Origin of the sequence: Lacibacter luteus, assembly GCF_004118265.1 — a bacterium.
Classification (GTDB): Bacteria; Bacteroidota; Bacteroidia; order Chitinophagales; family Chitinophagaceae; genus Lacibacter; species Lacibacter luteus.
Genome location: NZ_SDHW01000001.1, coordinates 1,556,784 through 1,672,126, shown reverse-complemented (window position 1 = coordinate 1,672,126; position 115,343 = coordinate 1,556,784). Strand labels below are relative to the sequence as shown.

103 protein-coding genes and 1 tRNA gene (2 of these 104 cut by a window edge) are annotated in these 115,343 nt (G+C 40.8%); 53 read left to right on the top strand and 51 right to left on the bottom strand.

The window, feature by feature from the left end:
* Window positions 1-2,393, top strand: the 3' portion of a protein-coding gene (locus tag ESA94_RS06595) for a glycosyltransferase family 117 protein (protein WP_129130033.1). It extends 703 nt beyond the left edge of the window; only the last 2,393 of its 3,096 coding nucleotides appear in the window; its start codon lies beyond the left edge, outside the window; its stop codon occupies window positions 2,391-2,393.
* 161 nt (window positions 2,394-2,554) lie between these two features.
* On the opposite strand, the gene ESA94_RS06590 is transcribed toward ESA94_RS06595, so the two are convergent.
* The gene (locus ESA94_RS06590; RefSeq protein WP_129130032.1) at window positions 2,555-3,148 is read right to left on the bottom strand and encodes a hypothetical protein; all 594 of its coding nucleotides are present in this window, start codon (window positions 3,146-3,148) and stop codon (window positions 2,555-2,557) included.
* Window positions 3,149-3,290: 142 nt separating this feature from the next.
* Between ESA94_RS06590 and ESA94_RS06585 the strand changes: the two genes are divergently transcribed.
* The 3 genes from ESA94_RS06585 to ESA94_RS06575 are packed head-to-tail and all read left to right on the top strand — an operon-like array spanning window position 3,291 to window position 6,398.
* Window positions 3,291-4,388, top strand: a complete 1,098-nt coding sequence (locus ESA94_RS06585; RefSeq protein ID WP_129130031.1) for a vWA domain-containing protein — start codon at window positions 3,291-3,293, stop codon at window positions 4,386-4,388.
* A 58-nt stretch (window positions 4,389-4,446) separates the two neighbouring features.
* A complete protein-coding gene (locus ESA94_RS06580; RefSeq protein WP_129130030.1) occupies window positions 4,447-4,836 on the top strand; it encodes a GxxExxY protein in 390 nt (129 codons plus the stop codon).
* Between the two features lie 35 nt (window positions 4,837-4,871).
* Window positions 4,872-6,398, top strand: coding sequence for a MoxR family ATPase (locus ESA94_RS06575; RefSeq protein ID WP_129130029.1), 1,527 nt, complete (start codon window positions 4,872-4,874; stop codon window positions 6,396-6,398).
* A gap of 114 nt (window positions 6,399-6,512) precedes the next feature.
* Here ESA94_RS06575 and ESA94_RS06570 read toward each other — a convergent pair whose 3' ends face one another.
* Together ESA94_RS06570 and ESA94_RS06565 are read right to left on the bottom strand one after the other, a co-directional pair.
* Window positions 6,513-7,520, bottom strand: a complete 1,008-nt coding sequence (locus ESA94_RS06570) for a zinc-dependent peptidase (protein ID WP_129130028.1) — start codon at window positions 7,518-7,520, stop codon at window positions 6,513-6,515.
* Between the two features lies 1 nt (window position 7,521).
* Window positions 7,522-8,718, bottom strand: a complete 1,197-nt coding sequence (locus ESA94_RS06565) for a DUF2130 domain-containing protein (RefSeq protein WP_129130027.1) — start codon at window positions 8,716-8,718, stop codon at window positions 7,522-7,524.
* A gap of 275 nt (window positions 8,719-8,993) precedes the next feature.
* On the opposite strand from ESA94_RS06565, the gene ESA94_RS06560 reads away from it, so the two are divergent.
* A complete protein-coding gene (locus tag ESA94_RS06560) occupies window positions 8,994-10,220 on the top strand; it encodes a PAS domain-containing sensor histidine kinase (RefSeq protein ID WP_129130026.1) in 1,227 nt (408 codons plus the stop codon).
* A 14-nt stretch (window positions 10,221-10,234) separates the two neighbouring features.
* A complete protein-coding gene (locus ESA94_RS06555) occupies window positions 10,235-11,290 on the top strand; it encodes a response regulator (RefSeq protein WP_129130025.1) in 1,056 nt (351 codons plus the stop codon).
* Window positions 11,291-11,432: 142 nt separating this feature from the next.
* Here the strand turns inward: ESA94_RS06555 and ESA94_RS06550 are convergent, their stop codons facing one another.
* From ESA94_RS06550 to ESA94_RS06485, 14 genes are all read right to left on the bottom strand, one after another.
* A complete protein-coding gene (locus ESA94_RS06550; RefSeq protein ID WP_129130024.1) occupies window positions 11,433-11,828 on the bottom strand; it encodes a hypothetical protein in 396 nt (131 codons plus the stop codon).
* Between the two features lie 112 nt (window positions 11,829-11,940).
* A complete protein-coding gene (locus ESA94_RS06545; protein ID WP_129130023.1) occupies window positions 11,941-12,648 on the bottom strand; it encodes a sulfite exporter TauE/SafE family protein in 708 nt (235 codons plus the stop codon).
* Window positions 12,645-13,088, bottom strand: coding sequence for a FixH family protein (locus ESA94_RS06540; RefSeq protein ID WP_129130022.1), 444 nt, complete (start codon window positions 13,086-13,088; stop codon window positions 12,645-12,647). Before ESA94_RS06540 ends, ESA94_RS06545 begins: the two co-directional genes overlap by 4 nt.
* An 11-nt stretch (window positions 13,089-13,099) precedes the next feature.
* Complete coding sequence (ccoG, locus tag ESA94_RS06535; protein WP_129130021.1) at window positions 13,100-14,518, bottom strand: cytochrome c oxidase accessory protein CcoG; 1,419 nt, start codon at window positions 14,516-14,518, stop codon at window positions 13,100-13,102.
* 18 nt (window positions 14,519-14,536) lie between these two features.
* On the bottom strand, window positions 14,537-15,718 hold the full coding sequence (locus ESA94_RS06530) for a cbb3-type cytochrome c oxidase N-terminal domain-containing protein (protein ID WP_205755920.1): 1,182 nt from the start codon (window positions 15,716-15,718) through the stop codon (window positions 14,537-14,539).
* Window positions 15,719-15,737: 19 nt separating this feature from the next.
* The gene (locus tag ESA94_RS06525) at window positions 15,738-15,896 is read right to left on the bottom strand and encodes a CcoQ/FixQ family Cbb3-type cytochrome c oxidase assembly chaperone (RefSeq protein ID WP_129130020.1); all 159 of its coding nucleotides are present in this window, start codon (window positions 15,894-15,896) and stop codon (window positions 15,738-15,740) included.
* A 45-nt stretch (window positions 15,897-15,941) separates the two neighbouring features.
* Complete coding sequence (gene ccoN, locus ESA94_RS06520) at window positions 15,942-18,074, bottom strand: cytochrome-c oxidase, cbb3-type subunit I (protein WP_129130019.1); 2,133 nt, start codon at window positions 18,072-18,074, stop codon at window positions 15,942-15,944.
* A gap of 23 nt (window positions 18,075-18,097) precedes the next feature.
* Window positions 18,098-18,286, bottom strand: coding sequence for a cbb3-type cytochrome oxidase assembly protein CcoS (gene ccoS, locus ESA94_RS06515; protein ID WP_129130018.1), 189 nt, complete (start codon window positions 18,284-18,286; stop codon window positions 18,098-18,100).
* A gap of 224 nt (window positions 18,287-18,510) precedes the next feature.
* Window positions 18,511-20,913: a heavy metal translocating P-type ATPase gene (locus ESA94_RS06510; RefSeq protein ID WP_129130017.1), complete on the bottom strand. Its 2,403-nt coding sequence runs from the start codon at window positions 20,911-20,913 to the stop codon at window positions 18,511-18,513.
* Between the two features lie 141 nt (window positions 20,914-21,054).
* The gene (locus ESA94_RS06505) at window positions 21,055-21,501 is read right to left on the bottom strand and encodes an Hsp20/alpha crystallin family protein (protein ID WP_129130016.1); all 447 of its coding nucleotides are present in this window, start codon (window positions 21,499-21,501) and stop codon (window positions 21,055-21,057) included.
* Window positions 21,502-21,720: 219 nt separating this feature from the next.
* Window positions 21,721-22,008, bottom strand: coding sequence for a hypothetical protein (locus ESA94_RS06500; RefSeq protein ID WP_129130015.1), 288 nt, complete (start codon window positions 22,006-22,008; stop codon window positions 21,721-21,723).
* Window positions 21,995-22,366, bottom strand: a complete 372-nt coding sequence (locus ESA94_RS06495; RefSeq protein WP_129130014.1) for a phage holin family protein — start codon at window positions 22,364-22,366, stop codon at window positions 21,995-21,997. Before ESA94_RS06495 ends, ESA94_RS06500 begins: the two co-directional genes overlap by 14 nt.
* Before the next feature lie 12 nt (window positions 22,367-22,378).
* Window positions 22,379-22,603: a YtxH domain-containing protein gene (locus tag ESA94_RS06490; RefSeq protein ID WP_129130013.1), complete on the bottom strand. Its 225-nt coding sequence runs from the start codon at window positions 22,601-22,603 to the stop codon at window positions 22,379-22,381.
* Window positions 22,604-22,704: 101 nt separating this feature from the next.
* Window positions 22,705-23,193, bottom strand: coding sequence for a pyridoxamine 5'-phosphate oxidase family protein (locus ESA94_RS06485; protein WP_205755919.1), 489 nt, complete (start codon window positions 23,191-23,193; stop codon window positions 22,705-22,707).
* Between the two features lie 173 nt (window positions 23,194-23,366).
* Between ESA94_RS06485 and ESA94_RS06480 the strand changes: the two genes are divergently transcribed.
* Complete coding sequence (locus tag ESA94_RS06480; protein WP_129130012.1) at window positions 23,367-24,548, top strand: phospholipase D-like domain-containing protein; 1,182 nt, start codon at window positions 23,367-23,369, stop codon at window positions 24,546-24,548.
* A 95-nt stretch (window positions 24,549-24,643) separates the two neighbouring features.
* Here ESA94_RS06480 and ESA94_RS06475 read toward each other — a convergent pair whose 3' ends face one another.
* The 7 genes from ESA94_RS06475 to ESA94_RS06445 form a co-directional block, all read right to left on the bottom strand.
* The gene (locus tag ESA94_RS06475; RefSeq protein ID WP_129130011.1) at window positions 24,644-25,654 is read right to left on the bottom strand and encodes a metal-dependent hydrolase; all 1,011 of its coding nucleotides are present in this window, start codon (window positions 25,652-25,654) and stop codon (window positions 24,644-24,646) included.
* 71 nt (window positions 25,655-25,725) lie between these two features.
* On the bottom strand, window positions 25,726-25,929 hold the full coding sequence (locus tag ESA94_RS06470) for a YgaP family membrane protein (RefSeq protein WP_129130010.1): 204 nt from the start codon (window positions 25,927-25,929) through the stop codon (window positions 25,726-25,728).
* A 171-nt stretch (window positions 25,930-26,100) separates the two neighbouring features.
* Window positions 26,101-26,922, bottom strand: a complete 822-nt coding sequence (locus ESA94_RS06465) for a universal stress protein (RefSeq protein WP_129130009.1) — start codon at window positions 26,920-26,922, stop codon at window positions 26,101-26,103.
* Window positions 26,923-27,139: 217 nt separating this feature from the next.
* The gene (locus ESA94_RS06460; protein WP_129130008.1) at window positions 27,140-27,589 is read right to left on the bottom strand and encodes an Hsp20/alpha crystallin family protein; all 450 of its coding nucleotides are present in this window, start codon (window positions 27,587-27,589) and stop codon (window positions 27,140-27,142) included.
* Window positions 27,590-27,649: 60 nt separating this feature from the next.
* Window positions 27,650-28,303, bottom strand: coding sequence for a phosphoribosyltransferase (locus ESA94_RS06455; protein WP_129130007.1), 654 nt, complete (start codon window positions 28,301-28,303; stop codon window positions 27,650-27,652).
* Complete coding sequence (locus ESA94_RS06450; protein ID WP_129130006.1) at window positions 28,300-28,971, bottom strand: dienelactone hydrolase family protein; 672 nt, start codon at window positions 28,969-28,971, stop codon at window positions 28,300-28,302. Before ESA94_RS06450 ends, ESA94_RS06455 begins: the two co-directional genes overlap by 4 nt.
* Before the next feature lie 10 nt (window positions 28,972-28,981).
* Window positions 28,982-29,503 carry a YciE/YciF ferroxidase family protein gene (locus ESA94_RS06445; protein WP_129130005.1) on the bottom strand — a complete coding sequence of 174 codons (522 nt, stop codon included), beginning with the start codon at window positions 29,501-29,503 and terminating at the stop codon, window positions 28,982-28,984.
* A 153-nt stretch (window positions 29,504-29,656) separates the two neighbouring features.
* On the opposite strand from ESA94_RS06445, the gene ESA94_RS06440 reads away from it, so the two are divergent.
* Window positions 29,657-30,043 (top strand): hypothetical protein, encoded by a 387-nt coding sequence (locus ESA94_RS06440; protein WP_129130004.1) that lies wholly within the window; start codon window positions 29,657-29,659, stop codon window positions 30,041-30,043.
* Window positions 30,044-30,056: 13 nt separating this feature from the next.
* On the opposite strand, the gene ESA94_RS06435 is transcribed toward ESA94_RS06440, so the two are convergent.
* Window positions 30,057-32,948 (bottom strand): triple tyrosine motif-containing protein, encoded by a 2,892-nt coding sequence (locus ESA94_RS06435; RefSeq protein WP_129130003.1) that lies wholly within the window; start codon window positions 32,946-32,948, stop codon window positions 30,057-30,059.
* A 198-nt stretch (window positions 32,949-33,146) separates the two neighbouring features.
* Here ESA94_RS06435 and ESA94_RS06430 point away from each other — a divergent pair, with 198 nt between their 5' ends.
* From ESA94_RS06430 to ESA94_RS06400, 7 genes are all read left to right on the top strand, one after another.
* Window positions 33,147-36,266, top strand: coding sequence for a SusC/RagA family TonB-linked outer membrane protein (locus ESA94_RS06430; RefSeq protein WP_129130002.1), 3,120 nt, complete (start codon window positions 33,147-33,149; stop codon window positions 36,264-36,266).
* Between the two features lie 24 nt (window positions 36,267-36,290).
* Entirely contained in the window at window positions 36,291-37,796 is a 1,506-nt protein-coding gene (locus ESA94_RS06425; RefSeq protein WP_129130001.1) for a RagB/SusD family nutrient uptake outer membrane protein, read from the top strand.
* 27 nt (window positions 37,797-37,823) lie between these two features.
* A complete protein-coding gene (locus ESA94_RS06420) occupies window positions 37,824-39,896 on the top strand; it encodes a PKD domain-containing protein (RefSeq protein WP_129130000.1) in 2,073 nt (690 codons plus the stop codon).
* A gap of 18 nt (window positions 39,897-39,914) precedes the next feature.
* Window positions 39,915-40,814: a PKD domain-containing protein gene (locus ESA94_RS06415; protein ID WP_129129999.1), complete on the top strand. Its 900-nt coding sequence runs from the start codon at window positions 39,915-39,917 to the stop codon at window positions 40,812-40,814.
* A 3-nt stretch (window positions 40,815-40,817) separates the two neighbouring features.
* A complete protein-coding gene (locus ESA94_RS06410) occupies window positions 40,818-41,849 on the top strand; it encodes a family 16 glycosylhydrolase (RefSeq protein WP_129129998.1) in 1,032 nt (343 codons plus the stop codon).
* Window positions 41,850-42,078: 229 nt separating this feature from the next.
* Window positions 42,079-42,888, top strand: coding sequence for a glycoside hydrolase family 16 protein (locus tag ESA94_RS06405; protein ID WP_129129997.1), 810 nt, complete (start codon window positions 42,079-42,081; stop codon window positions 42,886-42,888).
* Window positions 42,889-42,918: 30 nt separating this feature from the next.
* Window positions 42,919-45,150, top strand: a complete 2,232-nt coding sequence (locus tag ESA94_RS06400) for a glycoside hydrolase family 3 N-terminal domain-containing protein (protein ID WP_129129996.1) — start codon at window positions 42,919-42,921, stop codon at window positions 45,148-45,150.
* Window positions 45,151-45,207: 57 nt separating this feature from the next.
* Here the strand turns inward: ESA94_RS06400 and ESA94_RS06395 are convergent, their stop codons facing one another.
* The 3 genes from ESA94_RS06395 to ESA94_RS06385 form a co-directional block, all read right to left on the bottom strand.
* On the bottom strand, window positions 45,208-45,795 hold the full coding sequence (locus ESA94_RS06395; protein ID WP_129129995.1) for a DUF4136 domain-containing protein: 588 nt from the start codon (window positions 45,793-45,795) through the stop codon (window positions 45,208-45,210).
* A 107-nt stretch (window positions 45,796-45,902) separates the two neighbouring features.
* The gene (locus ESA94_RS06390; protein WP_129129994.1) at window positions 45,903-46,661 is read right to left on the bottom strand and encodes a LytR/AlgR family response regulator transcription factor; all 759 of its coding nucleotides are present in this window, start codon (window positions 46,659-46,661) and stop codon (window positions 45,903-45,905) included.
* Between the two features lie 31 nt (window positions 46,662-46,692).
* Window positions 46,693-47,865 (bottom strand): sensor histidine kinase, encoded by a 1,173-nt coding sequence (locus tag ESA94_RS06385; RefSeq protein ID WP_129129993.1) that lies wholly within the window; start codon window positions 47,863-47,865, stop codon window positions 46,693-46,695.
* A gap of 286 nt (window positions 47,866-48,151) precedes the next feature.
* On the opposite strand from ESA94_RS06385, the gene ESA94_RS06380 reads away from it, so the two are divergent.
* The 4 genes from ESA94_RS06380 to ESA94_RS06365 all read left to right on the top strand — a co-directional run bounded on the left by ESA94_RS06380 (window position 48,152) and on the right by ESA94_RS06365 (window position 53,855).
* Window positions 48,152-49,198: a Kelch repeat-containing protein gene (locus tag ESA94_RS06380; protein ID WP_205755918.1), complete on the top strand. Its 1,047-nt coding sequence runs from the start codon at window positions 48,152-48,154 to the stop codon at window positions 49,196-49,198.
* Window positions 49,199-49,227: 29 nt separating this feature from the next.
* Window positions 49,228-50,541, top strand: a complete 1,314-nt coding sequence (locus tag ESA94_RS06375) for a DUF4270 family protein (protein WP_129129992.1) — start codon at window positions 49,228-49,230, stop codon at window positions 50,539-50,541.
* 11 nt (window positions 50,542-50,552) lie between these two features.
* Entirely contained in the window at window positions 50,553-51,803 is a 1,251-nt protein-coding gene (locus tag ESA94_RS06370) for a hypothetical protein (RefSeq protein WP_129129991.1), read from the top strand.
* A gap of 213 nt (window positions 51,804-52,016) precedes the next feature.
* The gene (locus ESA94_RS06365; protein ID WP_129129990.1) at window positions 52,017-53,855 is read left to right on the top strand and encodes a lectin-like domain-containing protein; all 1,839 of its coding nucleotides are present in this window, start codon (window positions 52,017-52,019) and stop codon (window positions 53,853-53,855) included.
* 50 nt (window positions 53,856-53,905) lie between these two features.
* Here the strand turns inward: ESA94_RS06365 and ESA94_RS06360 are convergent, their stop codons facing one another.
* The 8 genes from ESA94_RS06360 to ESA94_RS06325 all read right to left on the bottom strand — a co-directional run bounded on the left by ESA94_RS06360 (window position 53,906) and on the right by ESA94_RS06325 (window position 60,886).
* Entirely contained in the window at window positions 53,906-54,412 is a 507-nt protein-coding gene (locus ESA94_RS06360; RefSeq protein ID WP_129129989.1) for a hypothetical protein, read from the bottom strand.
* 101 nt (window positions 54,413-54,513) lie between these two features.
* Window positions 54,514-54,975 carry a hypothetical protein gene (locus ESA94_RS06355; RefSeq protein ID WP_129129988.1) on the bottom strand — a complete coding sequence of 154 codons (462 nt, stop codon included), beginning with the start codon at window positions 54,973-54,975 and terminating at the stop codon, window positions 54,514-54,516.
* A 222-nt stretch (window positions 54,976-55,197) separates the two neighbouring features.
* Complete coding sequence (locus ESA94_RS06350) at window positions 55,198-56,046, bottom strand: hypothetical protein (RefSeq protein WP_129129987.1); 849 nt, start codon at window positions 56,044-56,046, stop codon at window positions 55,198-55,200.
* Window positions 56,043-56,717: a hypothetical protein gene (locus ESA94_RS06345; RefSeq protein WP_205755917.1), complete on the bottom strand. Its 675-nt coding sequence runs from the start codon at window positions 56,715-56,717 to the stop codon at window positions 56,043-56,045. The genes ESA94_RS06350 and ESA94_RS06345 overlap by 4 nt, the downstream gene beginning before the upstream one ends.
* A gap of 185 nt (window positions 56,718-56,902) precedes the next feature.
* On the bottom strand, window positions 56,903-57,931 hold the full coding sequence (locus tag ESA94_RS06340; protein ID WP_129129985.1) for an LLM class flavin-dependent oxidoreductase: 1,029 nt from the start codon (window positions 57,929-57,931) through the stop codon (window positions 56,903-56,905).
* 70 nt (window positions 57,932-58,001) lie between these two features.
* Window positions 58,002-59,927, bottom strand: a complete 1,926-nt coding sequence (locus tag ESA94_RS06335) for a PAS domain-containing sensor histidine kinase (protein ID WP_129129984.1) — start codon at window positions 59,925-59,927, stop codon at window positions 58,002-58,004.
* A 324-nt stretch (window positions 59,928-60,251) separates the two neighbouring features.
* Window positions 60,252-60,656, bottom strand: a complete 405-nt coding sequence (locus ESA94_RS06330; protein WP_129129983.1) for a hypothetical protein — start codon at window positions 60,654-60,656, stop codon at window positions 60,252-60,254.
* A gap of 32 nt (window positions 60,657-60,688) precedes the next feature.
* Window positions 60,689-60,886, bottom strand: a complete 198-nt coding sequence (locus tag ESA94_RS06325; protein ID WP_129129982.1) for a DUF2065 family protein — start codon at window positions 60,884-60,886, stop codon at window positions 60,689-60,691.
* A 91-nt stretch (window positions 60,887-60,977) separates the two neighbouring features.
* On the opposite strand from ESA94_RS06325, the gene ESA94_RS06320 reads away from it, so the two are divergent.
* The 4 genes from ESA94_RS06320 (at window position 60,978) to ESA94_RS06305 (ending at window position 66,198) form a co-directional block, all read left to right on the top strand.
* Window positions 60,978-62,231: an S-adenosylmethionine:tRNA ribosyltransferase-isomerase gene (locus ESA94_RS06320; RefSeq protein WP_129129981.1), complete on the top strand. Its 1,254-nt coding sequence runs from the start codon at window positions 60,978-60,980 to the stop codon at window positions 62,229-62,231.
* A 181-nt stretch (window positions 62,232-62,412) separates the two neighbouring features.
* A complete protein-coding gene (locus tag ESA94_RS06315) occupies window positions 62,413-64,398 on the top strand; it encodes a KUP/HAK/KT family potassium transporter (protein WP_129129980.1) in 1,986 nt (661 codons plus the stop codon).
* 190 nt (window positions 64,399-64,588) lie between these two features.
* Window positions 64,589-65,377 carry an alpha/beta hydrolase gene (locus tag ESA94_RS06310; protein WP_240670999.1) on the top strand — a complete coding sequence of 263 codons (789 nt, stop codon included), beginning with the start codon at window positions 64,589-64,591 and terminating at the stop codon, window positions 65,375-65,377.
* 2 nt (window positions 65,378-65,379) lie between these two features.
* On the top strand, window positions 65,380-66,198 hold the full coding sequence (locus ESA94_RS06305; protein WP_129129979.1) for an alpha/beta hydrolase: 819 nt from the start codon (window positions 65,380-65,382) through the stop codon (window positions 66,196-66,198).
* A 12-nt stretch (window positions 66,199-66,210) separates the two neighbouring features.
* Here the strand turns inward: ESA94_RS06305 and ESA94_RS06300 are convergent, their stop codons facing one another.
* The 5 genes from ESA94_RS06300 to ESA94_RS06280 all read right to left on the bottom strand — a co-directional run bounded on the left by ESA94_RS06300 (window position 66,211) and on the right by ESA94_RS06280 (window position 71,065).
* Window positions 66,211-66,813, bottom strand: a complete 603-nt coding sequence (locus ESA94_RS06300; RefSeq protein ID WP_129129978.1) for a YceI family protein — start codon at window positions 66,811-66,813, stop codon at window positions 66,211-66,213.
* 61 nt (window positions 66,814-66,874) lie between these two features.
* The gene (locus tag ESA94_RS06295; RefSeq protein ID WP_129129977.1) at window positions 66,875-68,194 is read right to left on the bottom strand and encodes a hypothetical protein; all 1,320 of its coding nucleotides are present in this window, start codon (window positions 68,192-68,194) and stop codon (window positions 66,875-66,877) included.
* 40 nt (window positions 68,195-68,234) lie between these two features.
* Window positions 68,235-68,816: a YceI family protein gene (locus ESA94_RS06290; protein WP_129129976.1), complete on the bottom strand. Its 582-nt coding sequence runs from the start codon at window positions 68,814-68,816 to the stop codon at window positions 68,235-68,237.
* Between the two features lie 222 nt (window positions 68,817-69,038).
* Window positions 69,039-69,947 (bottom strand): S66 peptidase family protein, encoded by a 909-nt coding sequence (locus ESA94_RS06285; protein ID WP_129129975.1) that lies wholly within the window; start codon window positions 69,945-69,947, stop codon window positions 69,039-69,041.
* A 95-nt stretch (window positions 69,948-70,042) separates the two neighbouring features.
* A complete protein-coding gene (locus ESA94_RS06280) occupies window positions 70,043-71,065 on the bottom strand; it encodes a S66 peptidase family protein (protein WP_129129974.1) in 1,023 nt (340 codons plus the stop codon).
* An 84-nt stretch (window positions 71,066-71,149) separates the two neighbouring features.
* Here ESA94_RS06280 and ESA94_RS06275 point away from each other — a divergent pair, with 84 nt between their 5' ends.
* The 17 genes from ESA94_RS06275 to ESA94_RS06195 all read left to right on the top strand — a co-directional run bounded on the left by ESA94_RS06275 (window position 71,150) and on the right by ESA94_RS06195 (window position 90,507).
* Window positions 71,150-71,713, top strand: a complete 564-nt coding sequence (locus tag ESA94_RS06275; protein WP_164972665.1) for a Crp/Fnr family transcriptional regulator — start codon at window positions 71,150-71,152, stop codon at window positions 71,711-71,713.
* A gap of 70 nt (window positions 71,714-71,783) precedes the next feature.
* Window positions 71,784-74,123 (top strand): glycoside hydrolase family 3 C-terminal domain-containing protein, encoded by a 2,340-nt coding sequence (locus ESA94_RS06270; protein ID WP_129129972.1) that lies wholly within the window; start codon window positions 71,784-71,786, stop codon window positions 74,121-74,123.
* Between the two features lie 188 nt (window positions 74,124-74,311).
* On the top strand, window positions 74,312-75,931 hold the full coding sequence (locus tag ESA94_RS21590; RefSeq protein WP_205755916.1) for a dienelactone hydrolase family protein: 1,620 nt from the start codon (window positions 74,312-74,314) through the stop codon (window positions 75,929-75,931).
* A gap of 38 nt (window positions 75,932-75,969) precedes the next feature.
* Complete coding sequence (locus ESA94_RS06260; protein ID WP_129129971.1) at window positions 75,970-77,034, top strand: acyltransferase family protein; 1,065 nt, start codon at window positions 75,970-75,972, stop codon at window positions 77,032-77,034.
* 59 nt (window positions 77,035-77,093) lie between these two features.
* On the top strand, window positions 77,094-77,615 hold the full coding sequence (locus tag ESA94_RS06255; RefSeq protein ID WP_129129970.1) for a hypothetical protein: 522 nt from the start codon (window positions 77,094-77,096) through the stop codon (window positions 77,613-77,615).
* 166 nt (window positions 77,616-77,781) lie between these two features.
* On the top strand, window positions 77,782-78,345 hold the full coding sequence (locus ESA94_RS06250; protein WP_129129969.1) for an RNA polymerase sigma factor: 564 nt from the start codon (window positions 77,782-77,784) through the stop codon (window positions 78,343-78,345).
* A complete protein-coding gene (locus ESA94_RS06245; protein WP_129129968.1) occupies window positions 78,332-80,035 on the top strand; it encodes a hypothetical protein in 1,704 nt (567 codons plus the stop codon). Before ESA94_RS06250 ends, ESA94_RS06245 begins: the two co-directional genes overlap by 14 nt.
* A 166-nt stretch (window positions 80,036-80,201) precedes the next feature.
* Window positions 80,202-82,319, top strand: a complete 2,118-nt coding sequence (gene metG / locus ESA94_RS06240; RefSeq protein ID WP_129129967.1) for a methionine--tRNA ligase — start codon at window positions 80,202-80,204, stop codon at window positions 82,317-82,319.
* A 140-nt stretch (window positions 82,320-82,459) separates the two neighbouring features.
* Complete coding sequence (locus ESA94_RS06235; protein ID WP_129129966.1) at window positions 82,460-83,011, top strand: RNA polymerase sigma factor; 552 nt, start codon at window positions 82,460-82,462, stop codon at window positions 83,009-83,011.
* Between the two features lies 1 nt (window position 83,012).
* Entirely contained in the window at window positions 83,013-83,840 is an 828-nt protein-coding gene (locus ESA94_RS06230; protein ID WP_129129965.1) for an anti-sigma factor, read from the top strand.
* Window positions 83,841-83,971: 131 nt separating this feature from the next.
* Window positions 83,972-84,349 (top strand): GxxExxY protein, encoded by a 378-nt coding sequence (locus ESA94_RS06225; RefSeq protein WP_129129964.1) that lies wholly within the window; start codon window positions 83,972-83,974, stop codon window positions 84,347-84,349.
* 51 nt (window positions 84,350-84,400) lie between these two features.
* Window positions 84,401-86,779, top strand: coding sequence for a 3-hydroxyacyl-CoA dehydrogenase/enoyl-CoA hydratase family protein (locus ESA94_RS06220; RefSeq protein ID WP_129129963.1), 2,379 nt, complete (start codon window positions 84,401-84,403; stop codon window positions 86,777-86,779).
* 81 nt (window positions 86,780-86,860) lie between these two features.
* Window positions 86,861-87,541 carry a hypothetical protein gene (locus ESA94_RS06215; RefSeq protein WP_129129962.1) on the top strand — a complete coding sequence of 227 codons (681 nt, stop codon included), beginning with the start codon at window positions 86,861-86,863 and terminating at the stop codon, window positions 87,539-87,541.
* A 5-nt stretch (window positions 87,542-87,546) separates the two neighbouring features.
* Window positions 87,547-88,206, top strand: coding sequence for a peptidase M10 (locus ESA94_RS06210; RefSeq protein WP_129129961.1), 660 nt, complete (start codon window positions 87,547-87,549; stop codon window positions 88,204-88,206).
* 41 nt (window positions 88,207-88,247) lie between these two features.
* Entirely contained in the window at window positions 88,248-89,141 is an 894-nt protein-coding gene (locus tag ESA94_RS06205; protein ID WP_129129960.1) for an ABC transporter ATP-binding protein, read from the top strand.
* Window positions 89,142-89,162: 21 nt separating this feature from the next.
* Window positions 89,163-89,981, top strand: a complete 819-nt coding sequence (locus ESA94_RS06200; protein WP_129129959.1) for an ABC transporter permease — start codon at window positions 89,163-89,165, stop codon at window positions 89,979-89,981.
* A 1-nt stretch (window position 89,982) separates the two neighbouring features.
* Complete coding sequence (locus ESA94_RS06195) at window positions 89,983-90,507, top strand: hypothetical protein (RefSeq protein ID WP_129129958.1); 525 nt, start codon at window positions 89,983-89,985, stop codon at window positions 90,505-90,507.
* On the opposite strand, the gene ESA94_RS06190 is transcribed toward ESA94_RS06195, so the two are convergent.
* On the bottom strand, window positions 90,504-91,415 hold the full coding sequence (locus ESA94_RS06190; protein WP_129129957.1) for a TIGR01777 family oxidoreductase: 912 nt from the start codon (window positions 91,413-91,415) through the stop codon (window positions 90,504-90,506). The genes ESA94_RS06195 and ESA94_RS06190 overlap by 4 nt on opposite strands.
* Before the next feature lie 108 nt (window positions 91,416-91,523).
* Here ESA94_RS06190 and ESA94_RS06185 point away from each other — a divergent pair, with 108 nt between their 5' ends.
* From ESA94_RS06185 to ESA94_RS06165, 5 genes are all read left to right on the top strand, one after another.
* Window positions 91,524-93,062: a hypothetical protein gene (locus tag ESA94_RS06185; RefSeq protein WP_129129956.1), complete on the top strand. Its 1,539-nt coding sequence runs from the start codon at window positions 91,524-91,526 to the stop codon at window positions 93,060-93,062.
* Window positions 93,063-93,164: 102 nt separating this feature from the next.
* Window positions 93,165-94,154, top strand: coding sequence for a hypothetical protein (locus tag ESA94_RS06180; RefSeq protein ID WP_129129955.1), 990 nt, complete (start codon window positions 93,165-93,167; stop codon window positions 94,152-94,154).
* A 138-nt stretch (window positions 94,155-94,292) separates the two neighbouring features.
* Complete coding sequence (gene purQ, locus ESA94_RS06175) at window positions 94,293-94,967, top strand: phosphoribosylformylglycinamidine synthase subunit PurQ (protein ID WP_129129954.1); 675 nt, start codon at window positions 94,293-94,295, stop codon at window positions 94,965-94,967.
* Between the two features lie 107 nt (window positions 94,968-95,074).
* Entirely contained in the window at window positions 95,075-95,533 is a 459-nt protein-coding gene (locus tag ESA94_RS06170) for a protein-disulfide reductase DsbD domain-containing protein (RefSeq protein WP_129129953.1), read from the top strand.
* 54 nt (window positions 95,534-95,587) lie between these two features.
* Complete coding sequence (locus tag ESA94_RS06165; RefSeq protein ID WP_129129952.1) at window positions 95,588-97,525, top strand: protein-disulfide reductase DsbD family protein; 1,938 nt, start codon at window positions 95,588-95,590, stop codon at window positions 97,523-97,525.
* A gap of 117 nt (window positions 97,526-97,642) precedes the next feature.
* On the opposite strand, the gene ESA94_RS06160 is transcribed toward ESA94_RS06165, so the two are convergent.
* Entirely contained in the window at window positions 97,643-98,224 is a 582-nt protein-coding gene (locus ESA94_RS06160) for an RNA polymerase sigma factor (protein ID WP_129129951.1), read from the bottom strand.
* A gap of 362 nt (window positions 98,225-98,586) precedes the next feature.
* On the opposite strand from ESA94_RS06160, the gene uvrA reads away from it, so the two are divergent.
* Window positions 98,587-101,415, top strand: coding sequence for an excinuclease ABC subunit UvrA (gene uvrA, locus ESA94_RS06155; RefSeq protein ID WP_205755915.1), 2,829 nt, complete (start codon window positions 98,587-98,589; stop codon window positions 101,413-101,415).
* Here the strand turns inward: uvrA and ESA94_RS06150 are convergent.
* From ESA94_RS06150 to ESA94_RS06140, 3 genes are all read right to left on the bottom strand, one after another.
* Complete coding sequence (locus ESA94_RS06150) at window positions 101,412-102,410, bottom strand: T9SS type A sorting domain-containing protein (protein WP_129129949.1); 999 nt, start codon at window positions 102,408-102,410, stop codon at window positions 101,412-101,414. The genes uvrA and ESA94_RS06150 overlap by 4 nt on opposite strands.
* Before the next feature lie 178 nt (window positions 102,411-102,588).
* Window positions 102,589-102,999 carry a DUF4293 family protein gene (locus tag ESA94_RS06145; RefSeq protein WP_129129948.1) on the bottom strand — a complete coding sequence of 137 codons (411 nt, stop codon included), beginning with the start codon at window positions 102,997-102,999 and terminating at the stop codon, window positions 102,589-102,591.
* Window positions 103,000-103,017: 18 nt separating this feature from the next.
* The gene (locus ESA94_RS06140) at window positions 103,018-104,298 is read right to left on the bottom strand and encodes a serine hydroxymethyltransferase (RefSeq protein WP_129129947.1); all 1,281 of its coding nucleotides are present in this window, start codon (window positions 104,296-104,298) and stop codon (window positions 103,018-103,020) included.
* 258 nt (window positions 104,299-104,556) lie between these two features.
* Between ESA94_RS06140 and ESA94_RS06135 the strand changes: the two genes are divergently transcribed.
* Both ESA94_RS06135 and ESA94_RS06130 read left to right on the top strand, forming a co-directional pair.
* Window positions 104,557-105,549: a sugar phosphate nucleotidyltransferase gene (locus ESA94_RS06135; RefSeq protein WP_129129946.1), complete on the top strand. Its 993-nt coding sequence runs from the start codon at window positions 104,557-104,559 to the stop codon at window positions 105,547-105,549.
* A gap of 111 nt (window positions 105,550-105,660) precedes the next feature.
* Window positions 105,661-106,608 carry an NAD(P)H-dependent flavin oxidoreductase gene (locus ESA94_RS06130; protein ID WP_240670998.1) on the top strand — a complete coding sequence of 316 codons (948 nt, stop codon included), beginning with the start codon at window positions 105,661-105,663 and terminating at the stop codon, window positions 106,606-106,608.
* On the opposite strand, the gene ESA94_RS06125 is transcribed toward ESA94_RS06130, so the two are convergent.
* Window positions 106,609-106,899 (bottom strand): hypothetical protein, encoded by a 291-nt coding sequence (locus tag ESA94_RS06125; RefSeq protein WP_129129945.1) that lies wholly within the window; start codon window positions 106,897-106,899, stop codon window positions 106,609-106,611.
* 162 nt (window positions 106,900-107,061) lie between these two features.
* On the opposite strand from ESA94_RS06125, the gene ESA94_RS06120 reads away from it, so the two are divergent.
* Window positions 107,062-107,457: a carboxypeptidase-like regulatory domain-containing protein gene (locus tag ESA94_RS06120; RefSeq protein WP_129129944.1), complete on the top strand. Its 396-nt coding sequence runs from the start codon at window positions 107,062-107,064 to the stop codon at window positions 107,455-107,457.
* A 57-nt stretch (window positions 107,458-107,514) separates the two neighbouring features.
* On the opposite strand, the gene ESA94_RS06115 is transcribed toward ESA94_RS06120, so the two are convergent.
* From ESA94_RS06115 to ESA94_RS06105, 3 genes are all read right to left on the bottom strand, one after another.
* Window positions 107,515-108,846 carry an ABC transporter permease gene (locus ESA94_RS06115; protein ID WP_129129943.1) on the bottom strand — a complete coding sequence of 444 codons (1,332 nt, stop codon included), beginning with the start codon at window positions 108,844-108,846 and terminating at the stop codon, window positions 107,515-107,517.
* Between the two features lie 9 nt (window positions 108,847-108,855).
* A complete protein-coding gene (locus tag ESA94_RS06110; RefSeq protein WP_129129942.1) occupies window positions 108,856-109,791 on the bottom strand; it encodes an ABC transporter ATP-binding protein in 936 nt (311 codons plus the stop codon).
* Window positions 109,792-109,873: 82 nt separating this feature from the next.
* Window positions 109,874-111,499, bottom strand: a complete 1,626-nt coding sequence (locus ESA94_RS06105; RefSeq protein WP_129129941.1) for an NAD(P)/FAD-dependent oxidoreductase — start codon at window positions 111,497-111,499, stop codon at window positions 109,874-109,876.
* Window positions 111,500-111,642: 143 nt separating this feature from the next.
* Between ESA94_RS06105 and ESA94_RS06100 the strand changes: the two genes are divergently transcribed.
* From ESA94_RS06100 to ESA94_RS06085, 4 genes are all read left to right on the top strand, one after another.
* A complete protein-coding gene (locus ESA94_RS06100; protein WP_129129940.1) occupies window positions 111,643-112,389 on the top strand; it encodes a 5'-nucleotidase C-terminal domain-containing protein in 747 nt (248 codons plus the stop codon).
* Window positions 112,379-113,305, top strand: coding sequence for a bifunctional metallophosphatase/5'-nucleotidase (locus ESA94_RS06095; protein ID WP_129129939.1), 927 nt, complete (start codon window positions 112,379-112,381; stop codon window positions 113,303-113,305). Before ESA94_RS06100 ends, ESA94_RS06095 begins: the two co-directional genes overlap by 11 nt.
* A gap of 144 nt (window positions 113,306-113,449) precedes the next feature.
* Window positions 113,450-114,883: a chromosomal replication initiator protein DnaA gene (gene dnaA / locus ESA94_RS06090; RefSeq protein ID WP_129129938.1), complete on the top strand. Its 1,434-nt coding sequence runs from the start codon at window positions 113,450-113,452 to the stop codon at window positions 114,881-114,883.
* A gap of 132 nt (window positions 114,884-115,015) precedes the next feature.
* Window positions 115,016-115,089: transfer RNA gene (locus ESA94_RS06085), tRNA-Pro, on the top strand.
* A gap of 49 nt (window positions 115,090-115,138) precedes the next feature.
* On the opposite strand, the gene ESA94_RS06080 is transcribed toward ESA94_RS06085, so the two are convergent.
* Window positions 115,139-115,343, bottom strand: the 3' end of a protein-coding gene (locus ESA94_RS06080) for a LacI family DNA-binding transcriptional regulator (protein WP_129129937.1). The gene runs 824 nt beyond the window's last position; the window shows 205 of its 1,029 coding nt (coding positions 825-1,029); its start codon lies beyond the right edge, outside the window; the stop codon is at window positions 115,139-115,141.

The window sequence follows — 115,343 nt, the reverse complement described above, 5'->3', positions numbered from 1 at the left end:
TTGTACAAAAAGCAGTTATTCAGTGGAGCATCAGTGGTGCAGGTTTGTTCGACCGCATTTTTGTTAACAGCTTTGGGTTACCATTCTTCTCCGGTTTTATTTTCTTCTTTGCGTTACTCGCTGTGTTGATCTGGTTCGGTTTGCGTTGGGCAAAAGAAAATCATTACCGTTTCTTACGTTTAGGTTTATGGTCGTTTGCATTTATGCTTATCGGCTATTCAGCATACATCACAACAATGATTCGTGCAAACGCCGATCCCGGTATTGATATGAACGATGTAAACAATCCTATTGCTTTGGTGAGTTATCTCAGCCGTGAGCAATATGGTGATGTGCCTTTATTAAAAGGACAAAAATTTACTTCGGAAGTTGAGGAATATGCCGAAGAAGGTGACAGCTATCAACGTGTTGGTGATAAATATGAAGCAACAGGAAAAAAACGCAAACCTGTTTATCCTGCCGATCAAACAATGGTATTCCCCCGTGTATGGGATGCAAGCAACGATCAGGGACACGCAGATTACTATGCACAATTTTTAAGCATTGGTAAAATGCGTGATCAGCAAGGCCGTATCAGCTACGAGCGTGATCCGAATATGGCTGATAACTTTAAGTTCTTCTTTGGTTACCAGGTAAACATTATGTACTTCCGTTACTTTATGTGGAATTTTGCCGGAAAGCAAAACGATGTACAGGGCTTGGGAGAACGCCGCAATGGTAACTGGATCAGTGGTATTTCATTTTTAGATAATGCACGTTTGGGTAACCAGAAATTAATGCCCGACAGCCTTAACGATAACAAAGCAAACAACAAGTATTACCTGCTGCCTTTCATACTCGGTATTATTGGTATTCTTTACCAGTATTCAAAACATAAGAAAGACACATTGATTGTTGGTTTGTTATTCTTCTTTACAGGCTTTGCAATTGTATTATATCTCAATCAGGCAGGTCCGCAACCACGTGAGCGTGATTATGCGTATGTAGGAAGCTTCTATGCTTTTGCTGTTTGGATTGGTCTTGGATTTATACAGGTAAAAGAATGGTTTGAAAAAGTAGTGAAGGGCGCTGCAGGTACATACCTTGCAGCTGCACTTTGTTTCCTTGCTGTGCCTTTCTTAATGGCACAACAAAACTGGGACGATCATGACCGTAGCAAGAAAACAATTGCTCCTGATCTTGCAACAAACTATCTGGAAAGCTGTGCACCTAATGCCATCCTGTTTACAGTTGGTGATAACGATACCTATCCTTTATGGTATGCGCAGGAAGTAAAAGGCATCCGTCCCGATGTGCGTGTGATCAACACCAGTTTATTAGGTACCGACTGGTATATTAATCAGCTTCGTTATAAAGTGAATGAAAGTGCCCCCATTGATGTAATCTGGAGCGAAGAACAGATTGCAGGTGATAAACGTAACGTGAGCTATTATATTCAGGTATCGCAAACAGACAGCAGCTACCACGATCTGTATAAAATGATGAAAGACCAGGTGGGTAGTGATGCAGAAACAAAAATGTATCGTTCACCACAAGGCGGCGAGTTGCTGAACTACTTCTTCAGTCAGCGTTTTTCTGTACCGGTAAACGAAGCATTTGTTCGTGAAAACAAAACAGTGAATGCTGGAGACAGCGTAGTAAAAGAATTGCGTTTCCAAGTTGGCAAACAATACCTCTTTAAAAACGATGCAGCGATCTTAAACATCATTGCAGCAAATAACTGGAAACGTCCGATCTACTTTACGCAACCTTATCAACTTGGTTTCGATGATTATCTGCGCCAGGATGGTTTAACCTTCCGCCTGGTACCTGTTGCAAATGCAAGAGCATCTGCCAATACCGAATGGATGTTTGATAAAGTGATGAAGACCTTTAAGTATGGTGGTGCACAAAAGGAGAATGTTTATTTTGACGAAGAGAACCGCAGGCACATGGTGAACATCCGCAATGCACATACCATTCTTGCAATGAATTTGCTTGCTGCAGGCCGCAAAGAAGATGCGAAGAAGGTATTGCAACGTGCAGACCAGATGATCAAGGATCAGAACGTACCATATGCATTGGCATCACGTTATGGTAACGATCATAATGAGAAGAGTTTCTACTTTGCACTAACTGCGTTTCAGGCAGGCGATGTTGAATTAGGTAAACGTATTATGGAAAAAGTGAAGAAAGATCTGCAGCAGCAGGTAACCTTCTACGAAAGTTATGTTGATGGCGATGGTACCACACCATCGGAATACGAATACCAGGTAGCAAAACAATTGATTGCAGGCATCGATCAGGCTATACAACAATATGTACAAGGTGTTAAACCACCGCAAGCAGATACGTTGCAAAGCAAAGAAGTGCCACAAACAATAAAGAATACAGCAGATACGCAGAAGAAATAAAAAAGAAACCCCGGTAAATCCGGGGTTTCTTTTTATGTATTAGTAGGAGTTGATTTTCTTATGTACTGCAAACTCAAAGTTTAATTGGCATCAAAGCAAAAGTTGAATAACAATAATTCAAAGCTCCAGTAATATTTGCAGCCGGGCACTCACTACTCGCCTCATCTTACTTTCACATATTCAGCTTCCAGCCCCTGCACCATCGATACCACATACCTTACAAACTTCGTGCTTTGTTTATCGATCTGTTTATCGAGCGAACGATACATACCGGTTGATGAAATACCCACCCGTTGAAACTGCACTGCTTCTCCAATGTCATCACTTAAAGTTGGCTGTAAACTTGTGCGTGCTGCCGGAATATATACCCAGCCAAAAGGCACAGCAAAACCTGTTGCAATTAATGTGGCAGCAGTACCAATACCTGCAACACTGATTGCGGTACCGATAATGTTTTCCTTCTTACCGATGAATTTTACACGCACTATTTTAAGATTGCAGCTTGTAGTTGCAGAACCACTGTTTAGCGAAAGCTTAAACGGATGTTCTTCGCTGTTGTACACTTCCACAAACTTGGTCATTTTTTTTAGTAGTGCTTGTCGGTATTCGTATTGCTGCACCAATTTAAGATCGAGCTGCAAATGCAATGTATCAATAGTTGCTTTTGGCTTCAACAGTAATTTTGGCTGACTGCACGATGTAATTACAAAGGCAAAGCAAAGCAGGCTAATGACAAAATGAACGGTGCGGTGCATGAACTTGTGTTTTTTCTGTTCGTAAAATAAACAAACGCCTGTAAAAACGGCAAGAACTTTTCGGGTTCGGTTTTTGTTATTTCTCCGTCATGCTTCGAAACCCGGAAAAGCAATTCGTGTTTTTGAAGTAAATTGTATAGTTATGATTGGACACTTTTTTTCAAAATACGATCCTGCGGAGAATGGAAAGTCGAAGTTTGAACAGTTGCTCGATCTGTTTACACAACTACTTACATATACCAGTGGCGATGTTGCCGAAGCATTGGATTGGCTCAACCAGCTCGATCGTAAATTTCAACTCACCAACGATGAGTATGGCATCGGTGATTTTATTGAAGATCTGAAGCAGCAGGGCTATCTCGATGAAAATGCTGCAACCGGAGAATTTAAGATCACTGCAAAAACTGAACAGACCATCCGCAAACAATCGCTGGAAGAAATTTTCGGCAAGCTCAAGAAAACAAAACAAGGCAATCATCAAACCTTTAAGCCGGGACAAGGCGATGAACTAAATCCGGAGACGAGGCCTTTCCAGTTTGGCGATACTTTGGAGCAGATTGATTTTACCAACTCCATCCGAAATGCACAGATCAATCATGGCATTGATAGTTTTATGATGCGGGAGGATGATCTGGAAATTCGTGAAACGGATTTTAAAACACAAACATCAACGGTGTTGATGATCGATATTTCGCATTCGATGATTTTGTATGGCGAAGACAGAATTACTCCGGCTAAAAAAGTAGCGATGGCGTTGAGCGAATTGATTCAAACAAAATATCCGAAAGACACATTGGATATTGTGGTGTTTGGTAACGATGCATGGCCTATTGAAGTAAAAGATCTGCCTTATCTGCAGGTTGGGCCTTATCATACCAACACAGTTGCGGGTTTAGAACTGGCAATGGATATTCTTCGCAGAAGAAGAAATCCCAACAAACAGATTTTTATGATCACCGATGGAAAACCTACTTGTTTAAAGATCGGTAAGAAATATTACAAGAACAGTTTTGGTTTGGACAGAAAAGTGGTGAACCGTTGTATTAATCTTGCTGCACAATGTAAAAAGCTTAAGATACCCATTACCACTTTTATGATTGCTACCGATCCTTACCTGCAAAAATTTGTACAGGAGTTTACCGAAATGAATAACGGGAAAGCATTCTTTGCATCACTTGATAAACTAGGCGCATTTATTTTTAAAGATTTTGAAAGCGGAAAAAGGAAGACGGTATTTTAACGCCTTGTAGGTTGTCAGGTGCCGGGAAGGAGGGAAGACGGAAAGTAAAATTGCTACTATGTATATTTTGACTGATCATGAAAATTACCTCTGCGGAGAAATTGTTGATTGTGCTTATAAAGTACATAAACAGTTAGGTCCGGGATTGCTTGAAAAAATTTATGAAGCATGCTTTTGCTATGAGTTGGAGAAAAAGAATATTCCTTATCAACGACAGGTTCAACTCCCGTTTTTTTATGATGGGATAAGATTTGATGAAGGGCTGCGGATGGATGTATTGGTTGATGAAACAATCATTTGCGAAATGAAAGCAATTGATATTGTAAACAAAGTTTGGGAAGCTCAAATCATCAGTCACTTGAAACTAACTACTTTAAACGTAGGGTTTTTAATAAACTTTAATACAGCACTGATAAAAGACGGAATCAGGCGCTATTGTGTAGAATAATGCGGGAGCTTTCCGTCTTCCCGCCTTACAGGCAAATGAACAATATAAAAACATTAGGCGAGTTAAAGAAAAGCGACTATCAATCAAAAAGCATTAAAGAAGAAGTAAGGCAAAACTTAATTGCAAAACTGAAACAGAACGAAAATGTTTTTCATGGCATCTTGGGTTATGAGGATTCGGTAATTCCGGATGTGGAGCGTGCCTTGTTATCACGACACAATATTTTGTTTTTGGGTTTACGTGGACAGGCAAAAACAAGAATGGCCCGTTTAATGACGGAGCTGCTCGATGATTATATTCCCATTGTTGCAGGCAGCGAAGTACACGATGATCCTTTTCATCCTGTATCGCATTACGCAAAAGAATTGATCAATGAAAAAGGTGATGATACACCGATCAGCTGGGTACACCGTTCGCAACGTTATGGCGAAAAACTGGCAACACCCGATGTAAGTGTGGCGGATTTGATCGGCGATATCGACCCCATTAAAGCAGCAAATATGAAACTGAGTTTTGCCGATGAACGTGTGATCCACTACGGCATTATTCCACGCAGCAACCGTTGTGTATTTGTAATTAACGAAATACCCGATCTGCAGGCACGCATACAGGTTTCACTGTTCAATATTCTGGAAGAAGGTGATGTGCAGATACGTGGATTTAAACTGCGTTTACCGCTCGATATTTTATTTGTGTTTACAGCTAACCCCGAAGATTATACCAATCGTGGTTCCATTGTAACACCGCTCAAGGATCGTATTGAAAGCCAGATATTAACGCACTATCCAAAAACAATTGAAACAGGATTGGCCATTACCGAACAGGAAGCGGTTATTCATCCCGAACAGGAAAAAATTGTAGACATCAGCGATTTACTGAAACGGATTGTTGAGCAGGTTGCATTTGAAGCACGCAGCAGTGAGTATGTAGATAAGAAAAGTGGTGTTAGTGCAAGGCTTACGATTTCGGCGTATGAAAACCTTGTAAGCACGGCCGAGCTGCGTGCCCTTCAAAACAAAGAAAAGAAAACACAGGTGTGGATGAGTGATCTCATAGGTGTTATTCCTTCTATTACCGGTAAAATTGAACTGGTGTACGAAGGTGAACAGGAAGGTCCGTACCAGGTTGCTTTTCATTTGTTGGATAAAGCCATTCGTGCACAGTTTCTGCAATACTTTCCCAATCCCGAACAGGTGAAGAAACAACGCAGAGGCGATACTGCAACCGATAATCCGTACAAGTCTATCACTAATTGGTTCGATAAAGGAAACAAGCTCACATTGCTGATGAATACAAAAGACGAAGAGAAAATTCAGCAGCTGTATAGTGTGGATGGTTTGTATCCGTTGGTGAAAAAATATTTTAAAGGCGCCAACGAACAACAATCGGCGTTGCTGATGGAGTTTGTGTTGCATGGACTTTCAGCTTATTCGCTCATCAGTAAAAAAGTAGTGGAAGGCCGTATTGAGTTTAACGATCTTGTTGGCAGCATGATCAATCTTGGCCCAACTGCACACGATGATGATGATGCAGAAGATTACAGCGATGAGGATTTCAATTAATCAACGATCACTATAAAGCAAAAACGGAATGCATTTGCATTCCGTTTTTTAGCAGGTAATTATGCTGTTTAAAATTTTATGATCAATAGAAATACTGACGTAATAAAGCAACTGTTATGCAGCTAAAGGATCCTGGTTAAGAACCACACAAATAGCATCGTATAATTTTGGATACTGCAGTTTAAGTAAAACCGGTCTTTCAAAAAACAACTCAACCGAAGTTGCCCAGAATTCATTTTTATTCTTCAGTGCATTATCATCGAACAGGCGATTGCTTTTTAAACGTTCGCTCTGTTGCACTTCATCATCAAGCCGGTCGTAATGTTCATAATCTTCTTTAAAGTCGTTCATGCGGTTGGGCTTTCGAAAAAGATATTGCACTTGTAATGCATGTGCCATTTCGTGCAGGCCAACATTTTTTCCGTCGCTTGGGTTTTGGTAATCCTGCAGAAAATGTTTCCACGATAGTGTAATGATATTATCCTGTACGTTACCAACTAAAACCCGCAACGGTTCGTAAGCAAAATATTCTTCGGGATGAATGACCACAGTAGAAAAATGCGGTAACAGGTAATCGTCTAACCCAAAAGTTATCTGCACAGCAGATGCTGAAATAAGAATGGGCATTTCCTTATACGCAACCGGAGCATAAATGTAAAAATCTTTACTGCGGATAAATTTTTTCAAACGTTCAATAAACAACTGTTGATTGTTTGCTGAAAGCTTATTGTAATAAGGGTTGTATTTATCGCAAACTTTATGCAGTTCATCGGTGGAAAAATGCAACTCTTTTCCCTTGTACACATAGCAGGAGGTAGATGAAGAATTGTCGGTATAGTCTGCATCGTAAGCCAAGGGAGTAGAATCTCTGTATTGTTCTTTTTTAAGATCTTTTACAACACGGTAAATAATAAGAATCATAACGCCAATAAACCAGAAGAAAGCAAATGAAAAACCATTTTCTCCTGTTTCGGTTGATGATTTAAAAGATGATTCTATCAGTCTCCGTTCTTCCGGGCCGCCTTTTACAGAATCGGGTAACAGATCGTATTCTTCAAGAGAATAGATCGTGTACGACGAATCTTTAAAGGTGAGAACAATGGGGGTAGGGTCTTGCGGCATTTTAATCGTCGGTTAACAGATCGCTTGAATCTTCCAGCAGATTAATGTTTACATCGCTGCCTGCAATACCTTCAACCGAGCCACGTATATGTGCTGCGTTGAGTAATACTTTTTCCAATTGTTTTTCCCGTTGCTTCCAGAGTTTTTCCATTGCATCACGCTCTTTCTGAATGGAAATTTTCATACTCATAAATCCTTCACGAATGGCTTTCCATTGCTCCGCAAATTCATTACCGGTTAAGTAATCGTAGAGCATCTGCATTTTTTCGCCTTTGTTTTCCTGGCCTTTGGTTGCCTGTGCAATACGTACAATCCCATCACGCAAAACATGCGTTAATGCTTTTACTTCGGCAAAGCTGCAGATCCATACACCATCTTTTTCACCAAAGCGGTCGAAACCTTTTGGCATTGCCTGCGTAACAATCACCGCAATATCGGCTGCCTGGCTACGCATATCGGCTTTCAGTTTTTCAATCCATTGTTCCGAAAAATCTTTGGTGCGTTTGCTTTCAAAAATGATCTTGCCACATTCCTGTCCAAACTTATTGCGAACAACTAGTAAACAGTCTGCACCCTTTACTCCTTTACCAACTTCTTCAATAGAATCGTACGGAAACGATTGACGAAGCAGATCTTCCAGCAACAACTCCTGCACCTCACCCTGCAACTGCATTGATCCCTGTTCGGCTTTGCGTTTCATTTCTTCTGCCAGTTTTTTCTGGTCTTCCAGTTGCTTTTCCATTTCTTTCAACCGCAACTGGTATTCGGTTTCTTTGGCAGCAATGCGTTGTTCTTCCAGCTTGCGAATTTCGCCGCTGAGTTTCTCCCGTTCTTCCTGTATTTTTTTTTGAACCGACAGTTCCAGCTCAGCTTCTTTATTTTTCAGCTCCTGTTCACGTTTTAATATTTCAACCTGTTGCTGCCTTGCTTCTTTCAGTTTTTCTTCATTGTCTTTGTTACTTTGTTCCAGCAGGCGAAGTTTGTTTTCAAAATCGGAAGCAATGTTTTTACGGATATATTCTTCGGTTTCTTTTTGTGTTTTCTTTTTTTCTTCCAGTAACTGTGCATCAAATTTTTGCTGTTGTTGTTTTTGCCATTCGGTCATTTTTGTACGCAGTTCTTTCTGCACTTCTTCACGAATGCTGTCGGTTGGCTCAAACTCATGGCCACAGTTAGGACATTTTATTTCGGTTGACATATATTATGGTTCAAAATGTAAATAAAAACAGGCATCCGGATGTGCGTCCTGTTTGCTGGTAGCGGCAAGCAAGTGACAGTGCTGATAAAGCCCGCCATCTGTGCTGCTGAAAAAGAGTGATGCCATCCGAAATCCCGGACAAATTAATTAAATAAATCAGTAAAGAAAGCAGCAGTAAAAACAAAAACTCCCTTCGTAATCAGTACCTTTACAGGATTAAGAAAAGTGCCTCACCCGGATATTTTTAAACACTAAGTACAGACAGAACATATCGTATGCAGTCTATTGCCGAAGCAAAACTTTTTCAAACACTGTTCGATCATGCCAGCATTGGAATTATTCTTGTAAACGCCGAAGCCACAATTATATCGGTTAATCAATTCGGTGTTGCACAGTTTGGATACGGATCGAAAGACGAAATTCTTGGTCAAAAAATAGAGTTACTTATTCCGGCACGTTTCCACCACCGCCATGTACGCCAACGTGAGCATTATATGCACGAGCCCAAAAGCAGGCCAATGGGTATCGGGCTCGATCTGTTTGCCATAAAAAAAGATGGCAGCGAATTTCCGGTAGAAGTGAGCCTGGGTAATTACGAAGTAGAAAATGAGTTTTTTGTAGTTGCATTTGTAAACGATATTACAGCCCGCAAAAAAGCTGAGCATGCGTTATTACAATTGAATGAGGAGTTGGAACAAAAAGTAGAGGCCCGTACAATATCGCTGCAGGAAACGGTGCATATACTAAACGAGAAGATCGAAGAAATTGAAGAAAAAGATAAAGACCTGCGTGCCGCTTTAAGCAAAGAACGGGAGCTGGGCGAACTGAAGTCGAGATTTGTTTCGGTGGCTTCGCATGAATTTCGCACACCCTTGAGCACTGTTCTTTCATCGGTTTACCTGTTACAGAAATATACCAGCAGCGAAGATCAGCCTAAGAGGGAAAAACATATTCAGCGGATCATTTCCTCGGTAAACCTGCTGACAGATATCCTGAACGATTTTCTCAACGTAGGAAAAATTGAAGAAGGAAAAATTCAGGCACGTTTCAGCCAGTTCGACCTGGAGAAAAATTTATCCGACACCATTTCCGAAATGCAGTCGATGTGTAAAGTAGGCCAGCGCATTTCTTATATACATACCGGCAATAAGCAGGTTGAACTTGATCCCGGCATGTTTAAGCACATCAGCCTCAACCTGCTTTCAAACGCAATCAAATTTTCACCGGAGAACAGTGAAATTGTTCTTGCAACAACTGTAACCGGCAGTACAATTGAAATGCGTATAAAGGATAGCGGTATTGGTATTTCGCAGGAAGATCAGGAACATTTGTTCGAGCGCTTTTTCCGTGCGGCGAATGCCATTAACATACAAGGCACCGGTTTAGGTTTGCACATTGTATCGAAATATGCCGATCTGATGAATGGAAAAATCGTTTGCAACAGCGAAGCCGATAAAGGCACCGAATTTATTATTACTTTTCAGAAACGTTCTGCACAATAAAAAAATCAGGAAGAATGAAAAAGATTCTGCTTATTGAAGATAACGACGACATCAGGGAGAATACAGCCGAGATACTGGAACTGGCCAACTACAAAGTTGTAACTGCACCAAATGGAAAAATTGGTATTGAAACAGCTTTGGCAGAACAGCCCGATTTAATTGTATGCGATATTATGATGCCGGTGCTGGATGGTTATGGTGTGTTACACGCATTACATAAAAATGAAGCGGTAAAAAACATCCCTTTTATTTTTCTTACTGCAAAAACAGAACGCAGCGATTTACGCAGGGGCATGGAACTTGGTGCCGACGATTATATTACCAAACCTTTCAGCGGTACCGAACTTTTAAACGCAATTGAAGGCCGCATTAAAAAAGCAGATCTGTTAAAGGAAGAATATAGTTCGGGGCTTGAAGGAGTTAATAAATTACTTGCTGCAACCGGTTCGAAAGATGCATTGGAATCGCTTACTGCCGATCGTGATGTAAACAAATACAAGAAAAAGCAAACTGTTTATAACGAAGGCAACCGTGCTGCACGTTTGTTTTATATTGTAAAAGGAAAAGTAAAAACATTTAAAACCAACGACGATGGTAAAGAGCTGGTAGTTGGTTTATATACTGAAGGCGATTTTCTTGGTTATGTTGCGTTGCTCGAAGGCGGATCGTACAAAGAAACAGCAGAAGCAATGGAAGACAGTGAACTTGCTATTATTCCCAAAGCTGATTTTGACGAACTGATGAACAGCAACAGCATGGTTGCACAAAAATTTATTCAGCTGCTTGCAAAAAATGTAGCCGAAAAGGAAGAGCATTTGCTGGGGCTTGCATACAACTCTTTACGTAAAAAAGTTGCTGATGCCTTGATAAGCCTGCAGCGCAAATACCAGGTAGGCGAAGGGCAATTCTCCATCAACATCAGTCGTGAAAACCTTGCGAGCATTGCAGGTACAGCTACCGAATCGTTAATACGTACGTTGGGCGATTTCCGTTCGGAAAAACTCATCGAGATTAAAGAAGGCAACATTGTAATCATCAACGAGAAGAAACTCGAAAACCTTATTAACTGATAACAACCGAAAGTTGTTCATTGGTTCACGAAGCAATCTGCGTAAAGCAGGTTGCTTTTTTGTTTTACAAAAGGTTTAAAAAGGAACAGCACCTGTATGCCCCTCAATGCATCAGATGCTGTTTGTATTTCCTGTAAAACTATTATAAGCTGTCTGCTAAATATGTATTGAAATCGGTTTTCAGTTTGTTGAACTGACGTTCTACAATTTCCATATCCTTGTTCATCTTCTTCAGCTTCTTCTGCAATTCTTTAATGAGCGAAGATTCTTCTACTTTGTCTTTAGCGAGCATTTGATCTATTTCATGAACATCCTGCCGTAACATGTTTACAGTGTCATCTTCAGCAATAAACTTGCTTTGGAAGTATTCTGCACGTTCCAGGAATTCATCATCTGTATCGTGTTGCAATACCTGCGAAAGACGTGTTTTCAAGTGGTTATTCTCCTGCTGTATAAACTGCAGGTACCGCTTCCACGTATCACTTTCGTGACGGTATTGAAAAAGTTTTTTATTATTACCCATAACAATAGTGATCATTGTTTTTTTGTGTGAACAATTGAGTTCCACAATTAAGCAAATCTACATTTTGCCGAAGCGGTTCTCTATAACAGTTGTCAATAGCGTTAATGATCCTCATCACTTGTGGCTTTTAATGGCATTGTACCGGATCGGCAGTTGAGCCGGCCAATACAGGGCTTATAAACGGAATGCCGAGATTTAAACCACGCAAAATCAACAGTACTGCCATAACTGTCATGATATACGGAACGGCTTTTCTTATTTTAGTGCGAAGTGAAAACGATATGCTGTGACCCAGTACAGTAAGCAGCAATAGTAACGGTGCAGTGCCTGCTCCGAAGCTGCTCATAAAAGCTATGCTGTTTTCCACTTCACGAAAGTTGAGTGCTGCTGCAAGTGCTACATACACCATGCCACATGGCAATAAGCCGTTTACCATACCAAAAAGAAAATAGGTTTTGGTTGTTTTCTTATTCAGCAAACGGATCATTAATTGCTGTACAGCCTGGTTGAGTTTTACTGTAATAGCAGGTTGCCAGCTTTTGTGTAAGAGGTAGTAGTTAACAAGGAAAAATAAAATAACAGCACCGCTGATGATGGATAACCATTGCTGAAAGCCGGCCAGTTGCAAACTGCGGCCTGCAAAACCAAACAGCAAACCAAACAACGCATATGTAGCAATGCGTCCCAAGCTGTGCATAAACGCAGCCAGGCGTTGTTGCCAAACAGGTAAATGTTGTACAGGCAATGCAAGTGCAAGCGGCCCGCACATGCCAACGCAATGCAAACTGCTGAATGCACCGAGCACCAATCCTCCGGTTATTGCCTGCAACATCATTTTACTGTAAGTGGTTGTTCGTTGTAAAATGCAGTACCATCTGCTGTCCAGTTAATTTTAAGTACATAGTTGCCTGCAGCAATTGTTTTCCGTTCCAGTTGTAAACGTGCATCAGCATCAGCTGTTAATGTTAAGCGTTGATCTTTCTTGTCATCGGTAGGGCAGTAAAGCCAAATATTTCCGCTGATCTTTTTTCCTTTCAATTCTTCCGGCAGTTGAATGGTAACGGTCTCGTTGCTTTGTGCAACACTTACTGTTGTGCTTAATTCATTTGCACGCTTTGTGCCATCAATTACCTGCTGGTAAGCAAGTTCATCTTTGTAATATTCTTTCGATACCAGTTGAAAATCGGTATGCATGCTTTTGTACACCATAAAAAACATGAAGATTACAAAAGCACTAAAGCCAAGTGTTACTTTATGTCCCCAGTTAAGTGTCATTGTGCATTGTTTTAATTGGTTGATGAAATAGGGCCGAGAAAATTTGTTTTCACGGTGGTGATTTTTTTATCGCCTTCGTACAGGCTTATATGCAAAACTGTTTTGCGTTGTTTGATGACCTGTTTAGGAAGAATGATGAAGAACGATCCGGCACCTTGTCCTTCTTTTTTTACATGGATAGCATTGCCCACTTGCTGTACCGTTCCGTTTTCGCCTTCGAGTTTAACGGTTAACGGAATATCGTTCATGGTTTTGTTAACGATCTTAATATTGTACAGGTTCGAAATACTGTCTTGCCCTTTTTCCTGGTAGAGCAGCCCCGGTGTACGCATTACAGTTGCTTTTATTTCTTTCTGCGAAAGCAAGAGTGTTGTAAGCAAACCTGTTAATACAATTAATAACCCGGTGTACATTTTCATACGGCGGGTGTAGTGCAGTTTTTCGTGATTGGCAATACCGTTTTCGCTTGCATAACGGATCAACCCTTTTTTAAAGCCTACACTTTCCATCATATGATCGCATGCATCGATGCAGGCTGTGCAACCCACACATTCCATTTGTGTACCGTTACGGATATCGATACCTGTAGGGCAAACCTTTACACACTGATGGCAATCGATACAATCGCCTGCAGTGCGTTCTTCTTTCTTATTAAACTTTTTACGTTCTTCTCCACGTTTGTAATCGTACGCAACTACCATAGAATTTTTATCGAGCAGTACACCTTGCAAACGGCCATACGGACAAACAACTGTGCAAGCCTGTTCACGAAAGAATGCATACACCGCATAGAATACAGCAGAAAAAACCATGAGCGATGCAATGGTGCCAACATTCTGTGCCGGGTGCTGCATCATAGCCCACAGGTCTTTTGCACCAATAATATAGGCAAGGAAAATGTTGGCAATTATGAATGCCAGCAGGTAAAACACAATATGCTTGGTTGCTTTGCGTGCAATTTTTTCGCTGCTCCAGGGTGCTGCAGCCAACAGTTTTTGCTTTGCTGCGTCGCCTTCAATTACATACTCCAGTTTGCGAAACAGCATTTCCATAAAAATGGTTTGCGGACAAACCCATCCGCAAAATAAACGGCCAAAAGCTGAAGTAAACAATACAATGAACACAACGAATGTGATCATAATAATACCGAAGATGAAAAAATCCTGCGGCCAGAATACTTTGCCGAAAATGATAAATTTAGCCTGCGGTATGTTAAACATAAACAGGGGTCTTCCGTTTACATGTATAAACGGAAGTGCCACAAAAATGAGGAAGAAGATAAAGCTTACATAAGTGCGGATATTGTAAAACTTACCCTTTGGTTTTTGCGCAAATACCCACTTACGTTTTCCCTGCGCATCAACCGTTGCAATCCTGTCACGGAAAGAATCCTGTTTTTGTACCTGTTCTATGTTTTCTTCGAAATTCATTGCTTTAGATATTCATCATCACTTGATCACTACTTCTTTTTTTGCAGTGCTGTCTGTTGCAGGTGCTGCTCCATTTTCTTTATACAAATCGCCTTGCTTTTCTTTTCCGTTTGGAGGGTTTGTGCCGTTCAGCGATTTGATGTAGCTGGCTATCTGTGCAATCTGTACCGGCGAAAAATCATCCTGCCACGCTTTCATGCCTTTTTCGGGCCAGCCATATTTAATGGTTTTGAAAACATCATTAATACTGCCACCATGTAACCAGTAATCATCAGTAAGGTTAGGACCAACACTTCCTTCTCCGGCTTTGCCATGGCATGCTGCACACATTTGAACAAACGCTGCTTTACCTGCATCCAATGCAGTTACTTCTTTCATAAGCGTTACTGTATTCTCATCTACATTGTTTGCAGCCTTTGCGAGATAAGCAGCCTTCTCTTCATCAGCCTTCTTCATGGCAATTTCAAACTCCTGTTTGCTTAAAGGAGCAGTTTCAGAAACATGGTAACGCCACAAATAAATTCCACCGATAATAATGGTTACATAAAAACCATAGAGCCACCAGGGTGGAAGGCGGTTGTCGAGTTCACGGATGCCATCGTAATTGTGATCAAGTACAATATTGGCTTCCTGTTCCATTGGTTTAAAGCTGTTGAGTTTATCCCACCAAACTTTAAAGCCCGATGGTTTTGTTTTCACAGCAATACCTTCTTCTGCAGCAACTGCAATTTTTTCTTTTGCAAGGAAACGTTGTACAAACAGGCCCATTACAATAATTACAAGTAACTCAACTGCAATTACCCCTGCCAATACCCAAAAGGTAAGCGGTGTTAATCCGCCAATTGATGATGGTCCTGCAGGTGCTACTGCTTCAGCCGCTGCATTCTGTGCATGCAGTATCGATGGCGCTAAGAACAATAAAAGAATGGAAACAATTTTTGCAGCAGTACCGCTCTTCTTTTGTTTATCGAAATGAAGTTTAGCTGTACCAAGCACCACATTGGCGAGCAATGCAATAACCAGCAATAACACCAGGCTGATGAGGAGCATGGTTAATGCCAGTGCATTATCCCATATTGATGGCGCAGGTGCACTGCCTGTTTGTTGTGCAGCAGCAACACTGCCCAGTAGCAACAACGGAGCTGCAACAAACAGTTTGCGTAAGAATGGTTTAATAAAATGAAGTTTGTATGTGAACATGATTCGATGTTTTAAGAGTTTAATCCAATGGAATGCGGCTTTGCTCATTCATATCGCTCTTGCGTGCACGGATTACATAAATAAATACAGCGCAGAAAAAGATGAAGAAGATGAGAAACGAACTGAGACCATAGATGCTTACGTTGCTGATCTTTTCGAGATAGTGAATAAATTTCATTGCAGATATTTTAAAGAAGCGGAACCCCGGTTCCGCTTCGGGTTATTAATTAGCGGCAGCAGTTTCAGTTTTCTTTTCTGCTTTAATATCCTTACCTAAACGCTGCAGGTAAGCGATGAGCGCCACAATTTCTTTGTTAGCAGGCGTTTCAATTTTATCCATCTTTAAACTGATGCGGATGCCATTGGCCTGCGTCATCAGATCTTTGTTTGCTTTCGCATCATATCCTTCAGCGTAAGGAACACCCAGTGTTTGCATGGCTCTTATTTTAGCCGGGGTAGAAGCAGTATCCAGATCGTTATCTAACAACCAGGGATAGTTGGGCATAATAGAACCCGGCGACATACTGCGTGGATCGAGCATGTGGTTGTAATGCCAGCTGTCGGGGTATTTACCACCGAGGCGTGCAAGATCCGGACCTGTACGTTTACTGCCCCACTGGAAGGGATGATCGTACACAAACTCACCTGCTTTTGAATATTCGCCATAACGTGCAACTTCATCACGGAACGGACGGATCATTTGTGAGTGACAGGTATAACAACCTTCACGGATATAAATATCACGACCCTGTAATTCCAGTGCAGTGTATGGTTTTACACTTGTAATGGTTGGTACATTCGATTTAACGAGGAAGGTGGGAACAATTTCAAGAATACCACCAATAGCCACAACAATTAAACTGAACACTAATAATGTTGCAGGTCTTTTTTCGATCCACCGATGCCAGTATTCTTTACCATGCGATGCATGTTTTGCCAACGGTGCTGCTTCTGCTTCTTCGTTTGCAATAAACGAACCTTTCTTTGCTGTTTTGTATAAGTTGTACACCATCATTATTGCACCAATGAGATACAATGTGCCACCAACACTACGTGTAATGTACATGGGAATGATGTTGGTAACAGTTTCTAAGAACTGGAATTTCAATTGACCGGATTCCGTAAATGTCTTCCACATTTCTGCCTGTGCAAAACCTGCCCAGTATAATGGAATAGCATAAATAACAATACCGATTGTACCTAACCAGAAATGGTTTGTTGCAAGTTTCTTTGAGTACAGAGTAGTGCCCCACATTTTTGGTACTAACCAATAGAGCATACCAAACGCCATAAAACCATTCCAGCCTAAACCACCAATATGCACGTGCCCGATGATCCAATCGGTAAAGTGAGCAATAGCATTTACACTTTTCAAACTCAGCATCGGTCCTTCGAACGTACTCATACCATAACAGGTAACAGCAACCACAAAGAATTTCAACACCGGTTCTTCACGCACTTTATCCCATGCGCCACGGAGCGTAAACAAACCATTTAACATACCGCCCCAGCTTGGTGCAATCAGCATTACGCTAAACACAACACCGAGCGATTGTGCCCAATCGGGCAGGGCGGTATATAATAAATGGTGTGGGCCTGCCCAGATGTAAATAAAAATGAGGGCCCAGAAGTGGATGATGGATAAACGATACGAATAAACAGGACGGTTCGCTGCTTTTGGCAGGAAGTAATACATTAAACCGAGAATAGGCGTAGTTAAAAAGAATGCAACCGCATTATGGCCGTACCACCATTGTACCAACGCATCCTGCACACCTGCATACCAGCTGTAACTCTTAAACAGCGATACCGGCATTTCGAAGGAGTTTACAATGTGCAGCATGGCAACAGTAATCCATGTTGCGATATAGAACCAGATGGCTACATATAAATGACTTTCTCTTCTTTTGAAAATAGTGCCAAACATGTTTACACCAAATACAACCCAGATGAGTGTAATCATAATGTCGATAGGCCATTCCAGTTCTGCGTATTCTTTACCTGTTGTAAAACCGAAGAACAGCGTAGCTGCGGCAGCTACAATAATAAATTGCCAGCCCCAGAAATGAATCCAGCTTAAGGTATCGCTGAACATTCTTGCTTTACAAAGACGTTGCAACGAATAATACACACCGGTAAACATACAGTTACCTACAAAGGCAAAGATGACGGCGTTGGTATGAATGGGACGAAGGCGGCCAAACGTTGTGCCGGCATAATCGAGCGATGCAGCCGGAAAATAAAACTGGATGGCAACCCACAAACCTGCGATCATACCTACTACTCCCCAAAGCGCTGTGGCATTGGCAAAGTATTTTACAATCTTGTTGTCGTAATAAAACTTTTCGGTTTGCATAATTTCAGTTTGTTCTGTTGTTATTATTGTTGGGTTGAATTGGTTTCGCTTGAATTGCCGGAAGAAGATGCCGGCTTCTGATCGAACAGCATACGGATAGGAGGTGAGGTTTCATCGTCGTACTGACCACTTTTCACACTCCACAAAAATGCTCCCAGGAAAAGGGCCGCAACTGATACACTTGCGATAAGCAAAAGGAAGATGACACTCATAATTGTTGGATTATTTCGGCTGTAAAACTATCGGGAGGGGTTGTGCTGGCAGATGACGCAAATCAGACAAAAACTTGACTCTTGTCAAACTCCGGTGATCATGGTCAGGTTTTTTTGAAAATCGAAAGGCCAAAGTTGAGAAGTCCGGAAAACAGAAAGACGGGAAGTCTGAAAGATGCTGTCTTATACTACTGGTTACTTATTACTCTCCACTTGTTCTTTGTTCACAATTGCTGTTTCTTCCGTAAGCCTAGCAAACGTGCATACAACGATGATGCGCCGAATGTGAGCAGAATAATGCTGAGCGAACTGGATGGCATCAATATAGCAGCAATCATGGGCGATAAAACGCCTTTAAGTGCAAAGCTTAAACCAATGATGTTGTAGAGAATGGAAAGCACAAAGCTTGCAAGCACCACACGTTTGTTTGCTTTTGTAAATTGTAGATAAGCTGAAAGGCGGTTGAGCTGATTGGCTTCCAGTATACCATCGCTGGCAGGTGTAAAGTTGTTGGTGCTTTCGGTTACTGCAATACCTGCATCTGCTTGTTTCAATGCACCTGCATCGTTCAAACCATCGCCGATCATCATTACTTTTTGTCCGCCTTGTTGTAATTGTTGAATGTAGCAGAGTTTGTCGTGCGGCTGTTGATTGAAAAACAATTTTACATCCATGCCCAACTCTCTCTGTAAATTCAAACGTTCACTTTCATTATCGCCACTCAAAATGGAAATGCGGTATTGCTTCCGTAATTGTTTTATCTGTTCGAAGATATGTGTACGGTAATGATTGCGTATGCTGAAGTAGCCCGGCAACGAACCATCAACAGAAACATATACGGTGCTGCCTTCAAATTTCTGCGAGGCATAACCGGTTATAAACTCTGCCGATCCTAAACTGATGATACGTTGGTTAACAATACCACTGATACCTTTGCCTGTTGATTCACGAAACTGTTTTACTGTAAACGCTCCATCTTGTTTAAATTCTTTCGCCAGCAGTTTACTCAACGGGTGTGTGCTTTGTGCTGCCAGTGCAGCAATGCAGCCTGCAATTTCATCGGTAAATGGTTCGCCTGAAAAAAATATATCCTGTGCTTCGGTTGTTGTAAGTGTGCCTGTTTTATCGAATACAATATGATTGACTTCGGCAATTTCTTCAATAGTTTGTGCATTACGCAAATACAGTTTGTTGTTGCCGAGTATGCGCAATACATTGCCATTGGTAAAACTGTTGCTGAGCAATAAAGCACAGGGGCAGGCAACAATCAGAATAGTAGTTACCACATTCCATGCTTTGCCGCCATCATAAAAACTCCAGTACAAAGCACCAGCTGCTGCCAACGCAAAAACGATCCAGGTAAAGTAGCGGCTTAATGAATCAACAAAAGAAACCTTGGCAGCTTTCTGTTTATCATCGTTGTTCCAGAGGCGTGTTAAATAACTCTGTGCCACTTCTTTCATTACCAGTAATTCAATATTGCTGCCGGTTTGTTTGCCGCCGGCATACAACAGTTCACCCATTTCCTTCAATACAGGTAATGATTCGCCGGTAACAAAACTATAATCGATCAATGCTTTGCCTTTGGTCAATAAACCATCAACCGGAATTAATTCTTCGTTGTGGATGAGAATGGTGTCGCCCACTTTAATATCGGGTAATGCAGTAGGAATTTCTTTTTTGTCTTTGATTACTGTTACTGCAATAGGGAAGTAAGATGTATAATCACGTTCGAACGATAATTGTTGATAGGTTTTTTCCTGCAGTACACGGCCCACCAGCATAAAAAACACAATACCACTCATGGAATCGAAATAACCGCTGCCTGTATTGCTGAGTACTTCGTAGAGGCTGCGGCCAAAGGTCATGATGATGGCCAGAGCGATTGGTGCATCAATATTGAGATACTTATGTTTTAAACTGCCCCATGCACTTTGGTAAAACGGCAGCGAACTGTATAACAGTACAGGGAGTGATAGTATAAGATTGAAATAACGGAAAAGATATTGCATGCTTTTTTCTGCTTCCTCCAGTCCGAGATATTCGGGAAAGCTCATGAGCATAATGTTGGCAAAACAAAAACCGGCCACACCTAACTGGTAAATTAAACTGCGTTGAATGCGTGGCTTTGCCTGTTGCAGATTTTGTAAGCTGATGTACGGTTCGTAACCGATACTTGTCAACAATTCGGCAACGGTGCGTAACGAACTGCGGTTATGGTTGAAGATGATCGCTACTTCTTTACGTGTAAAGTTTACTCTTGATGATACAACATCGCTGTTCAGCCGATGCAGATTTTCCAGCAGCCATAAACAGGAGCTGCAATGGATCTGCGGCAGGTAAAACGTTACATGGGTTTGTTCGCTGTTACGGAACGAGACCAGCTGTTGCTGAATTTTTTCATCGTCGAGAAAAGAGAATTTGTCTTTGCGAACAGTAATGCGTTGTGTAGTGCCGGGATTTTTGTTGAGCTCGTAGTAATTGCACAGATCACTCTGGTTCAACACCTGGTAAACGGTTTTACAACCCTGGCAGCAGAAGGTTTTATCGGCCAGTTGAATGGTTTCAGTAACACATTCCTCTCCACAGTGATAACATTGAATGGTTGATTTTACACTCGTACTCATAACAGGCTGCAAATTAGAACCGGTCTGTTTGCTGCTTTCTGACCATTATCAGAAAATAAACTGATGATGCTCATAAACAAAAAAGCCCCACCACAAATCTATTGCGGCAGGGCCCGGGTTACAATCACGCCATCGGCGGGATTATTTTACAGCGATATGTTTGCCCGCTGCGAGCTTCTTCGCTTCCTCTCTTTTAGGAAGCATCAGTTTCAACACACCATCTTCGTATTTCGCTTCAATTTTTTCTTTGTTTACTTCATCCGGTAAAGTAAAGCTGCGGCTGAAAGAAGAATAGTTGTATTCCTTACGGGTGTACTTATCTTCTTTTTCTTCTTTCTTTTCTTCTTTTTCGCTGCTGATGGTGAGCATGTTGCCTTCAACATCAATATTGAAATCTTCTTTGTTCATTCCGGGTACAGCAAGAGATACCATGTAGTCTTCTTTGTTCTCAACAATGTTAACTGCAGGCATTGTCATCGTACGGCCGAGAAACGAATTGCCATTATCGAACCATTCGTTCCAGGGTTTAAAGAAATCATCGAACACTGTTGGTAACATGCCAGGTTTTGTTAGCGCTCTTGTTGACATATACACCTCCTTTGTTTATGTGTGATTAATTATTTGAACAGTTTGAAGATACGGTTGCAGTAAGGTTTTTTTCAAGAATGAACATCAATGAAGGCTGTGATTCACATCAGAGAAAAGCGATGTTGAAAGAAATGCTTTTAACAATTGCTACAAACAGCTCATAAATCAAATAGCCACCCGGTTGGGGGCGGCTACTTGCGATTGCAGGGCCAGTAAGCATCATTTCTTTTTATTCAGCCATTCGGCTACTTTCTCTTCGGCTTTTTCAACACCGATCTTTGTAAGAACAGCTGCCAGTTGCGATAAGGTTTCGGCCAGCGACGATTCGCCGTTTGCTTTTTCTTTTTCGAACATACTTGCAAATACCTGCCCTGCTACATTTTTAGGGTGGATGCTTTCTTTAACATCCAGCCAATCGTAATGGATGGCTTTTTCAAGTTCGGCTTTTCGTTGCTCCAGTTGTTTGCGCCGGAGTTTTAATTGTTTTATTGTTTTAATTTTCTTCATCGTCGTCTTCCTCTTCCCGGAACAATTGTTTCAGCAAAGCATTCATAATGGGCAGTTGAATAATACGGTCTTTCAACAGCCAGATAATGATCCCGATCAACAAATAAATACCGGCTACAATTAAAAAGCCTCCTGCAAGCGAACCTGTAGTTCTTGAAAAAACAAATGCCAAAGCCACACTGGCAAAAAATATAAAACTGAAAATAAATACTGCAACGGTTACCACTGCAATAATGAATGCTGCCACTTTCGATGTTTTTTCAGCAGTATCGAGCTTTGCTACATCCAAACGGTTATGGATGTATTCCCTTACATGTCCGGCCAGTTCTTCTGCTTTGGCAAATGTTTCCTGCATCATCAACAGTTTGGGTTATACGAGTTCGCCCATTTCTTCTTTTACAGATTCGGCTTTGCCACGAACGTTCACCTTCAGGCCATCAAGTTTGCCTTTAACAGTGTCGGTTAATTTTTTACCGCTGTCCATAATTTTTTTACGTGTGTTTTCACCTTTATCGGGTGCAAACAAAATTCCTGCAACTGCACCTGCAACAACACCTGCTGCAGCAGCGATGGCAATTTTACCAATTGTGTTCATAAAAAATATTTACAGGTGAATAAACTGTTATATCGGTTCTAAGTTACTCTTTACAAAAGCCGTTTACAATGATGAGCATCATGCAGGCTAATGAAGTTGAACTATTCTTTTTCGTAACGCCCCGTTTTTTCGGTAAGAAGAATGCGGTAGATAACCGGTTTAGCCGAACTGCTGTTGTGTAAACGTTCGGGTTCCGGTTCGGGCGGGTGTGTCGTGCTGCTGATCTTTAGTTTCAGCATCCGGTCTACAAACAGTTTCATGGCATCGTACCGTTCACGCTCGCCGGTAAGTTCTGTATAGGTACCTTGTGCAATTACACTCTTCCAGTTTTTGTTGTTGCTGATCTCGTCTACTTCAAAACAAACAGAAGGATTTTTGCGCATGATCTGAATTTTCATGCCTTCAACAGAATGTGCAAGTACACAACGGCCATCGTAAATATAGTTTACAGGCACTACGTAGGTTTTTCCATTGTAACTGCAACCAATACGACCGAGGTTGCTGCCATACAGCAGCTCCTCGATCTCTCCTTTAGATAGTATACCCAGCATGGCAAAATCATTAACGGATGGATAAAGATATTTTATCAATTCATATTACCAAATGATGGTTGTCATTACCCGTTTTGATAAAACTCAATTTCCAAAGATTTCATTTAAATGCATGCAGGAGTCATCAACATGCAGCAGTATGTTCATGTATAAAATAGTTAGTGAAGAAAAAACGGAAAGGTTTGAAAAAAGATAATCTGTAATTTGGCTGCATGTCGGGAGGTAAACCATTTCCTGTTTCTTCAGCATACAGTACCCATAACGAGGTGCAGTTAATACGTGGTGGTGCAGATTATTTTGAAACGCTGCTCGAACTGGTAAACAATGCACAGTACTCGGTACATTTACAAACCTATATTTTTGATGCAGATGAAACCGGTACAATGGTGGCAAACGCATTGATGGATGCTGCCAGGCGTGGTGTACAGGTTTATTTATTGCTCGATGGTTATGCATCGCAACATTTACCCGAACCTTTTATTCTGCAATTAAAACAATCAGGAATTTTCTTTCGTTGGTTTGAACCTGTTTTCCGCAGCAGAAGATTTTATGTTGGCAGAAGATTACACCATAAACTGCTGGTTGTTGATGCAGTACACAGCATGGTAGCCGGTGTAAATATTTCCAATCGCTATAATGATATGCCTGGCCAAAAGGCATGGCTCGATTGGGCTGTGCATGCCAAAGGAGAAGTGAGTGCAGAGCTGTTTAATCTTTGTGTGGAAGTTTGGAATAAAGCAGGCTGGGGTAAAAAACGTAAACATCAATTGCAAAGCGAAGCTCAACTGCACCTGCGTGGTAAAGAATGTTTGGTGCGTGTTCGCCGCAACGATTGGGTAAGGCGCAAAAACCAGATAAGCCGCAGCTACCTTGAAATGTTCAGGAAAGCAACATCGCATATCACCATGATGTCGAGTTATTTTTTACCCGGTGCTGCTTTTCGCAGAAACCTGGCGCATGCTGCCAAACGTGGTGTTGTTATAAAAGTGATTACTGCAGGTACAAGCGATATATCGATGGCCAAACATGCCGAACGTTATCTGTATCGCTGGATGTTCCGCAATAATATTCAGCTGTACGAATACCAGCCCAATGTATTGCATGGCAAACTCAGCACCTACGATACCAGGTTTGTAACCATTGGTTCGTACAATATTAATAACATCAGTGCATATGCAAGTATTGAACTGAATCTTGATGTACAGCATGCTGCATTTGCGCAACAGGCCGAACAGGCATTGGAAGAAATTATTACTAAAGATTGTGTACAGATAACTGAAAAAGAATTTGAAAAACACAATACACTCATCAAACGCATCTGGCAACGCATCTGTTATGAAATGATACGGTTGATTTTTTTCCTGTTTACATTTTATTTCCGGCAGAGAAGCTGATGAGAAGACGACGGAAGAAAAGTGAAAAGTGTCCATTACCCGTAACCCATAACCTGTAACAGGCAATCAGCAACAAAAAACGATAAACCAGAAACTCAATTGCCCCTTATCCTCTTCAACAAATACAGTATTTCTTCTTTGTTCCACCCGGTGAAGCGACCACGTTGTACAATCAATTTGTTATTGTCGGGCTGTTGTAAAAAATAGTGGAATACAAATTTCTCTTTCGGGTTGCGCCAGCCGAGTATTTGTCCGAAACGAAGATCGTTGAACACAAGTGTGTCGTTCCATTTTTCTACTGTATAAAACTGCTGTGAAAAACGAATAAGCTGCTGCAAATCCTCGTGGTCGGCGACGGGCTTCAATAAGCTGTCGTTTCTTGGAAAGAACGTGAAATCAATTTTTGGTTTACTGTCGAACACCGATCGAAAACCAATATAGTAACCTTTATCATCACCACTTACAACATACCATAACCAGTTGTTGAGCGGCGATGGTGTGGTAAAGTAACGTTGATGTGGAATGTTCTGTTCTGCAAACTGCTGGCGCACTTCTTTATCAATAGTTAATTTATTGGTTACACAGTAAGCCAGGTACAGGAATGGAACAAACAAACCGATCTTCCACAGTAACGGACGCAAACGGTGATGGCTATGTACAAGAAACAACATAATAAATGCAATGCCCGGCCATATCGAAAACAAAGGATCGGCCACATACAATATGTTAAATGAAAAACGTACATCGCTGAAAGGAACCAGCCAGCCAATACCATAGTTATTAAACCCGTCGAGGAACAGGTGCATCAATACTTCTGCAGTAAAAAACAGGGTCCATTTTTTAAAAGATATATCATGCGGCCGGTGAATTTTCTCAGCAGTCATTGCCATAGCAGGCACAATCAGCAATGCAAACAAAAGTGAATGTGTAAAGCCACGATGCGCTAAAAGATCATCAGCTGTATTCATCCAGAACGAAGCCACAAAATCAATATCAGGAATACTTTGTGCCAATGCACCCCATAGCATTGCTTTTTTGCTAAAACCTTTTTCAAAAAAAGCTTCGCCGATACAGGCACCCAGTGCAATGTGCGTAATTGAATCCATAGAATTGTTTACCCTGTGAAATTACAGGAAACAATGTTCACATAATTTATAATCTAAGATGGAAGCTGCTTCTATTTTACCGCATTGCTTTTAATACCAAGCATTGCATAAATGGGGCACCAGCTTATAAAACCTGTTAATGCAAATACCACTGCAATTACAAGTGCCACAATAGCCCATGTGCCGGTTATAACGTTTTGAAACCAAAGCATTGCCAAAACACCTGCTGTAACAAGGCGGATAACTCTGTCGATATTGCCAAGATTCTTTTTCATGATTGATTTTGTTTTTATATGGCTGTTTGTTAAGCAGTATAAACTTACGGTTGCAGATATGTTTAACCGATGATGTTGGTTGCAGTACAAGCTGACGTTAAACATAAAAAAAAGAGGGGCCGATTGACATCGGCCCCGAACAATCACCAACCAAATTGCTATCTATCTGTGTTATCTGTGTGCTATAAATACCGGAAGTTTATGCTCGGTAATTACATCTTTTACCAGGCTCTTCCTTACAAGTTCCGATAATGCAGAGCGGCCAAAACTTCCTGCAACCAGCATTGCTGCTTCACGGTTGTTCATCCATGTGCCGAAGTGTTTATCAGCACTCATATCCAGTTTCATCAATGTAAGATCACTGAAGTGTCGTGCAGTGAGCTCTTCGATGTTAACCTGTTGAGGAAGATTGTTTGTACCATCCTTGTGTATGTACACCAGCATTGTTGGTTGCTTCGCCAGTTCGGGGAAGATGTACGCAAACTGCTTAATGGCGTAAACACTTGAATCGCTGCCATCGTAACAAAGAACATTGGTTTTTGGAAACGCATAGTTTTCCGGAACCACAATTACCGGGCACTCAGCTTTGTGCAAAACATCGTGCAGATAATCGTTGAGCTTACCGCCCAGGTTTTCGTAAAACACTTCACTGCCTATAATCAACACATCGGCAAACCTGGTTTCGGCTTTCAGCTCGGGTAAGGCAAAATCAAACGTGTCTTCGTGCACACGGTATTCGATGTTGTGTTTTCGACAAAGGGTTTCGAATTTTGAAATATTCGCCTTCATAACCTCCGTGTCTCTTTCTTCCACCAGCGGAACAAACATAGGACCACTCATGCCATCGGCATAACTCCACATATTTGCTGCCTGTGCCTGTGGCAGAAAGGCGCCGGTAACTAAAACAGGCTCTGTCTCATTTAACCAGCGGGCAAATTCAAATGCTCCGTTTGAAAAATGAGTGCCGTCGAATGCCAGCAAAATCTTTTTCATAACGAATGATTTTGTTTGATAAAGATGGGGTTGTTTGCCGCTACAGATTATGACCCGTAACAGCGGATTGACTGATTTCAGTCACTAGTGATTTTTATTTAATATGTTTCCATTGGTTTTTGTTTTATGTACTTTCAATTTCAACAGCGCCCGTATGTTGTTATTACGGCTTTGGTACGGGTTATTTTTTCAACCAACAATTATTCGGCTTCCCGTGTTAATACAATACAATGCGCTGTTTTTCTTTAGAAGTTGCTTCTTTTTCTTTCGGAAAATAAATATGTAGCATGCCTTCTTTATAGCTTGCCACAGCCAGCACAGAATTAACGTTTTTGGGCAATGAAATTTGCCGGTTAAAACAGGCATAGTTAAACTCATGCAGTTGAAAACAGTTTTCCTTTTCTTCATCTGCACTGCATTGCATCAGCAACGCAATGGATAATACATGGTTTTCTGTTTCAATAAGAAAATGCTCCCGCCGGGCACCGGGTACAGCTGCATCTATTACCAGTGCTTCATTATTTTCTTTTACATTAATGAGGGGTTGTAATACTATTCCTTCTCTGCGCTTCTGTAATTCACTCGTAAGCATTTCCAACTCAGGAAGTAATCTGTATTCGCCGGGGTAGCAATAATGTACATCGATTTTTGTGCTATGATTTTCCATACCGTTGTTTTAATGATGAGCAATAGCAAACCTGTCTTCTTTTTCAACGGACGGATCGGTTCATAAGCTGTTGGTTTGTGCGGAATGTTTGTAAATTTTTTCCATTTCGTCCAGGTATGCAATGACGTCTGCATCATTTACCTGTGAAAAGTCTTCATAAAACGAACCAACACCGGTAAAATTTTCTGCAAGATGTAAACACACAACTTCATCAGCATCCCGTTGCAGAAACTTATAAGCTTGCGAAGAAGCTACCGGTATTGCAACCACAATTTTTAATGGCTCTTCCTTTCGCAACAGCTGAATGGCAGCCAGCATGGTATTACCGGTAGCAATTCCATCATCGATTATAATCAGTATTTTATCTTTCAGCGTAAACGTTCTTCTGCCGGTAATAAACTTGTTGTGCATATCCTGCAGTTGTGCCTGTATACGTTCTACTTCTGTTTTTACATAATCATCACTTATAGCATCATCGGCCCAAACAAAATAACCGGTTAAACTGGCTGCACCAATGGCGTATTCTTTATTAACCGGGTGACCAATCTTTTTAGTAAGTACCGGTTGCAATGGAAAATTCAGAGAAGCTGCTACTTCAAAAGCAACGGCTACTGCGCCATGGGGTATTGCACAAACCACACAATCGTCCATTGTAAATTTGCGCAATTGGAATGCCAGTTTTAGTCCGGCATCTTTTCTGTTGGCATATTTCATAATGAAGATTTATGAACATGATGATCGGCCATGAGCAAATGCTGTTCAAACCACTTACAGGCCAGTTTCTCCACTATTTCCATTTTACCGTCTTCTTCAAACAAGTGCGTTGCGTTTTCAACAATATCCAATCGTCTTCTGCAGGTAAGCATATTGTATGCATTACGGTTCAGTGCCAGCACATCAGTATCATAACTTCCAACAATCAGTAACACCGGAGCTTTCACCTTTGGCAGATCCTGCATTGCAAGATCGGGGCGGCCACCTCTGCAAACCACCGCTTCAATTTCGGGTAAGCGCAACGATGCTTTTAATGCCGAAGCAGCACCGGTACTTGCAGCAAAAAATCCGAGTGAACAGCTTTTTGCTGTTGGTTGTTTTTGCAGCCATCTTGTGGTGCCGTACAGGCGTTGCGTAAGCATAGCAACATCAAAACGTGTTTGATACTGCAACTCTTCTTCTGTTGTAAGCAAATCGAAAAGAAGAGTTCCGATATGATGCTGATGGAGATAAGTTGCTACCATTTTGTTACGTGCACTGTTTCTGCCGTTGCCGCTTGTGTGCGAAAAAATTACGATCGCTTCTGCTGAAAGGGGAATGCTGAGTTCGCCTTTTAATACTATATCTCCAAGTGGAATAGCTACTTCGTTGTTAAATCTGAAATTCATATAATTTGTTTTAGGGTAATGTAATGGGTGCTTTCGCTCTGCTGTTAATTTCATAAAGAGCGAGTTGCGATAACCTGTCGTCGATCTGTTTTTCGTTTACTTCTGCCTGATGAAAAAACTGTGCGGCTTTTTCCATTTCCAATACATTGGCAAAAGCAGCGGCTGTACCATAGGCACTTATTTTGTAATGATTGATGAGCTGAACGCTTGCCAGCAGGCAGGCGTCTTTTACTTCGGCATCGCTGCAGTTTAACAGTGTTTCGTTGGTATCGTCGATGTAGGCTTTCATAATACGGCTGTTGAGGCTTACACTCTGCAGGTTTTCCTGTTTAATAAATTCATCCATCTGTTGCAGGTGGTTTTCAATATCGTGCCGGTAGCGTTGCAATACAGTTTTCAGCTTTGCCGAACAGGCGATGTTGATCCATTGCTGCAGTTCACGACCGAGCTGATGTTCCGCACTTATGAATTTTCCTGCTTCAGCATCGAGTAAATGATGCAGTGTGCTTATTGTTTGATTTTCCTGTAGCATAACTTATGGTTTTAGCTACCGTAAGTTAAACTATGGCACATGTAAATTCCTATGATGAGTGTCAGCCAACGCAACACATCATCTCATGAAAATTGCACGGTACTGTAGGTTGTTTTGTATGATTCTTGTGTTGTTCATTTAAACTGTTCAGTTATGCGATGGCTACTTTTTCTGCTGCTTGCTTTTACAGCACTTACGGCCAGCATTTCGGGTTTGTTGCTGGTGAGTTTTCCCGATGGTTCGGTCATGCAAATGTCAACAGTATTGCTGAGCGATACTGCCTTCCGTTCTTTTCTGGTGCCGGGTATTATACTTGCGGTTGTAGTGGGCGGAACAAATCTTGTGGCGGCCGTTTTTAATTTGCTGGTACATCCGTTGCGTTACAACTGGTCTCTTGCATCTGCTGTAGTTTTAGGTGGCTGGATATTGGTGCAGTTGCTGCTCATTGATGCCTTTCATTGGCTGCAGTTGCTGTATCTTTTTGTTGCAGTAATGATCTTGTTGCTTACCTGGCAACTGAAGGGGAAGTGGGCTGTATAGAATTTTCTACACTTCAGCTTTCGCTATGCAGGTTTATCAGGTAATCGAACAAACTTACTTCCGATGCAATGCCGAGTTTTTTACGCAAACGGTAACGACTGATCTCCACACCTCTTACCGAAATATTCATCAGCTGTGCAATTTCTTTGGTAGATAAATTCATACGCAGGTAAGCACAGAGTTTAATTTCATTGCCGGTGATGGAGGGATGTTTTTCTTTCAGACTCACTACAAAATCGCTGTGTACTTTATCGAAGTGTTTGGTAAAGTTTTCCCACTCCTGATCCATCTGGTCATCTTCACTCAATGTCTTGATCATCTTTTTGAGCTCTTGTGTAGCTTGTGTATTATCAATCCCCTTCATTACATGCTCCAGCTCCGATTTTATTTTTGTAAGCAGCTCACCTTTTTTTACAAGATGCATGGCAGATGATGCAAGCTCTGAGTTTTTAAAGTTGATCTCCACTTCCAGTTTTTCATTACGAAGCGTAACCAGTTCTGTTTCGGTTTTGCTTCGTTCAAGCTCATGAATGTATTGCAAACGTTTTTGTTCTTCTTCGTGTTTGACCTGTTGTTCTTTAAATTTCTTTATCTGCCATTTGTAAACAGTGTAGATGCCTGCTGCAAAAAGCAGAATATATAAAAGGTAAGCCCATGTAGTTTCGTACCAGGGTGGCAACATTTTAAATGCATACACAGCAACGGCACTTTCATTACCAAGGTTGTTCCGCACTTTTACTTCAAAACTGTAATTGCCCGATGGCAGATTGGTGTATTCTTTTTCTGTTCGTTTACTCCACTCGCTCCAGTTGTTATCAAAACCTTTTAAACGGTAACTGTATTCAAGGTTTGGTTGCAAACCAAACAGGGGGGAAGCAAACTCAATGCGTATTGTTTTCCAGCGATTGGCAACACTTGGTACTGCTTCAGTGTTTTGTTCCTGTTTTTCGTTTACGTTATTAAAGTAACCACCAAACAAAAGACTGTCCTGCTTGCTGATGATGCGTACCGTACGCACCTGCACACGCAGGTTAGATGCATGCTGTTTGTATTTTTCGTAATTGATGTGATAGAATCCTTTTTCTCCACCCATGAAAATATTGTACTCATTAACGGGGTAGATAAATTCAAATCCACTCAACATTTTATTATTCAACTCCGGCAAATAAATAATGGCCGGTTGTTTGCCCGACAGATCGATTACACCCAATGTTTTTTCGTGCATGAACCAGATGTTGCCTGCAGCGTCTTCTTTTAAATAGCGTATGCTCTGATCGCCCAGTATTTTTTTATAGAATGCCGACGGTTCAAATTGTTTTTTTGTATGGTTGAAACTGTACACACCTTTTTCTGTAGCAACAACCACTTCATTCTTTACCTGGTAAACATGGTTGTTGAGAATTGAAGGCAAGCCATTTTTATCGGTGTAAATGCGGTTGGTAAAACCATTTGCAGCAGGAATAATTTCGTACACGCCATGGTATGGATGCGATACCCAGATATGATCTTCTTCATCAATGGTAACAAAACGGCACGATTCGATGAGATCATTCACTGCACCCGCTTCAATGAATTGCCCGTTTTTATAATCGAAGAACTGCAGGTTACGGTAGGTGCCGGCTACAATTTTTTGTGTGGGAAAGGTGGTTGACAGCGGAATAAAATTCCAGAAGCCTGCTGTGTTTGAAAAAGGAACAGCTGTATTGTCTTTAATAATAAAAGCACCTTCGTGATGACCAAGTAAAAGCTGATTGTTGATTTCTGTAAGATTCCAGGTTTGTCCTTTGGTATTGTTTACAGGCGCAAAATTTCCCTTGCTGAAACTAAGATCCTGCATTTGCTGCAGGTTAACACTGAACATACCGTTTGATGTGCCGGTGAAAAGCCGGTTGTTATAAATATATGCAGTATAGCCCGATCCATCCTGCCCCAGCGGAGTAATGTGTTTTACTGCACTGTTGTAAGCAATAAAATCAATCCCATTATCAAGCCCCAGCCAGAGATTGCTTTGGTTGTCGAGAAAAATACTCAGCACATTGTTGTTCTGTAAGCCTTCTGTTTTTGCAAAACTCTGGATGATGTTGCCGGCTGCATCAATGATATATACGCCACTGTTGTTGGTTGCAAGAGCGATCCAGTCTTTATTAATACGAGTGGCTGCATAAATGCGTTCGTTTTCAAAAAGGCTGTTGTTGGGCGATGAAAATTTGTTGATGCTGTTTCCGGTAATTGTATAGATGCCGTTTTTCAATGTGGTAACCAGGATGCTGCCGCTTGCGGCAGGTAGTAAGGCTGTAACGGGATCCGTTTTTGGAAAACTGCCGGTAAGTACAAGCGGCATCATTACATTATTTTCAAATTGCATTAACCCACCGGTAAAATCATGCGCATAGATCCTGTTGTTGCAAATACCAAGAAACGACCATTCCGATACGGCTTTAAATGTAGCTATCGCCTCGTTACTGAACTTGAAAATGCGGTTATTGGTGCGGAAGAAAATATCTTTTTTAAAGGCAACAATATCCCACACATCACCAAACGATTTATCCTTTGCAGCTAACAATTGATTAAGCGCATGATAGACCAGCCGCCCGTTTGTACCGGGTGCGAAATAACCCAACTCATCCTGCCCACCAACATAAATTCTGTTGTCGCTGCCAATTTCTACCGAGCGTACAATGGTGCGGTTGGGTAATGGGTACAGGTTCCAGTAGCGGCCATCAAAACTTAAAAGGCCTTCGTTATTGGCGAAGTAGATAATGCCGTTTTTATCCTGCTTAATGTCCCAATTCTGCAACCCGGCACTGTACGATTGTTTGGAATAATTGATCACATCGGGCAATCCAATGGTGTTTTGGGCACCCAAAGCAAGCGGCAGCAATAAAAAGAGGACTAACTTTTTCATGGAAGGTAAGTATACGAGTGATGAAAGTATAAAATAAAGATGATGTAGTAATGATGTAGTAGATAGTTATTGAAAATCAATGATTTGGTTTTAATGATGTAGTAATGATGAATGGCTTTTTTTCTCATCTGTAGAGGCTGCTGCTAATTTTAGGCCTTCAATCCCCATTGATTATTTATTAACTAAAACGATTGCTTTATGAAATGTAAGTACACAATTTTGTGTCTTGTTCTTTTCCTTGGCACTTTTCTGCAGCAGTCTTTCGCACAGAGTTTAACTGTAAGCGGAAGCGTAAAAAACAAAGCAACAGGCGAAGCCCTCACCGGGGCAACCGTTCAGGTAGAAGGTAGTTCTGCCTCAACCCTTACCGATGCGCAGGGTTTGTTCAGCATCTCTGCATCGCAAGGTTCGGTATTGCTTATTTCCTACACGGGTATGACCACTCACCGGCATACCGTAACCGGTTCCGGCAATATTGCCATTTTGCTCGAAGAAAGTGCTGCCTCTAATCTCGGTGAAGTAATAGTAGTAGGTTATGGTACACAAAAGGTAACCAAGGTTTCTGGTGCCATTGCCACCATTAAAGCTGCCGACATTGAAAAATTGAAACCGGTACGTACCGAAGAAGCATTGCAGGGCCGTGCTTCGGGTGTTAACGTAATCCAGAGTGGTTCACCCGGTTCGAAACCTACCGTACTCATCCGTGGTATTCCCTCTTTCTCCGGTACCGATCCCGTGGTAATTATTGATGGTGTGCCGCAAACCTTAACCGATTTCAATTCGATTAATGCTGCCGACATCGAATCCATCAGCGTATTAAAAGATGCTGCAACAACAGCCATCTACGGTGTAAAAGGTGGTAACGGTGTAATTGTTGTTACAACCAAAAGCGGTCGCAAAAATCAAAAGACCGACATTATGTTCAGCGCCAATTATGGTGTGCAACAAGTAATGAACACGATTGGTGTGTTAAATGCAACTGAGTATGCAGCCATGATCAACGAAGGCAGTGTTACCGCAGGCGGTAATCTTGTTTTCCCGAACATCAGCACACTGGGTGTTGGTACCAACTGGCAAAACGAAGTGTTTAAAAATGCTACGTTTCAAACACACAATATTTCTGCAAGAGGTGGCAGCGATAAAATGTCGTACTTCCTTTCTGCAGGTTTTTTAAACCAGGGTGGTATTGTTGGTGGTAATGATAAATCACGTTTCAACCGTGGTAACCTTACTGCCAACCTCAACTTTAATCTTACCAATAAATTAAAGTTCATCATTAATACTACAGCTGTACTGCTCGATTCAAAGGGTGTACAGGAAAACTCCTTCAACAGTGTGCTGGGCAGTGCCTTGAATTTCGACCCGACAGTTGCTGTATATAATAATGTACCCAACACAGTGGGTAAGTACGGTTTCAGCAATCTTTTACTATCCGAAATTTTTAACCCGCTTACCAAACTCGATAATACGTATAATAAAAACGTAGGTAATAAACTCTATGGTAAGTTCGAATTTCAGTACACGGTAATTAAAGACCTGGTATTAACTACACGTTTTGGCTACACCAAATACGATGGTAATTCAAAAAGTTTTACACCGTTGGTGTTTTATGGTCCGCTGAATGTTGAGAACTCAATGAATGCCGATGGTTCGCAGGTTGTTGGTCGCTTCAACAGTGTATCACACGATAAAACCAGCAACTTCAATTATACATGGGAAACCTTTGGTAACTACAATTTCAACATTGGTACAAAAAACAATTTTGAAACAGTGCTTGGTTTTTCATTGGCAAAAACAACCGGTAATGCAGCAGGCGCAAGTCGTCAGGATGTACCGTTTAACAGCTGGGAGTTTGCAGATTTTACAGCTGCAACAGGTGCAAACACTGCAACCAATACCAATGCGGTAACAGGTTATTATTATCAATACTTCCGTCGCAACCTTTCTTACTTCAGCCGTATTAACTACGATTACGATAACAAATACCTTGCATCGTTTACTGCACGTCGTGATGGTTCGTATGCATTTGGTATCGATAATAAATTTGCCAACTTCTTCTCCGGTTCACTCGGTTGGGTAGTATCGAACGAAGATTTCTTTCAACCCGGCTTTGTAGACTATTTAAAGATCCGTGGTAGCTATGGTTCAATCGGTAACGAAAATGTTAGTCCGCAGTTTGTGGGCATCATCACCGGCGGACCAAGTTATGGTTCAACAGCAAACAGTAATGGTTATACATTTGGCGATGTATTCTATCCCGGTTCAACTGTAGGTTCTGCAGCAAACAATGCATTGCGTTGGGAAAAACAATTGCAGATCAACGCAGGTTTCGACATTACGTTCTTTAAAAAGAAATTCAACTTAACTGCCGATTATTTCCAGAAGAATGTGGATGGTTTATTGTTTACACCTTCTGCTTCGTTATACCTCGGTACAGTTCCTATTCCTACTGCCAACATCGGTTCAACATCGAGCAGAGGTATTGATATGACGTTGGGTTATAACGAAACCATCGGTAAAGAATTCCGCCTCTCAACTTCACTTACGTTTACAACAGCAAAGAACGAAGTAACTGCAACCAATAGCGATGGTACTGCAAAAATTCTAGGCGGTGGTTATTTCAATGGTCAATCGCAAACTGTAACTGTATTTGAAAAAGGACAAACACCCGGTTATTTCTACGGTTATAAAACAAATGGTTTGTTCCAGAGTTTTGATGACATTACAAAAGCACCCACACAAACAGGTGCACAGCCCGGCGATATCCGTTTTGTTGATGTAAATAATGATGGTGTAATTAATGCCAGCGATCAAACCAAGATCGGCGATCCATTCCCCGATTTCACTATGGGTTGGAATCTTACACTCGAATACAAAGGTTTTGACTTTAACATGTTTACCTATGCTTCTATTGGTAACGATGTGTACAAAGCATTCGACCGTAATGCAAACTTCAGCAACAAGCCAAGAGAAATATTAGGCCGCTGGACAGGCACCGGTTCAACAAACGATGCACGCACTCCACGTTATTCGTTTACAGATGCAAACAGCAACATCCGTGTATCGGACAGATATGTGGAAGATGGTTCGTTTGTAAAGATCAAGAACCTGCAGGTTGGTTACACCTTCCCTGAAAATATGACGAAGAAAGTTTTCAGCCGTGTACGCCTTTATGCACAGGTACGTAACGCATTCACCTTTACAAAATACACCGGTTTCGATCCTGAAATTTCAGGAGGCATTCTCGATACAGGTGTAGATCGTGGTGCGTATCCTCAGGCCAGAACTTATTCACTTGGTCTCGATATCAAATTATAATTCTTCCATTAAAAATAAAGTACAATGAAGAAGACGTTATTCTATATCGCAGGCTTGCTAATGCTTACGCTTGCTTCCTGTAAAAAATGGGTGGACTATAATCCACGTGAAGATTTCAGAATTACTGAACTCGATTATCTGCAATCAGAATCGGATTACCGCACAATGGTGGTGAGTGTGTACACACCGCTGCAATGGATCAACCAGGTAGTGCCGATAGGTGATATTGCATCTGACAATGCCGTTAGTGGTGGCGAAAATGCATCGGATGTATTATCGCTGCAACAGATCGATGATTACACACATACTCCTGTAAACTCCCAGCTTACAGAAATCTGGCAATCGGCTTACGAAGGTGTAAACCGTGCCAATTATATGACGCAGTACAAAGACAAAAACCTTGCAGGCAACGCTGTTGATTTTGCAGGTAAAGAAGCATTGTATGGCGAAGTATATTTTATCCGTGCTTATTATTATTTCACGCTGGTAAAAATGTTTGGCGATGTGCCTTTGTTTGTTGACAAGCGTTTAAGCCTCAGCGATAGTAAATCGATAGGCCGTTCGCCCAAAGCAGATGTGTACAAACAGATCGAAGCCGATCTCAACGCAGCTATTGCCGTATTACCTGCTGTGCAGCAACAGAAAGGTCGCATTACAAAATATGCAGCGCAGGCATTGTTGGGTAAAGTATTACTGTATCAAAACAAATTCGATGCTGCAGCAACTGTACTCGAAAGTGTGGTTACAGCCAATGCATTTTCACTGGTAACAAATTTTGCTTCGATGTATTTGTCAAGTGGAGAAAACGGTCCTGAATCTGTTTTTGAAATTCAGTACTCAAACAACTCACCTTATTACAACTGGGGTGGTGCTACAAGAGGCCAGGGTAACTATGCCGTACAGCAATGCGGTATACGTGGATTGAATGGTTCTGCATCAATGCCCTATTCAGCAGGATGGAGCACGAACCTTCCAACACAAAACCTTGCGAATGCGTATGCAGCAGGCGATCAGCGTAAAGCAGTAACAGTGCTTGATATTGAAGCCTACAAAACAGCAAATCCATCGTTTGGTATTACGTACCAGGTAGCACCTTATAAGAATACAGGTTTATACAACCAGAAGTATCTGCCACGCAAAGGCGAAACAAGCGGACAGCTTGAGCTCAACTATACCAACAACTTCCGCATTATCCGTTATGCAGAAGTATTGCTGATGGCAGCAGAAGCATTTAACCGTTCAACAACTGCAAATGATGCAAAAGCACAAACGTATCTCAATCTTGTTCGTCGCCGTGCATTTGGCGATAACCTGCACGATGTTGCTGCAACAGGTACAGCATTACGCCAGGCGATCTGGGACGAACGCCGTTTGGAATTAGGTATGGAAGGCGATCGCTTTTTTGATCTTGTTCGTACAGCACAGGCATCGGCAAAGATCACCGGCTTTGTTGCAGGGAAACACGAAGTGTTCCCTATTCCGCAACGTGAAGTGGAAATTTCCGGTTTAACACAAAACAACGGTTATTAATCTTCCTTAATTAAAAATTGAAGCATCATGCGTATAATTAAAAATATATTTCAGTTTGCGGTTTTGCTGCTCGTTGTAACGGGTTGTAAACCGGAACTGCACGATGATCTCTCGTTTCTTACAACGATAACCAACTCGGCAAAGCTTTCGGCTTTGTTTGAAATTACACAGGATAACACAGGTAATGTTACCATTACACCTAATGGTGAAGGTGCTGTATCGTACGACATTTATTATGGCGATGGTACTGCAGCTCTTGCTAAAGTACAGGCAGGAAAAAACACAACGCATAAATATGCAGAAGGTGTTTATTCTGTAAAGATTGTTGGTTACAATATTACCGGTAAAACAACCGAAGCAACACAACAGTTAACAGTATCGTTCCGTGCACCGGAAAATTTAGAAGTAACAGCCGATGTGGATGTTGCCAATAATTTTAAAGTAAACGTAAGTGCAAAAGCCAAATACGAAACCATGTTCCGTGTGTATTTTGGTGATGTGCCGAACGAAGTTCCTGTTTCGTTTATGGAAGGTGAAACAGTGAGTCATACTTATGCTGCTGTTGGAACTTATACTGTAAAAGTTGTTGCATTAAGCGGTGGCGCTGCAACAACACAGTTTACCAAAACCATTACGATTGTTGATCCGGTGTTGTTGCCGTTAACATTTGAATCATCAACCCTGCAATACAGCTTTACCAATTTTGGCGGTGGTGTTGTAACGGTAATTGATAACCTGCATAAAACAGGCATTAACACAACAAACAAAGTTGGACGTATGGTGAAGAATGCACCTGAAGTTTGGGGTGGCAGTGTAATTACATTGGGTGCACCGATCGATTTTTCTGCGAATAAAATTTTCCGCATGAAAGTGTACTCACCACGTGTGGGCGCAAAGGTGTTGTTGAAAGTAGAGAACGCAACAAATGGCGGCATCAATTTCGAAAAAGAAGTGAGTACAACTGTAGCTAACGGATGGGAAGACCTGGTGTTTGACTACAGTACAATTAATACAAGTAACAGTTATCAAAAAATAGTACTCATTTTCGAACTGGGTACTGTAGGCGATGGCTCTGCAAACTTTACTTTCTATTTCGATGATATCCGTTTAACCAATACCATTCCATCTGCACAAATCGATCTTCCTGTAACATTCGATGCAGCAGGAACAAATTATACGGTAACCGATTTTGGTGGTAACGCAACAGTAGACGGTGTTGATCCGGATAATAATGCCAACAAGATCAAAGTAACAACCAAAACAAACGGCGCAGAAACATGGGCAGGTACAACAATTGGTACAGCTACTGGTTTTGCAACGAAAATTCCGTTTGCCGCAAACGCAACAAAAATGAGCATCCGTGTTTATTCGCCTGCAAGCGGCATTCCGGTACGTTTAAAAGTTGAAGACAGAGCAGATGGAACAAAATCGGTTGAAACACAAGTGAACACAACGGTTGCGAATGCATGGGAAACACTCACGTTCGATTTTACCAATAACGTAAGCGGTACACCTGCATTAAACCTTGCAAACAATTACCACAAAGCATCGGTGTTTTTCGATTTTGGTGCAGCGGGTACGGCAAAGGTTTTCCGTTGGGATGATGTGAAAATGGTTGCAGCAAGTGCAGCAGGTATTGTTATTCCGTTGGATTTTGAATCAAGCTCACCTTATACCATTACCGATTTCGACGGTGGTAATTTAAGCATCATCAACAATCCGCAATCTGGTGGCATCAATACCAGTGCAAAAGTTGCACGCATGATCAAGAATGCAGGACAGCCTTGGGGCGGCAGCTTTATTACACTCGACAGTCCGATCGATTTTGGTGCAGGCAAAACATTTAAAATGAAAGTGTATTCGCCACGTGCAGGTGCAAAAGTGTTACTGAAAGTGGAGAACCTTACCAATGGCGGTATCAGTTTCGAAAAAGAAGTAACGACAACCGTTGCTAACGGATGGGAAGAACTTACGTTCGATTATAATGCCATCAATACAGCAAATACTTATCAGAAAGTGGTACTCATTTTCGATTTAGGAACTGCAGGTGACGGTACAGCAAACTTTACTTTCTTAATCGACGATATCCGTCTTCAATAACATTCTAAACTGAAGTATATGAAACTGTCAATAAAATCCTATTCACTCATAGCTTTGTTTGCAGCGTTTATTGCAGCAGGATGTGAGAAAAAAGAATACACGCTTGGTACAATTAAAACACCCGCCGACCTTACACTAACAGCAACAGTTGCCGGTGTAAATGCAGGCAACCCCGATGGAAATGGTACAGGTAATGTAAGCATCACAACAACTGCTGCCAACGCCATCACTTATAAAATTGATTTTGGTGATGGTAAATCGCAGATCGTTCCATCGGGTACCATCAACTACAAATACAATAATCCCGGCACATTTGAATATGTGATTACTGTTAATGCAATTGGTACAGCCGGTGTAACATCTACCATCAGCAAAAAAGTAAAAGTGTTTGTAGCGTTTGAAATACCTGCTGATATTGTGCAGAACCTTACAGGTGGTACTTCAAAGATCTGGGTAACAGATAAAGAAGCTCCGGGTCATGTGGGTGTTGGTCCTAACAACGAGTTTTCTCCTATCTGGTATGCAGCAACACCTAACCAGCGTGATGCCTGTTTGTACGATGATGAGATCACTTTCTCAAAAGATGCGAGCAATAATATTTACATGAGCATCGATAACAAAGGCCTATCATTTTCTATTGGTGGCGCAACTGCGTTTTATGGTTTCAGCGGTGCCGATGCCTGCTTGGGTCTTAATGCAGCCGGCAGTAAAAAGCTGGCATTCATGAATGCAACATCTGCATCCACTTCTGCTGTATCAACCCGCATTCAGTTCGAAGTGCCGGGTAATGGTATTATTAATTTTGGTACAGGAGGTAATACGTACGAGATCTTATCCATTACAGCAACAACCATTCATTTGCGTAATATCGGTATTGATGGCAATGCATGGTATCAAAAATTAAAACTGAAACCGTAATTCATGTTACGAAACATAGCTTTCATAGCAATCGTTACCGTGTTGTCGTCCCTTTCCTGCAAAAAGGGCGGCAATACCGGTAATACAGATGTTGCTCCAACAAATCTTACACTCAATGCAGTTGTAAGTACAGATAACAGCGGCAACGTTGAGTTTACTGCTGCAGCTACCAACGCAACTACTTACGAGTTTGGTTATGGTAATGGTGTGTTTGCATTGGTACCTTCGGGTAAGGTAACGTACAAGTATCCTGCAACAGGAACATACACCGTAACTGTTGTTGCCAAAAGTGCATCGGGCAAAACCATTTCAAAATCCATACAGGTAACTGTTGCAGTTGGTTTATCGCTCATCTTCAGCGATGAGTTTAATACCAACGGTGCACCCGATGGCAGCAAATGGGGTTACGATCTTGGCAATGGTACCGATGGCTGGGGCAACCAGGAGAAACAGTATTATACCAACCGCTCCGATAATGTAATTGTACAGAATGGTGTATTGCGCATTATGCTCAAGAAAGAAAATTACAGTGGATTTAATTATACCTCTGCACGTTTGCTTACGGCAAATAAGTTTTCGTTCAAGTATGGTATTGTAGAAGCAAGAGCAAAGCTTCCTTCAGGTGGTGGCACATGGCCTGCTATCTGGTCGCTTGGTGCAAACATCAATGCTGTAGGTTGGCCTTCATGTGGCGAAATTGATATTATGGAACACAAGGGAAATGATCTTAACCGCATTTTCGGTACACTGCATTACCCTGGTCGTTCGGGCGGAAGTGCCGATGGCAGTTCACGCATCATCAGCAATGCATCCACCGAGTTTCATATTTACAAACTGGAGTGGACGGCTGCTGCAATAAAAATTTATGTGGACGATGTATTGTTTCATACAGTGGCCAATACAACTTCGTTACCGTTTAACAACAACTTCTTTCTTATAATGAATGTTGCAATGGGCGGAACATTCGGCGGCGCTGTAGATGCAAATGTTACAGAAGCTGCAATGGAAGTGGATTATATACGTGTTTATCAATAATTGAGTCATATAGCAGGAATGTTAAGGGCATTCCCATAATCAATAGCAAAAGCGGATCGTGTTTTTTTCTCGAATTAAGTATCTTCTGCTTTGCTTTTTTGCTCGCTTACAGCTTTAATATCTTTTTTATGAAATGAGCCATCATAAAATATTCATTTTATTACCAACCGAAATGAAGATTTTATTGTGGCGAATAACATGTGGCCAAAATCAAATAAAAAATTAACACATGAAAACAAGTACACTACAAGTTTTACTGTTGCTGTTGTTAGGTGTTGGCGTAACAGCCAATGCACAGGTTCAGAAAAAACGAAAACTGGTTTGGAGCGATGAGTTTACAACCAATGGTTTGCCCGACAGTACAAAATGGAGTTACGATATTGGCCGTGGCTGTCCCAATAATTGTGGTTGGGGAAATAATGAATTGCAGTATTATACCAAAGAACGGAAAGAAAACGCAAGGGTTGAAAACGGCAAACTCATCATCGAAGCACATAAAGAAAAAATGGAAGATGCAAATTATTCATCTGCACGTTTGGTTTCGAAAAACAAAGGCGATTGGAAATATGGTCGCATTGAAATAAAAGCCAAACTTCCGGCAGGGAAAGGTATATGGCCTGCCATCTGGATGTTGCCGACCAAATGGGAATATGGCGGATGGCCGCACAGTGGCGAAATTGACATTATGGAATATGTTGGCTACCTGCCCGATTCGTTGTTTGCAACAGTACACACCGGCGCATTTAATCATGTAAAGGGTACACAGGTTGGCAGCAGTATTTTGGTAAAAGATCTGTCCACGGCATTTCATGTGTATGCCATTGATTGGTCGGCCGACAAAATTATTTTTTTACTTGACGGGAAAGAATATCATCGTTTCGTGAATAATAAATCAGGTAGTGAAGCATGGCCTTTTGATAAACAGTTTCACCTGTTATTAAATGTTGCAGTAGGTGGTAACTGGGGCGGCAAGTTTGGTGTGGATGATGCCATTTTTTCGCAGCGTATGGAAATTGATTATGTTCGTGTATATCAATAACGATTGTTTTAATACTAAATCAACACAACTATGAAGCGTGTTGCACTCTTACTCTTTTTTTCTTTAAGTACTGTTCTTATTTCTGCGCAAACAACCAATGTATCGAAGATGAATCGTTTTCTCGATTCGTTGATACGTTTGATGACGCTGGAAGAAAAGATCGGGCAGATGAACCAATACAGCAGCGACTTTGCTGCAACCGGGCCTATTACAAAAGATGGTGATAAACAAACGCAGGTGCGTAAGGGAATGATCGGTTCTTACCTGAATGTAACCGGTGCAGAACGTACACGTTCTTTACAGGAAATTGCGATGCAGAGCCGTTTGAAAATTCCATTATTGTTCGGACAGGATGTAATACATGGTTACCGTACTATTTTTCCTTTGCCATTAGCCGAAGCTGCCAGTTGGGATATGGAAGCCATTGAACTGAGTGCACGCATTGCAGCTATTGAAGCAAGTGCAGCAGGTATACACTGGACATTTGCACCAATGGTTGACATTAGTCGTGATCCTCGCTGGGGTCGTGTAATGGAAGGCGCAGGCGAAGATCCCTTGCTTGGTTCGTTTATTGCAAAAGCAAGAGTAAAAGGTTTCCAGGGAAATGGGTTTGGTTATACCGATGCGGTGCTTGCATGTGTAAAACATTTTGCTGCCTATGGTGCAGCAATTGGCGGTCGTGATTATAATTCGGTTGACATGAGCAACCGCATGTTGTATGAAACGTATCTGCCGCCATTTAAAGCCGCTGTCGATGCAGGTGCTGCAACGTTTATGAATTCGTTCAACGATCTCAACGGTGTACCGGCAACGGGTAACCGCTTTTTGCAACGGGATATTTTAAAAGGCCAGTGGAAGTTCACCGGTTTTGTTGTGAGCGATTGGGGCAGTGTGGGCGAAATGGTGAATCATGGTTATGCAAAAGATAATTACGAAGCCGCAATGCTGGCAGCAAATGCCGGCAGCGATATGGATATGGAAAGCCGTGCATACATTCAGCATCTTGCACGGTTGGTGAAAGAAGGTAAAGTAAAGATGAGTGTAATTGATGATGCGGTGCGTCGTATTCTGCGTAAGAAATACGAATTGGGTTTGTTCGCCGATCCGTACAAATTCAGCAATGTAGAACGGGAAAAACAACAATGGAATAATCCGCAACATCTTGCGGCTGCAAAAGAAATAGCTGCAAAGAGTATTGTGTTGCTGAAGAACGAAAAGCAGCTGTTGCCAATTTCAAAACAAACAAAAAAGATCGCATTAGTTGGTCCGCTGGTAAAAGCAGTAAAAGAACATCTGGGTTTCTGGAGTTACGATTGGGATGATGATTCTGTTCGTGTGCCGAGTTTATATCAAGCTGTTCAGAACAAAGTGGGCAGCAACACACAATTGCTTTATGCAAAAGGTTGTGAACTGACAGATACAAGCCGTGAAGGTTTTGCAGAGGCAGTTACTACAGCATCGAATGCAGATGTGGTGGTGATCTATGTTGGTGAAACAAGAAACATGAGTGGTGAGGCAAAAAGCCGTAGCAATATTCATATACCCGGTGTGCAGGAAGAGTTGATCAAAGCCGTTGCAGCAACAGGTAAGCCCGTTGTTGTATTAATTGCAGCAGGCAGACCGTTGGTGTTTAACTGGACTGCAGAAAATGTTCCTGCCATTTTATACACCTGGTGGTTGGGTACAAAAGGTGCCGATGCAATTGCCGATGTGTTGTTTGGCGATTATAATCCTTCGGGTAAACTGCCAATGACTTTTCCAAGAAGTGAAGGACAGATTCCCATCTATTACAATCATTACAATACCGGCCGTCCTGCAAAAAGTGAAACCGATGTAAACTATGTTTCGGCTTACACCGATTTAGTAAACAGTCCGCAGTATCCATTTGGTTTTGGATTGAGTTACACCAATTTTCAGTACAGCGAAATTCAACTGAATAAGTTTTCGCTTAAACCGGGCGAAACATTAACTGCTACAGTTACGGTTACCAATAACGGTAATTTCGATGGCGAAGAAGTAGTACAGCTCTACATAAGAGATATTACAGGTTCGGTAGTACGGCCCGTAAAAGAATTAAAAGCATTTCAAAAAATTAAACTGAAGAAAGGGGAGCATAAGCAAGTACAATTTATGCTTACTGCAAACGATCTGCGTTTTTACAACGATAAGCTGCAATACATGTACGAGCCGGGTGAATTTCATTTATTCATCGGCGGTAACAGCCGTGATGCAAAACATGTAAAGTTTGAATTAAAGAAATAGCCAACTATTGATTCTGAATAAAACAAAACCCTTTCGTAATCGAAAGGGTTTGTTGTTTTATCGTTTTGCCAGGTCGGCTTTTTTAAAGATAGATCGTACCGCTGCATCAATTTCCCTTGATGTAAGATTACGGTTACTAACCTCATCGGTAGCCCAGCCCTGCCAAACAGTTTTACCACTTCCGGCATCAATCATATTAATTGTAATGGTTCCTTCTTTAATGGTACGTTCACTACGGTCGTAGCCAACAAACTGCGAAGGATAGTTTACAATAAAATATCTTCTGTAAGCCGGGCTGTAAAATGTTCTGTAGAACGGCTGGGTGTAAACAGGATCGTTCCGTTCTACTGTTGAACGTTCAACCAACAGATCATAACTCAACAAAATATCGGGCCGGCGTTTTGTTTCATTCCATCCGGCTTTTGTTAACTCTTTACTTACTGCTTCACGAATATTTTTTTCTGTAAGATCATTGCTGTTGTTGCGATCGTTTCTTCCCTGGCCATCCTGGTCGATCCATGCAAAGGTTTTGTAATTGGAAAAATTAAACGCTTTGTCTTTTTCAATATGTGCGGCAGGTCCGCAACCGATGAGTAGTAGTAAAACGACGGGTAAAAATAGCCATCTGCTCAAATGATTTTTCATAATGCCTCCTTTGTTTTTGTAGTATGTTCAATTAACGTACCACTGACTGCAGAGGATTACTGTCGTTTATTAAAGCAATGTGAAAAGGAGAGGAATAAAGTTGAATTTTAACTTTTCAGCCAGTTAAGAAATGCCGATGCTTTTGTTTTGTTGATGATAATCTCTTCTTCTGTTTTTACATGTAGTTTAATGAAGAGCTTCCTTAAACTGTAATGTTCCACTTCCTTAATACTTTCTTTGTTCACAAGAAATTGCCGGTTGGCACGAAAGAAAGAAGTGCCGCAAAGATCTTCCAGTTCATCAAGCGAACTGTTTACCTGGTAACGTTGGTTAAGTATAGTTGTAAGCGAAGTAAATTTATGTTCCACTTTAAAGCAGGCCACTTCTGTTGTTTTAACAGGAATGATTTTATTGCCATTATTGATGAGCAATACCTGTGGCTTAGTTTGCTTTCCGGTAATGTTTGCAAGCAATGCTTCGTAATTAACAGAAGGCAGTTTGCTGTTATTCTGCAGCAGCATCTTGTATTTGCTCAGTGCATTTTCAATACTTGTTCCGGAGTATGGTTTCAATACATAAGCAATACCGTTATGATCGAATGCCTGCAATGCATGATCGTGGTAAGCTGTGCAGTAAATAACCGGAATGGTTGGCTGTACAGCTTTAAAAATTTCAAAACTGTAGCCATCGCCCAGTTGAATATCACTGAAGATCAGTTGTGTTTTATGAGGTTCGTTAAAATAAGTAATGGCTTCTTTTACCGAGCTGAGCACTGCATCGATCGTAATCGATGGATCAATTTGTGTGAGCAGTTCGCAAAGCTCATCCGAAACCAGTTGTTCGTCTTCAATTAAAACAATATGCATGTGCGTATCAGTTTTAGTAATGCAGTTGTTATCAGGATAATATTTTGATGGTTACGGCAAATTCGTTGTTCGTTGTTTTTACTACAATTGTTTCGTTTGCCAGTAAACGGTAACGTTCGGCAAGGTTTTGCAGACCGATGCCTGTTGATTCTTCTGCATACGCTTTTGGTTGTCTTGTATTTTTTATGCTGATCGTATTTGTTTCTTTTTGATAATCGATGGCAATATGCAGTGGTGCTTCATTGGAAAGCGTATTATGTTTGATCGCATTTTCAACCAATGTAAGCAAAGCATATACCGGCAGCTTCCCCTCAACATTGTACAGGTCTGTATTTGCAACAGTATATGTCAGCATCGATTGAAATCTTGTTTTCTGCATATCGAGATAGGTCAAACAAAACTGCAGTTCATCTTTCAGGCTTACCAACGAGTCGTGTGCAGTGCTGGTAGAAAAACGCAGTACATCTGCCAGCTGCAATAAATACTGCTCGGCTTTTTGCTGATCTTTTTTCATCAGTAACCGCAATGTATTAAGTGAGTTGAACAGGAAATGTGGATGCAGCTGCATTTTCAACTGGTTGTTTCTTGCTTCAAGATTGCTCTGCCGCAACGCCTGGTTTTCGAGTTCTATTTTTTGTTTGCGTAGTGTAAGCAAAAAAAGTTCACAAACAATCAGTATGATCATGTTAATGGTAAGCGCATGAATAAACTGCGGAAAGAAAAATCCACGATGCCTGCGCCGGTCGTTAGGTATGCGTAGTACATCATTGCTGCCAAGTGCTAATTGCGGCGCTAAATTTATTTGACCGTTTGCGATGTTCATGCCGGGATTTATTTCCATGCCGCCGGGTACGACGTTTCTTTTTTCGCTTAGTTTAATTTGTGGCGGAGGAAAATAACTACGCATAATATCCGACAGGCCCATTGCTATAACAAATGAGAGACAGATACTGATAGCTGAGCGGATAACAATTTTTTGCAGGAAAGGAATGCGCTGTTCAAGAATCAGCAGCGTAATGTTAATAAGCCAGAATAAAAAAGTGATACCTGTAATAAAGGCAATGCCGGGAATAAAAAAGGAGAACTTGTTAAGTTCAAAACGAACAAACGGTATACCTGCTATTAAACCAAATAAAGGAGTAGTAATAAGTATCGTAAGAAAAAGCTTGTTACGTAGCTTTTTGTTTTTTAAAATTTCATTCATACACAGTGCTGATCGGGCAAAGGTGCGGTGTGCAGCTTGTTTTTTCAACGCAGCAAACGGGGTTTAACAATCTTTACTGTTAACGGTTTTAAGATTTGTTGTTCGCTTTTTTTGCTTCATAAATGAACGTTTCTCTTCAACTGTTTTCATGTACACTTTACTTCCGCTTTTGTCCATTTCAGTCCCTTTAACATTTTCTTTCGTGCTGCTTTAAAAAATATTTGTGCATCAAAACAGGCTGCTGTGCCGTTGCAGGCAGCAAACATCTTCACTAAACTTTTTTGGAATGACAATTAAATTTAACGCAATGCGCAAGAGAGGTTTTCGTACAGTTACGTACTTGTTTTTGCTGGCAGCTGTTGTATCGCTCAGCGCCTGCAGCAAAGCAACAGACGATGACGACGATGTAACAGGTAACTGGAAACGCAGTTACGAATTTGAAGGCGTAGGCCGAACAGAAGCAGTAACATTCACCATCGGTAACAAAGTGTTTGTTGGTTTGGGCTACGATGGTACTGACAGGCTTGTTGATCTTTGGGAGTTCGATCAATCAACAGGAACATGGTACAGACGTGCCGATTTTCCCGGTATTGCACGTAACAGCGCTGTAGCTTTTGCTGCAAACGGTAAAGGTTATGTTGGCACAGGTTACGACGGTATAAAAAAATTAAAAGACTTCTGGGAGTACGATCCTGCAACAAATGCATGGAAACAGGTTGCAGACTTTGGCGGTTCTGAACGTTATGGTGCGGTTGCGTTTACCATTGCAGATAAAGGTTATGTTGGTACCGGTTACGATGGGAACTATTTGAAAGATCTGTGGCAGTATGATCCGTTAACAGATACCTGGACGCAGAAGGCAAGTCTTGCAGGTAGTAAACGTACCGATGCAGTTGCATTTGTACACAGCGATAAAGGATATGTAGTAACAGGAATTAATAACGGAAGTTATCTTAACGATTTCTGGGTGTACGATCCTGCAACAAATGCATGGACAGAAAAAAGAAAGATCACCAGTGTAAGCGATGAAGATTATGATGATGATTATGGCAGCAATATTACACGTAACAATGGCGTAGTGTTTATTATGAATGACATTGCTTATCTCTCAACAGGAAACATCAGCGCTGCAACAAGTTCTACATGGGCTTATAATATTGCCAACGATACATGGGAAATAAAAACCGGAATGGAAGGTACAGCAAGAGAAGGCGCTGTTGGCTTCGCTGTAAACGGAAGAGGGTTTATTACAACAGGTCATAACAGCAGTTCAAGATTTGATGATCTGTGGGAGTTCTTTCCATTTACAGAGCAAAGCGACGACGATAATTAATTTCCTTTTATTTCTCTAAATTTTTAAGCATGTGTAAATGGCTGGTTTCATCTTGTGCAACACTGTTTGTATTGCTGTTGCTGCTGCAGAGTTGCCAGAAAGTGGATATTGATTTTGCTGAACCCGATTATACAAACGATCCGAACGTAACCTACTATAACAACTTTGAAACAGAAACAGGAACATACAAAGTAGATTCGTTTGTTACATCGGGTAGTTCGCTGTTTACCATTGGTTACAACAACGATTCTTATATGGGGGTAACAACGGCAGCCTCCTATGCTGAGCTGCAGCTGCCGGGTGCAAACCCGGTGGCGAATGCCAGTGTTGTGTTCGATTCGTTGCAGTTGTTGTTAATACCAAAGGGAAGTTTTTCAGGCGATAGTTCAATTCCGTTTACGTTTAACGTGTATCGGCTTTCGCAAAACATCCGTAATAAAACCGATGAAAATTTTTATAACAGGTCTTCGTTTCCGCATTACAGCGAAAAGATCGGTTCGCAAACAATCAACCTTTCGAACAAAACAGGAACAACAATCGCTGTTCGGTTAAGCGATGCGTTGGGGCAGGAGCTGCTGGATAAATTCGTTACAAGTGCAATTGAAGTATCCGACTCCAGTAATTTTTACGAATATTTTAAAGGCATTTGTATTGCAGCCGATTCAACTTCAACAAAAGCAGTTACATCGTTCAGCAGCGGAACAGAAACACTGGTACGTTTAACCTACCATGAAAAGGGATTGTACACAAGCTACAAGCATCTCGATTTTGTGTACACCAATTCCCGGCAGTTTAACCGTATTCAGTTTCGAACAACAACAACAAATCTTGCTGCAGCAGTTAACGGAAAATCGCAATTGCTCAGCAGCGAAGTAACAGGTGGTTACAGTTATTTAAACAGTTGTTTCGGTTCGTACATACGTATTGGTTTTCCAACCTTGCTTACGTTGAAAGAAAAAAATCCAAACATACGTGTGCTTAATGCAAAACTGATCGTAAGGCCGCACAGCAGCACATGGGCTTTGCCTTTTCAGTTGCCTTCATCGCTTTACCTGTATTCAACGGATAACACCAATTTACCTGTAGCTGCTTTTACCAATGGCGATGCAAGTAACCCCGTGATGTTAACAGGCAATCTTGTAATTGATAAGTTGTATGGGAAGGAAACCTATTACAGTTATGATGTAACAACTTTCATCAATACAAAAATTGCAGAAGGACAGTTTTCGCAATCGGCTATTCTGCTTGCACCGGCATCCGGCAGTTTTAACGATGGGTTTCACCGCCTCATTCTGCAGGGAGAAAATTCGGTACAGCTGCAGCTGTATGTACTTGGACTGTAAAAAATAAACAGATGAATCAAACATATTTTTTTCTAACAGCTGCTTTGTTTATTGCAGGCAGCAGCAGTGCACAGAATATTTCTTCACCTTATTCTGTATTAGGCATCGGTGATATTGAAACAACCGATCACGGACGTTATGCAGCAAGTGGCAGTGCGTCTGTTTCACGAAGAGAAGTGGGCTATTATAATTTTTCAAACCCCGCTTCTTTAACAGTGATCCCGTACAAGAATATCAATCTCGATATGTCGTTTCGTGGACGAAGCAGTAAGTACAAAATGCCGGGCACCGACACGGTTATTGGTCCTGCAAGCGATTTTATTGTAAAGAAAGTTTCCCTTGCATACAAGATCACTCCAAAGTCGGCTTTTGCCATTGGATTAAAACCCTACAGCACGGTCGATTATCAGTATGTAAGCAGTTCTGAACTCAACGATCCCAATCTCGATTACCTGCGTTACACGCAAGGCACGGGAGGAATTTATCAAACCTATTTCTCCTATGCACATACATTAGGTAAACAGTTATCGGCAGGTATTACTACATCGTGGTTATTTGGTTCATTACAGAATACCACCAGTTTTTACAGCAATTCGTATGCATTGGAAATAGATAAAAAAGAAACAAAGTTTTACAACAGTGCAGGTGTAACTGCAGGGCTGCAATATTATTCATCGGAAAAGAAGAAATGGCAACATACTGTTGGTGCAACTGTATCATTGTTCAGCAAGCTGAAAGGTTACAGCCAGATCGAATACATTGAAGCCGATACGGTGTTAAGTAATACAAAAGCAGAAGATATCAGTTTTGCAATGCCGGTATCGGGCAGCTTGGGTTATAGTCTTGCCAACCGTAATGGCTTATCGTTTCATGTGCAGGGAACTTACCAGCAATGGCCGGTGCAAAAAATTGCATACAAGAATATTTCTATACAGGATGCGGTGGGGTTTAATGCAGGTATGGAGTACAGCAATAAAATTAAAGTGAACGAATACACGGTTGAGAAGTATTACCTGGCGCTGGGCTTTCGTTACGATCAGAGCTACCTGGCCACAGGTAACAACCGTTTAATTGATTATGCCATTACGTTTGGTGGTGGTAAAAATATTACCCCGGCTATGGGCATTAATCTCAGTATGGAAGCAGGAAAAAAAGGCAACAGTTCGCTAAACCAGGTACGGGAAAATTACTTCCAGTTTTCAATTGGTGTAACGTTGAAAGATATCTGGTACAGCAGTAAAAAGTTTGGTGTGTACAGGTAATACCAAGCCCGACAGCCGGCTTTTTTTAATGCGTTACGGGGCCCTCGTTACAAACGGGGGCTTTATTTTGCCCCTCAGTCAATGTTTTTTCCGGTTTTTTTATACTTTCGGCCCTGTGTATTTCGTTATACAAACCTGATTTGAACGTTCAGGCTGAATAAATTGCAGAATTCGCCTGCACACCCAAACCTAAAGAACCATACCAAGACGCTTATGAAACCATTTCTATCGCTTAACTGTTTCCTTTTCTTTATCTTTTTCAGTATTAATAGTTATGCCCAGCAGTTTATTACGCAAGGTGAGGCTGTACTCGTAGATCCCGTAACGTACCGTATTACACCCAGTCTTGGTGGGAGGACAGGGATGATAACAAACCTTTATCCCGTAAATCTGGCGCAAAATTTTACCATCAATTTCCGCATATACCTCGGAGTTAACGATCCTGGTGGTGCCGATGGTCTGGCGTTTGTTCTCAGTAATGTTTGTTCGCCCACTCTTGCACCCGGGCAGGGACTGGGAGCATCCGGTATACCTAATTCGATTATTGTAGAATTTGATACCTATAACAATGGGCCAACAACAAACGATTTTGATAACGATCATACCGGTATTTATGCTGATGGGCAATTGAATGCCGGCGGTAACATTATGGATGGTACAGGCGGGCAGGCAGTTTGCTTACGCAGCAGCTGTGCCAATGTGGAAGATGGTGCCTGGCACGATGTAACCATCAGGTGGGATTATTTAAGTGCATCTTCACAGCGCATCAGTATTACGTTTGATGGCGAATTAAGAGCTACGTCAACACGCAACCACATAGCAGAACGTTTTGCAAATAATACCAACGTGTTTTGGTCGGTATCAGGTTCTACCGGTGCATCCAGTAATCTGCAGCAGTTTAGAGTGGTAGATAATAACAATAATAATTTCGCAGTTTGTTCGGGCAGCACGGTTACACTTAATGCCCCAACACTCGGCAGCAATTATGCATGGACGGGTGGTTCAACTTCTACAACCAATACGGCTACTTATACCTTTACATCCAACGCAACAATTTCCTGTAGCTATCGTGATTATTGCGGTGTAAACCGAACGGTGAATTTTACAATTACTGCAAACCCTAATCCGGTAGTAACTGTTCAGGATATTAATGTGTGCGAATTAAACCCGCCACCATTACGAGCAACACCTGCGGTGCCCGGCACGTACAATTATGCGTGGACGGTTCCGGCAGGTGCAACCAATCCCGGTAATGTGGCTTCGTTTACAACACTGGTTCCTGGTGCATATACCGTAATAATAACTAACCCCACAACTACCTGTTCGAGTGCGCCGGCAACAGGTAATGTTATTACTGCACCTGCTATTGATCCGGTATTCAGCTCTGTTCCCGATACAATTTGCCGTGGCGATATTATGAGTCCGTTACCCTTAACATCCGACAATGGTATTACAGGTACATGGGCGCCTGTGGTAAATAACCAGGCAACTACTACTTACACGTTTACACCTGCAGGTACAGTTTGTGCATATACAAAACAAGTAACCATTGTTGTAAACAATATACCCGCTGCCGACTTAAGTTCATTTAACAAAATATGCAGGGGAGAAGTGATTACACTCGATCCGAAAGCAACAGGATACGATCTTACTTATATGTGGCAGGATGGAAGCACAACACCTGTTTACAATGCAACAACGCCTGGTACCTATTCTGTTACCGTAAGCAACGGTTGTGGCAGCACTACAGTTTCGGCTACATTAACATTAGGTGTTTGTAATATTTACATTCCTACTGCTTTTACACCAAACAGTGATGGGCTGAACGATTTCTTCCGTGTGATGGGCGCTTCCTACATCCGCACTTTTTCAATGGAAGTGTATAACCGCTGGGGTCAACGTCTGTTCAGCAATACCAATCCGTTTGTTGGATGGAATGGAACGTTTAAAGGCATGCAGCAGGATGCAGGTATGTATGTGTACCATATCCGTTACACGAACCTTGTAGGAGAAGCAAGTGATGTAAAAGGAACGTTTACTTTGCTGCGGTAAATATATTGATGAGTTTAAATAACGAGCCTCCATTAGGAGGCTTGTTATTTTTAGAAGGTTTTTAAGTCTGTCAATTTTGAACCTATTAAGCTTATGCTTGAATGAAAGCCGGCAAATATGCTGTCAACAGATGTAGCCAATTCTCTGTCTAACGATTCAACATCACGAACATTTAGTATATAGTCGTTATTTTTCAAGATCAAACTCCCAGTCGTTGTGGTTATATCTGACGTTACATAAATAAATTTGTCAAAAATCAAATCGCCATTATTGTCATATCTTATGTTCGAGGTATAGCTAGTCATTCCGTTTTCTTCTTCTCTTATTTGAAACAGGCCAATTGAAATGTCTATGCCTTCTTTCTCGGTATGTATAAATTCAGGATGGTAAAATGATAATGTTACCTCAACAAGTTGAAATTCATTAACAAATGAGTTGGATGAAAGATGCGAATATAGTCCGGAAAATTGGGCGTCTTTTTTTAAAACTGATTTAAATTCTTTAAAATCGTCTTCAATTTTTAATAGACATTTATTTATTATGTCCAGGTATTTCATTCTTAACTATAAAATTGGTATTTCAAAAATGGTTGCTGTGTCGGATAATTGAACATAACGGGCAGGGTTTTATGTGGGTTGGGAATTGCAAATAGTTCATGTTATGCACCGTTTTTATTTTTTGCGAGTCTTAACAGTATCAACCAGATCACAAGTTGTAGAAAGAATAGCCCTTTTATTCTCCAATCTTTCAGAATATCGACTTCTCTCCATTTGTCAACTCTAAACTTTGGATTCCAAGGATCTCCTTCACTAACTCTGTCTTTCCCAATTACTCGTCCTTCGATAATATATAAGTCAACCCCCATTGGGTCTATATTCGTCGATGGTCGTTCTGTCACATAAATTTCAGAATAGTCCAAATTGTACTTTTTAAGACTATCAGGCGTAATATTTTTTAAATACAGCTGTCCACCCTCTACGGTTTCATCTGGGCAAGTACAAGCGAGTCCACTTACTTTTAAATGTCCCCAATGAAAAGGTGAGATGTAGTCACTAAAAATAATTAGCTGCCCTAAAAGAAGGAGTCCACCTACTATTAAAATTTTCTTTTGTTTTGTCACTTTGGTGTCGCACTAAAATGCCGCCTAACGTTCAGGGCTTTCTGCTGTGCTGATATTCCGTGTTACATCAACCCGAACTGTTGCTGAGTAAAGTTAATGAAGATGAGAATATATTCTATTGCCGGCTTTATTCGTCAAGCCCGGACTGAAGCCGAACAGCGATATACAGATGAGTACTTATTCGTCAGACAGCATAGCAGAAAACCCTATGTTGTGTGTAGTTTACTTTATAATGCTATAGTCGAAATTTGCAACTTTTAAATTCCACAATTTAAGCGTTTGTCTTGCTTTTAGATTTTCTTGCTCTTCACTTACAACAAGTTTATCAGTAAACGACCTAACGTATTGACTCCAATAGTTTCCCTTAGAATCGCATAACAGGAAGTAAAATCCTGCGTCACCAAACTTTAATCCTGAAGATTCTAATATAAGTTCGTTTTTGTTACCAACAGTTGGTTTTAATATGACGGTGGCGTTTCCTTTGGGCAATGGGAAAATAGCTTTTATGCAGGTAGTTTTTGACGGAAGAGTACAAGTGGAATAAATTCCAGAGTAAATAATTTTTTCTGTTGATTGTAATTTTCGCAGCCAGATAATGTATTTCACGTTTCCATTGGAAATTAATTCAATTATTTCATTTGTTAGGTTTTCAGATTCTTGAATATTTTCAGTTGGAATATTTAATTGGTTAATTCGCTGGCTAAATAATCTGCTAACAAAAAAACCAAATGGCTTAAAAAGTGGATTCCATTTTACATTTAATTGTAGTTTATAGTCTGCTGTTCTTTCGTAAAAATCAATGACTTTTCGGGAAAGATTTTTAATCTCGTTCTCTGTTAAATCAAGATTAGAGATAGAATGTAACAACCCTTTTGAACTACAATTTCTTATTACCGTTAAGTTTTCTTTTTGAGCTAATTGATAAATAAAACTTTCGCCAATGCCATTTAATTCTCCAAAAGGACCGGTTAGCCAAAAGTATTCAGCTGGATTAATTTTTCTACCCCAAAGAATGACCCATTGTTGAGTGAACCAATCCTGAAACTTTTGCTTTCTGTATGCCAAACTCATAGAAGCTCAGTTTTATAAGGTATATAATTTTGCTTGTTGTTCCATTCTCCGTATTCTGTTAAAGGTCTGAATCGAAGTGTTGTAAATTCAAAGTGAAAATCTTTTCTTTCACGTTCTTTCATTGCATTTATATGCCTTTTGGGTTGTGGCATCATGCTGTGGCCATGAACCATATCAGTCATTTCTTTTTGTGTTTTCCAAATTGAGAACGTGGAAACAATATTTGGATATCTAATTGATGCTAAGGATAGAGTTGTGCCATTATGGTCACGGACTTGTTTTTCAACTGGCCTTCCCCAACGAAGAAACCGTGGAATTTGGCTGTATTTCATTCTGGCGATTGTTACCGCTACAACTGCTTTTTCATTAGCTATTTCGCTTACCAAAGTCGGAATTTGAAATCCTGAAATTTTACCCCATTGTCTTACAAATTCTAATCTTATATGCCAACCTTTTGCTATTTGCCTTCCATAAGGATGTTTTTGCAAAAATTCATTTAGATAATCCTCATTTTCCCATTGGGCAAAAACAACAATTTCTCTGTTGAAAATTCTTGATTTAGAGAAAATTGATGAACCTAAAACCATAGCAGACATTGTTTCTGCATGAATCAATCCTTGTATTTTTTTCGGATTAATAGGAAAAGCCATCATCCGAAGTGCAGAAGTCAAGGATAATTTTACGAGATGGTAGGAAAATACACTCATTTTATGTCTGTCAAATGGCGACGAGGGGTCGAATTAAATTACACATAACACATAAATATACGCAACTGAGCAAATTTTGAAATTTCCAACTATTTGAATTTCATTACTTGCTATATGCACTTTTTAGATTGTTGGTTGCACAATTGCTTTTACTTCTTCAATGCTTCCCTCACCTTCGGTGCAATCTTGGTTCCGTAAATTTCAATCGACTTCATCAATGCTGCATGCGATGGGCCGCCTACATCCATGTGTGCAGAAAAACGGGTGAGACCAAACAGTTCCTGCATCTGCAGAATTTTATCAACGGCTTCGTTTGCATCAGCAATGATCAACGCCCCTTCTTTACTTCTTCCAAAATCAAATTGGTTGCGTTGGTAAGCAGGCCATCCACGGCTGCGGCCCACACGATCCATTTGTGCGGAGTAATACGGATAGTAATCGTCGGCAACCTGTTTACTGTCTTCACCAAAAAAACAATGCATGTGTACACCCACCTGGAACTTTGTTTCATCGTGTTTAAAATGTTTGTATACATCACGATAGTATTGAAACAATGGTTGAAACTGTACCGGGCTTCCGCCGATGATAGCAAAGATCACCGGCAAGCCTGCTTTGCCTGCACGAACCACCGATTCGGGAGTGCCGCCAACTGCTACCCAAATGTTCAGTTGATCGTTTACTGCACGTGGTAATATTTCCTGCTTGTTTAAAGCTGCACGGAATTTTCCTTTCCAGGTAATGGGGTTTTCGTTATTTATTTTTTGCAGCAGTTCCAGCTTCTCTTCAAACAACGCATCGTAATCGTTAAGGTTGTAGCCATACACCGGAAACGATTCAATAAAACTTCCACGTCCTGCAGTAATTTCTGCACGCCCATTGCTTAACTGATCGATGGTTGCAAACTGCTGGTACACACGCACAGGATCGGCCGAACTTAAGACTGTAACAGCACTTCCCAACTTAATATTTTTTGTTACCGATGCAGCTGCAGCTAAAATAATTTCAGGAACAGATACGGCATAATCTGGCCGGTGATGTTCGCCAATGCCATAGAAATCGAGCCCCAGTTCATCCATCAGTTTTATTTCTTCAATCAATTCCTGCACCCGCTTGCCAACAGGTAACGGTTTACCATTTGCATAATGATTATCGCCAAACATACCAACGCCTAACTCCATAATAACTTAATTTATGTGCAAAGATAGGAGAGGATAAACTGCAAGATTGTAATGTGCTGTTAACAGCACATCAGTTGGGGATAGAAACTTCCAGCGTACAACCATAACCGGGAGCAGAGGTAATATCCATTTTACCGGAATAAAAATTTACCCGGCTGTTGATGTTTTTTAACCCGATGCCGTTAACCGATTGTGCAGTATCGAAACCAATACCGTTATCGGTAATGGTAAGATGCAGGTTGCTGCCTTGTTGCTTTAATGAAATACCGATAGAGTTTGCCTGTGCATATTTAATAATATTGTTCAGCTGCTCCTGTATAATACGATAAAGCATCAGCTCTTTGTTTTTATCTACCTGCAGTGCATCATAATCCTCGTCGATAGAAAGATTTATTTGGAGATTGTGTGGCTGCTGCACACTTTCCATCAAGTCTTCAATAGCTTCTTTTAATCCATCATGGCCAAGCGAAGGTGCAACAAGCGAGTGCGACAGCTTGCGTATATCGTTCATTGCTTCTATCAGGTGTGTATAGCTTTTTTCAATAATCTCCTCGTTATACGTTTTTTCGGTTTTAATAAGACCGAGATACAGTTTTACCACACTTAATAACTGGTTGATATTGTCGTGCAGTTCAAGACCCAGTTCGTTGCGTTCTTTTTCCTGCGCAAGAATGGTGATTTCTGTAATCAGTTTTTGTTGAGAGAGCTGCTTGTTGTGCAAAGCCGTTTCCATTTTTTTCTGCTGAGTAATATCAACCAGGATGCCGCTTAAGCGAACAGGTTTGTTATTTTCAACAGCAACAGCAACAATATCACGCATCCACAAAATGCGCCCGTCAGCTGCAAGCATTCTGTATTCAAATTGGTGCGGTAAACCTTTTGCTGTTTCCTGTGCACAATAATTAACAGCCCAGGCACGGTCGTCTTCGTGTATATGATCGGGCCAGAAAGATGATTCGCTCAACCAGCGTTGAACCGGGTAACCCAGAATGCGTTCGGCCTGTTTGCTTACAAATGTAAAAGCAAGTGTTTGTGCATCGGCTTCCCATACAATACCATCAATGGTATTAATAAGGCTGTGATAACGTTCCTGCGATTCACGGTATTTGTATTCTGCCAGTAACCTGCGCTGTGCATCGGCCTGTTGTTTTTCCTGCAGTCGCTTTTTCTCAACTTTATTAATGATGTAAGCGGTAAGCCAAATCAGTAATCCCGATAAGAAAATAACTGCACATACAAAGAGCGATACCCAAACCGCTATTGAAAAACGTTCTCTTAACACACCGGTAATAACATAGTAGCCAAGTATAACAGGTATAATAACCATGGCAGGTAATAACAGACGTGCAGCTTTACCGCCTGCATGCACATTGGTTATTTGCTGCATAAAGCCTTGTTTGCTTTTTGCAACTAACAAGGCAGATGACAACAGGATAAACAAAATGCCGGTATGTAATGATAATGGAACAAAAGACGCAACGATATAATAAGAACTTAAATGGTAGATGTAACCAATTAATGAAAGTATGCCCAATCCGTTAACAGGTAAGGCCAGCCATTGCGAAGCACGGATGCGTTCGGATAGGAGTAACAGTAAAGAGGTGCCGGAGAGGAGAAAGGCCACTGCCGAATGCGGAACCATGTGGTTGGGAACACCAATGTAAAGCGTTGTTTGTACACGTTGCCGGTACAGCAACTGATCAATTCCAATATCAAAGATGCCGGTAACAGCAGCAATACGCAGCAGTGAGGCAATAACTACAAGTGATGCGAGCGTTATAGCAATAACACGTTTATATCCCTTCTTATCACGAAGTAACAGTGCAATGCCGCAAAATACAAATGCAACAGCAGCAACCGGGTTCATGGCAACAAGCTTGGGAAGAATTTGTTTTAGTACAATAAAATTGGCTTGCCAGCCTATTAATACCAATACGCCAACCGTTGTAACTATTGATGCGGTAATGTTTGTTATGTAAGTGGTTACTGGTTTCAATACTGCAGGTTGGGTTTTAGGGTTACAGTAAAGAATAGATGTGCTTGCGGCAAGTTGATGAGTTGATAGGCTTGCCTGCTATGTAAATACAAAACCTTAAGTAAGCCGTAGTTCATAAGAATAGATTGTTGCTGTTGGAATTGGTCGTGGCAATATTAAACAGATTTAACTTATTTGCGCTCAGTAAAAATGGTTTATTGAAAAAATGCCTTCGATTACCAAAATACAGGCAACTGCATTTCTTTTTAAGTAAGACTTTTTGGAATTATAGTTTTCTGCATTGTTGATAAAGCGGAGTACAGGCATCAAACAAAAATCAACAAATTATTCTTCCTGTTTCTTTCTTCGCTTTGCAATATACCGGCCTATATAAACGCCTGTAATTGCCGGTACAGAAAACAGAAAGTAAATAACCAGTTCAAACCAAATAAGGTTATGGCTTCCTTTGTAAACTGCAGCTTCGTAAAAGCTTACAAGCGGCATTGCAATAACCATGGCAATACCCGCCAGCCAGGGATTGAGTTTTAGAAAATAGCCAACAAATAAACCTGCAAGGAAAAAGATAATACCTGCTAACAAGCTGTAATTATTCCGTAAGAAATCGGAGTAAAAGTATTCTGCAGTGGATGTAGTAGAAACTTTTTGCAGCACACTTGCCAAAAACAGGAGTGCAATACCGGCAAACACAAGTAATAAATAATATAATATGGCGATGAAGGGCTTTGGCATATTGCCAAGTTAGTTATTTATGATTTTAACTGTTACAACTTAATGAATGCAAGAAAAAGATAACCGATGCCGATTATTACCAGAATGCCGCCACAACGCTTCAGAAGTTTTTGCTTTTTTTCATTTGCACGATCTTTTGCAGCCAAAAGCTGCTCCGGATATAAAAGGAACAAAATTCCTGCGGCTAATGGAATTAACGCAGGAATGATGGAAGCCAGTGGTAGCTGCATGTATGCAAAATTAGCTGTTGCTACAATTACAAACGCTGCTTTCTGCAATGCACAACCCCGGGCATTGCTGTAATTTCATTTTCTTTGCAGCATGCATCCTTCGCAACTACAGATCAGTGATTATACATACGAGCTGCCCGACGAACGTATTGCCCGTTATCCCTTAACCGAAAGGGATCTCAGCAAGCTGCTCATTTATAAAGAAGGAGCAATTGAGAGCGATGTTTACCGTCATCTGCCGCAGCATTTACCTGCAACAGCATTGCTGGTATTCAACAATACCAAAGTAATTGATGCCCGTATTCTTTTTCAGAAAGATACCGGCAGTAAAATAGAGATCTTTTGCCTGGAGCCTGCTGCAGGTGTTGAACTTACACAAGCTATGATGAGCCTGGAGAAAGTACGCTGGACATGTTTGGTTGGTGGTGCAGGTAAATGGAAACAACAGTTTTTAGAAAAGGAGTTGCACACACCAAAAGGAAATGTATTGTTCAGGGCCGAAAAAATAAATCAGCAGGGAGGCAATTTTGAAATTGAGTTTAGCTGGAACAACAGCTGGTTTACGTTTGCAGAACTGTTACATTTTGCAGGCATACTTCCACTGCCTCCTTATTTGCAACGCCAATCGGAAGCGGCTGACTATGACCGTTACCAAACTGTTTATGCACGCTACGAAGGAAGTGTTGCTGCACCAACTGCCGGTTTACATTTTACACCAAAGCTTTTGCTTAAGCTGCAGGAGAAAGGCATAAAACATTCCTTTGTTACACTGCATGTAGGCGCAGGAACGTTTCAGCCGGTTAAAGCGGCAACCATGCAGGATCATCCCATGCATCGGGAATGGATTGAAGTAAATGCAGCTACCATCAAAGAGTTGCTGGAACAACTACCCAAGCTGGTTATTACAGTTGGTACAACATCGCTCCGTACTATTGAAAGTTTATATTGGATGGGTGTAAAAGCTTTGCTTAATTCCAACGCAACATTGGAAGAGCTGGAAGTGCAACAGTGGGATGCATACGATCTGCCTTTACAAAATGCATCAGCAAAAGATGCGTTGCAGGCACTATTGGGCTGGCTGCAGCAACAAAACCTTGAGCAGATCATTTGCCATACACAAATCTTAATAGCGCCGGGTTATACAGTAAGAATAGCTTCGGCCATTATTACCAATTTTCATCAACCCAATTCTACATTATTGTTATTGGTGGCAGCACTTATTGGTGACGACTGGCGTAAAGTGTACGATTATGCTTTAAAAAACGACTTCCGCTTTTTGAGCTATGGCGACGGGAGTTTGCTTTGGACAAGCGAAAGCCCATCGTCTTTAGCCTGTAACAGTTAGTGAAAACGTTCAAACTAAAGATTATCAACTAATGACTATCGGCTATGGTTTGCTAACAGCTAATAGCCGACAGCCTGCGGCTTTCTTCATTTTTTCTTGCTCATATCTTTCCTTCTATTACCTTTGATTTCAGATCAGCCAATTCACCAAATTGGTTCGTATCCTCACTTAAATTCTATTTGTGGGAAAGCACACATCGAAAGTCACAGCTGCTGGCTTATTAATTGCGTTAGGTATTATTTACGGCGACATCGGAACTTCTCCATTGTACGTATTAAATGCCATCATTACAGGTAAAGAAATTTCAGAGTTTTTAATTGTTGGGGCATTGTCTTGCGTAATATGGACGCTTACGCTGCAAACAACACTCAAGTACGTATGGCTTACGCTGCGTGCCGATAACCGGGGTGAGGGTGGTATTTTTGCCTTGTACACATTGGTTCGCCGTCGCCGTAAATGGCTGGTTATTCCTGCTATGATCGGTGGTGCTGCATTGCTGGCCGATGGTATGATTACGCCGCCCATCTCTGTAACTTCTGCCATTGAAGGTTTAAAACAGGTGGAAGTGTTTAAGCACATCGAACAATCTACCATTGTATACATTGTTATAGGCATACTTGTTTTGTTATTTCTTATACAGCAGTTTGGTACCAATTATATCGGCAAGGCATTTGGTCCCATCATGATGATCTGGTTTGTAATGTTGGCTGTAATGGGATTGATTCACTTTGCCGACTATGTGCATGTGTTTAAAGCTCTCAATCCATACTATGCAATAGAGTTACTTGTAAAATACCCGAACGGGTTTTGGATATTAGGTGGTGTGTTTCTGTGTACAACAGGTGCCGAAGCACTTTACAGCGACCTTGGCCATTGCGGCAGAGAGAATATCCGTACCTCCTGGATCTTTGTAAAAACCTGTTTGATCTTTAACTATTTCGGTCAGGGTGCATGGTTATTGGCAAATCATACCGGCGATGTGATTAGTGCAGATATGATCTCAAGCGGCTTTAACTCTTTTTACGGTGTAATGCCGGAGTGGTTCCGTTTGGTAGGTTTAGTTATTGCTACAACGGCGGCAATTATTGCCAGCCAGGCGTTGATAAGCGGATCGTTTACTCTCATTAGTGAAGCAATGCGGTTGAATCTTTGGCCACGGGTGAGGATCAATTACCCAAGCGAAGAGAGAGGCCAATTGTTTATTCCGGCTGTTAACCTGTTGCTGTTTGTGGGTTGTGTGGGTATTACACTTTACTTTAAATCGGCCGCAAATATGGAATCGGCATACGGTTTGGCCATTACCCTTTGTATGCTGGCAACAACTGTTTTGTTTGCAAACTACCTGGTGGCACATCGTGTAAATTCTATTCCTATTTACATCTTCCTTATTGTATATCTCTCTATTGAGTTTGCATTTTTGGCTGCCAATCTTTCAAAGTTTTCGCATGGTGGTTACATTGCTTTAATTGTTGGCGGGGGTCTGTTCATCATTATGTACGTATGGTACAGAGCACGCAAAATCAAAAACCGTTACGTGGAGTTTGTCCGTCTCGATCATTACCTGCCCATGTTGCAGGAGTTGAGCAATGATATGACGGTTACCAAACACGCAACACATCTTGTTTATCTTACCAGTGCGAATAACCCGAAGGAGATAGAGCACAAGATCATTTATTCCATACTTAACCGCAAACCCAAGCGTGCAGATATTTATTGGTTTGTACATGTAGATACACTCGACGATCCGTATACCTGCGAATACGAAGTAACTACCATCATTCCCAACGAAGTAATCCGGGTAGAGTTCCGTTTGGGTTTCCGTATGCAGCCACGTATTAATATGATGTTCCGTAAAGTGGTGGAAGATATGGTGGCAAATAAAGAAGTGAATATTACCAGCCGATACGAAAGCCTGCAACGTAACAATGTAGTAGGTGATTTTCAGTTTGTGGTGATGGAGAAATTCCTGAGCCAGGATAATGAATTGCCTTTCTTTGAACGTGTAATTATGCGTATCTATTTCCTTGTTAAGAAAGTTGGCTTAAGCGAAGAGAAAGGTTTTGGATTAGATATGAGTAATGTGGCGGTTGAAAAGTTTCCGCTCATTGTTTCGCCCATCAGCAGCTTAAAACTGAAGCGCATCATCCGGGATGAAGATGAGGAATAAACGCAACAGTTGAAACGAATAACGAAACGTCATTGCAGGTAAAACAGCAATGACGTTTTTGTTTCGGTTATTCTCATTAACTTGATAAGCAGGTTTTGCAAAGCAAATTCCAAAGAACAAAAACCAAGGCACAAAGTGTAAGCTGCAGGTTCTAAAACCAGAAACCATAAACTACAAACCATAAACTGTATTGTCTCCAACTGTTTTCTATATCATCATCGGTTACATTCTTTTAATGGTGATCGCTTATTTCATCCAGGAGAAATTTATTTTTAAACCGGAGAAACTTGCCGCCGATTTCCAGTTTAAATACGATGCACCGTTTAAAGAAATCAGCTTTCAACCCGAAGCAGGTGTAACCATCAGCGGTATTCATTTTTATGTAAAGAAACCACACGGGCTTATTTTATATTTTCATGGCAACACACGAAGTATAAAGGGCTGGGGAAAATATGCACGTGATTTTTATCGGTTTGGATACGATGTAGTATTGGTTGATTATCGTGGCTTTGGTAAAAGTATTGGTAAACGAAGTGAAGCAGCAATGCTCAACGATATGCAGTTTGTATACGATCAGCTTTGTTTGCAGTTTCCCGAAGATCATATTTTAGTTTATGGCCGCAGCATGGGCAGTGGTTTTGCTACTAAACTGGCAGCCGACAATCATCCCCGCTATTTATTACTCGATGCACCGTACTACAGTTTTCGCAAAGTTGTAGAACGCTTTCTTCCTTTTTTGCCAATACGCTTTGTATTGCGTTATCATTTACGTACCGATAAATGGATCGAAAATGTAAAATGCCATACTTATATTTTGCATGGTACAAAAGACCGGTTAATTCCTTTGGCGCACAGCGAACGGCTGCAACAAATCAATCCACGCCGTATTACGCTTATTCGGATATACGGTGGCGGACATAATAATCTGCCATCTTTCCCGGAGTATCATAATTTTATCCGTGATATTCTGAAAGTATAAGTATGCAAGCAAAAACAAAACGAAGAATTAAAGGAGCTGTTAAACTGTTGATTATTTTATACTGCGGCATTGGCATTGCATTGTGGTATTTGCAGGATAGTATTTTTCTGCAGCCAAAGAAATTAAAAGCAGGATACGCTTATCAGTTTAAACAACACTTCGAAGAGCTGAATATTCCTGTTAATGAAAATGAAGTGATGCATGCTGTAAAGTTATTTCCTGCCGATACTGCCAACTGCAAGGGGCTTGTACTTTACTTTCATGGTAATAAAGAAAACATCACGCATTATGCAGATGCAGCAACAGTACTCACCAGTTATGGTTACGAAGTTTGGATGCTGGAATACCCCGGCTTTGGAAAAGCAACAGGTGTGTTTAATGAAAATCGATTGTATAGCGATGCTGCTGCATTGTATAAGTTAGCTGCAAAAAAATATGCTGCAGATTCAATAACCATTTATGGCCGTTCGTTGGGTACAGCTGTTGCAACTGAACTGGCAGGTTATGCAGCCTGCAAACAATTAATATTGGAAACGCCTTATTACAGCATGACCGAATTGGCAGGGGCACACTTTCCCATGTATCCAACTGCATCCATTATCCGCTATCATTTTCCGTTGTACGAATTTTTGCCGCAGGTAAAAGTACCTGTAACTATTTTTCATGGCACAGCCGATGGCGTTATTCCGTATAAGCATGCGGCGAGGTTAAAGCCATTACTGAAAAAGACAGATGTATTTATAACGATTGAAAACGGAAGCCATAATAACCTGGCTGCATACGAATTGTATAATAAAAAACTGGATAGCCTGTTGCAGTAAGATGTTCAGGATTTATTTATCGGCATCCACCAGTAATTCGAAGTGGATGGTAATGTTATCATCGATCTTGATAATATTGAAAGGAGTGCGTGGCTTAATCTCGTAATCGCTCATTTTAATTTGCTTCTCTGCAGTAAGCTTGTAATAACGGTCTTTTAACCGTTGCAACTTTACCTGTATCATTTGTGCTTTGGCAATGCCTGCAATATGAATAACAGTAACAACATTGTAGCTGTACTGTTTACCGGTTTGTAACTCTTTTTCGTTGTGCAGGGGAGTTGCGTTTACAATATCAACTAAAATGTAAGGATGTTCTTCGGCTTTCAGGGCTTTGTGCATATCCCTGTTCATGAGATTGTTTTTGCAGCTGAGAAGTTTGGTTTTAATATTCAGTCTTGCATTTTTGAAAGACAGCTGGCGGTTTGTAGTATTAATTTCGCCTTCGAGTATGGCGGGTTGGAATTTGTCTTTACAATCGCAGGAAAAATCATTTACGCTGGTAGTACCGGTTAAGAAAAGCTGGCTTTTTTCATTGATGTGATAAACCAGTTTTACCGGAACAGCTTTATCTGTTGATAAGAAGAAGAGGGGTAATATAAACAGCAGACGTAACATGATTGGCTGAGAAGAAACAAGGCCCCGTTATTCACAGAGCCTTGCTTAGTTTGTATCTGAATTAGAATCCTACTACTGCTTCGATAACTAAACCTTTAAATTTACCACCGTCGAGGATGTTTCCGGTAGCATAACCTTTATAGGTTTGATTTACGTATTCACCTTTAAGAAGAACGTTTTTAGTTAAGAACCAACCTGCGCCGAAGGCTACACGTTCAACAGTTTGTTTTGTTGTTGCATTTACCAGTTCGCCTTTTACCTGGTTGTAACGTACACCGAAGAATACATTTTCTTTCGCACCGATTCTGTAAATAGCATCTACAGCGTACTGATCAACTTTACGTTTTGGAGTACCGGCCACTTTTTCATTGATAGTACGGCCTTGTGCGTTTTCGTAAGTACCAAAGAGTTCTAATCCCTGGAATTTAACCAAACCGTTTAACTGTACTGCAGTGATCTGGTTAGTAAAGTTGGGGCTTACACGGCCAGAAGTAAAGTTGTCTTTTGCAGTTGCTGCTGCGCTTTCCATTGCAAACCAGTAGTTGCTACCAGTACGGTCGCCGGCATATAATGTGCTGCGGCCTGAGCTGCTGTTGTGGAATACAGAACCTGCTACTCTTACACGCAAGCTGCTGTTGAGTTGTTTATCGTAAGCCAGTTTACCTACTAAAGATGGGTTGCGTTTGTAAGTTTCAGTAGTGCTGCCTGGTTCAAGTGGAGCCTGTACACCACCGCTAAGTAAACCGTTGGTAACACTTGCAGAACCAATGAAACCGTTTTTGCGAATAATCACTTCACCACCAACTTCTGTTGCAAATGCATCCATGATATAGTTTTCGATGAATGGATTGTAAAGTGTTTGGCCACCATCTGAACGACGGAAGTGTTGATCGCCATAGTTCACACCAAAGTGACCGATTTTAAGTGTAACTACTTTAAAGATATCGTCCCAAACTTTTCCTTTAAACGGAACTTTATCAAATTGAATGTAACCACCTTTTACCCACGCTTCGTTGTGGTGACGTGCAGAAAGATAAGTAACGAGGTTTAATGCGATACCATCAGCCAACTGTACATCAACGTTAAGATTGGCCATTGCCAGGTTAAAACCGGGTTTTAAACGAGGATACAATGCGGGGCTACCTGCTTTATTGCTATGAGTTAAGCTTTGAAATTGTTGTGTAAAGCCTGCACCTATACGAACTTTTAAACCATCGAATGTAGATGCACTATCTTTTGGTGCTTCAAAAACATTTATACCGGATTGATCGTAAGGGCGCCAGTTTTGAATTTTGGCTTGCTGACCTTGCATTGCTAAAGGAGACAGAATAAGTGCCGCTACGGCAGCTTTTCTCAGACAGTTTGTAAGGAAACGTTTCATATACTTTGTTTTAATTGAGTTAAAGAATGATTGTTATGGGTTATGATTTTTTAAGAACTATGCTGTAACTGAGTGTTACTTCATCGGCAACCTTCATTGCACCCAGCATAAAGCTTGGAGGTTTAATACCGTAAGTACTCATCAGAATTTTTTTGCTGCCTTTAATTTCGAGGTCGCCGTTTGCCAGTGTTTTAACACGCAAAGTGAGATCGGTTGGTTTTGTAACACCACCCAGTGTTAAATTGCCACTTACATTCATGATGGTTTCGCCACCACTTTGTTGTACGTTAATCACTTTTGTAAACACATACACGATTTCAGGAAACTTGTCGGCTTTTAATGTACTGTGTGTACGTTCATCCATCAGGTCGGAATCTTTTGTGCTTTTCAGTGATTTGGTTTGCACTTTAACTGTAGCGTTATTGATTTTTTCGGGGATGTTGTTGTTTACAAGAAAATCACCTGTAACAGTAACATTCGTTGCTTTCGAACTCCAGTCGTGAACATTGGATGTTCCGTTTATCAGGATCTGAAATGATTTTGTAGTGTACTTGCTTTGTGCGTCTGCAATGCCTGCTACGAGGAACAGTGCGATAAACAGAAGGATTGATTGGCGTGTCATAACGATTATTTTATTTGTGAACGTTTAATTAAATTGACAGCACAAATATTGCATCGCATCGTTTGCCCCTGAATGATCGATTACAGTGTTTGGAGTGACTTTTATCACGGGTTATTCTGACCATCATCAGTTACCGACATGATCAAAAACTGACCAAAAGCAGAAAAGCTTTCTGCACAGGCAGAAAGCTTTTCGTTTTATAGAAGATTACACTTAGTACTATTATTCTTCTTTCAGCTTTACAAGTTGTTTACGGATGCTTAATTGATACGTTGCACCCACTTTTAAAGCAAGATTTTCTTTTGCATGACTTACAGGAAAACCAAAACAGATGGGGTACTTGTATTCGGCGATGAGTTCATGTATGAGCTCGTACACTTTTTTGCCAAAAGGACGCTCCGTATCCTGCATATCGGTAAAGCCACCGATGATAAGTGCAGCAAGGTTGTTGAGTTTACCGCTTCGTTTTAATTGATGTAGCATACGGTCAACATTGTAATGCTGTTCACCCACATCTTCCAGGAATAAAATTTTTCCTTTGGTCTGGTAATCGCTTTTTGTACCTACGAGATGTGCAATTAATGCAAGATTACCACCAACAAGTTCTGCACTTGCAGTGCCTGTATGATTAAGTTTATGCGCTTTGCAACTATAATCGGCTTTTTTTCCTTCCAGTGCTGACTTTAGCGATTGTACATATTTGTTTTTATAGCCACCATCGTTAAACGCACCGGCCATGGGCGAATGCAGCGTTGCAATTTTACAGGTACGGTTAATGTGTGCGTGCAGCACTGTTACATCACTGAAACCAATAATCCACTTCGGATTTTTTTTGAATGCAGTAAAATCCAGATGGTCAATCATACGTCCAACACCATAACCACCCCGTCCGCAAAGAATCGCTTTTATTTCCGGCGCATCAAGCATCGCCTGAAATTCAGTCAGTCGTTCTTCATCGCTTCCGCTGAAATAGTTTTTCGATTTGCTGCGCAATGTTTTGCCCACCAATACATCGTAACCCCATTGCTGCAAAACAGAAATACAGGTTTGTGCTTTTTCGAGTGGCATATAACCTGCAGGGCAGGTAATGCCAATGGTATCGCCTTGTTTTAAGTATGGAGGAATTTTCATCCGCTTTTTATTATAGTATTTATGGTCAGATGGAAATTGCAATAAAAATTATCATCGCTTCAGTATAAGATGCTCAATAATTTTTATTGCTCATGTCATCGTAATTCAGTTAACGTGGTTCCGCTGTTTGTAACCTGCAATTTATGTTGCACCCCGCATTTGAGTGCGAAATTATTTTTCTGATGACCAACCGGAAAATCAAAACAAACCGGATAGGTACAGTCCGGAATTTTTTCCATCACAATTTCAAAAAGGTTCTTGCCAAATTCTTCTGCAACATCTTCGCTTGCTTTAATTTTAAAACCACCAATAATTAATCCTGCCAAATGATCGAGCTTGCCCGTTCGTTTTAAATTCCAGAACATACGGTCAATGCTGTAGAGGTATTCACCCGTATCTTCTACAAACAGAATTTTATTGGTTGTACGCAGATCGCTTTTACTTCCTGCAAGCGATTCAAGTGTTTTTAAATTGCCGCCTACCAACGTTCCTTCAGCAACGCCGGCTTTATTATGTTCATTCGCAGGAGCTGCGTATTTCATCTGCACACCTTTTAAGGCATCACGTATAGAAAGAATTGTTTCAACCTGGATCGGTTCTGCTTTGCTCCAGTCATCCGGAAAACTGTTGCACATTTTTGAATGGATGGAGGCAATACCAAAGTTGCGGTTGAGATGTGCATGCAGTACCGTAATATCGCTGAAGCCGATCATCCACTTGGGCTGCGTTTTCATTTTTGAAAAATCGAGTTGATCGATGATGCGTACAAAACCATAACCGCCTCTTGCACACAAAATGGCCTTGATATTTTTATCATCAAGCAGTTGTTGAAAGTCGGCAATGCGTTCGGCATCGGTACCTCCGAATGTATGATCCCGTTTGCCGATGGTTGAACCGCTTTTTACTTTCAATCCCCAGCTTTCAATTTGCAGAATGGCTGGCTGAATTTCTTTTTCGGTAATATAACCTGCAGGTGAAGTAATGCCAATAGTATCGCCCTCTTTTAAATAATGCGGAACAATACCCGGCACATCGCTTTCTTCTTTTAAATCCGAAGCCAGCGATGGAATAACTGCTCCAGCAGCAACTAACGATGAAACAAATGTTTTACGGTTCATGTATAAACTTTACAGGCAAAAGATACAAACTTCTGTTGCGGTTATGTTGTGCCATTCGTTAATTTCTTACCTTTCTTTTTTAAAGTGGAACAGTTACAGCAAGCCATCAATCATATATCCGTTCTTTCTCCTGAAAGCAATGAAGCATTTGTTGCTGCATTTGAACATTGGCAGGTGTCAAAGGATCATTACCTCATCAGGGAAAAACAAGTAGCTGATTATATTTTCTTTATCAACAAAGGCATTGCCCGCATTTATTATTACAAAGGCGGAAAAGAAATTACAGAATGGATTGCTATGGATGGACAATTCTTTTTATCCATCACCAGTTTTTTTCAACGCACGCCAAGTCATCTCATCATTCAAACCATCGAACCTGCAGAAGTGCTGGGTATTCATTATAACAAATTGATGGAACTGGCAAAGAAATATCATGATGTAGAAACCATGTTTCGGAAAATGCTTACCGGCTCACTCATTCTTTCGCAACAACGGATGGATTCGATCCAGTTTGAGACAGCACAGCAACGATATGAAAAACTGTTGCATCAATTTCCCGATATGGTCAAACGTGTTCCGCTTTCTTATATCGCTTCGTTCCTGGGTGTAACATTGGAAACACTCAGCCGCATCCGTTCTGCACGCTGATATTATTTGACAATTATCAAATCAACGGCTTCCTTTCTTCTGCACCTTAGAAGTCTAAAACGATGTTGTCATGAAATATCTCTTGCACAGTGTTGCATTTCTTCTCTTTCTTCCCGTGTTCAGTAAAGCACAGGAAAGTAATTACACAAAAGCCAAAGAGCTTGTCAGCAAAATGAGCTTCGACGAAAAAATAGATCTCGTTGTAGGCATGGGTATGAAAATGGGCGCAATGGAAATGCCCGGCGGTGCACCCAATGTTGGACAAACAATGGATAAAGTGCCAGGTGCAGCAGGAACCACCTTTGCAATTCCAAAGCTGGGCCTGCCAACAACAGTTGTGGCCGATGGCCCTGCAGGTTTGCGTATTGAACCAAAGCGTGCAAACGATGCAAACACCTATTACGCAACAGCATGGCCGGTGGGTACATTGCTTGCATCAACATGGGATGTAAAGCTGGTTGAACAGGTTGGTAAAGCAATGGGCAATGAGGTAAAAGAATATGGTGTGGATGTATTGCTTGGTCCGGGTATGAATATTATGCGAAATCCGTTAGGTGCACGAAACTTTGAATACTATTCGGAAGATCCGTTGGTGACAGGAAAAATTGCCGCAGCAATGGTTAACGGTATTCAGTGGAATGGCGTTGGTACATCGGTAAAACATTTTGCAGTAAACAACCAGGAAACAAACCGTATGACGGTGGATGCAATTGTGAGCGAAAGAGCGTTGCGTGAAATTTATTTGCGTGGATTTGAACTGGTGGTGAAAGAAGCAAAGCCATGGACGGTAATGAGCTCTTATAATTTACTGAACGGAACCTACACTTCGCAATCGTACGATCTGTTGACGACTGTTTTGCGTAAAGAGTGGGGCTTTAAAGGAATGGTAATGACGGATTGGTTTGGCGGCAAAGATGCTGTTGCGCAAATGAAAGCCGGTAACGATCTGTTGATGCCGGGCACACCGGCACAACGCAAAGCGATTACTGATGCAATTAATAATAAAACACTCGATGTAAAAGTGCTTGATGAAAATGCAACACGGATCGTTGCTTACATTTTAAGTACGCCTGCGTTTAAAAACTATGCCTTCAGCAATAAGCCCGATCTGAAACAACATGCAGTTGTTGCCCGTGAAGCTGCAGCAAACGGTATGGTGCTGTTGCAAAACAATGCCGCTACACTTCCATTAGCCAATGCAAAGAATATTGCAGCGTTTGGTAATACATCGTACGATTTTATTTCGGGTGGTACAGGCAGTGGCGATGTTAACGAAGAATACACTGTTTCGCTGGTGGAAGGATTACAAAATGCAGGCTATACAGTAAATGCTGATCTGAAAAGTATTTACTCGGCTTACCTGTACGATTACAAAGCAAAGCATCCGAAAAAATCATTTCTTGAAGAGTTTGTAAATCCTACACCTATTGCATCGGAGTTGTTACTCGAGAAAGCCGTTATCAACAGCAAAGCAGCAACAAGCGATCTGGCAATCATCACCATTGGCCGCAATGCAGGCGAAGGAAAAGACCGGGTAGTTGTAAACGATTTTAATTTAACCGATGCTGAGCAAAAACTCATTGATGAGGTAAGTACAGCCTTTCATGCAAAAGGAAAAAAAGTAGTGGTGATCATTAATGCAGGTGGTGTTATTGAAGTTGCGAGCTGGAGAACAAAAGTGGATGCAGTATTACTTGCATGGCAGCCTGGTTTGGAAGCTGGTAATGCAGTAGCTGATGTGTTGAGCGGAAAAGTAAATCCTTCGGGTAAACTGGCGGTAACATTTCCGGTGAAATATGAAGATGAAATAACCGCTAAAAATTTTCCGGGTAAAGAGTTTAAAGAAAAAGCTGTAACCGGTTTTATGGGGCAAAAAGAAATTCCTGCAGAAGTAACACATGAAGAAGGCGTGTATGTTGGTTATCGTTATTACAATACGTTCAATGTAAAGCCTGCTTACGAATTTGGTTATGGATTAAGTTATACCAACTTTGAATATAAAAATCTTAAACTCAGCGGCAGTTCATTTAAAGGCAAGCTGGTAGTTACAGTTGATGTAACAAATGCCGGAACTGTTGCAGGTAAAGAAGTGGTACAGTTGTATGTTACAGCACCAACAGGTAAATTGGATAAACCCGCAGAAGAATTAAAAGCTTTTGGTAAAACCGAACTGTTGCAACCGGGCCAATCACAAACGCTGCAGTTTGTAATTGAAGCAAAGCAATTGGCTTCGTTTCATACAGCTGCAACCGCATGGATCGCTGAAGCAGGAACCTATACCGTAAAAGTGGGCGCATCATCACTCGCCATTAAACAAACAGCAAGTTTTACTGTTGCAAAAGAAATACTGGTTGAAAAATGCAACAAAGTATTGGCTCCTGCAGTAACCATTAACGAGTTGAAAAAATAATATGTTCAAATAGCTGGTGCGGAGTATCTTTAAATACTCCGCTTATTTTATTTATATAACCAATACACACATGAAATAATAATTCAAAAGATCTTTTTGCACAAACTGTCCATAATTATTTCTGATGCTGCATATTGCAAAAAGTTTGGTTATAACATGTGGCAAAAATAAAATCAACAAATACACACATGAAACAGCTTGCACTTATTCTAACCTTTTTATTTCTCATGTTTCACGCACAGGCACAACAACAGGTAATATCCTTATACAACGGTGCTGCACCCGGTTCTGAAAGCTGGAACTGGAGTGAAGGTGAGAGTGAACAAAATCTCTGGCAAACAAAAATCGTATTCAACGTTGCAAAGCCCACGCTTACGGTATTTGCACCCGAGCCGGGAAAAGCAAACGGAACAGCGGTTGTTATTTGTCCGGGTGGAGCTTTCCGTGCTTTATCTATCAACAGCGAAGGATTTGATGTAGCCAGATGGCTGGTAAAAAAAGGTGTAACCTGTTTTGTATTGAAATATCGGTTGGTGCATAGCCCGTCCAATGATCCGATTGCTGATATGAATAAGATCATGGGCACTCCAAAGTTTGAGGAAGAAAATCAACAACTCATTCCGTTGGCAATTGCCGATGGAAGAGCAGCACTTGCATACGTACGCACACATGCAGATGAATGGAAGCTCGACCCCAACCGTATTGGCATCATGGGTTTTTCTGCAGGTGGAACAGTAGCAGCATCGGCTGCTTATAATTATACAGCAGTAAACAAACCCAACTTTATTGCACCTGTTTATGCGTTTTTTCCAAAACAAATGCAGGGCACAATCATAAAAGATGCACCGCCCGCATTTATTGCAGCTGCAAGCGACGATCAGTTAGGACTTGCACCGCACAGTGCAGCTTTGTACGAGCAATGGTTAACAGCAAAAGTTCCGGCAGAAATACACATGTACGCTAAAGGCGGACATGGATTTGGTATGCGGGTGCAGAATCTTCCTTCCGATAAATGGATCGAACGTTTTGGTGAATGGTTACAGTTAAACGGCTGGCTTGAAAAGAGTAAGTATGACCCGGCATTGAATGCTTATGCAAAAAAAGAATTTGTATTGAGCGAAGGAAAAGTGTTGCCCTATCGTATTCTTTATCCTGAGAATTATGATCGCACAAAAAAATATCCTGTTGTGTTAATGCTGCATGGTGCAGGCGAACGTGGCAACGATAATGAAAATCAATTGACACATGGTGCTAAATTGTTTTTACATGAAGAGAACCGGAAAAATTTTCCGGCCATTGTAATTTTTCCGCAATGCCCGCAGGATAATTTCTGGGCTGCAGTAAAGATCGATCGTAACCAACAACCGTTTAAAATAGAATTTGATTATGCTGCAGAACCTAACTGGCCATTGGTAGCAGCAAATGAACTGGTGAAGAAAATTGCAAAAGAAGAAGCGGTTGATACAAAACGTATCTACATCAGTGGTTTGTCGATGGGAGGCATGGGCACGTTTGAGTCGGTGTACCGTTACCCAACATTGTATGCAGCTGCATTGCCTATTTGCGGAGGTGGCAATACAACGTTATATGATGCGAGAGTAAAAGCAATTCCCTTCTGGGTATTTCATGGCGCTGCAGATGCGGTGGTGGATGTAAAGCTTTCACGTGAAATGGTAGACAGGTTAAATGCATTAAAAGCAACAGTGAAATATTCAGAATACCCGGGTGTAAATCATAACAGCTGGGATAATGCATTTGCGGAACCCGATTACCTCAAATGGATGTTTCAACAGAAAAGAAAAAAATAAAGCATCGTTTTTAGTTACACAGCTTACCCATTATTTATATGCAGCCACAAGCATCGAAACCACATTTTCCTATCCTCGATGGATTAAGGGGAGTAGCCGCCATATTAGTTGTCATTTTTCATTTGTTTGAAGCCGTATTTCCTGTGCCAAAGGATCTGCCTTTGCATCATGGATATCTGGCAGTTGATTTTTTCTTTTTACTCTCCGGCTTTGTGGTTGGTTATGCATATGATGATCGCTGGGGAAAAATGAGCATCAAACAATTTTTCAAAATACGGTTGGTGCGTTTACATCCGTTGGTGGTATTAGGTGTAGTGATCGGGCTGATCGCTTTTCTGCTCGATCCTTACACAGCAAAAGAATTCAACGCCGTATTTGTATTGAAGATAATCGGAGCAGTTGTGTTGGGTATGTTTATTCTTCCCGCACCCGATATTCGTGGCTGGAACGAAACACATCCGTTGAACGGTCCAACATGGTCGTTGCTGCAGGAGTATATCGCCAACATTCTGTACGCATTGTTTGGCCGCAAACTCAGCAACACTGCTTTATGGATCGTTGTTATTATCAGTGCCATTGCCTTAACAGCTACAGCGGTGTGGCGTGGCGATGTGGGAACAGGTTGGGCTTACGATACATTCTGGATCGCTTTTGTACGCATGCTGTTTCCATTTTCAGCAGGGTTACTTTTATTCCGCTCCGGTAAACGTATTCAACTGCCGTTGGCCTTTCTGCTTTGTTCAATAGCATTAACGCTATTGTTTGCATTGCCCACATTCAGCTGGAATGGTTGGTACGAAGCAGCTGTCATCATCTTTGTATTTCCTGTGATTGTTGCAGCAGGTGCAGGTGGAAAGTTGGGTGGTGCTTGGGAGAAGGTTTGCAAATTCTGTGGCGATATTTCTTATCCCATTTACATTCTGCATTACCCGTTCATTTATGTGTACACTGCATGGGTGTATGTAGAAAAGCCGAAGCAGAGCGAAATTATTCCTGTAGCAGCCGGTTTGTTTGTGTTGTTTATTGTACTGGCTTATGCCGCATTGAAATTGTTTGATGAACCGGTGCGTAACTGGTTAAGGAAAAGGCTGCTGCAAAAGTGATGCGCAGTTGTTTCCTGTTTCGTATAAAAATAAACAGTTCTGTCATTCGTTTAATCAATATGCGCAGGCATCTGCATTTCATTTACCTTGTCATCTTTTCACTTCGTGTTGCTGCCCAGCAGCAGAACGATAGTGCTTTTTCTCATCACCACGATGAAGTAAACAATGCCAGAAGTATAGCAGCAGTTATTGGATATAAATATTACGGACGAAGCGCATTGGAACTTGGCCTTGGCTATTACCGTCACCAGATCAGCAATCATGGTCACCTGGCATTTACAGTGTATGGAGGTGCAGAGCTGGCGGCTTATAGCAAGGGAACATTGGTGGCACCAAAGATCGGTGCATGGGTCAATGGCTCTATCACCACAATGGGGGTAAGCATGTTGCAGTTCATGCACGGCGATGAGAAAAACCTGGTGCTCCGGCCCGAAATAGGGGTTGGTTTACTCTTCTTTCGTATTTATTATGCCTATAACTGGACCATCAAAAACAAAGGCTTTCAGCCTGTATCACGCAATATGCTGGGTGTTTCACTCACTGTTCCTCTCAGTAAACACTTGTACAGCGAAACGAAATAGCATTTTCTCACTCCTTGACTAGTTAGCAGTAGCTTTTCATATTAATGTCGATGCTAAATGTTGCAATAGCACACTTGTTTCACAGAATTTTTTAACTACCCAACCCTTTCTTGATTTCGAATCGTTAATTATATTAGGAGTTCCAGTTTTTAATAAATGACCTTTTTTGAACACACAGCTTGATATAATTATTGCGGGATGTAAAGAGAATAATATTCACTGTCAGGAGCAGTTATACAAACTATGTTACCCTGATATGATAAAGCTATGTTCCAGATATGCTAAAGATTTGGATGAAGCTGGTGCGATTTATAATAATGCGATGCTGAAAGTATTCAAAGAGATAATTCGATATAAAGAAGAAGGAAAGTTTATGGGGTGGGTAAGGATTGTTACAGTCCGTTGTTGTCTCGATTTCATTAAAACAACAACAAGGTTTAAAACTATTAAGATCGAATTAATAGAAAGTGAAGTGGTTTTTACAGATGTCGAAATAATTTCCGGCATTGCTGTTAATGAGATCAGAAAAATAATTTCAGAGTTACCCAAGGCAACTTCTACAGTATTTAACTTGTTTGCTTATGAAGGTTTTACGCACAAGCAAATAGCAGAACTTTTGGGTATTTCTGAAGGAACCTCCAAATGGCATGTAAACGATGCAAGACGCATTCTTAAGCAAAGGTTATTGCCACTTTTAACAGATGAAATTGAAGTAAATGCAGCAGGATAATAGTAACATAGAAAAAAAGCTAAGGGAGATGGAGAGTCAGTCGCTACCTGATTTGTCAAAAATGGATATACATTGGAAACAAATTAAAAGTGCACTTGAACCTGCCGGCAAATCATTTTTTTTACCAGTAAGAAGATTATGGATAGTACTCGTAGCTGCTTCTTTAGTGGGATTGATTTTTGTTTATCAAAATGTCAGGCAGGAAGTGAATGCCCCAAAAGCAGATCGTAAATTAAATAATATGGCGCAGGAGAAAGACTCTTTGCCAGTAAACATTATTAATCATAAGATAGCTTCAGGTCCAATTCAGAAGCAAATCGTAAAAAGAAAATTGAAGAAAGCTGCGAATTTTCAACCATCAGTAACTATAAAGGAACCGCAGAGTGAACCTGATATTGAAACTAAAATTGAGCCTGTTATTGAAAAAGTAATAGAGAATAAGTCAATATCGCTTAAAGATTTTTTTGCTTCGATTGAAAAAGGGGTTCAAAGATTTATCATAGATAATAAGAAAGACACAATCATATTCTGTAAGGAAGGCACCTCTTTACTGTTTCCAGCTAATGTTTTTGCAAGTGCTGATTCTGTGATTATAAACGTAAGAGAATTCTATAGCTATAAAGATATAATTGCAAATAGATTAACCACAACTTCAAATGGCAGTCAGTTGCTGACAGGGGGTATGTTACATATAAGCGCAAAATCAGGAGATAAAGAGCTCTCATTACTTCCTGCTTCATCAATACAGGTTTTTTTACCAGATACTTCTGCTGCAATGAAAAATATGCAATTGTTCTATGGAAAAGTTGAGAATCCTCTAGTTGAAGTAGTATCGGATAATCAGATGTTGAGCAGTGATACCGGTAATTATATGCGTGGAAATATAAATTGGATTCCACAATACCAGGATTTTAGTGCTAATACATTAATTACTGAAGTAAAAGTTTTGGATTTAAGAGATGAGCCGGCAAAAGTCCGCTACGGGAAAAGGAGCCGGGCTGTTTTTTACAAAATAGATAGGAGTAAGTTTACTAAAAGTGAATTATCTGAAATATTACGAAATAAGTACCCTGAATATGATAAAATTGTTTTCAGAAAAGCAAAATCGAAGGAGTGGAACTCTACTTCAGTAGAGCTCTTTACATGGACAAAGACATCTAATAATTACTATGCAATTGGAGATACTCTTTGGGTTAGAGAAGATTTGGCCAAGAGGTATAAGCTCGAAGTTTTGGATAAAAGGACTATTGTTAAAAGAGGTGGGGGAGGACAAACAACTTATGCGGGGAATTCAAAATTTGGTTTGGTTTTGCAAAATTTGAATAAACTGTTCAGTGTTGAAATAAAGTCACTCGGATGGATTAACTGCGACCGGTTTTATAATGATAGCCGACCTAAAATTGATTATATTGTTAATCTTGGAGAAGACGCTTCAAATTATTACACAATGCTTGTTTTTGATAAAATCAGATCTTCAATGACTGGGTATTTTTCGGGGAACTCAGTAGTGTTCCCAAACGTCCCGGAAGGTGAGTCAGTCCAAATTATCAGTATCGGTATAGAAAAGGGTAAGCCAATAGCCGCAATTTCGTCGGCAACCATTGCTAAATTGCCTTTTTCGAGCTTGAATTTTAGCGAAACTTCAGCAGAAGATTTTAAGATGCGAGTTTCAGGTTTAGACAAAAAATAGCTTTTATATATTCTAAAAAGGCAAATCCTCATTGTTGCCAGTCTTTAGTTATTTTTGCAATCGCTTTTTATATCCCGTTTAAAAATAAGAATATGATTATCTGGTAACAAGGTATTCGTTTTTTAATTGGATAATGTTATTGAGCGGAACTAAAGTCGATTACAAAATGAGTTTACCAAAAAGATATTTAATTACGAGTGCGCTTCCTTATGCCAATGGATTGAAACATGTGGGTCATTTGGCGGGTGCGTACATTCCGGCAGATATTTATGCCCGTTACCTGCGTGCACAAAAAAGGGATGTGGTGTTTGTGTGCGGCAGTGATGAACATGGAACTGCTATTCCTATCCAGGCAACAAAAGAAGGAACTACACCAAGAGCTATTATTGATAAATACCACGAAGCCATGAAGCAGGATTTTGAAGACCTGAGCATGAGTTTCGATATCTATCACCGCACAAGCGAACCCATTCATCACGAAACAGCACAGGAGTTTTTTACTTACCTCAATGATCGTGGTGAACTGGAAACAAAAGAAACCGAACAGTATTACGACGAAGAAGCAAAAACATTCTTAGCCGATCGTTATATAAAAGGTACTTGCCCTAACTGCGGCAGCGACCGTGCATTTGGTGATCAGTGTGAGAATTGCGGACGTACGTTAAGTCCGGATGAATTGATCAACCCGGTTAGTACACTGAGCGGTAAAGCACCGGTGAAAAAGAAAACATCGCATTGGTATTTGCCATTGGGCAAACACGAAGAGTTTTTGCGTGAGTGGATATTGAACGAACATAAAGATGATTGGCGTGCAACAGTTGTTGGTCAGTGTAAAAGCTGGATCGAAGGCGGTTTGCAATCAAGAGCCGTAACACGTGATTTGGATTGGGGTATTAAAGTGCCGTTGAAAGATGCAGAAGGAAAAGTGTTGTATGTGTGGTTTGATGCGCCGATCGGTTACATCAGCGCCACCAAACAATGGGCGCTCAACAATGGAAAAGATTGGGAACCTTACTGGAACGATAAGGACACGAAATTGGTTCATTTTATCGGAAAAGATAATATCGTATTCCATTGCATCATCTTCCCGATCATGTTGAAGCTGCATGGAAATATTTTGCCAACCAATGTTCCTGCCAATGAGTTTTTAAATCTTGAAGGCGATAAAATGAGTACCAGTCGCAACTGGAAACTCGACATGCGTGATTACATCACCGATTTTGTGAAGAAAGAAAACGGCGGTGGACAAACAGTTGACATGCTGCGTTACTACTTAACACAAATTGCTCCTGAAACAAAAGACAGTGAGTTTATGTGGAAAGGTTTCCAGGATGCAGTGAACAGCGAGTTGGTGAGCATTTTCGGAAACTTTGTGAACCGCACATGGGTGCTGATGCATAAACTCTGCGGCGGTAAAGTACCGAAGCTGCATGAAGAGTTATTGGATGATGAAGACAGGAAATTGATGGCAGAAATTGAAAATGCAAAAGCGAAAGTTGAAAATCTGTTGGAAGAGTATAAGTTCCGTGATGCATTGTTTGAAGTGATCGATCTCAGCCGTAGGGGTAACCAGTACATGCAGAAGAAAGAACCGTGGATCGTTGCCAAACAATTAGCTGAAAATCCGGAAGCACAAAAGAGCATTGATAATACCATGCATTTGTGTTTGCAGTTAAGTGCAAACCTTGCTATTCTCATCAACCCATTTCTGCCTAACACCGCAAAGAAAATGATCGGTATGATGAAGGTGGTAGAGAAAATGCTTGATTGGGAAAATGCAGGTAAGTTGAAACTGCTGAGCGTAGGTTATACATTGCGTGCACCCGAACTGTTATTCAGAAAAATTGAAGACGATGAGATAAAATACCAGGTGGAGAAACTGAAGTCTGGACTTGTAAAACCTGAAACAACAACTACAAAAGTGGAAGAAGCAAAATCTGAAACCGCTAATCTGAAATCTGAAATTCAATTCGACGATTTCGCAAAGATCGATCTGAAAGTAGGGACCATTGTTACAGCAGAGAAAGTGGAGAAAGCTGATAAGCTCTTGAAACTTTCTATTGATCTTGGTTTTGAAACAAGAACTATTGTAAGTGGTATTGCACTTCATTTCAAACCTGAGGATATCGTGGGCAAACAGGTAGTGGTGGTTGCCAATCTTGCTCCACGTAAAATGCGTGGTATTGAAAGCAACGGAATGATCTTAATGGCAGAAGATAAAGAAGGGAAGCTGCATTTTGTTTCACCCTCAACAGTCATTAATCCGGGTGCCGGCGTAAGTTAATTTTGTTAATTCAAAAAAATGTTCGGTTATTGTTCTTGTTTTAGAACCGTAACCGAACATTTTACGTATAAGGCTGTTGTAGAATACTATTACTAAGAAATAAACGGTTTAATTCTATATTTGTTAAACAACAACATTCTTTGTTTTCTGCTGCAACATATAATGAAAGCGAACTGGTAAGCCGCCTCACAGGTGGCGATCAGCAGGCAATGGCCGAACTCTATGATCGTTTTTCAGGAGCAATACTTGGTATTATCATGAAGGTGATTACCGATCAGGCCACCGCCGAAGATGTGTTGCAGGAATCGATGCTGAAGATCTGGAATAACATTAAAAGCTTCGATACATCCAAAGGCCGTTTATTTACGTGGATGATCAATATTGCACGTAACCAGGCCATTGATAAAACACGTTCCAAAAATTTTAAGAACAGTTCGCAAAACTCATCCATCGATGATTCCGTATATGTAAGCGAAACTGTTCCTGCTGTTGGAGCAAGTGTAGATACAATGGATGTTCAAAACTGGCTTTTACACCTGCCCGAAGAAAACCGACAGTTGATGCATCTTGCTTATTTCATGGGCTACACTCAGGAAGAAATCAGCAAAGCGTTAAACATGCCATTAGGAACAGTCAAAACCAAAATCAGGAATAGTTTAATTGTATTACGAAAAAAACTAAATGTAACCTGACGTGGATCTGAGTTGTATCATACAATCCGGTGACCTCGAGCTTTATGTTCTTGGTATGCTTCCTCCCGAAGAGGCAGGCAAGATTGAAGCTTTGTGTAAACTGTTTCCTGAAATTCAACAGGAAGTAGATGCGATTGCCGCTACTTTTGAAGCAGGCGCAATGCAAATGGCCGTAACACCATCGGCCTCTGTAAAAGAAAAATTAATGGCTTCGCTTCCTGCAAAAGCAGGAATGGTTGCAGAGGAGACACATGCAGCCAAAGTGGTAGAGATGAAGCCGGTTGCTGCTCAACGTTCTGCTTTCAGCAAATTGGCAATTGCAGCATCATGGATCTTGTTGCTGGTTACAGGAGCAATCGCTTTCCTTCTTTATAACAATAACGAACAGCTTACCGATGAAGTTGCAAAACTTCAGCAACAAACCGCAAGCTTCGATGAGCAGGTTGCTCAACTCAATCAAAAAGTTTCTTCTTACGAACTATATCGCCGCTTAAAATCGGATGCATCCATGACTTCTGTAATGCTGGCATCAGTAAAGCCTGATGTAAAGCAACAGGCCGAAATATTATGGAATAAAGCAACAGGCGAATTGTATATCGATCCTTCTTCCTTGCCGCCTGCACCTAAAGGCAAACAATACCAGCTCTGGTTTTTGATTGATGGACAGCCAACCGACGCAGGTATGATCAGTTTAACGGATGTTGCTTCTATTCAGAAAATGAAGCAAACAAAACCAGGTGCACAAATGTTTGCCATTACCCTCGAAGACGAAGGTGGTAAACCAACTCCTGACTTAACTGCTTTGGTTGTGGCAGGCAAAGTGAGCTGATCTCTCCTTTAAAAATTTTGCTGTTAATTTCTTTTCAAGTGTTTCCTGAAATAGTAATTCGTATTATCTTCGATGAAAATAGTTGCATAGCTAACTAATTTTTTGCTCACAGATTGCACGGAAAAACACTGATGGATATTAACGACTTGACATATAAAATTCGTGGATCTATTTTCCAGGTGCATAACACACTTGGTCCCGGGCTTTTTGAAAGCGTATATGAAGCCGCTCTCGCTTACGAATTGGTTCAGCAAGGATTACAAATAAGAACTCAAGTCGGAATTCCTGTAAGTTATAAAGAAGTGCATCTGGAGATGGGTTTCAGGTTAGATATCCTTGTGGAAGGATTAGTGATTGTAGAAATTAAATCCGTTGAGAAATTAATGGATGTACACAAAAAACAATTGCTCACTTATCTGAAACTTACAAACACAAAAATTGGTTTGCTGGTAAATTTCAATGCCGCAAACCTGTTTGATAGAGAAAATTTGATTCGAATCATTAATTAACACGCAGTTTATGTACAGCATCTGTGCATATCTGTGAAATCAGTGAGAGACATGAAAAGAACGATCAAAAAAGTTGCCGTCTTAGGTAGCGGTGTAATGGGTAGTCGTATTGCCTGTCATTTTGCAGGAATCGGTTTGCAAACCTTGTTGCTCGATATGGTGCCGAAAGGTTTTGAAGAAAGTACAAAACCTGCAGAGCGCAATAAACTGGTGAACGATGCATTGACGGCTGCCATTAAAAGCAATCCATCGCCTGTGTATACCAAAGATGTGATAAAGAAAATCACTACCGGCAACTTCACCGATAACATGAAAGATATTGCCACCTGCGATTGGGTGATTGAAGTGGTGGTGGAGCGATTAGATATTAAGCAACTCATTTTCGAACAGGTAGAAAAATTCCGCAAGCCTGGTACGTTGATCACTTCCAATACATCCGGTATTCCCATCAGCATGATGGCTGAAAGAAGAAGCGATGATTTCAAAAAACATTTCTGCGGCACACACTTTTTTAATCCGCCACGCTATTTGCGTTTGCTGGAAATCATCCCCACAAAATATACCGATCCATCTGTGGTTGATTTCTTAATGAACTACGGCGATCTCTATCTTGGTAAAACAACCGTATTGTGCAAAGACACACCTGCATTTATCGCCAACCGTATTGGTGTGTTTGGGATGATGTCGATTATGAATTTAATGGACAAGATGAAATTGAATGTTGATGAGATCGATGCATTGACAGGTCCAATCATAGGCAGACCAAAATCTGCAACCTTCCGTACGGGTGATGTGGTTGGTTTGGATACATTGGTGAAAGTGGCGAAAGGTGTTGCAGAGAATTGTCCGGATGATGAAGCGAAAGAAATTTTTGCAATTCCAACATGGCTCAACAAAATGATCGAGAACAACTGGCTGGGCGATAAAACCGGACAGGGTTTCTTTAAGAAGAGCAAAGGTGCTGGTGGTGAAAAAGAAATTCTCACACTCAACCTGCAAACAATGGAGTATGCTCCACGTGTGAAGCCAAAGTTTGGCAGTGTGGATGCAGCAAAACCAATTGATGATCTTAAGACAAGATTGAAAATGCTGTGCAGCGGCAGCGATAAAGCGGGAGAATTTTATAAACAGTTTCATTATAGTTTGTTCTCGTATATCTCACATCGTATTCCGGAGATCAGTGATGAGTTGTATCGTGTAGATGATGCAATGATGGCTGGTTTTGGTTGGGAAATCGGTGCATTTGAAAGCTGGGATGTGTTGGGTGTTGCAAAAACAGTTGATGCCATGAAAGCTGCTGGTTATAAAGTTGCAGCATGGGTTGATGAAATGATCGCAAGTGGAGCAGCAAGTTTTTACAAAGTAGAGAACAACAAACGGGTTTGTTACGATCCTGCAAGTAAATCGTACAAAGTAATTCCGGGTGGCGATGCATTTATTGTGATGAAGAATTTCGAGAACCAGACTGTTTGGAAAAATGCTGCTTGCCGTACTTATCATTTAGGCGATGATGTATTAGGTCTTGAATGGAATACAAAAATGGGCAGCATTGGTGGTGAAGTATTGGAAGCTATTCAGAAATCAATTGCATTGGCAGAAGATAAATACAAAGGCTTGGTGATTGCAAATGATGCAGCACAGTTCAGTGCCGGTGCCAATGTAGGCATGATCTTTATGCTGGCCATTGAACAGGAGTATGATGAACTGGATATGGCCATTCGAATGTTCCAGAATACGATGATGCGTGCACGCTATTCATCGATACCAGTAGTAGTTGCTCCACATGGTTTAACATTGGGTGGTGCATGCGAATTGAGTTTACATAGTGATAAGGTTTGTGCTGCTGCAGAAACCTATATTGGTTTGGTTGAATTAGGTGTTGGTTTAATTCCCGGCGGTGGTGGTACCAAAGAATTTGTATTGCGTGCAGCCGATGAAATGCATGAAGATGAACCCGAAACTATCACACTCAAGAATCGCTTCTTGTCAATCGCAACAGCTAAGGTTGCCACTTCAGCGAAAGAAGGATTTGAAATGGGCGTGTTCCGCAAAGGATTGGATGAAGTGGTGATGAACCAGGGCCGCAGAATTGCAGAAGCAAAAAAATCAGTGATCGAAATTTTTGACAGCGGTTATGTTGCACCTGCACAACGCAGTGATGTAAAAGTGTTGGGTCGCTCTGCATTGGGTGCATTGCTTGCGGGTATCAATGGCATGCGTACTGCAGGTTATGCAACCGAACACGACAGCGTAGTAGCAAAGAAATTAGCGTATGTGATGTGCGGCGGTGACTTAAGTGAACCAACTCTTGTAACCGAACAATATTTACTTGACCTCGAACGTGAAGCCTTCTTATCGCTTTGCGGCGAAAAGAAAACACTTGAAAGAATACAGAGTGTGTTGAAGGGTGGTAAGCCGGTACGCAACTAACAAAAGGAGCATACTGCAGACGAGTAAAAAATGTAATTTTATAGGGCCATCGATTACCGATGGCTTTTTTAGTAAGAAATTATGAAACATCTTTTCGTTTTTATTTTCGTTGCTTTCCTCATTTCTCCTGCTTATTCGCAAACAGATTTTTCCGGTGTCTATGGAAAAAGAGAACCATTATCAAAGGAAATGCGTGAGTTTTTCAAGGAACAAAAACCCGTGTCAGATGATTTTGGATATGATTTGAAACTTATTTTAAAAAAAGTAAGTGGATTCAGATACAAGTTCTGGTTGTATGTAAATAAAGGATTTCCGAGTTATAACAGCGGGCAGATTGATGGATTCGTAGAGTTTAAAGCTGATTCTGCTTTGTACTTGTTGTCGGATTCAATCTATGGTGGTTGTAAGTTGCTATTCAAGAATAAGGAGAGTTCTTTTTTTGTAGAACATGATTATGAGTACGGTGGCTGTGGATTTGGTGCAAACGTTACAGCTCATGGTACATATCCGTTGAAAAGTAGGTTGGTAAAAACAAACGACATTAAAAGTGTTTATCAGTTTGAAGTAGAGGAGCTGATAATCAAAAATGCGAAAGCCTTTATTTATAGTACTGCAACTGAAAAGCAACCAACTAAACAGTATTTTATTAAAGGCGATAAGATTTTGAACATAACAGAACAAGAAGACCGGATCTATACCGAATACATTTCAGCAAACGGGAAATTTATTTCTGGATGGATTAATAAAGGAGATATTCAATAGAAATAATGGCACTCGCTCAACTCATACAGTCCTCCAAGCAACTCATCATTTTTTCTCACTTCCATATTTATGGTGATGTAGCTAATGAAACTATTGCAAAAAACATCGGCGATGATATTGCCTGTCATTGGAACGAACCAAATGCCTCCATCAAATACAAAGATGACTGGTACAAATTGATCTTCGATATCAAAGCTGTTTACAATCCGCAGTTAAAGCCCGAAGATGTTTGGTACAACACCGATCCAAAATTGTTTTTCTTCCGCATTGAAGAATACTCACCATTGGATATTTCATTTGTGGATGGAATTGGCAGCAACACAGGTTTTTTCAAATTGGCAAACCTGTTGCAAACATCAACAACTGCAGCACATGAATACGGGCATATGCTGGGTTTGGTTCATCCCAAAGATCTTGATATTCGTGGTGCAGGAATACCCGGTATCATGTATCCGAGAGGAACAATTTGCGATCCGCAATTTCAATACAATCCGGTAGTTACAGCAGGTACAAATGGAGGTACACTCGATCCACGGCACCGGAAAGTTTGTATGCATGATATTGAGTTGCTGAAACTGCACAAGCTTCGTTTTAATGAAAGAGGTTTTGCCGTTCTTGGAGATTTTACCAGTATTTATCATCCGAAATACGAAGCAGCCAAATAAACAGTTATTTTTAAAGATCATTTATCATCACAACTAAATCTATGAGCGTATTACAGGTTCAGGATCTCAAAAAAACATACGGAAAAATACAGGCACTCAAAGGTGTATCCTTTGAAATACCCGAAGGTGCAGTGTTTGGTATACTCGGTCCAAACGGCAGTGGCAAAACAACCATGCTTAGTATTATTCTCGATGTACTAAATGCCGACAGTGGTTCATATTCATGGTTTGGACAACCTGCTTCACCCGATTTAAGGAAGCATATCGGTTCGTTATTGGAAACGCCTAACTTTTATCATTACTTATCGGCTGTAAATAATTTAAAGATCACTAACAGTATCAGCGGCCGTGGTGATGCAGCCGCAATTGAGGCGGTATTGCATAAAGTGAAGTTGTATGAACGCCGTGACAGTCGTTTCAGCAGTTACAGTCTCGGTATGAAACAACGGTTAGCCATAGCCGCAGCTTTGCTCGGCGATCCGCAGATATTAGTGCTTGATGAACCAACTAATGGATTAGATCCTGTTGGTATCATGGAAATTCGTGAGTTAATTATTGAACTCAGTAAGAAAGGGCATACCATCATTATGGCCAGTCACCTGCTCGACGAAGTAGAAAAAGTTTGTACACATGTAGCCATTTTAAAAACAGGTACATTAATTACATCGGGCTCTGTGGAAGATGTGTTGGTTGATGAAGATATTGTTGAAATAGGGGCTGCAGATTTAGAACAATTGAAACATGTTTTGAGCAATTACCCGGGCGCTACCTCTACCACATTCAATGCGCAAACAATACAATTGCATTTTCCAAAAGGTACAGCCAGTGCAGAAGCCATGAATCGTTATTGCTTCAATAACGGCATTGCGTTGCAATATCTTTCTATTAAGAAAAAGCGATTGGAAGAACGATTCTTTGAACTTACTAACAATTAACCTTATCAATTCAAAAAATATATGCTTCACTTACTGCGAACAGAGTGGCTTAAATTAAAGAACTACCCCGGCTTTTGGTGGCTCATGGGCATGACGGTTTTATCGTACCCGGGCATTAATGGCATGTTTTATTTTGTTTATAAAACAGAAACAAGCAATTCCAAACAGGCTGCTCAACTGTTGAAAATGCTGTTGGGAAATCCATTTGAATTTCCGGAAGTGTTCAGAACGGCAGCTTTTTTATCTTCCTGTTTTGTTACCGTGCCTGCACTATTGGTGATTATGCTTATTACCAACGAATACACTTATAAAACAAACCGCCAGAATGTGATCGATGGCTGGAGCAGAAATGAATTTCTGATTGCTAAGTTTTTTAATGTAGTTATTATTTCGTTGATAGTAGCAGCACTTTACAGCATTGTAACGTTAAGCATCGGTTTTATTAATACTGGTGCAGATGTGAAAGATAAATTTCAACTGGCGAATTATGTTGGCTTGTTTGCATTGCAAACATTTGCTCAACTGACATTTGCATTTCTGTTAGGCCTTCTGATCAAACGGGCATTCATTGCATTAGGTGTATTTATTTTTTATAAAATTCCTGTCGAAAATATTTCGGCAGAGCTGCTGAAAAAATATGTGCATCCCGAAGCCGGTCGTTTCCTGCCTACAGAATCTTCTGATTTGTTAACGCCGGTTCCTGCTTTTCTCGGCAGGTTTGACCCTAAGGTGTACGATTATTCACTGAGTATTATCAACCAGCAAGTGTTTATCACCATTGCTTACCTGTTAATTTTTTGGGGATTGGTTTTCTGGATTTATAAAAAAAGAGATTTGTAATATGAACAAGCGTATTGGAACTGTGCTGTTGATTTTATTTTTGTGCCAGTCAATTTCAGCACAAAATATTACTACGGTTATTAAAACCGAAGCATTGAAAATGGCAAGGGCTCTTGCTGCATTGGATATTGAAACGTATTTAACATATACGTATCCAACACTCGTGAGTGATAAAGCAAGTAAAGAGAAAATAAAACAAGGCATCGACTCGGTTGAAAAGTATAAAAAGCAGTATGGGATAAAAGTAAAATCGATACTGGTGGGTAATCCTTCGAAGGTGGTTACGCATAAAAAGATAATGCAATGCACCTTACCACAAACAATGACAGTTGAAATAATGATGGGTACTGTTGAAACGGAAACAACACTCATCGGTTTATCGAACGATGGTAAGAAATGGTATTTTGTTGATGCGATGCTGTACAAACAAAACGAAAGCAAAGCAAAACTTCCGGAGCTTAGTCCCAACCTGGTTATACCACCTATGAAGCAACCGGTAATGAAACCTGCAGAGTCGAAGAATTAAGCGATCAGTTCATTCAGTGCAGCATCAATTGTAGGATACAAAAAGCTGAAACCATTTTGGCGGATTTTGTCTGCACTTACGTAGGTGCTTTTAAGCACTTCAATACTCATTTCTCCCAGCACCAGTTTTAATGCAAATGCCGGAACAGGAATAGTAATAAAGGCATTTCCTTTTATTTTTTTAGCAATGGCAACAATCAACTCCTGATTAGAAACAGGGTTGGGAGCCGCTGCATTAAATACGCCTGCAAGTTGTTTATTCTCTATTGCATATTCGTACATCCGCACAAGATCGAGCACATGCACCCAGCTGATGATTTGTTTGCCGCTGCCGAGTATTGTTGCAAAGCCGAACTGTATTGGTCGTTTAAATTCGGTAAACGCAGCCCCCTCATTGCTTAGTACAATACCTGTACGCAGTTTAACCAACCGGATGCCTAACTGTGTAACAGGTTCAATACTGCTTTCCCATTCAAAGCAGGTAGTACCTAAAAAATCGTTACTGTGCTGGTCGGTTTCTGTAAAAGCTGTTCCTTTATCGGGCCCATACCAACCAATACCTGAAGCACTGATGACGGCCTGCACTTTATTGGGTATACGGGTTAATGCATCAACCAACAGGGCACTGCTTTGCACCCGGCTTTGTTTAATTTCTTCTTTACGTTTTTTACTCCAGCGTTTATCGGCCACGCCTGCACCTGCAAGGTGAACAATATAATCTGCCGCAGAAATAGCAGCTTCATCAATCATTCCTTTTTCAGGATTCCATTGCCTGTACGTTATCGAATTGTGTAAACTGTTTTTTTCTGCTCGGGATAGCACAATAATGGCATGACCTTTGGCGATTAAGTAATGAGTAAGCGCCTTTCCTATTAAACCTGTTCCGCCTGTAATACAAATGGTTGCCATATTGTTTTATGAGATATGAATGTGTAATTTCATTTTTAAACGCATCTTAACGACGAATTGTTCGCTTTCAACGTAATTTTAAATATGAACCACCGAAAAGATATGAAGATGATGAAAACTTTTGTTTTGCCGTTTCTTTTTTTGTTGGGTGTTGTTACAGTAAATGCACAACGTATTTACTATTCCGAACCCGACAGGGATGATTTACGTTCGCTCAAGTTTGAAGTAATGGGCAAGTATGGCGCAAATTACCTGGTGTATAAAAATATCCGCAGCCGTCATTTTATTTCGGTGTACGATGCAGATATGAAACTGAAGGATAAAGTGGAACTCGATTTTATCCCGGACAGGGCAATTAATGTAGATATGTTTTCGAACCCCGAACATTCAATTGTTATTTATCAATATCAGAAGAAGAATGTGGTGTATTGCATGGGTGTTAAAATAGACGGCAGTGGAAAGAAAATAGGCGAACCCTTAGAACTTGATACCACCGAAGTAAGCATCTTCAGTGATAATAAAATTTACAGCACCATCATCAGCGATGATAAACAGAAACTGATGGTGTTTAAAATGAAGAATAAACAGCGGGATGATTTTCATATTCAAACATTGCTGTTAAGCCATAACCTGATGCCGATAAGAAGAGGAGCGTTTGGCTACAGTCTTGAAAATTCAAGAGAGTCAATTGCGGATTTTTATCTGGATAATGAAGGAAACTTCCTCTTCAGTCATGTTTCAAGGCCTGCACAACGTGAGTACATCAACGAAGCGAAACTGGTAATGCTTCCTGTATACGACGATACAATCCGTTCGTTTAAACTTACACTGGATAAAGTTTTTCTTGACGAATTGCGTATTAAAGTAGATAACTCAAACGGCCGTTACATTCTTACATCGCTTTATTCCAAATCTCGCAGAGGTAATGTTGATGGATTGTTTACTGCTATTGTAAATAAAAATCTTACCGGCCAGGATGTAGAAAAAGCAATTGAATTTGATGATGATTTTCGTGCTTTGGCAAAAGGCGAAAACTCCAGCAGGTATGCCTTTAACGATTATTTTCTGAAGCATATTATTGTTAAGAAAGATGGAGGTGTATTGATTACCGGCGAAAACACCTACGGCAGTTCAAGAGGCAGCAATTACAACCGCTGGGATAATCCGTGGATGTGGGGCAACTCATTTTATCCCGGTCGCTATTATGGTTGGAGCCCTTACAACAACTGGGGCTGGGGTGGCTTTGGCGGCTGGAACTCGCCTTATGGCTGGAACACGCCGCAGCAAACAAGATATTATACCGATAATGTGTTGGTGATTTCCCTCGATAAAGATGCTAACCTGCAATGGGATAATGTGATGGCAAAATCGCAGTTCGATGATAATTCGGATAACCTGCTCAGCTACCAGATCATGAACTCAGGTGCAGAGCTCTTATTTCTTTACAACGAGTGGAGCCGCAGATCGCCATTGCTCAATGCACAGTCACTTGGTCCCGATGGTAGAATAAACAAAGAACCACCGTTAAAAAGTTTAGACAAAGGCTTTGAGTTTATGATTCGCTTTGGTAAGCAGGTAAGTGCAAGAGAAATGATTGTGCCCTGCATTATCCGCAACTCATTCAGCTTTGCACGTATTGAGTTTTAATTGATCAAGGAAAATAATCATACCGGGGTTCAACGATCCCGGTATTTTTTTTGGTTAAATCGATTTCTTTCGGAATGTTTGTGCTGCAAATAACCGCTTAACGTGATTCGTTTTTTTTCCGGCAACAATCCTTTAAATGTTTTTACACTTTTCTTTTTAGGGCTGCTCATCAAGCTGCCTTATTTTACAGCGCCGGTTATTCCGCAAATACAGGAAACCGATGGTTTTTTGTACATCGAATTGCTGAAGGTGTTGAAACAGCCAGGTTCTGTTTTTCCAACACTCTATCCCATTTTTGCGTTTGTATTATTGTTTACACAAGCCATCACTTTTAACGGACTGGTGAACGATCAGAAACTGTTTCCAACACCTCATTACCTGCTGGCACTTTCGTATTTGGTAATTACAAGTGTAGTTCCCGAATGGAATGTGTTATCGCCGGCATTAATTATCAATACCATTCTTGTAATAACCTGGCCACGCATGGTGGAGTTATACCATCATCCCAAACCCAAAACAGTATTGTTTAATATTGGCTTTGGTTTTGGTATTTGTTCCTTCTTTTATTTTCCTTCAGCCTATCTTCTGTTGTTACTGATCGTTGCACTTTTGCTATTCCGCTCTTTTTATTTAACGGAATGGCTTATCGCTATACTCGGTATTCTTACTCCGTTTTATTTTTTACTGGTTTACTTTTTTGTGTGGGATAAATGGTACATGATTGAAGCGGTAGTGCCAAACCAGTACCTGCGGTTACCAAACATTCGTTATAGCTGGGAGTTTTGGATAAAATTTTCGTTGGTGGTGTTTCCATTGTTGGTGGGGTTGGCTACCAGTCGCCGTTATTCGGTGCGCATGTTGGTGCAAACCCGCAAAAGCTGGAATTTTATGATCTTTTATCTCATCATCGCCTTATTTATTCCATTTATTAACAGCTTACCCGGACTTGCTCATTGGGTGCTGGCAGCTGTACCCATCAGTCTTTTTCATGCAGCATTTTATTATTATCCCAAAAAGAAAACCCTGCCCGAACTTATTTTTTGGCTAGGCCTTTTGTGGATCGTAGCAAATTATGTGTTACTGAACAGCTAATCGGCCTCAATCCTTACCTTTGCGCTTTCCTTTTTATTATGAAATGAGCCAGAGAAATTATCGAGCAATTTTATAGCCAGCGATGATAGTTTTTATGGCGAATAACATGTGGCCAAAATCAAATAAAAAAATTAGCACGTGAAATTTGGTATCGTTGTATTCCCCGGCAGCAATTGCGACAGAGACATGCAGGACTCTCTGCAAAATGATTTGAACCAGGAAGTGATTATGCTTTGGCATAAAGACAAAGACCTGAGTATGTTTTCAACCGAAGATTGTATTGTATTGCCTGGTGGCTTTTCCTACGGCGATTACCTGCGTTGCGGCGCTATTGCCCGTTTCAGCCCCATGATGGAAAGTGTAATTGCCTTTGCCAACAAAGGCGGTAAAGTACTGGGTGTTTGTAATGGTTTTCAGATCTTGTGCGAAAGCCATCTTTTACCGGGTGCGTTATTGCGCAATGCCAATCAAAAATTCATTTGTAAGAATGTTTATCTCACTGGCGTAGGCGGTTCGGGTTTAAAAATTCCGATTGCACATGGTGAAGGCCGTTATTTTGCCGATGAAAAAACATTGGATGCACTGGAAGCAAACGACCAGGTGATCTATCGTTACAGCGATGAAAACGGAAATATCATTGCTGAGGCAAACCCCAATGGTGCCATCCGCAATATTGCCGGTATTTGCAATAAAGAAGGCAATGTATTTGGAATGATGCCACATCCCGAGCGTGCTACATCCGGAATTCTGGGTAACACCGATGGTCGTGCAATCCTCAACAGTTTGTTGATCAACGCTGCAGTAGCCATCTAAACTGTATTTATTGCACGTAGATAGTATTGTAAAAGTTTTGTGACTTTGATGACATTTCAATAACCGATTTGGAGGCATCTTTGCAGCAGAATTGTAAAAGAAACAGCATGAAAAGAATGATAGCAACACTGGCATTGGTGTTTATTTCAGTTGCCGTATTTGCACAAAGCGGAAGCAAAGTAAAATGGGATTTTATTGTGAAGAAGCTTGGCGACAAAAAATACGAGATTCGTATGGTAGCCAATATTCAACCCGGCTGGCATTTATACAGCCAAACACAAAGCAGCGATGCAATTGCATTACCCACAACCATCAACTTTGCCAAAAATCCATTGATCGTTGTTAGCGGCAAGCCAAAAGAAGTAGGTAAACTTACCGATGCGTTTGATAAAGCCACCAATTCACGTTCACGCTTTTATTCAAATAAAGTAGAGTTTGTGCAGGTGGTAACTGTAAAATCGAATGTAAAAACATCCATTACAGGCGATGTGGAATTTATGGTTTGTGATGATAAGCAGTGCCTGCCTCCCGATAAAGCAAAGTTCAGCGTAAAGCTCGAAGGTTAACGAATACAAACGATCCCGTCTCATACAAGACGGGATTTTTAAATCAATCATATTATGGGTTTAAGTTTACGCAGGATCGTTTTTCTTGTTTCAACTTTTTTTCTGTCGCTCTCTGCATTTGCACAGGATTCATCGTTTGTGCAATGGACTGTCAGTAGTAAAAAAACAGCAACAGGCGAATATCAATTACAATTTAAAGGAAAGGTGCAGGGCGGAAAAATGCTGTACCTGTTTACAAAAGATGCAGAGGGTCTCGATTCTATTGCCGTACAGTTTACCGATAGCAGCATTGCAAAGAAAGGTCCTTTGCAAATTAAAGGAGGCAGCAGCAGTTATGCCGATCCTGTGTTTGATAACAAATCTGTACTCATTGCAAACAACGAAGTAAACCTTACGCAGGATATTGTAATTACGGGAGTAGTGCCGGCATTGCTTAAAGGTTCACTTGTTTACACAACTGGTGGCAAAGATGAGTTTTTACCCGCACAGGAATATTTGTTTGATGTAAAGATGGAAGGTGGTGTGGCGCAAACAGCACGCATCAAAATAAACAGCATCGACCTGAAAAACACTGCCAGTAATTGTGGCGACGAAGGAACAGAAGGAAAAAGCTTGTGGGGTATTTTTCTGCTGGGCCTTGTAGGCGGATTTATTGCATTACTTACACCCTGCGTATTCCCTTTAATACCGTTAACGGTATCGTTCTTTACAAAACGAAGCGGTAGCAGAGCAAAAGGCATCCGCAACGCATTGCTCTATGGCTTTTTTATTTTCTTCATTTATATTTTGCTCAGCATTCCGTTTCATTTGCTCGATCAAACCGATCCGGAGATACTCAATAATATTTCAACCAATGTTTGGCTCAACATCATATTCTTTATTGTGTTTGTGGTGTTTGCTGTTTCCTTCTTTGGTTATTTTGAAATAACACTGCCGGGCAATTTTGCTAATAAAGCCGATTCAAAAGCAAGCGTTGGAAGTACGCTTGGTATTTTCTTCATGGCATTAACACTGGCAATTGTTTCCTTCTCCTGTACAGGTCCAATTCTCGGTTCTTTGCTTGCAGGTGCATTAACAAAAGATGGAGGTGCCATGCAGTTGAGTTTTGGTATGGGAGGCTTTGGTTTAGGACTTGCATTGCCATTTGCTTTGTTTGCAATGTTCCCGAACTGGCTGCAATCATTACCAAAAAGCGGCGGTTGGTTAAATACTGTAAAAGTGGTGTTGGGCTTTTTAGAACTGGCAATGGCGGTAAAATTTTTAAGCAATGCAGACCTGGTAAAACAATGGCATATACTGCCACGTGAAATATTTATTGGCATTTGGGTAGTCATTGGGTTCTTACTGGTATTATACTTACTGGGTGTTATTAAATTTCCCCACGATGATAAGAAGGTGAAGATTGGTCCTGTGAGATGGACGACGATTATTCTTTTTTCAGTTGCTACTATTTATCTCATTCCAGGGTTAACCAATACAAAGTGGGCAAGTTTAAGATTGTTGAGCGGATTCCCGCCTCCATTAACCTATTCACTTTACGACAAAGAGGTTTTTGAACCCTTACGTGATTATGATGAAGCATTGGAGTTGGCAAGAAAACAAAACAAACCATTATTGATCGACTTTACCGGTTGGGCATGTGTAAACTGCAGACGAATGGAAGAGAATGTGTGGACTAACTCCGATGTGCTTGATTTGATGAAGAACAAATTTGTGGTTGTATCGCTTTATGTTGATGAACGAAAAGTTTTGCCCGCAGCACAGCAGCAAACATTCACTACAAAAACAGGCGGTAAAAAAGAAATTATTACTGTAGGCGATAAATGGGCAACCTTCCAAAGCGAAAATTTTAATGCAGTAGCTCAACCGCAATATGCTATTGTTGGCTTAGACGAAACTGCTCTTACCAAAACAAAGGGTTATACGCCAAGTGCGGCAGAGTTTAAGCAATGGTTGGAGTGCGGGTTAGAAGCGTTTGGCAAGAAAAAATAAATATAACAAGGCAGTAAAATAAAAGCAGGCTTCTGGCCTGCTTTTATTTTATAAAAAAATCCCTCCGGTAAACGGAAGGATTTTGATTTTGTCAGGTTCTCTTTTAGGAAATGATTTTTACAGAGCGATTTGTTTTTCAGTCATCATTTTACGCATATTGATGAGCCCGTAACGCATACGACCCAATGCAGTATTAATGCTGCAGTTAGTGAGCGTTGCAATTTCTTTAAAGCTCAGATCGGCATAATGGCGCAAAATGATTACTTCACGTTGTTCCTCAGGTAACAGATCGAGCATCCGGCGGATGCGATCATAACTCTGGTTTTTCATTATACGTTCTTCAGCATTGTCGTTGCTGAAATTGATAACTTCAAAAATATCGTGGTTGTCACTTGTTTTAATTGTTGGCGCACGCTTTACCCGGCGGAAATGATCTACGCATAGGTTATGTGCAATGCGCATAGCCCAGGGTAAAAATTTCCCTTCTTCGGTATAACGATTGCTGCGAATAGTATCAATTACCTTGATAAACATATCCTGGAAGAGATCTTCGGCAAGGTATTTGTCTTTCACCAGCAGGAAAATAGAGGTATAGAGCTTGTCTTTATGACGCAGCACTAAACATTCCATAGCTTCGGCATTGCCATCTTTAAACAGATGAACAAGCTGTTGATCGGTAAATTGTTGATACAGATGCATACACTTCTACAGTTGATGGTTTTCAATAAAGGGTTTCAGGGCTGGTTAAGCAAACTGAAAATTGTTAAGTAGAAGTTGATGCTATAGGCGAAAGAAATTTGGGTTTCTGATTTGATATTGAAATTCTGAATAAAAATAATAGAAAGAAACGAATCCTCCAACATTCTGAATTATTTAACGTATTACCACGCAGCGTACTAATGGTATTTTCCCCCACCTGTCGTACAAGGCCGACAAGCCCTCCGAAATTTTTTTGCTGAACGAAATTTGTTCCATTCCTATAAATTTTAGCATTTTTTCGTAAGCCATCTGTTATTCTGCTAAATTTGTTTTCTATGGCTACAGCGGTTAAAAAAAAGGGAATGGATTTATCCGCTCCTTTAAAAAAGGACGACATTTTCATTAAAGGCGCACGTGTACACAATCTCAAAAATGTTTCTGTAAAAATTCCACGCAACAAGTTTGTGGTGGTAACAGGTGTGTCGGGCAGTGGTAAGTCATCGCTTACAATTGATACACTGTATGCCGAAGGTCAACGCCGTTATGCCGAAAGCTTAAGTGCTTATGCCCGCCAGTTTTTAAACCGGATGAACAAGCCTGATGTTGATTACATTAAAGGTTTGTGCCCTGCTATTGCTATAGAACAGAAAGTAATTACCCGCACACCACGCAGTACTGTGGGCAGTATGACAGAGATCTATGATTACATGCGGCTGTTGTTTGCACGTGCAGGTAAAACAATTTCACCCGTTAGTGGCAGAGAAGTAAAGAAAGATGATGTAACCGATGTTGTAAATGCAATTAAGAATTGTAAAGAAGGGTTGAAGATATTGCTGCTTGTAAAATTTCCGATGCATGCAAAACGAAGCATTAAAGAAGAATTGAACATTTTGCTGCAAAAAGGATTTACGAGAGTATATAAAAAAAATGTTTCAGCGAAAGCGAAAGCAGAAGGCGGAGAAATATTGCACATTGAAGAGTTGCTGGAACAAACCGAAAAAGACTTAAAACTTTTATTTGATGCGGACAGTGCAAAATCGGTAATGCATGTATTGGTAGATCGCTTAGTGGCTAAAGAATTTGATGAAGATGATTTACACCGTATAGGCGATAGCGCCGGTACTGCTTTTTTCGAAGGCGAAGGAGATGTTTATCTTGAAGTTGACGGAAAACAGTTGCAGCATTTTTCGAACAGATTTGAACTGGACGGAATAAAGTTTGAAGAGCCTGTTCCCAATTTATTTTCTTTCAATAATCCTTATGGTGCCTGCCCCGTTTGTGAAGGTTTCAGCCAGGTGTTGGGTATTGATGAAGATCTTGTTATTCCCGATAAAAGTTTAAGTGTGTACGAAGCTGCAGTAGCACCATGGAAAGGGGAGAAGCTTGGCTGGTGGAGAGAACAGTTTATTAAAGCAACCGCAAAAACAGGCTTTCCTGTTCATAAGCCAATTATTGATTTAACCAAACAGCAATACGAACAATTATGGAAGGGCGTAGGTACTGCATTGGGTATTGATGATTTCTTTAAAGAAGTTGAACAGAATTTATACAAAGTTCAATACCGTGTTTTGTTAAGCCGTTATCGTGGACGTACAACCTGTACTGATTGTGGCGGCTATCGTTTACGCAAAGAAGCATTATATATTAAAATTGGTGATAAGCATATTGGCGAGCTATGCGAAATGCCGGTAAAGGAATTAAAAATTTGGTTTGATGATCTGAAGCTAAGCGATTATGATAAAGGTGTAGCCAAACGCATTCTGCTTGAAATTAATAATCGTGTACAAACCTTGCTTCATGTGGGGCTTGGTTATCTTACATTGAACCGTTTAGCCAATACATTGAGCGGTGGCGAAAGTCAACGCATACAGCTTACACGATCGTTGGGCAGCAATCTTACCGACTCTTTATACATACTCGATGAACCTTCCATTGGTTTGCACCCAAGAGATACAGCCAATCTCATCAGTGTATTAAAAGAATTGCGCAACCTTGGTAATACTGTTGTTGTAGTTGAGCATGATGAAATGATGATGCGTGAAGCAGATTACATTATCGACATGGGGCCGCTGGCCAGTCATTTAGGAGGTGAGGTAATTGCAGAAGGCGACTACGATGCCATCATCAGCAATAAAAAAAGTTTAACAGGCCGCTACCTGAGTGCTGAATTGCAGATACATGATTTCGGCAAACCTCGTAAATGGAACCGCAGTATTAAAGTGGAAGGTGCCCGCCAACATAATTTAAAAAACATCAACGCAGAATTTCCACTGAATGTATTGTGTGTTGTAAGCGGCGTAAGCGGTAGTGGTAAAACAACTTTGGTTAAAAATATTCTCTATCCTGCGCTCAGTAAGCTAAAAGGCGAGTTTGGCGATAAAGCAGGTATGCACAAACAACTAAGTGGCGATATTGACTCCATTGCACAGATTGAAATGGTCGATCAGAATCCTATTGGAAAAAGCAGTCGCAGTAACCCCGTTACATACATTAAAGCATACGATGAAATACGAGATGTTTATTCCAGTCAGCCATTAAGTAAAATACGTGGCTTTCAACCAAAACATTTTTCATTTAATGTGGATGGTGGCCGTTGCGATGCTTGTAAAGGCGAAGGCGAACAGATTGTAGAAATGCAATTCCTTGCTGATGTACATCTTACTTGTGAAGTATGTGGAGGTAAACGTTTTAAAGAAGAAGTACTGGAAGTGAAGTACAACGATAAAAGTATTCATGATGTACTCGAAATGAGTGTAGATGAAGCAATTGATTTCTTCCGTGCTGAGAAAGATCTTGTAAAGAAGCTGATGCCGTTAAGTGATGTTGGTTTAGGTTATGTAAAGCTTGGACAAAGCAGTGATACCTTAAGTGGTGGTGAAGCGCAACGTGTAAAACTGGCATCGTTTCTTGGCCGTGGTAACGGGCAGGGAAATATTCTGTTCATTTTTGATGAGCCAACAACAGGCTTGCATTTTCACGATATTAATAAACTCCTGAAAAGCTTTCATGCATTAATTGAGAAAGGACATTCGGTATTGGTGATTGAACACAATACAGATGTGATTAAACGGGCCGATTGGGTGATTGATCTTGGCCCCGAAGCCGGTGATGCTGGCGGAACACTTGTTTTTGCAGGACTGCCGGCTGATCTTACTAAACAGAAGAACAGCCAAACAGCAAAGTTTATTTAGCGGATGATCATTTGATGATTATAACGTGCTCCTTTTTCTGTGCAAAGAACTAAAGTGTAGCTTCCTTTTGGCAACTGTTGTATGTTTAGTTCAATATACCCTGTGCCTGCTTTGTATTGCTGCGAAAGAACATTTGCACCGTAAAGGTTGTACAGGTTAACAGAAAGAACACCATCAGCAAGAGTAGTTTGTGTTCTTATTTTCGCTACTGTAGAAACCGGGTTAGGATAAATGCTCAGCGCCTGCGTACTTTTATCTTCTACCTGTTCAATGGAAGTGTAGTAATAAGTATCTGTAACACTTCTGCCTATTACACGGTAATATGTTTTTCCCAACGACAATTGGGTATCGGTAACGCTGTAAGTATAGCTGGCCGAAGAATTATTTTTTGCATCAACAGATGAATAACGTTGCCAGTTTCTTGCATCACTGCTCTTTTCAACTACATATTCCGCTATATCGCTTTCTGCTGAAACAGTCCAGGAAACCACTGCGTGTTTTTGTGGAGAAAGCCGAACGATGAAGGACTCAAATTTAACAGGTAAAATGCTTGCAGAAAATCCGCTTGGCGATACGCTTGAAGAACTGGTGGCCCTGGCAGGACCAATAATTGTTCCATCTACATTGCCTTTAAATTTTGTTACACCACCAATGCTGATAATTTCAGAAGGCGAACCTGTGCTTGTGAGGAAACCTCCCATATACACTGTAATGGTTGAGTTGGTGCCAAGGTTAATTTTACCGCCGGAAAGGAAGTTTAATGTGCCATAAACAAGAATTACAAGATCGGGAGCAGTGCTGTACACGTTGGTTTTAACACTCATAACAACACCTAGAGGTATAACAACGGTATCTCCACTTTGCGGAACTGCTGCAGGCGACCAGTTACTGGCTACAGACCAGCCTTGACCCGAGTTTCCGATAGCTGTTTTCCTTTGCCCATACATAAGTATAGTACTTAGCAGGAAAAGAATGATTAATGCGGTTGGTTTCACGGAGTATGGATTTTGGATTTCAAAAATAAGGGTAACTCCTTATTTTATATATAGGGTTAACGCCCGTTATTTGGTAGGGGTAAATTGTGAAACCTAAAACGTATAACTACGAGAAATTTTACGAAATAAAAAAGCCGCTGCAAAAATTGCAACGGCTTCATTATTTTAAAAAAGCTGTTTAGCGTAAACGGTCCATGCTCTTTATCAACTTCTCATCTTTACGAATACCTAATACTGCAAGTAGAAAGAATACCGGCACTACAAAACTAAAAACAGAAGTGAGCGTGTAATTACCTTCAATAAATACTGCTGTTTTTTGAATATAGAGGAACAATACTGCAAGCTGCAATACCAGTCCCGCAAGCGACAAGCGCATTTGCAGCTTACGGTTTTTAAACAGAAAGATGCTTACCACAGCAAGTAAGGCTACTGCAACAGTAAGTACCAATAATAAAAAGCCTCCTGTACTGCCGCTTAACTGTTCAAACAAAACAGCATCTTTTTTGCCGCTGTAAAATGAAAGCTTTAAGCTGGCAAAAGAAGCTGCTGCAGCCAATAATAACCAAATGGTTTGTATGCGTTGAATCATTGTTTGTATGCTTTAAGCTTAGCCTAATTCGGGGTATAAAGGAAACTGTTCCATAAATGCATTTACTTCCTTACGGATGCCTGCAAGAATTGCTTCATCGTCTGCATTCATCAAACTGCGGTCAATTACATCAACTACAAAATCCATGTGTTCTTCTTTCATACCACGTGATGTAATTGCTGCAACGCCAGTACGGATACCGCTTGTTACAAATGCACTCTTATCATCGAACGGAACCATGTTTTTGTTTGTAGTAATATCGGCTTTACCTAAAACGCCTTCGGCTTTTTTACCGCTGATGTTTTTATTACGAAGATCTATCAGCATCAAATGATTATCTGTACCGTTTGAAATGAGTTGGTATTCTCTTTTAACAAACGATGCTGCCATTGCCTGCGCATTTACCTGCACTTGTTTGGCATAAGCTGTAAAATCGTCGCTGAGGATTTCGCCAAAAGCAACTGCTTTTGCTGCAATTACATGTTCAAGCGGCCCGCCTTGCTGCCCTGGGAATACTGCCAGGTCAAGCAGGTTGCTCATCATGCGAATGTTGCCTTTTACATCTTTCAATCCAAACGGATTTTCAAAATCTTTATGCATGAGGATGATACCGCCACGTGGCCCACGCAATGTTTTGTGTGTGGTAGATGTTACAAAGTGACAATGCTCGAAAGGTGAGCTCAGCAATCCTTTAGCAATTAAACCTGCAGGGTGAGCCATATCGCACCAAACAAAAGCGCCAACTTCGTCGGCAACTTTACGAATGCGTACATAATCCCAATCACGGCTGTAAGCACTTGCTCCGCAAATGATCACTTTGGGTTTTACTTCTCTTGCTTTTGTTTCGAGCATTTCATAGTCAACAATACCTGTTTCCTTTACCACACCATAAAAATGTGGTTTGTATAATTTACCGCTGAAGTTTACAGCAGAACCATGTGTTAAGTGGCCACCCATGCTCAGATCCAAACCAAGAATATCATCGCCGGGTTGAAGAATAGCACTTAAAACGGCTGCATTTGCCTGCGCACCACTGTGGGGCTGAACGTTGGCATATTCGCAGTTGAAAATTTCTTTTAAACGATCGATGGCTAATTGTTCGGTTTGATCCACAATTTCGCAACCACCATAATAACGGCGTCCGGGATAACCTTCTGCATATTTGTTGGTTAATACGCTGCCCATGGCCTGCATTACCTGCAATGAGGTAAAGTTTTCTGAAGCAATAAGTTCAATGCCATGACGCTGACGCTGAAGTTCCTGGTTGATGAGGTTGAAAATGACTGTGTCCCTTTGCATGTGAAGTTGTTCGTTTATTTGATGGATTGCTGCCCGAAGAACAAAACGCTGAAGTGTGCGACGCAACAACAGCCGATAAAAGCACTACTGCCCGTACCACAAACAAAAACGTTCTGTTTGGCGGGGCAAAAATAAACCACAAGCTTTGCTGTACCTAATTCGTTTGTAAATTTTATAAACAGTATTTGCAGATGAACTTACATTCGTTCAGTTAAAATGTGCTACATTAGCCGCTTCGGTAGCAGATTACGATAGATTATGAAGGCAATTATCCCTGTGGCAGGTGCAGGTACCAAACTGCGGCCACATACATATACTCAACCCAAAGCGCTCATTCCTATTGCGGGAAAAACTGTGCTCAGCATTATTGTTGAACAGTTGCAGGAAGCCGGTGTGCAGGATTTTATTTTTATTACCGGTTACCTGGGCGAAAAAATTCAGGATTACATCAAGGAAACTTTTCCAACCATCAACAGCACGTTTGTAAACCAGGGCGAACGCCAGGGTTTGGGGCACGCCATCTTACTTACAAAAGATGCTGTGCAGCATGACGAAGTGATGATCGTACTTGGTGATACCATTTGCGAATACAATATTAAAGAAGTGTTGCAGAGCAATGTTTCAATGCTGGCGGTGAAGAAGGTAGATGATCCACGCAATTTTGGTGTGGCAGAAGTTGATGAGGAAAGCCTTATTCATAAAGTAGTAGAGAAGCCGCATATACCAAAAAGCAATATGGCACTGGTTGGTATTTACAAGATCATTGAAACCAATATGCTGTTCGATTGCCTGGAAGCAAATTTTCGGGAAGGGGTGAAGAACAGAGATGAATACAGTTTAACAGATGCATTACAATGCATGATCGAAAAGGGTACAACCTTTCAATCGTTTAAAGTGTTGAACTGGTTCGATTGCGGTAATAAAGATTCGTTACTGGAGTCGAATGCTACATTGCTTAAAAAATTCGGCACATCTATTTCTCCCGATCACAGGTTTGAAAATGTAATTATTGTTGAACCTGTAAGCATTGGTAAAAATTGCGAAATACGCAATTCTATTGTTGGTCCGAATGTGGCAGTGGGCGATAATACCACCATCAACTATTCCATTATTAAAGAGTCGATCATTGGTTCGTATGCCGACCTGTTTGATATTGTACTGGAAGAAAGTTTGATTGGCAGCGATACAGAAGTAAAAGGCGAAACAAGAAGCCTCAACATTGGCGACAATACAGAAATTGATCTGGGGTAGGCTGTTTGAAGTTTGTGGTTTCGGGTTTATCGTTTAAGGCAGCATCGTCTTAGTTGCTAACTGTTTTGCTTAGCTTGCTTGTACGTTTACTAATTCTTCAGAATCTTCTTTATGATGTTTTCCAACCGCATTACGCAACTTTTTGGTATTGAAAAACCAATTGTTCAGGCAGGTATGATCTGGGCAAGTGGTTGGCGGCTTGCAAGTGCAGTAAGTAATGCAGGTGGTTTGGGTGTACTTGGCAGTGGTAGTATGTATCCCGAAGTTTTGCGTGAACATATTAAAAAATGTAAAGCAGCCACTACCAAACCTTTTGCTGTAAATGTACCGTTACTTTATCCCGATCTTGATCAACACATCAACATCATTATTGAAGAAGGAGTAAAGATTGTTTTTACAAGCGCCGGTAATCCTAAAACTTATACTGCTAAACTGAAGGAACAGGGTATTACTGTTGTGCATGTAGTAAGCAGCAGTAAGTTTGCTTTAAAAGCGCAGGAAGCAGGATGTGATGCAGTAGTAGCAGAAGGTTTTGAAGCAGGTGGCCATAATGGCCGTGAAGAAACAACAACATTGGTGTTAATTCCAGCTGTTAGAAAAGCTGTGCATATTCCTGTTATTGCAGCGGGTGGTATTGCAACAGGCAGACAAATGCTGGCAGCCATGGTGCTTGGTGCAGATGGGGTGCAGATAGGAAGTCGTTATGTAGCAAGTGAAGAAGCAAGCAGCCATACGAACTTCAAACAAGCGGTTATCAAAAGCAACGAAGGCGATACAGTGCTTACCTTAAAACAACTTGCTCCTGTTCGTTTAATTAAAAACGAATTTTACAAACAGGTACAGGAAGCCGAACAACGTGGAGCAGCCAAAGAAGAAATGCAGCAGTTGCTTGGTCGTGCAAGAGCCAAAAAAGGAATGTTTGAAGGAAATTTACAGGAAGGTGAACTCGAAATTGGACAAGTAAGTGCTTTGCTCGACGACATTTTACCTGCTGCAACAATTACTCAAAATATCTGGCAGGAATTTTTAAACGCATTGCAAAACCCGCTTCACACTTAATTACTCGATCGTTATTTTTTCCAGCTTCTGTTCTAACTCTTTCAGCAACTCTTCTTTTTGTAATAGTTTCTCTTCCATTAATTCAAGTTCCGGAGCAGGAATTGAAATTCCGGGTTCCAACATTTCCGGATGCAAAAGCAGGGGCATTTCTTCAATTTGCACAAGTGTTTCGGTTTCGCAGTTTGTTAATAACCATAGCCGGTGAAGCTGGCTGGCGTTCGACCAAAGAAGTGCTGCACACAAAACGGTGATCAGTAAAATCTTTTTTGTTGTTGTAAGATGATAAGGCATAAGAAATATTTGTTCAAATATTACGATAATATTCGTAGATTTGAAAGGTCAGCCTGATTTTCAGAACAATTTAACAAGCAGGGCCATCATAAAAGTTTGAAAAAATCAGTTCTGATAGTGTAACTTTAAACTCCTGTCATCATCACCATCAAAACCATTGTTATGAAGAAACTATTGATTGCAACGATCCTCATGACTGGTATTTCTGTTAGTGCGTATGCAACTGCTGATAAAGGAACCGAAACCGGTACTGTACAAGGAACAATAATTGATGCGGAAACCAAAAAGCCTGTGGCTAACGTAACCTTTAGTGCTACAATCCGCAAAGCATCGTTTTTTAAAGAGATCGTAACCGATGCAAACGGTAATTTTAAGATCAACAACGTACCTGTTGGAGAACACACAATCGTCATTGATAAAGTTGGTTATCGTGCAAGTAAAAAAGAAGCCATCCTTGTAAAAGAAGGCTTGGTTTTAAAACTGGAATTTGAAGTGGTAGAAGCCGAAGAAGAAATACACGAACCGCTTATATCGCCCATCACAATTCATTCTTTTTAAGTTTTAAATAAAAAAATCCCCCGGTGTTTACCGGGGGATTTTTTTTATGCAGAAAGGTTATGCTTTTTTTATAGCCCATTTGATCATCTCTTTCCAGCTTGCTTTCTTACCATACATCAAAATACCGGTACGGTAAATTTTTGCACTTAGCCAGGTTGTAAAGAAAAAGCCTGCTATCAGCAATACCATCGATAAACCTAATTGCCAGTAAGGAACGCTTTCCGGAACACCGGAAGGAATGCGTCCCATCATTACTATTGGTGAAGTAAACGGAATAATGCTTCCCCAAAATGCCAGTGGCCCCGATGGATTTTGAATAGTTGACGTAAGCATGATGAATCCAAAGATGATAGGCATGGTAATCGGCAACATCAACGATTGAGCTTCCTGCGGATCTTCATTAATTACACTGCCAACTGCAGCAAATAAAGATGCATAGAATAAATAACCTCCGAGGAAATAAAACAGGAAACAACCAATGATCAATGGCCAGTTAGCGCCTGCAATATCTACACCTGTACTTTGAGCAATCATATTGGCAACACTGCTGCTTTGTGCAGCACCGCCCGGTATTGCCTGCCCGTTTTGTGCCTGTTGCATCATTTCGGGCGACATGATCAGCGGCAAAATGTTCATCAGTAAACCAATTAAGATGATCCATAATAATAATTGTGTTAAACCAACTGCAGCAATGCCGATAATTTTGCCCAACATCAGCTGAAAAGGTTTTACACTGCTTACCATTACTTCGGCAATACGATTTGTTTTTTCTTCCATTACGCCACGCATTACCGAAGCGCCATAAATAAACAAGGTGATGTAAATAATAATACCACTGATGAAACCAACAATGCTGCTGAGTTTTTTGTTGCCTTCTTTTAATTCGGCACCCGATACTTTGTAAGAGCGATAGTTGAGTAAGTCTTCATCTTCACTTTGTGCATGAATTGAATCGAGGATGGCACGGCTTACACCTTTTGCAAGCAACAGGCGTTCTTCGTTAATTTTCTGCAATTGCTTTTTAATAGCTTCGTCTGTTGCAAGACCTAATTCTTTTTCTGAATAAAGCCGTGCCGAATCTGCATTGGTATTGTCTTTTGAATAAACCAGCAGCAAACCATCGTAACCATCTTTACGGTAATTGCTCATGTTTACGTTTTCAGGATAACCATAAAATGCAGCATCGCTGTTTTTCAATTTGTTTTTGTACAAACCGGTTTCGTCTTTTACAGCAATTTTATATTGTTTGATGGATTTGGCTCCGAGGTAGGCTGAGCCAAAAATAAAAACCATCATTACCAACGGCAGTAAGAAGGTTGAAAGCAGAAATGTTTTATTACGTACACGGGTTAAGTATTCCCGTTTTATGATGATGACGATCTTGTTCATAGTAAAAGTTTAAGCAGTAACTGTTTGGAATTGGCGTGATGTAGGTGTGCCTTCTACCAGGCGAATAAAAATTTCGTTGAGCGAAGGAAGTATTTCGTGGTAGGCTACAATTATACTTTGCTGATTAATGAAATGCAGCAGTATATCGTTCGATTGATAACCTTCGTTGATTTTTAATGTAAGATTATTACCATTCTGCTTAACAATGTTGAACGATGGGTGTTGCAATGCTGCCGGCAACTTATTTAACTCTGCATTGAAAATATGTTGCTTAAACTGTTGCTTTACTTCTTTTACGCTGCCGTCGAGAATTTTATTGCCTTTGTTTACAAGCACAATATGATCGCAAATTTCTTCAACCTGTTCCATACGATGTGTGCTGAAGATGATGGTGGTGCCTTTTTGCGCCAGGTTGTAAATTTCATCTTTAATCAAATTACTGTTTACAGGATCAAGTCCGCTGAAGGGTTCATCAAGAATTACGAGTTTTGGTTCGTGCAGTACTGTTGTTACAAATTGTAATTTCTGTCCCATACCTTTCGACAGGTCTTCCACTTTCTTATTCCACCAGCTACCCATTTCAAACCGTTCGAACCAGAATTTCACTTTGGTAAATGCTTCCTGTTTGCTTAAGCCTTTCAGTTGGGCCAAGTACATGGCCTGTTCGCCTACTTTCATTTTTTTATACAGGCCACGTTCTTCGGGCATATAACCAATATCGATCACATCTTTTACCGGGTCGAATTTTTTGCCGTTCAGTAAAATAGTACCTGCATCAGGATAAAAGATGCCCGTTATCATACGGATCAAGGTTGTTTTACCTGCACCATTTGGTCCGAGTAAACCGAAGATGGATCCTTTTTCAATGGAGAAGCTGATATCGTCAACAGCTTTTTGCGAAGAAAAATATTTCTTCAGGTTCTGAATTTCTAAAATGGTATTCATACAATGTATTAGAGTGCCGCTTGCAGCATTTGTTACAAGGTAAAGAAGAAATTTTAAGTTCGGTTAGCGATGGATAAGTGTATCAGGCGCTCTTTGATGCGTCAGACACTGCAGCAATCATTGCAGCCACACGTTCGCCATCCATTGCAGCACTTACAATGCCACCTGCATAACCCGCACCTTCGCCGCAAGGATATAGTCCTTTGATCTGCGTATGTTGTAACGTTTCATTGTCACGGGGAATACGAACCGGCGATGAAGTTCTCGACTCTGTTGCTACCACTACCGCTTCGTTTGTAAAGTAGCCACGCATTTTTTGTCCGAACGCTTTAAAACCAAGTCGAAGATCATCAAAAACAAATGGCGGAAGAACCTGACGAAGATCAACACTGTTAAGCCCGGGTAAATAGGAACAATCGGGGAGAGAAGAAGATGTTTTCCGGTCGAACATATCTGCCATGCGTTGTGCAGGAGCTACAAATTTTCCCCCACCGGCAACAAACGCTTTTTGTTCGATTGCTTGTTGAAACTTCATCAGCAATAGTGGATCGTTTTCATCTATTTGGATTTTGGTTTTTGGTCCCGAAAGCTTTCGGGATTGTTTTTTAATGTATTCAACTGCATCTTTCACTTCAATTGTTACCACCATACCACTGTTGGCAAATGCATTGTTACGTTTAGATGGGCTCCAGCCATTTACTACTAATTCGCCGGGCGATGTTGCTGCAGGTGCAATAATACCTCCGGGGCACATGCAAAAACTAAATACACCTTTGCCTTGTACCTGTTCAACCAAGCTATAAGAAGCTGGCGGTAAAAATTCGCTGCGAACCGAACAACGGTATTGAATAGAATCGATGAGCGATTGCGGATGCTCAATACGAACACCCAACGCAAAAGGCTTTGCTTCTATTGCAATTTTGTTTTCATGCAGCAATTCAAAAATATCTCTTGCACTATGGCCGGTTGCAAGAATAACAGCATCGGCGTATAATTTCTCGACATGGTTGATCTCAATGCCTTTTAGCACATCACGCTCAACAATAAAATTGGTAAGCTTTGTTTCAAAATGAATTTCACCACCACAGTCAATAATAAATTCACGCATGGCAGTAATAATATGCGGCAGTTTATTGGTGCCGATATGCGGATGACTTTGGTATAATATTTTTTCTTCTGCACCAAAGCGTACAAAGAGTTGAAGAATACGATCAATGCTTCCACGCTTACTGCTGCGTGTGTATAATTTGCCATCGCTGTATGTGCCTGCGCCACCTTCGCCAAAACAATAATTACTTTCAGGATTTACTTCGCCTTGCTTGTTTAAAGCAGCAAGATCTCTTCTTCTTGCACGCACATCTTTTCCTCTTTCAATAATAACGGGTTTAATGCCTGCTTCAATTAAACGAAGTGCTGCAAACAAACCTGCAGGGCCCGCACCAACAACAATAACTTTTTTTGAAGCATTGTGCACATTTTGAAAAGTAAATTCAACTCCCTGTCGATCCTGTACAGGTTCATTAATAAATGCCTGTAGAGTAAGATTTATATAAGCTTGCTTGCTGCGTGCATCGATAGATTGTTTTTGAATGTAGTAACCCGAAACTGCTTCGCAAGCAACACCTGTAACGTTTGCAATTTCTTTTTTTATTGCAGTACTGTCTGCAGCCAACGAGGGCAATAAGCGAAGTGTAATTTGTTGTTGCATATGTGTCAGGCAGTTAACCTAAAAACTATGATTCGAGGCAAAGATACTGGTAAGTGCAATGGAGAAAAATTTTACATTTCAACGGTAAAAACATTTTTTTCTGCCTGTAAAAAAAACTATCTTCCAAGAGTTAACACAAGTACATGCGAAGAATTACCGGGTTAGTCAGTTTTCTCCTTCTTATTTGTTTTTTGATAGCTTGCAGCACCGCTTATAAGGCTGCTGCTGTGCAATACAAAGGGTACAGTGTTACCAATACTTCCAAAGACTCATCGTTTATTACTTTTTTACAACCTTATACAGATAGTGTAAATAAAAGTATGAGCACAGTTGTTGGAAAGTTGGCAGTTGATATGGATAAACGACAGCCCGAAGGTTTGCTTGGCGATTTTATGGCCGATGCAATGTTATCGGTAGCCGAAAAATATTATGAAACAAAAATTGATGCTGCTTTTGTAAACTACGGCGGCATACGCATTCCATACGTTAAGGCCGGTAACTTAACAAGAGGTCAGATATTTGAAATGATGCCTTTCGATAACATCATCATCTTACAAAAAGTAAAGGGAGCTGTATTGAAGCAATTCTTAGATCATATAGCAGGTAGAGGTGGTTGGCCACTATCTGGCATGTCGATGGTTATTAAAAAAGGGAAAGCAGAAAATATATTGATTGGAGGAAAAACGCTGGATCTTTCTGCAACATATACAATTGCAAATTCGGACTATGTAGCAAATGGTGGAGATAACAGTGAAATGCTGAAAGCTATTCCGCAAATGAATAAAGGCATACTGCTGCGTGATGCATTAATAGAATATGTACAGGAATTTTCAAAACAGGGAAAACCTGTTACGGTAACCGTATTAAACAGAGTAACAAATGCTGAGTAGAAGAAAATTTATACAACATACATCGCTAAGTACAGCAGCTGTATTAGCAGGTCAATGGGCAACTGCAGAAGGTGCAGCTGTACAACGGTTGGTTATTCTGCATACAAATGATGTACACAGCAGGTTGGAAGCTTTTCCAATGGATGGCAGCCGCAACGAAGGTGCCGGAGGTATAGCGGCAAGGGCAAAATTAATAAGCGATATAAGGGCAGAAGAAGAACATGTGTTGTTACTTGATGCCGGCGATATTTTTCAAGGCACACCCTACTTTAATTTATATAAAGGTGAACCGGAAATGAAAGCCATGCAAATGATGGGATATGATGCATGCACAATGGGGAATCACGACTTTGATGCAGGGCTTGAAAATTTTGCAACTCAGTTAAAGCAGGTAAGCTTTCCTGTATTATTATGTAATTACGACTTTACACAAACAGCTATGGAGCAAAAATCGGCTCCATATAAAATTTTTACAAAAGGTAAATTGAAAATAGGCGTAACAGGAGTTGGTATTGAAATGAAGGGATTGGTACCGGATAATCTTGCAGGCAACACCAAGTATCTCGATCCTGTGCAGAAGCTCAACGAAACAGCTGAGTTTTTAAAACGTACAAAAGGTTGCGATATGGTTATCTGTTTGTCGCATTTAGGGTATCAGTACCGTGAAAATTCAAATAAGATATGCGATGTGATTCTTGCAAAAGAAACAGAGCATGTAGATCTTATCATTGGCGGGCATACGCATACCTTTCTGGATGAACCGATGTTAGCAAAAAATAAAAAAGGTGAAGACGTGTTGATTAATCAGGTAGGTTGGGGAGGCATTCGGTTGGGTCGTTTAGACTATGAATTTATGCGGTACAAAAAGAAAAATCTGGCTTCGGCAAAATCAATTTCGGTTGGTAAAAAAACATAAGAATAAAAAATTTTTTTTTCCACAAAAAGTGTTGATATTCGCCGTCCCCCCTAATTTTTTTATAATGTTAATCGTTATAGAAAAATGCACGAGAGAAACAACAGGAACACTATTAACTCATTATATTAAACTGCTTTTGGAACAATGACGAAAACGGCTGAACAAGTTTGGAAAAGTTGTTTGACCATTATTAAAGATATAGTCGAGTGGCAACATTTTAAAACTTGGTTTGAACCAATTAAACCGGTTGAATTAAAGAATAAGATCCTTACCATCCAGGTACCCAGTCAGTTCTTCTTTGAATATTTGGAAGAACACTATGTAACGCTGCTTGCAAAAACATTAAAGCGTGAACTAGGAAAAGATGCGAACCTGGAGTATCGTATCATGATGGATAGCGGTAACAATAGTAACCGACCTATTACAATGGATGTTCCCGGTCATGGATATAAAACGTATACAAATAACGAAATGGATTTTCCGCTCGTGATAAATAACCCCGTTAAGAACCCGTTTGTAATACCGGGCTTAAAAAAGGTGCAGATCGATCCGCAGCTGAATCCTAACTATACGTTCGATACATTTATTGAAGGCGATTGTAACCGTGTTGCCCGCAGAGCAGGTAAAACAGTTGCCGATAAGCCAGGCGCTACTTCTTTTAATCCTCTTGTAATTTATGGAGGCGTTGGTTTGGGTAAAACACATTTAGCCCAGGCTGTAGGTAACGAAGTAAAGCGTCAGCATCCGAATAAGGTGGTGTTATATGTAAGTTCCGAAAAATTCATTAACCAGTTTGTAGATCATAGCCGTAACAACGCCATCAACGATTTCATTCATTTTTACCAGTTGGTAGATGTATTGATTATTGATGATGTGCAGTTCTTCAGCCGTGCAGAAAAATCGCAAGATGCCTTCTTTGCCATTTTCAACCATCTGCACCAAAGCGGCAAGCAGCTCATTCTTTCATCAGATAAGCCACCAAAAGATCTGGAAGGTGTGCAGGAACGTTTGTTAAGTCGTTTCCGTTGGGGTTTAAGTGCCGATTTGCAAATGCCCGATTACGAAACCCGTATCGAGATCCTGGAAAAGAAAATGAAGAATGATGGTTTGGATATGCATAAGGATGTGGTAAAATACATCGCTTATAACATCAACACCAATATTCGTGAGCTGGAGGGTGCTTTAATTTCATTATTGGCACAATCCTCGCTGAATAAAAAAGAAATAGACTTAGATCTTGCAAAGAAAGTGCTGAAGAATTTCGTTAAAACATCATCCAAAGAAATTACCATCGACGCCATTCAAAAAATGGTGTGCGACTACTTTGATGTGCCTTACGAAAAGCTGTTGCAAAAAACACGTAAACGTGAAATTGTGCAGGCCCGTCAGATAACTATGTATCTGGCAAAAACGTTTACAAAAAATTCGCTTAAAACAATTGGTGAACATTTTGGCGGAAGAGATCATACAACCGTTATCCACTCTTGCCAAACAGTAAAAGATTTAATGGATACAGACAGTATGTTTAAAGAAAGCGTACTTGAACTGCAGCAAAAAGTACAATTGGCTGCGATGTAAATAAGCCCAAAACCCTGATAAAAAAATTGATCCCGGATTCATAAAAGAATTCGGGATTTCTTTTTGGTGCTTTAACTGCATACAACTATTTTTGCAACCCCTTAGGGGATCGTTTACTTCTTGTAAACACGGCGGGAGGTAGTTCAGCCCGGTAGAATACCTGGTTTGGGACCAGGGGGTCGCAGGTTCGAATCCTGTCCTCCCGACAAAAAAAGGTAACCGATTTGGTTACCTTTTTCTTTTATATAAGTTTAGCTACTTCTTCTTAAGCGATGATTCTCTTATTAGTAACGATGAGTGTAAAATAATACGATTGGTGTTTTTTACACTTTCATCTCCCTTCAACAAGTTAATTAAACAGGATACTGCTACTTCACCAATTTTATTGCCGGGATAATCGATGGTGGTAAGATTAGGATCAATCATTCTGCTTACAGCATCGTTATTAAATCCGGCAAAA

Excerpts from the sequence above, each read along its gene's own strand:
- ESA94_RS06550 (WP_129130024.1), bottom strand. The coding sequence starts at position 11,828 with ATGATCACTATTGTTATGGGTAATAATAAAAAACTTTTTCAATACCGT.
- ESA94_RS06395 (WP_129129995.1), bottom strand. The coding sequence starts at position 45,795 with ATGAAAAATCATTTGAGCAGATGGCTATTTTTACCCGTCGTTTTACTA.
- ESA94_RS06470 (WP_129130010.1), bottom strand. The coding sequence starts at position 25,929 with ATGAAAAAGAATCTTGGCAATATCGACAGAGTTATCCGCCTTGTTACA.
- ESA94_RS06300 (WP_129129978.1), bottom strand. The coding sequence starts at position 66,813 with ATGTTACGTCTGCTGTTTATATTACCCCTCTTCTTCTTATCAACAGAT.
- ESA94_RS06415 (WP_129129999.1), top strand. The coding sequence starts at position 39,915 with ATGAAACTGTCAATAAAATCCTATTCACTCATAGCTTTGTTTGCAGCG.
- ESA94_RS06320 (WP_129129981.1), top strand. The coding sequence starts at position 60,978 with ATGCATCCTTCGCAACTACAGATCAGTGATTATACATACGAGCTGCCC.
- uvrA (WP_205755915.1), top strand. The coding sequence starts at position 98,587 with ATGGATTTATCCGCTCCTTTAAAAAAGGACGACATTTTCATTAAAGGC.
- ESA94_RS06465 (WP_129130009.1), bottom strand. The coding sequence starts at position 26,922 with ATGAAAAAGATTTTGCTGGCATTCGACGGCACTCATTTTTCAAACGGA.
- ESA94_RS06325 (WP_129129982.1), bottom strand. The coding sequence starts at position 60,886 with ATGCAGCTACCACTGGCTTCCATCATTCCTGCGTTAATTCCATTAGCC.
- ESA94_RS21590 (WP_205755916.1), top strand. The coding sequence starts at position 74,312 with ATGAAACAGCTTGCACTTATTCTAACCTTTTTATTTCTCATGTTTCAC.
- ESA94_RS06530 (WP_205755920.1), bottom strand. The coding sequence starts at position 15,718 with ATGTTCACATACAAACTTCATTTTATTAAACCATTCTTACGCAAACTG.
- ESA94_RS06280 (WP_129129974.1), bottom strand. The coding sequence starts at position 71,065 with ATGAACCGTAAAACATTTGTTTCATCGTTAGTTGCTGCTGGAGCAGTT.
- ESA94_RS06365 (WP_129129990.1), top strand. The coding sequence starts at position 52,017 with ATGAAACCATTTCTATCGCTTAACTGTTTCCTTTTCTTTATCTTTTTC.
- ESA94_RS06430 (WP_129130002.1), top strand. The coding sequence starts at position 33,147 with ATGAAATGTAAGTACACAATTTTGTGTCTTGTTCTTTTCCTTGGCACT.
- ESA94_RS06295 (WP_129129977.1), bottom strand. The coding sequence starts at position 68,194 with ATGAAACGTTTCCTTACAAACTGTCTGAGAAAAGCTGCCGTAGCGGCA.
- ESA94_RS06205 (WP_129129960.1), top strand. The coding sequence starts at position 88,248 with ATGAGCGTATTACAGGTTCAGGATCTCAAAAAAACATACGGAAAAATA.
- ESA94_RS06385 (WP_129129993.1), bottom strand. The coding sequence starts at position 47,865 with ATGAATGAAATTTTAAAAAACAAAAAGCTACGTAACAAGCTTTTTCTT.
- ESA94_RS06110 (WP_129129942.1), bottom strand. The coding sequence starts at position 109,791 with ATGAATACCATTTTAGAAATTCAGAACCTGAAGAAATATTTTTCTTCG.
- ESA94_RS06095 (WP_129129939.1), top strand. The coding sequence starts at position 112,379 with ATGCTGAGTAGAAGAAAATTTATACAACATACATCGCTAAGTACAGCA.
- ESA94_RS06480 (WP_129130012.1), top strand. The coding sequence starts at position 23,367 with ATGTCGGGAGGTAAACCATTTCCTGTTTCTTCAGCATACAGTACCCAT.
- metG (WP_129129967.1), top strand. The coding sequence starts at position 80,202 with ATGAGTTTACCAAAAAGATATTTAATTACGAGTGCGCTTCCTTATGCC.
- ESA94_RS06130 (WP_240670998.1), top strand. The coding sequence starts at position 105,661 with ATGATGTTTTCCAACCGCATTACGCAACTTTTTGGTATTGAAAAACCA.
- ccoG (WP_129130021.1), bottom strand. The coding sequence starts at position 14,518 with ATGAATTTCGAAGAAAACATAGAACAGGTACAAAAACAGGATTCTTTC.
- dnaA (WP_129129938.1), top strand. The coding sequence starts at position 113,450 with ATGACGAAAACGGCTGAACAAGTTTGGAAAAGTTGTTTGACCATTATT.
- ESA94_RS06210 (WP_129129961.1), top strand. The coding sequence starts at position 87,547 with ATGGCACTCGCTCAACTCATACAGTCCTCCAAGCAACTCATCATTTTT.
- ESA94_RS06255 (WP_129129970.1), top strand. The coding sequence starts at position 77,094 with ATGCGCAGGCATCTGCATTTCATTTACCTTGTCATCTTTTCACTTCGT.
- ESA94_RS06565 (WP_129130027.1), bottom strand. The coding sequence starts at position 8,718 with ATGTCAACCGAAATAAAATGTCCTAACTGTGGCCATGAGTTTGAGCCA.
- ESA94_RS06560 (WP_129130026.1), top strand. The coding sequence starts at position 8,994 with ATGCAGTCTATTGCCGAAGCAAAACTTTTTCAAACACTGTTCGATCAT.
- ESA94_RS06500 (WP_129130015.1), bottom strand. The coding sequence starts at position 22,008 with ATGAAGAAAATTAAAACAATAAAACAATTAAAACTCCGGCGCAAACAA.
- ESA94_RS06450 (WP_129130006.1), bottom strand. The coding sequence starts at position 28,971 with ATGAATTTCAGATTTAACAACGAAGTAGCTATTCCACTTGGAGATATA.
- ESA94_RS06505 (WP_129130016.1), bottom strand. The coding sequence starts at position 21,501 with ATGTCAACAAGAGCGCTAACAAAACCTGGCATGTTACCAACAGTGTTC.
- ESA94_RS06340 (WP_129129985.1), bottom strand. The coding sequence starts at position 57,931 with ATGGAGTTAGGCGTTGGTATGTTTGGCGATAATCATTATGCAAATGGT.
- ESA94_RS06370 (WP_129129991.1), top strand. The coding sequence starts at position 50,553 with ATGAATCAAACATATTTTTTTCTAACAGCTGCTTTGTTTATTGCAGGC.
- ccoS (WP_129130018.1), bottom strand. The coding sequence starts at position 18,286 with ATGAGTGTCATCTTCCTTTTGCTTATCGCAAGTGTATCAGTTGCGGCC.
- ESA94_RS06495 (WP_129130014.1), bottom strand. The coding sequence starts at position 22,366 with ATGATGCAGGAAACATTTGCCAAAGCAGAAGAACTGGCCGGACATGTA.
- ESA94_RS06525 (WP_129130020.1), bottom strand. The coding sequence starts at position 15,896 with ATGAAATTTATTCACTATCTCGAAAAGATCAGCAACGTAAGCATCTAT.
- ESA94_RS06170 (WP_129129953.1), top strand. The coding sequence starts at position 95,075 with ATGAAAAGAATGATAGCAACACTGGCATTGGTGTTTATTTCAGTTGCC.
- ESA94_RS06580 (WP_129130030.1), top strand. The coding sequence starts at position 4,447 with ATGTATATTTTGACTGATCATGAAAATTACCTCTGCGGAGAAATTGTT.
- ESA94_RS06590 (WP_129130032.1), bottom strand. The coding sequence starts at position 3,148 with ATGCACCGCACCGTTCATTTTGTCATTAGCCTGCTTTGCTTTGCCTTT.
- ESA94_RS06490 (WP_129130013.1), bottom strand. The coding sequence starts at position 22,603 with ATGAACACAATTGGTAAAATTGCCATCGCTGCTGCAGCAGGTGTTGTT.
- ESA94_RS06195 (WP_129129958.1), top strand. The coding sequence starts at position 89,983 with ATGAACAAGCGTATTGGAACTGTGCTGTTGATTTTATTTTTGTGCCAG.
- ESA94_RS06440 (WP_129130004.1), top strand. The coding sequence starts at position 29,657 with ATGCGATGGCTACTTTTTCTGCTGCTTGCTTTTACAGCACTTACGGCC.
- ESA94_RS06285 (WP_129129975.1), bottom strand. The coding sequence starts at position 69,947 with ATGAAAATTCCTCCATACTTAAAACAAGGCGATACCATTGGCATTACC.
- ESA94_RS06575 (WP_129130029.1), top strand. The coding sequence starts at position 4,872 with ATGAACAATATAAAAACATTAGGCGAGTTAAAGAAAAGCGACTATCAA.
- ESA94_RS06120 (WP_129129944.1), top strand. The coding sequence starts at position 107,062 with ATGAAGAAACTATTGATTGCAACGATCCTCATGACTGGTATTTCTGTT.
- ESA94_RS06360 (WP_129129989.1), bottom strand. The coding sequence starts at position 54,412 with ATGAAATACCTGGACATAATAAATAAATGTCTATTAAAAATTGAAGAC.
- ccoN (WP_129130019.1), bottom strand. The coding sequence starts at position 18,074 with ATGCAAACCGAAAAGTTTTATTACGACAACAAGATTGTAAAATACTTT.
- ESA94_RS06555 (WP_129130025.1), top strand. The coding sequence starts at position 10,235 with ATGAAAAAGATTCTGCTTATTGAAGATAACGACGACATCAGGGAGAAT.
- ESA94_RS06585 (WP_129130031.1), top strand. The coding sequence starts at position 3,291 with ATGATTGGACACTTTTTTTCAAAATACGATCCTGCGGAGAATGGAAAG.
- ESA94_RS06100 (WP_129129940.1), top strand. The coding sequence starts at position 111,643 with ATGCGAAGAATTACCGGGTTAGTCAGTTTTCTCCTTCTTATTTGTTTT.
- ESA94_RS06405 (WP_129129997.1), top strand. The coding sequence starts at position 42,079 with ATGAAAACAAGTACACTACAAGTTTTACTGTTGCTGTTGTTAGGTGTT.
- ESA94_RS06190 (WP_129129957.1), bottom strand. The coding sequence starts at position 91,415 with ATGGCAACCATTTGTATTACAGGCGGAACAGGTTTAATAGGAAAGGCG.
- ESA94_RS06290 (WP_129129976.1), bottom strand. The coding sequence starts at position 68,816 with ATGACACGCCAATCAATCCTTCTGTTTATCGCACTGTTCCTCGTAGCA.
- ESA94_RS06460 (WP_129130008.1), bottom strand. The coding sequence starts at position 27,589 with ATGGAAAATCATAGCACAAAAATCGATGTACATTATTGCTACCCCGGC.
- ESA94_RS06305 (WP_129129979.1), top strand. The coding sequence starts at position 65,380 with ATGCAAGCAAAAACAAAACGAAGAATTAAAGGAGCTGTTAAACTGTTG.
- ESA94_RS06455 (WP_129130007.1), bottom strand. The coding sequence starts at position 28,303 with ATGAAATATGCCAACAGAAAAGATGCCGGACTAAAACTGGCATTCCAA.
- ESA94_RS06420 (WP_129130000.1), top strand. The coding sequence starts at position 37,824 with ATGCGTATAATTAAAAATATATTTCAGTTTGCGGTTTTGCTGCTCGTT.
- ESA94_RS06380 (WP_205755918.1), top strand. The coding sequence starts at position 48,152 with ATGACAATTAAATTTAACGCAATGCGCAAGAGAGGTTTTCGTACAGTT.
- ESA94_RS06510 (WP_129130017.1), bottom strand. The coding sequence starts at position 20,913 with ATGAGTACGAGTGTAAAATCAACCATTCAATGTTATCACTGTGGAGAG.
- ESA94_RS06260 (WP_129129971.1), top strand. The coding sequence starts at position 75,970 with ATGCAGCCACAAGCATCGAAACCACATTTTCCTATCCTCGATGGATTA.
- ESA94_RS06350 (WP_129129987.1), bottom strand. The coding sequence starts at position 56,046 with ATGAGTTTGGCATACAGAAAGCAAAAGTTTCAGGATTGGTTCACTCAA.
- ESA94_RS06375 (WP_129129992.1), top strand. The coding sequence starts at position 49,228 with ATGTGTAAATGGCTGGTTTCATCTTGTGCAACACTGTTTGTATTGCTG.
- ESA94_RS06185 (WP_129129956.1), top strand. The coding sequence starts at position 91,524 with ATGATGAAAACTTTTGTTTTGCCGTTTCTTTTTTTGTTGGGTGTTGTT.
- ESA94_RS06570 (WP_129130028.1), bottom strand. The coding sequence starts at position 7,520 with ATGCCGCAAGACCCTACCCCCATTGTTCTCACCTTTAAAGATTCGTCG.
- ESA94_RS06140 (WP_129129947.1), bottom strand. The coding sequence starts at position 104,298 with ATGCAAAGGGACACAGTCATTTTCAACCTCATCAACCAGGAACTTCAG.
- ESA94_RS06400 (WP_129129996.1), top strand. The coding sequence starts at position 42,919 with ATGAAGCGTGTTGCACTCTTACTCTTTTTTTCTTTAAGTACTGTTCTT.
- ESA94_RS06545 (WP_129130023.1), bottom strand. The coding sequence starts at position 12,648 with ATGATGTTGCAGGCAATAACCGGAGGATTGGTGCTCGGTGCATTCAGC.
- ESA94_RS06160 (WP_129129951.1), bottom strand. The coding sequence starts at position 98,224 with ATGCATCTGTATCAACAATTTACCGATCAACAGCTTGTTCATCTGTTT.
- ESA94_RS06410 (WP_129129998.1), top strand. The coding sequence starts at position 40,818 with ATGTTACGAAACATAGCTTTCATAGCAATCGTTACCGTGTTGTCGTCC.
- ESA94_RS06270 (WP_129129972.1), top strand. The coding sequence starts at position 71,784 with ATGAAATATCTCTTGCACAGTGTTGCATTTCTTCTCTTTCTTCCCGTG.
- ESA94_RS06225 (WP_129129964.1), top strand. The coding sequence starts at position 83,972 with ATGGATATTAACGACTTGACATATAAAATTCGTGGATCTATTTTCCAG.
- ESA94_RS06435 (WP_129130003.1), bottom strand. The coding sequence starts at position 32,948 with ATGAAAAAGTTAGTCCTCTTTTTATTGCTGCCGCTTGCTTTGGGTGCC.
- ESA94_RS06145 (WP_129129948.1), bottom strand. The coding sequence starts at position 102,999 with ATGATTCAACGCATACAAACCATTTGGTTATTATTGGCTGCAGCAGCT.
- ESA94_RS06105 (WP_129129941.1), bottom strand. The coding sequence starts at position 111,499 with ATGCAACAACAAATTACACTTCGCTTATTGCCCTCGTTGGCTGCAGAC.
- ESA94_RS06540 (WP_129130022.1), bottom strand. The coding sequence starts at position 13,088 with ATGACACTTAACTGGGGACATAAAGTAACACTTGGCTTTAGTGCTTTT.
- ESA94_RS06200 (WP_129129959.1), top strand. The coding sequence starts at position 89,163 with ATGCTTCACTTACTGCGAACAGAGTGGCTTAAATTAAAGAACTACCCC.
- ESA94_RS06245 (WP_129129968.1), top strand. The coding sequence starts at position 78,332 with ATGCAGCAGGATAATAGTAACATAGAAAAAAAGCTAAGGGAGATGGAG.
- ESA94_RS06220 (WP_129129963.1), top strand. The coding sequence starts at position 84,401 with ATGAAAAGAACGATCAAAAAAGTTGCCGTCTTAGGTAGCGGTGTAATG.
- ESA94_RS06445 (WP_129130005.1), bottom strand. The coding sequence starts at position 29,503 with ATGCTACAGGAAAATCAAACAATAAGCACACTGCATCATTTACTCGAT.
- ESA94_RS06125 (WP_129129945.1), bottom strand. The coding sequence starts at position 106,899 with ATGCCTTATCATCTTACAACAACAAAAAAGATTTTACTGATCACCGTT.
- ESA94_RS06135 (WP_129129946.1), top strand. The coding sequence starts at position 104,557 with ATGAAGGCAATTATCCCTGTGGCAGGTGCAGGTACCAAACTGCGGCCA.
- ESA94_RS06115 (WP_129129943.1), bottom strand. The coding sequence starts at position 108,846 with ATGAACAAGATCGTCATCATCATAAAACGGGAATACTTAACCCGTGTA.
- ESA94_RS06330 (WP_129129983.1), bottom strand. The coding sequence starts at position 60,656 with ATGCCAAAGCCCTTCATCGCCATATTATATTATTTATTACTTGTGTTT.
- ESA94_RS06390 (WP_129129994.1), bottom strand. The coding sequence starts at position 46,661 with ATGCATATTGTTTTAATTGAAGACGAACAACTGGTTTCGGATGAGCTT.
- ESA94_RS06215 (WP_129129962.1), top strand. The coding sequence starts at position 86,861 with ATGAAACATCTTTTCGTTTTTATTTTCGTTGCTTTCCTCATTTCTCCT.
- ESA94_RS06165 (WP_129129952.1), top strand. The coding sequence starts at position 95,588 with ATGGGTTTAAGTTTACGCAGGATCGTTTTTCTTGTTTCAACTTTTTTT.
- ESA94_RS06475 (WP_129130011.1), bottom strand. The coding sequence starts at position 25,654 with ATGGATTCAATTACGCACATTGCACTGGGTGCCTGTATCGGCGAAGCT.
- ESA94_RS06425 (WP_129130001.1), top strand. The coding sequence starts at position 36,291 with ATGAAGAAGACGTTATTCTATATCGCAGGCTTGCTAATGCTTACGCTT.